Origin of the sequence: Arachnia propionica (assembly GCF_037055325.1) — a bacterium.
Classification (GTDB): Bacteria; Actinomycetota; Actinomycetes; order Propionibacteriales; family Propionibacteriaceae; genus Arachnia.
The window spans coordinates 1,260,426-1,375,768 of sequence record NZ_CP146373.1; the positions used below are offsets into that span (position 1 = coordinate 1,260,426).

Genomic DNA, 115,343 nt, shown 5'->3' on the forward strand with positions numbered 1-115,343 from the left:
CGGAGTCGACGATGGGCGACAGCGGCGGGATGTACCACACCATCGGCATGGTGCGGTACTCCGGGTGCAGGGGAAGCGCCACCCGGTGGTCCATGATGAGTTTCTTCACTGGGGAACGCCGGGCCGCCTCGATCCAGTCGTGCGGAATGCCTTGACGTTCCGCTTCGGCGCGAATGTCGGGATCCTCCGGGTCGAGGAAGACCGTGAGCTGTTTCTCGTACAGCTTGTGTTCGTCGCGTTCGGCAGCGGCCACGAGCACCGCGTCGGCGTCGTAGAGCATCAACCCGATGTAGCGCAGCCGTCCGACGCAGGTCTCCGCGCAGACCGTGGGGATCCCCAGCTCCACGCGCGGGTAGCAGAAGGTGCACTTCTCGGCCTTGCCGGTGTTGTGGTTGAAGTAGACCTTCTTGTAGGGGCAGCCGGAGATACACATGCGCCAGCCGCGGCAGCGGTCCTGGTCCACCAGGACGATGCCGTCCTCGGCACGTTTGTAGATCGCGCCCGAAGGACAGGAGGCAGCGCACGCCGGGTTGAGGCAGTGTTCACAGATGCGCGGCAGATAGAACATGAAGGTCTGTTCGAACTCGAACTTCACCTTGTCCTCGATGCCCTTGAGCATCGGGTCCTTGTGCCCGTACTCGACCATGCCACCCAGGTCATCGTCCCAGTTTGGACCCCACTTCGGGGTCATCTTCTCGCCGGTGATCAGTGAGTGGGCCGTGGCCACCGGGAAGTGTTTCTGTCCCGCCGGGGCGTTCAGCAGGTTCTGGTAGTCGTAGGTCCACGGCTCGTAGTAGTCGTCGATCTCGGGCATCTTCGGGTTGCCGAAGATGTTGAGCAGTTTGTGGAACCGACCACCACCCTTGAGGCGCAGCCTGCCGCGCTTGGTGACCTCCCAGCCGCCCTGCCATTTCTCCTGGTTCTCGTATTCCCGGGGGTAGCCGAGACCCGGGCGGGTCTCCACGTTGTTGAACCACACGTACTCAGTGCCGGAGCGGTTCGTCCAGGCCTGCTTGCAGGTGACCGAGCAGGTATGGCAGCCGATGCACTTGTCGAGATTCATCACCATCGCCATCTGGGCCATGATTCGCATGTTGATTAGGTCCTTTCCGGCTCAGAAGTAGGTAACGTCCTGCGAACGCTTGCGGATCATCGTGACCTCGTCACGGTTGTTACCCGTAGGTCCGTAGTAGTTGAACGCGAAGGCGATCTGTCCGTAGCCACCGGCGATGTGGGTCGGCTTGACCATGATGCGGGTCATCGAGTTGTGGATGCCGCCACGGCGACCGTCGCGCTCGGTGAGAGGAACCTCGATGAGGCGGTCTTGAGCGTGGTACATGTACACGGTGCCCTCGGGCATGCGGTGCGACACGATCGCGCGGCAGCTGACGACGCCATTGCGGTTGACCAGCTCGACCCAGTCGTTGTCCTCGATCCCGACCTTGGCCGCGTCCTGCGGGCTGATCCAGATCTGCTGACCTCCACGGGAGAGCGTCTGCATGAACCAGTTGTCCTGGTACTGCGAGTGAATGGCCCACTTGAAGTGGGGAGTCAGGTAGCGCACCGAGACCCCTAGCTCGTTGACCTCGCCGAGGGGTGATTCCCCGAACAGTCGGGTCATGTTGAGGGGGCCGCGATAGGTGGGCAGCTGCTCTCCAAGCGCGATCATCCAGTCGTGGTCGAGGTAGAAGTGCATGCGCCCGGTGAGCGTGTGCCACGGCTTCATGCGTTCGACGTTGATGGTGAACGGGGCGTAGCGACGGCCTCCCGACTCCGAGCCTGACCATTCGGGTGAGGTGATCACCGGCTGCGGCTGGGCGACGATGTCCTGGAAGGTGATGTGCTTGCCCTCGTGCTCGGCCGCCAGGTCGTGCAGCTGCACGCCGGTCCGTTTCTCCAGGGTCTTGAACCCCTGGGTGGCCAGGTGCCCATTGGTGGTGCCGGCCAGCGACATGATCGCCTCGGCGACGTCGATCCCATTGTCCAGCTGCGGACGGCCGTCGGCGGGGCCGCCACGGCGGGTGCCGTTCTTACCCTTGAGGTATTCGATGGCCGACGTGACGTCAGTGACGAGGCCTTTCTGGGCGGTGCCGAGCTTGTCGAGCAGCGGACCAACGGTGCCGTATTTCGCCCCGATCGCGGTGTAGTCGCGTTCGATGACGGTCAGGCGCGGCATGGTGATCGCCGGGATCGGATCCACCTCGCCCTTGCTCCAGTCCCTGACCGCACCGTGCGGCGTGGCCATCGCGTCCGGTGAGTCGTGCATCAGCGGGGTGGCCATCACGTCCTTGCGTACACCCAGGTGGTCCTCTGCCAGTTCGGAGAGCTTGTCGGCGATCAGCTGGAACGTCTCCCAGTCCGTCTTCGCCTGCCAGGGCGGATTGATGGCAGGGGTGAACGGGTGGATGAACGGGTGCATGTCGGTGGTGTTGATGTCGTGCTTCTCGTACCACGTGGCCGCGGGCAGCAGCACATCCGACATCAACGTCGAGCTGGTCATGCGGAAGTCCAGCGTCAACAGCAAATCGAGCTTGCCCTCGGGCGCCTGCTCCCGCCAGACCATGTCCGTGGGACGCATCTCCCCTTCCGCCTCGGCGGCGGTGACGGCGTGGTCGGTGCCGAGCAGGTGCTTCAGGAAGTACTCATCGCCCTTGGCGGTGTTGCCGATCAGGTTGGAGCGCCACAGCGTCAGGGCCCTGGGGAAGTTCTCAGGGTTGTCCGGGTCCTCGACCGCGAACTTCAGCCTGCCCTGTTTGAGCTGGTCGACGATGTAGTCGGGGGCCTCCTGCCCAGCGGCGGCAGCCTCGTCTGCCAGGGCGAGGGGGCTCTTCTCGAACTGCGGGAAGAACGGCATCCAACCCAGTTTCGCGGACTGCACATACAGATCGGAGGTGACCTTCTTGTCGAACAGACCGTTGCCGAACTTCTTAGCAGAAAGAGCATCAGCGTCAAAGGTGTCATAGCGGTACTGGTCGGTGTGGATGTACCAATAGCCGGTGTGGATCATCTGCCGGGCAGGGCGATGCCAGTCCAGCGCGAAGGCCATGGTGGCCCATCCCGTGATGGGGCGGGCCTTCTCCTGACCGACGTAGTGGGCCCAGCCACCCCCGTTGCGCCCTTCGCAACCGCAGAACTGGATCAGCGTCAGCATGGTCCGGTAGATCACGTCGGCGTGGTACCAGTGGTTGGCGCCAGCCCCCATGATGATCATGGAGCGCCCATTGGTGTCGATCGCGTTCTGCGCGAACTCGCGGGCAACTCGGATGACCTGTGCGGCGGGAACGTTGGTGATGGTCTCCTGCCACGCGGGGGTGTAGATGCCTTCGACATCGTCGTAATCCTTCGGCCAGGCGCCGGGCAGGCCCGGGCGGGCCACGCCGTACTGGGCCAGCAGCAAGTCGAGGACGGTGGTGACCAGCCGTTCCCCGACTCTGCGCACCGGCACCCCGCGGCGCAACCCGAAGGGCTCCTCGGCGTCGTTTGCGAAGCAGGGCAGCTCCACCTCGACCATCTCGTGCCCGGGAGTGTCCATCATGGTCAGGGCCGGTTTGATGTCGCCCAGGACCAGGTTCCACCTGCCCGCATCGGCGTCGCCGAAACGATGCCCGAGAGTGCCATTGGGGCTGGCGACCCGGTCGGCGTTCTCGTCCCACACGAGCGGCTTGAACATGGCATTGGCCTGCTCGGCCAGATCCCCGCCGACATCGCCCGCGACGAGGTTCTTGCCCGGCCGGTACACACCGGGGGCGTGTTCGTCGAGGGTGATCAGGAACGGGGAGTCGTTGTAGGTGCGGTTGTATTCGTCGAAGAACGGCACCCGCCGGTCGGCGAAAAACTCCTTGAGCACCACGTGCCCCATCGCCATGCCGAGGGCCGCGTCGGTGCCGGGCGCGACCGGAACCCACTCGTCGGCAAACTTGGTGGCCTCCGAGTAATCGGGCGACATGACCACGACCTTCTGGCCGCGGTAGCGGGCCTCGGTCATCCAGTGGGCGTCGGGCGTACGTGTCAGGGGCACGTTCGAACCCCACAACATCAGGTAGCCGGCATCCCACCAGTCGCCGGATTCACGCACGTCGGTCTGGTCGCCGTAGACCTGTGGCGAGGCGGGCGGCAGGTCGGCATACCAGTCGTAGAAGGACAGCATGCAGCCGCCAATGAGGCTGTGATACCGGGCACCGGATGCGTGGGAGACCATCGACATGGCCGGGATCGGCGAGAAGCCAGCGATCCGGTCAGGACCCCAGCGTTTGATGATGTAGGTGTGGGCGGCGGCCACCATCTCGACGGCCTCGTCCCAGTTCGCCCTGACGAAACCGCCCTTGCCGCGGGCCCGTTTGTAGGTGCGCGATTTCTCCTCGTCCTGAACGATGGAGGCCCATGCCAGCACGGGGTCGCCGTACTGGGCCTTGGCCGCTCGGTACATTTCCAGCAGGACGCCGCGAATGTAGGGGTAGCGCACCCGGGTCGGAGAGTAGGTGTACCAGGAGAACGACGCGCCGCGCGGGCAACCGCGGGGTTCGTACTCGGGCCGGTCGGAACCGACGGAGGGGTAGTCGGTCTGCTGCGCCTCCCAGGTGATGATCCCGTCCTTGACGTAGACCTTCCAGGAACACGAGCCGGTGCAGTTCACCCCGTGGGTGGAGCGGACCACCTTGTCGTAGGCCCAGCGATCCCGGTAGAAGGAGTCGCTGCGACCGCCCTTCTTGTGGACGGTACGTCCGTCACGGGAGACCTCACCTCGCGTGAAGAACCGACCGGTGTCAACCAGCAGATCCGTGAGCGGACCGTCCATGCCCACCTCGTACGTGTTGGTCATTGCTTCTCTCCTTCGTGTCCGGTTTCCCGGCTGAGCCTCAGGCAGCAGGGTCCGCCCGAGAAATCTGGTTCAAGTTCAACGTCCGTGTCAGGTTCCCCAAGCGCCCCCAGAAGGCCGCGGATGAGCCCCCGATGCGCACCACACACGGCCTCGGGGGACGAGAAAGCGGCCCCGCGGAGTGGGCAACCATTCAATTCCGCGGCCAGACGAGACGGCCCGGTCAGCGTCATCCGGGGGTCATATCCCCAGGACCTCAACAGTCCGATCACGACCTCGACCTTGTCCTGCCAGCCGACCTCGGACGGCGCGGGCACTCCCAGGAAACCGGCATCCAGGGTGCGCATCGCCCACTCCCTCAGCACGTCTTCGGCCTTGGCGCTCTCGACGTCCAGCACCTCGGCAAGCACCTCGGCAAGCAGCTGGTAATCGTCCTGGATGGCGACCGAAGGGACGGCGCGAGGCACCGGGAAGTAGCGGCGCCGGGGCCGTCCGACCCCCACTCGTTCGTCGCGCTGCAGGAGCCGTTCCTCGGCGACGAGCCGGTTGAGGTGCACCCGGACGGTCGTGATATGCAGCCGGAGATGCTCGGCGACCTCAGCAACCGTCAGACCCTCGGGATGGCGCGCGAGGAGGTCGAGGGCAGAATCCTGCGCGGATGCGCTTTGCACACCCCCGGTCAGCTGCCTCGCGACGGTCACCCGCGTCCTCCTGGTTCAGAATAAAAAGGGAAGCCCCGGCCAGCCCGAAACAAGAATTTAGCAATGAATTTCTTGCTTTAAATCCCTGCCGCGTGGGCTTTCTCAGGCTCGTTTGTTGACGTGATACTACAGCCACACATAGGCTCCTGCCAGCAATTTAAAGGGACCACCCCCATGGAGGGAGCGCCGTGAGCGCCGACACAACCAGACATCGCGAGGATCCGGGCGCCGTGCGCGTCCTCACGATGTCCAGCATCTCGTTCACCCTGATGTTCGCCGTGTGGCTGATGTTCGGGATCCTCGGCAAACCCATCCAGAAGGAGTTCGGCCTGGACTCCGTGCAGCTGAGCTGGATCAGCGCCGTCGCGGTCCTCAACGGTTCCATGTGGCGCCTGCCCGCGGGCATCCTCGCGGACCGCTTCGGCGGCAAGATCGTCTTCACCGTGATGATGGCCTTCGGGGCGGTTGCCTCACTGGCAGTTTCCTTCGCCGACAACTACGCGATGCTGCTGATCCTGGCCTTCTGCGTCGGCATCGTCGGCAACTCGTTCTCGGCCGGTGTCGCGTGGAACTCGGCCTGGTACTCCCCTCAGCACAAGGGTTTTGCCCTCGGCGTTTTCGGTGCGGGCAACGTCGGCGCCTCCGTCACCAAGATCATCGGCCCCGGCATCATCACGGCAACCGCGGGCAGCGCCGTGCTCGGCTTCCTCCCCGGCGGTTGGCGGCTCATTCCCATCGTGTACGCGATCCTGCTGATCACGGTCGGGATCCTCCAGTGGTTCATCACCCCCTTCCCGGATCGCACACCGGGAGCGAGCGCCAAGATTTCCGAAATGCTGACACCGCTCCAGGACATCCGGGTGTGGCGCTTCAGCCTCTACTATGTGATCGTCTTCGGGGCCTACGTGGCCTACTCGGCAATCCTGCCCACCTACTACCAGGACGTGTTCAGGGTCGATCTCGGCACCGCCGCCCTCCTGACCACCACCTTCATCTTCCCCGCATCGCTGCTGCGACCGCTGGGAGGCTGGGTCTCCGACCGGTGGGGTGCCCGCGCCGCCATGTACGCGACCTTCGTTCCGATCGGCGCTCTTTTCACCGTCTTGTGCATCCCCAGCGGGGTCGACGCACAGGGCAACGCCTACGGCCTACCGCTGTGGCTGGTGGTGACGCTGATATTCCTGATCGGCTGCACCATGGGCATCGGCAAGGCCGGGGTCTACAAGCACATCCCCACCTATTTCCCCCGCCACGTGGGCTCCGTCGGGGGGCTCGTCGGCATGCTGGGCGGCCTGGGTGGCTTCTTCCTGCCGCCGATGTTCGCCTACATCGAGAAGTTCACAGGGCTGACATCTACCCCCTTCATCGTTCTGACTGTCCTGACAGGCCTTACGCTGATCTGGATGCATCTCGTGATCTCCCGCATGAAGCGGGAGAATCCCGAGCAGGATCTCGTCGACGTGCCCGACAGCGCCCAGCCAGCGTAGGAAGGAAGACCAATGAGCACACCAGCCGAGAAGCCACGCTCCACAGAATGGCTCGAAGACTGGGATCCCCAGGACGAGTCGAAGTGGGACTCGAAGATCGCCTGGACCACCCTGACCATCACGACGTTCTCGCTGACCATGGCGTTCGCCTCATGGTTCCTGCCGAGCGCCATCATCCCGAAACTCACCACCATCGGCTTCCAGTTCGACAACGCCCAGCTGTACTGGATGACCTCCATGGTGGGCCTGTCGGCAGGCATCCTGCGCCTGGTCTGGATGATCCTGCCGCCCATCATGGGAACCCGGAAGCTGGTCACCGTGACCTCGCTGCTGATGGTGCTTCCCCTGGTGGGCTGGGGATTCGCGGTGCAGGACCTCAGCACGCCCTACTGGGTGTTCATGCTGCTGGCCTTCATCGCGGGGATCGGCGGCGGAGCCTTCTCGGGCTTCATGCCATCCACCTCATACTTCTTCCCCAAGCGGCTGCAGGGGACGGCACTCGGCCTGCAGGCCGGTATCGGTAACTTCGGGGTGTCGCTGGTCCAGCTCCTGACACCTTGGCTGATCGGCTTCGCGATGGTGGGATGGTTGGGGGCTGCCCAGACCGAGCAGCTCAACGGCGCGACCCGCTCCGTCTGGTACCAGAACTCGGCGTTCATCTGGATCCCGCTGACCCTGATCTGTGCCGTCCTGGCATGGATACTGCTCAAGTCGGTTCCGATCAAGGCCAACATCAAGCAGCAGTTCGACATCTTCAGCAACCCCGACACCTGGTGGATGACGTACCTGTACATCATGACCTTCGGCACCTTCTCGGGCCTGTCTGCGCTGTTCGGACTGCTGATGAAGAACCTGTACGGTCTCGGCAACCCGGCCCTGGTGGCCGCGATCGAAGCCGGCGCGCTGCCCGGCTACTCGATCCCCGACCCGGCCGCGTATGCCTTCCTCGGCCCCCTCGTCGGCGCGGGCGCCCGCGTGCTGTTCGCCCCCCTCACCGACAAGATGGGAGGCGCGATCTGGACGCTGATCTCCGGAATCGGCATGGCCATCTCGATCGCCTTCACCACACTGGGGCTCGTCCCCGACCTGTCCTCGACCGACTCCGTCAACCGAGGCTTCACGATCTACCTGTGGGGCATGCTGGCAATCTTCCTGTTCTCCGGAATCGGGAACGCCTCGACGTTCAAGCAGATGCCGATGATCTTCGAGCCTCGCCAGGCCGGCGGCGTGATCGGCTGGACGGCGGCCACCGCTGCCTTCGGGCCCTTCATGTTCGGCGTCGCCCTGACCCTCGGCGTCGCCCTGCACTCCACCCTCGGTGCCGTCGCGTTCTACTTCCTCGGCGTGGCCTTCGCCATCGGTGGCGTGATCATCACGTGGCAGCGCTACGCCCGCAAGGGTGCTCCAAAGCCCAGCTGAGCAACCTGGGTGGTGAACCCGCGTGAACAGCATCGCGCGGGTTCACCACCAGATGAGGTAGGCTGCGACAGTTGGCCCCGTAGCTCAGGGGATAGAGCACCGCTCTCCTAAAGCGGGTGTCGTTGGTTCGAATCCAACCGGGGTCGCCACGATGAGGTTTACGAATGCTCCCCAAAGCCGTTTGAGCCGACCTGCAAGCGCTACAGAAAAGATCGAGTCAAAACCAACCCACACACCCAGGAACCTGCGGCCGAGTTCACCATCCGACCGCCAGATGGTTTCGACACAGCCGCTCGCTAACGCTCACGTGCTGGTTCAACCGGCTTGGACCTGGTCTACTGTTTTCCGCGATTGAGCAGCTGCTCGAAGGGAGTGACCTGCTCGAATTCGTCGGCGGGTCGCTGACGTTGCGGACCGGTCAGGCAAGACCGCAACTCCCCCACCGCGTCCTCGATGCGCCGCTGGAGCTCAGCTGCTCCGGGGCCGCCGAAGTCCTCGGTGGCGGCAAAGACCCCGGTTCGCACAGTCCGGGCCCCGAGGTAGGAGAACAGCGGACGCAGGGCGTAGTCGATCATCAGGGAATGCCGGACGGTGCCGCCGGTGGCTGCCAGCAGCACCGACATACCCTTCAGGACTCCCGGTTCGAGAATGTCGAAGAAACTCTTGAACAACCCCGAGAAAGATGCGGAGAAGGTGGGCGTAACCGCCACCAGGGCATCGGCCCCGGTTACGGTCCCGATCACGTCGGCGAGCGCGTCAGAGACGAGGCCCGTCAGCATCGCGTCGACGATGGCATGGGCGTGATCCCCGCAGGGCCACGACCCGCACGTCATCCTCCGGCATGGCGGCCGCGAATCCGTCAGTCAGCAGTTTCGTGCTGGACGGGGTCCTCAACCCTGCGTGAACTATCACGATCCTGTTCACAGCCTGCCCACCGCTCCAACATTGTCCTCCTCGGCCCGGGTACCGGTCCACCTGTCGACGGCAGCCCTGCCCTCGGCGGGCTCGCCGGTTCCGAGGGCAGCGCGCCGGGCCGTGTGGGCGGGGGCATCCGGAACGCCCGGGGCCCGCCTGGCCGCGAACTCGCGGCGCAACACCGGAACCACCTCGGTGCCCAACAGCTCCACCTGCTCCAGGACCGTCTTGAGCGGCAGTCCAGCGTGATCCATGAGAAACAGCTGACGCTGGTAGTCGCCGACGTAGTCGCGGAATCCGAGGGTGCGTTCGATGACCTGCTCGGGGCTGCCGACGGTCAGTGGAGTCTGGGCCATGAAGTCCTCCAACGACGGGCCACCCCCGTAGACGGGGGCGTTGTCGAAGTAGGGCCGGAACTCGTTGACGGCGTCCTGCGAGTTGCGGCGCATGAACACCTGCCCGCCGAGCCCAACGATCGCCTGCTCCGGGGCACCATGCCCGTAATGGGCGAAACGCCGCCGGTACAGCTCCACCATGCGCTTGGTGTGGGAGGGCCCCCAGAAGATGTGGTTACTGAAGAACCCGTCACCGTAGTAGGCGGCCTGTTCCGCAATCTCGGGGCTGCGAATAGAACCATGCCACACGAACGGCGGCACCCCGTCGAGGGGCCGCGGGGTGGCAGTGAAGGCGTGCAGCGGGGTGCGGAAGCGACCCTCCCAGGTCACGACCTCCTCATCCCACAGGCGGCGCAGCAGCGCATAGTTCTCGATGCTGAGGTCGATGCCGTCTCGGATATCCTTGCCGAACCACGGGTAGACCGGTCCGGTGTTGCCGCGTCCCAGCATCAAGTCCATGCGACCGTCAGTGAGGTGCTGCAGCGTCCCGTAGTCTTCGGCCAGCCGGACCGGATCGGTGGTGGTGATCAGGGTGGTGGCCGTGGACAGGATGATGTTCTTCGTCTGCGCGCCAACCCACGCCAGGGTGGTGGTGGGCGAGCTGGCGACGAAGGGCGGGTTGTGGTGTTGCCCGACAGCGAACACGTCGAGTCCCACCTCGTCGGCAAGCCTCGCGATCTCGACGGTGCCCTTGATGCGCTCGTGCTCGGTGGGGGTGCGCCCGGTGGTGGGGTCGGTGGTCACGTCACCGACGCTGAAGATTCCGAACTGCATGTCGTCTCCTCGGACAGGTCAAAATGATTGAACAGTAAACCAAACTGGCGGTTGGTTTATTCCTGCCCCACGACGACGTGGTCGCTCAGGCTGGCCCCCACGCAGCCAGGTGGGTTTCTCCCCTGACCTCGCCGACCTTCTCGCTCCTGCCCAGAAGTATTCGATTCCCCGGCATGCGGGGCACCGGATACCAGTCGCCACCGTCTCCCACCGAGATGTCGAACATGTCACCGGAGCCGACATACTGGGCGCGGATCCCATCCGAGGAAGTCTTGCCAACGACGATGGAATTGAAACCGTCGGATACCCCCATCGCCTCTTCATCACCGACGGTGAATCCGAGTTCGCCTTTCGATGTTTCGTGGCTGACATCCACAGGAGCAACTGTGTAGCTGAGATTCGAGGTCTCCTCCTCGTTCTTGGGCAAGGCCATCACATGCGCCTTGCCATCCACGTTGACCAGCCGGGGCCAATGCACCCCGTACGCTTCCCCACGGATCCCTTCAAGACCTGGAACCGAACGACAGCTGCTGGCATTCTGCCCATTACACAGCAAGATGCTTCGTTTTTCCCTCCAATGTCCTTCCGCGCCGGCAGCGCCTTCTTCTCCTGCACGGGTCAAGATTCCGACGCCATTGGGCCACGACACGTACTCGTAATCGGTCTTCGACGTGTCGACGATCTCGAAATTTCCTTCACCCGCCTCGGTCAGGCTCGGGTTGCTCCTGCCGTCCAGAGTCCGGGGACCAATGTGGAGAGGATAAGGAGACATGACGGGATTCTCGCTGGTCGCCAGCACTTCCCCATTCCTCGCTGAGCGCAACTTCTCGATGGGTTCTTTTCTCGTGGTCCCGGCATCGTCCGAATACTCCCAGATCGTGAATACATCACCGGTCACCCCGAGGTATCTGACTTCCCAGCCGAGGCCGTATCCCCCAGGAAGCTCTTCCCGCCAGACCTCACCACCCGTACCGTCGAGTCCGAGCAGGTGGGCGCTGTCCCCTTCCCCACCGGGAATCGCGACGACCACCCCGTCGGCCCAGGAAACCACTCGTCCCCGTCCCGCCGAGTTGCTGTCCTTACCTGCGCTCTCCTGGGGAAGAGCGATCAGGTCACTCCGGGTTCCCGTCTCGTCCAGAGTGAAGACCGTTCCCGCAAGATCGATGCAGATAATCTTGGGAGCGGAGGGAAGCACGTCGCAGCTCCATTGTGCATCAGCGTCGAGGCTCCACACCACTTCTCCGGTCGCTGCTGATACACCTGCAAGTCTGCTGCCATTCGCGTCGAGCTTGGTGTCGTCACAACTCCTGTTGTTGACCACCCAGACCACCCAGACATCACCGATCACCAAAGGACCATCGTCCAAGGGGCCGCCCCGCAAGGTGTTTCCATCGTGTTGCGGCGTTTTCGACCAGTCGTAGCAGATGCGTGGTTCCCTGAAATCGGGGAAAGCTGCAACGAGGTCGAGTTCCCACAGCTTCTTTGCTCCATTCACAAAACTGGTTCCGGGGTCTTGGAGAGGCGTGAAGGTCGGGAGTGCCAGTGGCGCGGAAGAGGACCCCTCGGGTTCCGGTGCCGCACGGTTCAGCAAACTTGGTATCACCGCCCCTCCGGCGACGATGAGAGCAGTTATCACGGCGAGGATGAGCCACCCGGAACGCCGCCTGAAAAACCCTTTGTTCACTTCGGCTTCTTGATTCCGTGGTTTTTCGGATGCTTCCACGTGCTCCATTGCGAGGCCCTCTTCCCGGTGCTCATCGGTTGGGGCAGAGACTACAAGCCATCAGGGTCATTTTTCGTTTTCAAACAGTCATGCGATCTTTCGGAAATACTCGCTATCCGGCGTCGTGTGCCCTGGGCGGAGCCGGGAGCACCAGCGGCGTTCCCGTCACCGGGTCAGAAGTCACCGACACCTTGAGGCCGAACACCTGCTCCACCGTCTCCGCGGTCATCACATCAGAGGGTTTTCCCTGTGTCAGGATCTGACCGTCACGCATGGCGATGATCCGGTCCGCATAGCGGCATGCCTGATTGAGGTCGTGCAGCACAGCCACCACGGTGGTGCCGAGCACTTGGTTGAGCTCCCGACACAGCTCCAGCACCTCCACCTGGTGGGCCAGATCCAGGAATGTGGTGGGCTCGTCGAGAAGCAGCACACGCGTCTGCTGTGCCAAGGCCATCGCGATCCAGACCCGTTGCCGCTGGCCACCGGACAGCTCGGCGACGCGCCGAGTGGCCAGCGCACTGATGTTGGTACGTTCCATGGCGACGCTGACCTGCTCGTCATCCTCATCGGACCACTGGTGCAACACACTCTGATACGGGTACCGGCCACGGCTGACCAGTTCGTGGACGGTGATGCCCTCGGGAGCTATCGAGGACTGCGCCAGAAAACCGACCTCCCGCGCGAAGGCCTTGGGGCGCATCCCGGAGATCTCCCTGCCATCGAGCAGGACTGTTCCCGAGCGCGGCGGCAGCACCTTGCTCAGCGACCTCAGCAGGGTGGATTTGCCGCAGGCATTCGGCCCGACGATCACGGTGAACGATCCTGCTTCGATGGCGACGTCGAGGCCCGCCACGACATCGGTGCCACCGGCATATCCCAGATGGAGGTCCCGGCCCTCCAGCACGAAGAACCGGGCTTCGTTCCCGCTCAACCCTGGATGGCCTTGACGATCTGGTCGCGGACGACGCGTGCCGCAGTGGGCCCGGCGTTCAGGAAGAACGGGTCATCATCGACCTTGACTGCGTGCCCGGCACCCACCGCCTTCAACGATCCCCAGAGCGCCTGTCCGGTAAGTTCCTCGTCCTTATCTCCCTGGACTCCGTAGAAAAGCCAATCCCCATCGGCCTTGTCAAGGGTTTCGGAGGAAAGCTCCTGGGAAACGCCGTCGGTGAACTGCTGGGTATCAGGGCGTTGCAGCCCCATGTCGGCGACAACGGATCCGGCGAATGATGCCGGTCCGAAGACGCGAAGTTTCTCTCCGTTCTTGCGCAGCAGCGAGATCGTTCCGGCGGTGGTCAGTGCGGATCCGGCCTCGGCGGATTCCTTCCTGAACGTCTCCAACAAGGAGCGGGCCGCCTCCCGTTTGCCGAGAGCATCGGCCAGCAACAGGAAGTCGATCTTCCAGAATTGTCCGGTACCGCGCATCACGACGGTGGGGGCGATGGCTGTCAGGTTCTTGTACAGGGTGTCGGCGTCATCCTTGCCTGCTTTGTTGGTGAGGATCAAATCTGGTTTGAGCGCTCCGATGGCCTCGATATCCGGTTCGGTGCGAGACCCGACCTTTGCGATGGCCTCGATGGCGGAGACCTGCTCTGGGTAGGCATCCTTCAAGTACTGGGCGACAGGATCCTCAGCCCCGGACGCAGTGGTGGAACCCATCGGACACATGCCGAGGGCCAGCATGGCATCAGCCTGTCCCGTGGAGATGACGACCACCTTGGCGGGGGCGGCGTTGATCGTCGTCTCACCCTGTTGATGGACGACGGTGCGCGGGAAGACACCGTCGGCCTGCCCCGATCCCATTCCGCTGTCCAGCTCGGTGGGGACGACAGTGCTCTTCGGGAGACTTTTGGAGGACCCGGAGCCCGCTGACGCCGAACCGGAAGCTGCAGGAGAGGCTTCCGGGGATCCGGAGCTGGAAGGGGATGAACAGGCGGCGAGCACAGCCAGGACGGAAACCGCCCCACCTGTCAGGATCGTGCGGCGGGAAACAGTGGGAGGCTGGGGACGCGTGGCTCGGAAAGCGCTCATGAATGCAAGGCTAACCTTAATACCGTGACAAAGACCAGCATATCTCGCAGCTCGTCGCACTCCTCGACCCGAAAAGGCTCCGCACACCGTGCGACCCACCGCTGACCGGACCACGTCCCCCCGCACGGAACTGCCGTCCCCGATCCGCCCGGGGATCCTGCGCTCCCTGGCACCCGTGCTGGCAGTCCTGATCCTCCTCGTGCTGATCACCGAGAGTCTCGCCCTGGGATCGCGGACTCTCAGCCCGCAAGAGGTCTGGCAGGGACTCCTGGCGCACGACAACTCAGTGGCCAGCAAGGTGGTGTGGGAGCTGCGCATCCACCGCACCATCCTCGCGATCGTGGTGGGCGCAGCTCTGGCCGTCGCGGGCGTCGTCATGCAGGCCCTCGCCCGCAACCCCCTGGCGGAGCCCGGAATCCTCGGGGTCAACGCGGGAGCATCCCTAGCGGTTGTCGCAGCCATCGGAGGCCTCGGGTTCACATCCGTGAACCAATACCTGCCCTTCGCGTTCGCCGGCGCGGCGGCGGCCGCGGTGCTCGTCCACATGATGTCGCGGCGCTCCGCCGACGCCGGACCCGCCCGTCTGGTGCTGGCCGGTGTCGCGCTGGGCGCCAGTCTCTCGTCGATCACCGGCACCATCACGATGTACAACAGCAAGATCTTCGACTCCTACCGCTTCTGGGTGGTGGGGTCACTCGAGAACCGGAAACTGGAGGTCCTGCTCTGGGTAACCCCGTTCCTGGTGGTGGGTCTGTTGCTGGCCCTGGCATCCGCACACAGCCTCAACGCGCTGGCTCTCGGGGACGAACAGGCCACGGCACTCGGGGTGAACATCGCGGTGGTGCGGGGCGGGGCGTTCATCGCGATCACCCTGCTGTGCGGGGCGGCCACGGCCGCCGTCGGCCCGATCTCCTTCATCGGTCTGGTCATTCCCCACGTGGCCCGCCTGCTGGTGGGGGCCGATCAAAAACGTCTGCTGGCGTGGTCGATCACGGCGGGTGCGGGGCTCCTGCTGGCGGCCGACGTAGTGGGACGGCTCCTGATCCGCCCCACCGAGCTGGAGGCGGGGATCGTGACCGCTTTCATCGGCGCACCCGTACTGCTGGTGCTGGCCGTGACGAACCGGACGAACAGGAGGAGAGCATGATTCCGGAATCGGTTCGCACCCTGGGCACCCCAGCCGGCCATCGTCGGATCTCCTTCGGACACCGGTCGCGTTTCAGTTTCCTGACGCACTGGCGGTCACTGGTGGTGGTCGGTATCGCGTTGCTGGTCATCCTGTTAGGTTCGGTGGCGTCGCTGACGACGGGGACCTACCCGGTATCCCTCGACATGCTCCTGGAGGTGTTCCAGGGCAGGGGTGAGGATCTGACCCCCTTCATCGTTCTCGAACAGCGGCTACCACGGGTGACGGGGGCCGTAGTCATCAGCGGCATGCTCGGAATGTCGGGCGCGATCTTCCAGAGCGTCTCCCGCAACCCGCTGGGCAGCCCCGACATCGTCGGTTTCACACGGGGCGCGACGACGGGCGGCCTGTTCGCCATCCTGGTGTTCGCCTCCTCCAGTGCTCTGGTCACCGGAGCCGGTGCGATCGTAGGCGGCGCCGCCACAGCAGCGGTGGTCGTGCTGCTGACCATGCGACGTGGGGTCGGTGGGGACACCCTCGTGCTGACCGGTATCGCTCTGGGACAGATGCTCGCCTCCCTCAACGACTACCTGCTGGCAGCAACCGACATCGAGTCGGCCGAGGCAGCCAAGACCTGGCAGCACGGCAGCCTCAACGGCATCACGTGGGCAACCGTCACCCCTCTGCTGGTTACTGCGATCCTGCTGCTCCCGGTCGGGATGTGGCTGGCCGGGCCCGGCAGGATCCTCGAGATGGGCGACGACGCGGCCTCGGGGCTCGGTCTCAGGGTTCGCCGGACCCGCTCCGTGATGATCGGCTACGGCGTGGTCCTGGCAGCGGTGTGCGTGGCCGCGGCCGGCCCGATCGGTTTCCTGGCCCTGGCCGCTCCCCAGCTGGCGGGCCGGTTGTCGCGCTCGGCGGGGATCAATCTCCTGCCGACGTTCATGGTGGGCGCGGCCCTGCTGGTCCTGGCCGATTTCACTGCGGGGAGGCTGCTCAGTCCTTTCCAGATCCCCGTCGGACTAATCAGCTCGGCCCTCGGCGGGCTCTACCTGATGTGGTTGCTGGGAATGGGGGGCCGGCATCGCACGTGAAAGGTTCGAGGACAACGATCGCCCGCTTCTCTTCTCGCGTTCATTGCCTGCCCTCGCCCCGTGCCGAGAAAGGTTTGCAACCGGTCGGAGAGGGTCGATACTGTTTTTCCGCCCCGCCTCCGATCCCGAGAAACACAAGGGCCGTCAGCAGCGCGGAGCGACGCATCGGGACTCCCGGGCCGTTTCCCGCGCACCTGGGTCACAGGCAAGGAAAGAAATTTGGAAAGGCACTCCCCCGCCCGCGTGGGCCGCGGGCGCACCTGGGCGAAGGCCATCCTCCTGGGCGAACACTCTGTCGTGTACGGGCATCCCGCCGTAGCCGTGCCGCTGCACGACCTGCCGATGCACGCAACAGCAACGCCCGTTCCCGGCCCCTCGTGGCTGGACAGTCTCGGCCACCGAGGCCCCATGGACCAGGCCGACCCACGGTTCGCCTGCGTCGTGAGGGCCTTCGAAGCAGCCCGGGAATTCTCGGGATGCCCCACACAGTCCTTCGAGATCACCACACGCAGCGACATCCCCCACGAAGGCGGCCTGGGTTCCTCCGCAGCCGCGGCGGGCGCGATCATTCGTGCCGTCCTGCACGCCTGTCGGCGCGACGCCTCCACCGACGAGCTGTTCACACTGACGCAGCTGGCCGAGCAAGTGGCGCACGGAAAACCGTCCGGGCTGGATGCGGCGACAACCAGTTCTCCCCACCCCATACGTTTCCAGGGTGGTCGAATGCACCCCCTCACCCAGCGCATCGAACAAGCACACCTGGTCATCGCAGATTCGGGCATCCACGGCAGCACCCGTCAGGCCGTCGGTGGCCTGCGAGCACGCTATGAGGAGAACACCAGAACCATCGGGCCGCTCATCGACGAACTCGGCGTGCTCGCGCAGACGGCTGTGACCGCCCTGGGTGACGGTGATGCTCCCGCTCTCGGTGCGGCCATGGACCGGGCACACACGGTGCTGGCGAAACTCGACCTGAGCCTGCCGATCCTGGATGAGCTCACCGCCTCGGCCCGCCGGGCGGGGGCGCTGGGCGCCAAACTCACTGGCGGTGGACTTGGTGGGTGCGTGATCGCCCTGGCTGATGGCGCACAGGCCGCGGATCGCGTCCGTGCCGCCCTGGAGCACTCGGGCGCATCTGCGACATGGATTCACAGGATGCCCGTCAGCGAGGTAAACGAATGACCCTCACCGCGACAGCCAGCGCGAACACCAACATCGCCCTGATCAAGTACTGGGGCAAAGCAGACGAGTCGCTGACGATCCCTGCCACATCAAGCCTGTCACTCACCCTTGGCGGAACGCGGACCACCACCACGGTCTCCTTCGACGGCGGCACAGGAGACGAGGACGCGGTCACCATCAACGGCGCTCCTCCCGGCGGGACGGCCCGGGAGCGGGTTATCCGGTTCCTCGACCTCGTGCGCTCCCGGGTGGGCATGACGATCCGGGCGAGCGTCACATCCTCCTCCACCGTGCCGCTTGCAGCCGGCCTGGCGAGTTCAGCAGCGGGTTTCGCCGCGCTCGCCGCGGCCGCCACGCGCGCGGTGGGCATGTGCCTGGACGAGCGTGCGCTGTCTCGGCTCGCCCGGCGCGGCTCCGGATCGGCCACCCGCTCGATCTTCGGCGGTCTGGTGCTGTGGAACGCCGGCGTCGACGACGAAACCTCCTACGCCGAACCCGTGAGCTGCGATCTGGACCTGGCCATGGTCGTCGTCGTTGTCTCGGCGGGACGTAAAACCATCAGCAGCACACAGGCCATGCGCCACACCATGCGTACCTCACCGCTCTATCCGGCCTGGGTCGAGGCCAGCCGCGAGGACCTGCAAGGTGCGCTGGAAGCGGTGCGCGCCCGCGACCTGCCACGTCTGGGTGAGGTCGTCGAGGCCAACGCCCTAGGAATGCACGCCACGATGATCGCGGCGCGCCCCTCTGTCGTGTACTGGCTGCCGGAAACACTCGATGTGGTGCACACGGTCCGCATCATGCGTGACGAAGGGTTCCCCGTCTGGGCCACCATCGACGCGGGCCCGAACGTGAAGGTCCTCACCGCCGGAAAGGATGCCGATCGGGTCGCGGCGGTTCTCCGGGACCGCATCCCCGGTGCGGCGACCTCGGTCAGGTACCCGGGCGGCGGTGTGCGCATCGAGGAGGCCACCACATGATCTCGGTGAGTGCGCCCGGAAAGCTCTACATAGCCGGCGAGTACGCCGTAGTCGAGCCCGGCCACCACGCGGTGCTGGTCGCGATCGATCGCTTCATCACCGTCCGCGTCACGCTCGCTGAGCACGCGGGCCGCATCATCTCCGATCTGTACGCGGCGCGCTCCTTGACGTGGCATCGACGTCTCGAGGACGACGTGTTGGAGGTCGAGGAACAGTTCGACGACTACGTGGTCTCGGCCATCCGCGTTGTCGAGCAGATGGTGCGCGAAGCGGGCGGCACGATGCAGTTTTTCGACCTGGAGGTCTCCAGCGAGCTGGGCGACGACAACGGACGCAAGCTCGGCCTGGGCTCCTCCTCGGCGGTGACTGTGGCGACGGTACGGGCCGTGGCTGGTTTCTACGGCCTTCCCCTGGACGACTTGGCCGTGTACAAACTGGCCCTGCTGGCCAGCTATGCCGTGCAGCCCATCGGCTCCGGCGGCGACATCGCCGCCAGCACGTTCACCGGATGGGTTGGCTACACCTCCCCTGACCGCGACTGGCTACGCGAGGAAACCGAGAAAAAGAATGCGCCAGACGGCCTGACTCGGCTGGTGACCAGGCAGTGGCCGCTGCTGGAGATCCGTCGCCTACCAGCCCCTGACCTAAGGCTTCGCGTGGGATGGACCGGCGCCCCTGCGTCCACCCCCGGCCTGGTCGCGAACGTCCAGGCGGGTGCACACAGGAGCGACGACGCAGCCTACGCGGCTTTCCTGCGCGGCAGTGAGGACTGTCTGGATCATCTGATGTGTGCCTTTGAGGACAACGACCCGACCGGATTCATGCACCAGATCGAGGAGAACCGGCGGCTTCTCCTCGATCTCAGCCGCACCAGCGGGATCACCATCGAAACCCTTCAGTTGCGGCGCCTCGTGGAGATCGCCCAGGAACACGGGGCTGTGGCCAAGAGTTCCGGCGCCGGGGGCGGGGACTGCGGAATCGCTTTGTGCTCGCCCGAAACGAACACTGCCGCCCTGTGCGCCGCCTGGGAGCAAGCAGGCATCCAGGCCCTCGATCTGTCAGTCCATGTCTACCCCGAGGTCACCCCATGATCACCGATCACGACACCCCGGAACACGCTTCCCGGAAAGACGAGCACCTTCACCTGGCCGTTCGCCTGCACGACAGGGACCGGCCCAACGCCTTCGACGACGTCTCCTTCATCCACCACGCCCTGCCCGGCACCTCCGTCGATTCGACCGATCCGAGCACCACGGTGTTCGGTGTCCGCTGGGATGTCCCTTTCTACATCAATGCGATGACCGGTGGTACCCGGGCTACGACGAAGGTCAACGCCAGCCTGGCCGGGGCCGCCGCCGACGCAGGAGTGGCGATTGCCTGCGGCTCGCAGCACATCGCCTTGCGGGATCCCGGGCGCGCGGAAGGTTTCCGCATCATCCGCCGTGAGGCCCCACGCGCATTCGTGCTGGCCAATGTCGGCCCGACGGTCACCCCGGAGGATGCGGTGCGTGCCGTCGAGATGCTCGAGGCCAATGCCCTGCAGATCCATCTCAATGTGGCTCAGGAACTGGTCATGCCTGAGGGGGATCAGGATTTCCGTGACTGGCCCGAACGGATCGCGGCCATCGTCGCGGCGGTGCCCGTTCCCGTCGTCGCCAAAGAGGTGGGGTTCGGTCTTTCCCGCCACACAATGACGATGCTGGAGCGCACAGGCGTCGCTGCCGTCGACGTGGCGGGTGCAGGCGGCACGGACTTCATCGCCATCGAGAACGAGCGGCGCCCCCGCCGGGACTACTCGTACCTGACCGGCTGGGGACAGTCGGCGGTGTTATGTCTGCTGGATGCGCTGTGGAGGGATGAACCCACCAGTCTGCCGGTGCTCGCCTCCGGGGGGGTGCGCACTCCGCTGGACGTCGTGCGTTGCCTCGCACTGGGGGCGCGCGCCGTCGGCGTCTCGGGTCATTTCCTGCGCACCCTGGTCACAAAAGGGCCGGATGATCTTCGGGTCGAGCTCACCACCTGGATCGACCACGTGCGCACGCTCATGACCCTGCTGGGAGCAGTCGAAGTCGATCAGCTGCGCACAACGGACCTGCTGGTGACAGGAGAAACCGCCGAGCGAGCGCGCCTGCTGGGCGTTGATCTGACGCAGCTCACCCACCGTTCACGACACTGAGCCTCAGCCGGAACCGCCCTGCGCCCGCCCCCACACCACGGTTTCGACACGAGCCGCTCCTTCGTCGCAGCCCGTCCCAACCGGTTTCATGGAGATCTGATCCAGTTCACGCGAGGGCGGCCAGGGCGCTGACGATTCCGGGAGCCGCATAGAGCGTCATGAACTGCACGCCATAGGACACGCCGAGCCGATTGAGCGCCCCACACACCACACCGACGAGCAGAACCCCGAACATGTTCGGGACGCCAGCGTCGATGTAGGCCAGCAGCAGGATGAAGACCATGAACAGCGTCAGGACCGCCTCGTGCGGGATGCGTCGCATGACGAAGTAGGTGATCTGCGATGACCAGCGGACCGCGATCACATAGGTGATCACGACCGATATCAGCGCGCCCACGGCGACTGCGATGACGAATCCGGGCAGCTGCAACCGGTGGTGAAGATTGTTGTCCAGATCGTGGATCGGGGGCGCGTTGAACAACGGGCCCGCAGGTCCCGCAGACACCCCGGAGACAGGGATACCGAGGGCCACGAGCGGAATGATGACGCCGGCAAGATAGGTGGAGTGCGTCAATGAGCTCATCACGGTCACTGCGCGTTGCGCGCGACGCACAGGGTCCTTCTGACGAGCCACCGATGCCTCGCCGAGCAGGAAAGTCAGACCGACGGGGCTGAGCACGAACAGTGGCGTCGAGAGGGCAGCCATGAGGGTGCTCCACCTGCCCTCGGAACGAGAGATCATGCGGCCCGGCATCAGTGCCTGCGACTCGAACCCGGAGCGCAGGAGGGTCGTCCTGGTCCTGCTTCCGTGCGGCAGCGCCGCGCGGCGTTTGGCATTGAGCAGCTCGAGCAGGGTGATGAGCATGGGCCCCACCGTGATCCCGAGAAAGAAGGAAATGTTGACGTTGCTCTTCTCGCCGATGATGTTGGCCGAGCGATACAGCGTGGGGAGTGCCTGGAACATGAGGGCCAGCGGAATGATCGCCACCAGAGCGAGGATCCGGTTGGTACCGAGCAGCGCCAACAGCACCGTTCCTGCAGCGAGTATCACCGGGGTCTGGGCCTTGATGGGGTCGGCTATGGGCGCCAGCAGCCCCGCCAGAATGAAGCTGAGGGGAATGGAGACCACGGTTCCGATGGCGGAGCCCACCGCCATTTTCCGGATCGTGTCGGATGCCAGGCCCTTGTCGCGCAGGAAAACAGAATGTTCCATCAGCGGGGCCGACATCACCCCACCCGGCAGGCCGACCAGCGCGGTGGGAATGCCGTTCATCAGGTTGAGCGTCACCACCGCAGAAACGAAGAAGGCGAGTACCACTTCCGGCGGGGCGCCAGACAACACGACAGCCAGGGTGATGGGCGCAAGGACGCTCGTCTCGTCGGTTCCGGGAATGAAACCGATGAAGGTGTAGATCACGACGGCACCAAGCACCGCCAGCAGCATCATGCCGATGAGATCCGGGGTCACTTAGCACCGTCCTCGCCAGTGTCGACGGAGACCATCTCATCGACGATCGCAACCTCCCGTTTGGGGGTCACGAGGAAACAGTTCACAGCGAAACCGATGACCGATGCCCCCAATCCCCAGTAGAGCGTCTGCCCACCGGCGCTCGAGGCAACCAGAACCGCCGCGACGGCGCAGATCGCGGACACCACCAGACAGACAATCAGATCCTTGGGTGAGACGAGATCGTTCCACACCTCGATGTTGCGACCTTCCAGGTCTTCGGGTCCGGCTTCGGGCATATCGCGCACGGTCGGTCATGGTATTCCAAATCCCTCAAGCCCACCATTCATGGCTCGCCGCGGTTCCATCGGATTGATCGCTTCTCCAAACGACCGGTACACGTTACGTTTTCTCAGGGAGTAGACGGTCAGCGTCATGGACGAGCCTTTCCAGCACTTCGATCACCTGCAACCTGCGGCTACCCGTCACTGGAGCAAGTCCCAGCACGTCGGCCAGCCAAATACCGTCGACGGCGAATCGGACAGCGGCTGCGACCCCTGGAGGGACGCCGTCCCGATCAAGCCGGGCCTGCCAATCGGCATAACGTTCACGCAGGGACTCCAACGCCTCAGGGCTGACCACGGTCGCAGCGAGCAGCGCTGCCACCGACTTCGTCGCCGGCCCGTCAGGGTGTTCAGCCGAGCGCAGGTAGGTCTTTGTCGCAGCGCCAGGTTCCTCCCCCGCTGCGGCGATCAGCTCTTCGAAAGCAGAGACATAGCGGGTCACGAGCCCTTCAATGAGAGCCTTCTTCGATGCGAAGTGGTAGAACAGGCCACCCTTACTGATCCCCGCTTCCCGCGCCACCGATGCAATCGTGAGTGCGTCGCCACCGTCGCGCACAAGAATGCGACCAGCCGCATCGAGAATGGCATCACGTGACGCCTGCGCCTTGTCACCCATGACTTCCCCTTCCGCCGATGTCCGGTCACGCTACAGCACAAGAGAAAAAACCGGACGTCCGGTGCAGTATCATGGAAGTATGATCACCATCCCCGAGAGGACCCCCGCCACCGCAGCCCTTCTCGACGCCTACACAAAACACGCCGCGAAGGGACTCCTCGTCGTCACCGATCTCGGCCTGCTCGCTTACTGGACGTTGACTGCCGCCGGCGTGATCTCGGTGGGTACAGGCAATGTCCTGTTGGCCTGGAATTGGTCTTTTCTACCCTTGGACCTGGTTGCGGTCACGAAGGGGCTGACATGGTCACTGCTACCCATCAGGCATCGCTGGTCGACGCCGCTGTTCCTGTGCGCCCTGGCCCTCACCTTCTCAGCGGGCCTGTTGGCCATCAGTTTTTTTGCACTGTGGGGCACATGGGCTCCCTCGTGGTGGCTGGTGAACCTCTGGCTGACACTTATGCCAGTAGGACTACTCCTCACTTCCACGTTGTGTCGCCACAGGACGGCATCGCCATGACCAAAAGAGGAGCGGCATTGATCAGAAGAACACCTCCGGAATAAAGCCAAACGGCTGACGCATCCCCCGAGGCAACCTCAGTACCGCTCCGGACTGGAAGACCTCTAAGCTGTGGAGCGGATCTGAGGCAACCGCAGGAGCAGCCATGACGAGCATCGCCGGAAAGGAACCGTCCGCATGGGAAGCAAAGTTCCCCCTGATCCGGGAGCTCGTCGCATACCAGGAGACGGCGTGGTTCAACCCCGGAGTCAGATCTGGCAACGCCGCACTGACGGGGCTGGGTCTCACGGTTGCCGACATAGATGACGCGGCGGCCTGCCTGAGGCGCTTCGCCCCCTACATCGCACAGGTTTTCCCCGAAACCCGGCTTTCTGCAGGAATCATCGAGTCCCCCCTGTACGCGGTTCCGTTCATGCAGGCCGCAATCGAACGTCGAGAAGGCATCCAAATACCTGGGAGGCTCTGGGTGAAGATGGATGCCGAGCTGCCGGTCTCCGGTTCGATCAAGGCCCGCGGGGGGATCTACGAGGTACTGCACCACGCGGAGTGGATCGCCCTCGACGCGGGGCTGATCACCCACGACTCCGATTATCGGGAGCTGGACTCAGCGGAAGCCCGTGAGCTGTTCTCCGAGCACTCGATAGCGGTCGGTTCCACCGGAAACCTTGGCCTGTCCATCGGGATCATGGGCGCTCGTCTCGGCTTTAAGGTCACCGTTCACATGTCCTCCGATGCCCGTGCCTGGAAGAAGGAGATGCTTCACAGGCATGGCGTCGAGGTGGTGGAATACGACTCCGACTACTCGGTGGCGGTGTCCACGGGCCGCAAACAGGCCAGAGCCGATCCGTCGATGCACTTCGTCGACGACGAGAACTCCACCACCCTGTTTCTCGGATACGCGGTTGCAGGGCGGCGCCTGGCCGGCCAGCTCCAGGCCCTCGACGTCCCCGTGGACGAAGAGCATCCACTCTTTGTGTACCTGCCGTGCGGGGTGGGCGGTGGCCCCGGGGGAATCACCTTTGGCCTCAAAACTATCTTCGGCGACGCCGTCCATGCGGTTTTCGCGGAACCAACCCACTCCCCCAGCATGCTGCTCGGTGTACGAACCGGCCTCCACGACGCAGTCTGTGTGCAGGACTTCGGGATCGACAACGTCACGAATGCGGACGGTCTGGCCGTCGGTCGCCCGTCGGGTTTCGTCGGCAGGTCCTTGGAGCACGCCATCGACGGCTACTACACAGTCAGCGAGGAAAATCTCTACCGCTATCTCACGCTCCTCCGGGAAACCGAGGGCCTGAAGGTGGAGCCCTCCGCCGTCGCCGGCTTCCTCGGTCCGCAGCGCGTCCTGGCCGATCCTGCTTATCTGAAACGCACCAAGGTGACGCCGAAAACGCTCACGAACGCGACCCATCTGGCCTGGGCAACGGGCGGATCGATGGTGCCGTCGAATGAGATGAACGACTATTTCCGCAAGGGGGTCGAACTGCTACTGGAGTTCTGAGAGGATCACCAGGAATTCAGGACATGATAAGGCCTCCGGGGCCGTTGAGGTTCCCCGGAGGCCTTACACATATCAGGCTTAGTTGTTTCCGGTGATCTTGTCCTTGACCTCTTCAACCTTGTCTGCGACACCGCTCGCGACGTCACCAAGCTTCTCCTTGGCGCTGTCGACGATCTCGCCAAGGCCGCCCTTCACGCGATCCTTCTGCCCATCAGCGCGGAGGTCCTCGTTGCCGACGGCTTCACCCACGCTTTCCTTGGCCTTGCCGACGGTCTCCTGAAATTTGTCACCGATTCCCATTGCATCCTCCTATAGGTGTTGTTTGCATTGGTATCGGCCACCACCGTACAGGACGTTCTGCACCCACCAAAGGTTTACTATGGCGTGTTCAACCGAGGAAATCGCTGCGCACGATCGCCATGACCACGGTCCTACCCCAAGGCCGCCGCTCAAGCAAGGCGGCCCATACCAGGACCTAGGAACCCGAAACGCCCTACTCCCCGCCGCCGTCGCGGTCCAGCATCACTTCACACCCCAACCGATTCACCCGCCGTGCATAGGCCAGTCGGTCCTCCAGGGCCAGGAACTCATCCGCCATGAGACCGTCGAGGAGCAGGACCGCCAGTCCGTGAACACTCGCCCACAGGGCTGTCTCATGCTCACGGATGGCGTGTTCGCCGAATCTGATCCGTGCGAGTCTGCCGAGTTCGTCGTAGGTTCGCCTGCTGGCCACCTGGATCCCCGGAAACCTTGCAGGATCGCACATGTCACGGCGGAACATGATCCTGAACACCCCCGGATTGGTCAGCGCAAACTCGACGTAGGCGTTCCCGGAAGCCTCCGCCACCGTCCTGAGGTCCTCGGTCTCCGCCAGGTCGTGAGCTTCGCACAGCCGGTTGGCCAGCTCGTCAAATCCCGCCTCGATGAGGGCGGCGAGGATTGCCTCGCGGTTGGCGAAGTAATGGTAGGGAGCCTGATGAGTACAGCCGGCGCGACGTGCCACCTCCCGCATGCTGAGCGCATCGGGTCCCCCCTCATCCAACAGTTCTCGACTGATGCGCAGCAGGTCATCGCGCAGGCTACCCGCCCCACTGGCTCTCGACCTACCTGGCTCTCTCCTGGTCATGGGCCAAGCCTACGCCACACTTGACAGCGTCAAGGAATTCGTTAAGCTGCCACCTGACACTGTCAAGTAAATTGGGAGCAAGAATGTACGATGCCATCGTCATCGGATCAGGAATAGGCGGCCTGAGCGCCGCCAAGCTGCTGGCTCGGATCGCGGGCAAACGGGTTCTCGTGCTGGAGAAGCACACTGAACCGGGTGGACAAACACACACGTTCCGCCGCGATGGTGCTTCCTGGGACGTCGGGGTGCACTACATCGGGCAGGTCGGACCAGGCAGTCAGCTGCGCGCGTATTTCGACTACCTCTCGGACGGCGAACTGGCATGGAACCGCCTGCCGGATGCCTACGACCGTTTCGTCTACCCGGGCATCGACTTCTCCGCCTCTTCCAATCCCGTGGAGTACCAGCAGAAACTCATCGATACCTTTCCCACCGAGGTCCGGGCCATCCGCCGTTATTTCCGCGATATTCGCAGTGCCAACAGGTGGGTCACCCTTGGCTTCGCCAAGAACATGGTTCCCCGCCCCATCGCGCCGCTGCTGCACGGCATTCAGCGGATATCCGGCCGGACGGCGCTCGGGACCACGGAACACTATCTGAAAAAGCACTTCCGTTCCCCCGAGCTCCGGGCTCTGCTGGCCAGCCAGTGGGGCGACTACGGGTTGCCGCCCTCGCGCAGCGCCTTCGCCAAGCATGCGTTGATCGTCGACCACTACTTGAACGGCGGGTGGTTCCCCGCAGGCGGCAGCGCACGGATAGCTCGCACTTTCGAAAAGAGCATCGAGCAGGCCGGTGGCGCGGTTCGGGTGGCCCAAGATGTTCAAGAGATCCTCGTAGAAAACGGGAGGGCGGTCGGGGTCCGGGTGCTCGACCGCCGGGGCCCCGTCACCCAGGAACGAATCCATCGCGCACCAGTGGTGATCTCGAACGCGGGCGCTCCCGTGACCTTTTTCAACCTGCTACCAACCGACGGCCCGGTGGGGGCGGCCACCGCCGCCCTGCGCGACGCGATCCGGCAGATCGGGACCGGCACCTCAGCCGTCATCGTTTACCTGGGTTTGCGAGACGACCCTCGCAGCATCGGGGGGACCGGTGGGAACGTGTGGGTCAGCAGGGACCTCGATCACGACGACCTCCCGAGCCAGTCCGATGCGCTGTTGTCCGGGTCGCCCCGGAATGCCTTCGTCTCGTTCTCGTCGGTGAAGTCGGGAGAGACGCACCACACCGCGGAGATCATCTCCTTCGTCGACGCCGATGCGTTTGCGGCGTGGCGCAACACCCCCCGGGGTAATCGCGGCGCCGACTACTCCGCTCTCAAGCGGCGGATCGGGAGCGGCCTGATCGACCTAGCGGAAACCGCCATTCCCGGATTGAAAGACCTGGTCGACTACGTGGAGGTATCCACCCCCCTGACGGTCGAGCACTACACATCACATCCACAGGGAGCCTTCTACGGTCTCCCCAGCACCCCGGAGCGCTACCGCTTCTCGTTCGGGCCGGTCACACCCGTGGAGGGGTTGTATCTATCGGGTCAGGATGCGGGTAGCTGCGGGGTCGCAGGTGCGATGATGGGTGGCGTCGTGGCAGCCTGTCAGATCCTGGGGCCCAAGGGGTTCACGGAAATCCGTGCGGCCATCGCTTCCGGTCCCGAGGCTGGAAGTTCGTCCGAATGGCCGCTACCCGAGGGCAAGCATCGCGCCACGCTGGTGACCAAACAGCGCCTGACCGACAGCATCTGGGAGGTCTGCTTCGAGGTGGATGAGGAGGTCGGGGACTGGGCTCCTGGCCAGTTCGCCCGGATTCACGTCGGCAACAACGCCTGGCGGGACTACTCCATCGCGGGCATCGAGGGAAATCAGGTGCGGTTCCTGATCAGCACCCGGACCCGCGGGCAGGGGTCGCGGTTCGTTGAGACCGCCGAGCCCGGGACCCGCACCACGGTTGAGCTTCCGCTGGGCCAGTTCACCGCGACCCCGTCTGATCGTCGCCGGGTCTTTGTCGCCACCGGGACCGGGTTGGCGCCGTTCCTGCCGATGTTCGCCACCCCGGAACGCAAGGATGACGACATCTTGATCTTCGGTTGCCGCACCGGCGAGGATGACCTAACCTCTCTGCTGCCCGACCCAACACCGACGGTGTTGCGCTGCATCAGCCGGGAGGACGTCGACGGCGCCCTGCACGGTCGGGTGACCGACACCCTGGAAACCCTGGACTTCGACCCCGCTGAAACCGAGTTCTACCTGTGCGGATCGTCGGCGATGGTCGCGGACGGTATGGCGCTGCTGGAACGCCGGGACGCGAAGCACCTGTTCACGGAACCGTACTGACGTAAGGCTGTTCAGGCCACCGGATAAGAGACCATCAGGAGCAGAAAGGCGATGGCCCACACGAGGTTGATGATGTTGAGCAACGCCCCGTCGAGGAGGGGTTTGCCCGGGTAGGGCAGGCGCGTGAGCGCGAACCACGGCAGGGCCTGGACGGGGGGCGTCAGGAGCAGGGACCACCACGGGAACGCGGTGGTTCCTGCACCAATGGCGATGCACACCAGGATCCAGCCCAACGCGGTCACCCCAATGGCAGGGACCCACGCGGCCATGAGGAACCGGTAGAGCCTGCGCGCATGTTCCGAGACCGCCCCATCCGGCTCCGCACCATCCCCGGCTGCGTTGTAGGCGATGTAGGCGCGCTCGGAGGCCAGGGCCACGGGATAAAAAGATGCGTGGGCGAGGGGTGAGAGACAGAATCCGATTCCCAGGAGCGCCACTCCCGTCACGCCGACACCTGAACCACGCAGCAGCACCCAGTGGGCGTACAGGCCTGCGAGCATGAGCGGTGCCGAGTAGTTCGCCACCAGCGCACCCCACCTCAGGCGAGGTTCGTCAATGCGCGTGTAAAAGGCGTAAGCGTCGTTGCCCATGAGGTCGATGAACTCACCGTATGTGTTCCGGTCGGGTGTGCGGAAACCAACGATGAGGGCATCCCCAACGATCCAGCACAGGGCGCTGATCAAAAAAGCGATAATGGACCAGGTCACCAGCATGTGCACTACTTCCTTGTCACGGGTGACGAAGTAGACTACACGATACCTTGGTCCTGCACCGTTGCGATCCCAGCCCAGTCAAGCCGCGGATTCACCGGGAAACGTTCCGAACCATGGTCCAAGATCCCGTCAACGAGAGTGGGATGCTGCGTTTGGGGACGGGGGCCTGCTCGAAACGGCTCGGATTGCTGCTCGGGGTGGTTGATCCAGATGGATCGCCGCCCGGACACATTGCAAGGCAGTCGTGGCCCTACCGACCACCTTCACCTCGTCCAATGCAATCGCGGGTATGACGGGGCGAACCCGCAGCTCGGCGGGGTCGCCCCGGATGGTCCTGTTGCTCAGGCCAGGCCCTTGGACTTCAGCCAGTCGCTTGCAATCACCGAGGCCGACGCCTTCTCGTCGACGGATCGCTTGTTCATGGCAATCAGGTCCTCGGGGGTCAGTTCCTTCGACACGTTGTTCAGGGTTTCCGCGGTCTGGTCGTCCACCTTGCTGGAGACGATTGGCAGCACATTGGAGGACAGGAACAGGTTCTTCGGATCCTCCAGCGCCACCAGGTCGCCCTCGGCTAGCACCGGAGCGGCGGTGTAAATGTCGGCGATCTGCACCTCCCCGTCGCGCAGGGCCTTGACGGTGAGCGGACCACCCGAGTCTTCAGCTGGCTTGATCGTGGCCTCGACACCGTAAGTCTCGCGGAGTCCCTTCGGCCCGTAGGGGCGGGACTCCAGCTCGGAGTTGCCTGCGATCTTCAGGTCCGGCACCGAGGCGAGATCCCCGATCTGTTTCAGCGAATGCTCCTCCGCGAATTCCTTGGTCACCACGTAGGAGTCCTGGTCGGTTGCCGGCGCATGTTCCAGTGCTTTGAGTCCTTCCGGCAAGGCACCGGTCAGCTCCGTATGAACCTGCTCCGGGCTGCGAGCCGTGGTCTCGGGCTTGTAGTACTGCAACAGGTTGCCGCTGTATTCGGGGAAGATGTCGATCTTCCCAGCCTGAAGTTCAGGCATGTAGACCTCTCGCTGCCCGATCTTCAGCTGTCGGTCCACTTTCTTGCCCGACTTCTCCAGGGACTGGGCGTAGATCTCCGCGATGATCTCGTTCGAGTAGTAATCCTGGGAACCGATCACCAGCGTGTCAGAAGAATTCGTGGTGTCGCTTTTTCCTTCGATGTTCGAGGCGCTGCCGCAGCCCACCAGGGCCAGGGCCGCTACCAATCCGAGTGCGGCGAGCTTGGTCGTGGATGTCATCGGGACTCCTTCGCAGAAGCGATACGGGTACTTGGGTCGAGTTTTCGGGTGATCAGACGCTTGACCTGGACCAGCAGCAGGTCCAGGACGAGCGCCAGGACAACGACCAGCAGCGCTCCGCCGATCATCTGTGCGTAGTCGCGGGTCTTGAGACCGGCGAAGAGGAACCGCCCCAGCCCCACGTCGGCGGTGTAGGCGGCGAGCGTCGCCGTGGCGACGACCTGGAGGGTGGTAGATCGCAGCCCCTCGAGAAGCAGCGGAACGGCGGCGGGCAGCTCCACCTGGGTGAGTACCTGCCACGAGGACAGGCCGATGGCGCGGGCCGCGTCCACCGTGACCGGTTCCGCAGAGGTGATCCCCGCGTAGGCACCTGCAAGCATCGGGGGAATAGCCAGCACCAGGAGCGCACAGAAGGGCGCCACCAGCCCCAGACCGGACCACAGACCGACCAGGGTCAGCAGACCGAGAGTCGGCAGAGCGCGTGCCGATGCGGTGATCATGGGGACCACGGCCACCCCGCGCCGCGTGTGGCCAATGGCAACCCCAGCCGGGAGCGCCAGCACACAGGCCAGTGCAACCACGGCGAGGGTGAAGGAGAGGTGTTGCTGCAGTCGTGACAAGATGCCAGCATCACCATCCCAGTTCTCGCCCGTGAACAGCCAGCCGAGGGCTTCGAGGAAGAGATTCATGCCGCCACCTGCTTCTGTTTGCGGAGCCACGGGGTCAGGGCCCTGCCGAGCAGCACGACGAGCAGGTCGAAGATCAGGGCCAGCAGCAGGGTCGCTCCGAGCCCGGTCAGCAAGGATTCGATCAGTTGCCGCTGGAAGCCGTCGGTGAACAGGGTTCCGAGCGATTGCACACCAACCAGCGCGCCAACCGTGACCAGGGACACCGTGGACGCGGCCACCACACGCAACCCAGCGATCAGCACCGGCACCGCAAGCGGCAGCTCCACGTGCCAGAATCGCCGCCATGGATCGACACCGAGGGCGTTCGCAGCCTCCACGACGTCCTCCGGGAGGGATCGGAAGCCCTCCGCGACCTGGGTGACGAGCACCGAGATCCCGTACAGAGTCAGGACGATCACCATGTTGAGCGGGGAACGTACCGGCACTCCCAGGATGACCGGGATCACCACGAGCATCGGCAGGGATGGCACAGCGTACAGAAGCGAGAAGGCGCCGAGTAGAAGTCCTCCGAAGCGCCGGCTTGCAACCGCCAACCGGGCCAACGGCACCGACAGCACAGTGGCCGCGAGGATGGCGCCCAGCGACAGCAGAGCGTGGCCCCCAAAGTAGCCGCCCACCTGTCCCAGGTTGTTGATCAACCAGTTCACGACGACTCCCCATCCGCGGCTCCTCCACCGTCTTCGCGGAGGGTTCCCAGGGGCCGCCCATCGGCGTCCACCACGACCCGGGAGCCGTTGCGTTCAACACTGCGCAACTGACGACGGCTCGCGTCCGCCCCGACGAAGTCGGCGACGAACTCATCGGCCGGCTTGGAAAGCAGTTCCTCCGGGGTGCCGACCTGCGCCAGGACACCGCCGGCACGCAGCACCGCCACCTGATCGCCCAAGAGGAAGGCCTCATCGACGTCGTGGGTGACGAACAGGATGGTGGTTCCCAGGCGCCGCTGAAGGTCACGCAATTCCCGCTGCAGATCGGCACGGACCAGCGGATCAAGGGCACCGAAAGGTTCGTCCATGAGCAGAACCTTAGGATCGTTGGCGAGCGCCCGAGCAACTCCGACGCGCTGCCGCTGCCCACCGGAAAGCTGCGACGGGAACCGCCCGGCCAAGTCATAATCAAGCCCGACCATGTCCATCAGTTCCAGAGCACGTTCGCGCGCTTTAAGTCTGGGAACCCCGTCGAGGATCGGGACCGTGGCTATATTGTCGACAACACGACGGTGCGGGAACAACCCACCGTCCTGTAGGACGTAGCCAATGGAGCGCCGCAACGCCACCGTCGGTTGCACCGCGACATCCTCTCCGGCTAGCAGCACGGCACCCGAGGTGGGGGTCACCATCTTGTTGACCATCCGCATCAGCGTGGTCTTGCCGGATCCGGACGAGCCCAGCAGCACGGTGGTGGAGCGCTCGGCGACATCAAGGGTGATGCCGCCGACCCCGACGGTGCCATCTGGATAGATTTTCTGTACGTTCTCGAACCGGATCATTACCCGACTCCGTTCTCGTTGGTCAGTGCGACGAAGCCGCCGCCGGGCAGCGGCTCATCAAGGCGGGCGCCCTGCATGGCCGGGACGATGTCGGCCCGCTGGCCTGCGCCGGCGGCCACCCGGGTCAGGTTCTGGGTGAGCACTATCAGCTCCTCGGGACGGAAACCGGCGAGCACTGTACGCAGGGTGTCCTCGAAGGTTACGGCTGCGCTCTCCATCCGCACCCGCCCCTTGTCGGTGAGGCTCAGACGACTGGATCGCCGATCCTTGGGGCAGGGGGTCCTGACCACGAGCCCGTCGCCAACCAGCCGGTCAACAAGCCGCGAGGCTGCGCCGACCGTGGTGTGTTGACGCCGGGCGATGTCCTGGACCCGGGACCCACCGTCAGTCGCCGACGCATCAATCTGTTTCAGGACGAGGTAACGCGCCAGGGTGGCGGAGTTCACGGTGCGCCAAAGATCCTTCTCGAGCCGGTTCCACAGCGCCACCTCCGCGTGCAGGAGCGCTTCGAAGAGGGCTCCATGGTCGCCACGGGACACTGCTGCTTCCTTCACCCAAAAAACATTACATGTAACTGAATTACATGGAAAGCATTGAACCTGCCCCAGGACCACTGAAAACTCGAAAACGACGGCGCCGGTTGGGCCGCGGGGACCCAACCGGCGCTTCGGGATACATCCCCCTCAGGACAGCGATCCGTAGGTCGTCTTCGCCTTCTCCAGCGCGGAAACATATCCCGCGCGCTCGTAAGCATCAGCCGGGGCGTTGCTCGGCACGGCCAGCATTCCACGGATCTGGTCCAGGGTGAGCTGTCTGCCGTCGAGCCAGGCTTCGAGGCCGTCGATCAGGCGAGTGGCGTGCTCAATGCCGTGACGCACCAGCGCCGATGTGGTGCAGACCACATCGGCTCCAGCCAGCAGGTACTTCACCACGTCCTCGGGCTGGTCCACCCCGGACGAGGCCGCAAGCGAGGCCTCGACGTGGTCGTGCAGCACAGCAATCCAGGTGCGCGGCAAGCGGGCATCCACAGGCGAACTCAGCGTCACCCCGCTGACTACTTCCATCCGCTCCAGGTCGATGTCGGGTTGCAGGAACCGGTTGAACAACACCAAGCCATCAGCCCCGGCCCGGTCCAGCTGCTGGCACATCGCGCCGACCGACGAGAAATATGGACTGAGCTTCACTGTTACCGGGATACTCACCTCTGACTTCACTGCCTGGAGGATGTCGAGGTGACGTTGCTCCACATCGTTACCTCCCAGGGTGAGGTCACCCGAGACGTAGTAGATGTTGAGTTCCAGGGCCGCCGCTCCCGCGTCCTGCAGGCTACGAGCCGAATGCACCCATCCTCCATGGGAGGCGCCGTTGAGGGATGCAATCAGTGGCACGTCGATGGCGGAGGCTCCCCGCTCAACGAGCCGCAGGTATTTCGTGACGGCATCAGCCTCGGCCCGCGGCACCTCCGGGAAGAAGCTGGTGGCCTCCGGAGTGAGATCGGCGAACTGTTCCTCCAGCTCCACCAACCGCTCCGCCTCACGGAACAGCTGTTCCTCGAACAGGGAGAACATGGTCACGGCCCCGACTCCCGCATCCGCCAATGCCTTGATGTCATCAACGCTCTGGCTCAGCGGTCCGGCCGAGGCGACGACAGGATTGCGCAGCTCCAATCCAAGGTAGCCACTTGTCAGCTCTGCCATGCTTCCTCCTTGCGCGGGTCAGCGGCGAACTTCTCCGCGCCGCGGAGCGCCAGCTCCTCGTACTCGGCCCAGCGCCGGTCCACCTGCGCCTGGGCGATGTCGATGAGACGATCGGCCTCCTCAGGATCGGCGGCGTGCAGCACCTTGTACCGCAACTCGGCATTCTGGTATTCGCGCAGCTTCAGGCGTGGCCGGGGGCTATCGAGCAGGAACGGATTGCCGCCGCTCTCTCGAATCACGGGGTTGTAGCGCATCAGCGGCCAGTGCCCGGAGTTGACGGCCCGATACTGCTGATCCAGTCCCTTGCGAATGTCGATCCCGTGGGCGATGCAGTGGCTGTAGGCGATGATCAGGCTCGGCCCCTCGTAGGCCTCCGCCTCTCGGAATGCCTTCAGGGTCTGTTGTGGGTCTGCTCCCATCGCCACTCGCGCCACGTACACCGACCCGTAGGCCATCGCCTGCATGGCCATGTCCTTCTTGTTGGTGTGCTTGCCCGCGGACGCGAACTTCGCGACGGCCCCCAGCGGAGTGGATTTGGACGCCTGACCGCCTGTATTGGAGTACACCTCGGTGTCCAGCACCAGCACATTGACGTTACGCCCCGAGGCCAACACGTGATCGACACCTGAGGAACCGATGTCGTAGGCCCAGCCATCGCCACCGACGATCCACACGGAGCGCCGCAGCAGGTGGTCACAGACGCTCTTGAGGTCTTCGATCCTCGGACCTTCCAGCTCCGCCAATCGTGCTTTGAGACGGTCGACACGGGCCGCCTGCCGAGCCAGGCCCGATTCCATGCGCTGTTTCGCTGCCAGCAGCGAGTCGATCAGTTCGTCGTCATCGATCTCAGAGCGCAGTTCCTCCAGGAGGCGGCGCGCCATGTCGTGATGCAGGTCGGCGGCCAGGCGGAGTCCGAGCCCGAACTCGGCGTTGTCTTCGAACAACGAGTTCGACCACGCCGGCCCACGTCCCTGAGCGTTTTTTGCCCACGGGGTGGTGGGCAGGTTGCCGCCGTAGATCGACGAGCAGCCGGTGGCATTGGCGACGGTGACGCGGTCCCCGAACAGCTGGGTCAGCAATTTCAGGTATGGGGTTTCACCACATCCGGCGCAGGCCCCGGAGAATTCGAACAATGGCTCCAGGAACTGGGTGCCACGAACGGTACCGAAGTCCACGTTGCGGCGGTCGTTGAGCGGGATGGTCTCGAAGAACTTAACCGCTTCCTTCTCCTTGTCACGTTCCAGCACCGGCTCCAGGTTGATGGCGCGCCGGTTCGGCTGCCCTGCGGGCTTCACAGGACAGGCTTCGACACACAGTCCACAGCCTGTGCAGTCCTCGGCGTAGACCTGCAGCGTGTAGCTGGTGTCAGGCAGTCCCGCGGCGTCGATCGGTTGACTGAGGAAACCTTCCGGGGCGCCCGCCACGACCTCGGAGGGATAGTACTTGGCGCGCAGCACGGCGTGCGGGCACACGAAAGAACAGTTCCCGCACTGGATGCAGGCCTCGTTGTCCCACACCGCGATGATCTCGCTGATGTTGCGTTTCTCATAGCGGGTGGTCCCGGACGGGTAGGAACCGTCAGCGGGCAACGCCGAGACCGGCAGCTCGTCACCACGACCGGCCAGCATCGTCGCGGTAACCTCCCGCACGAATGGCGGAGCGTCCGACGGGACGGGTGGGATCAGCTCCCGCTGCCCCGTCGCACTGGCCGGCACCTGTACCTCGTGCAGGTGGGCCAGGGAAGCGTCAACCGCCTCGTGGTTCTTCTGCACGATGGCCATCGACTTGCGGGCGTAGGTCTTGGTGATGGCGGCCTTGACCTTCTCGATGGCTTCCTCGCGCGGCATGACACCGGAGATCGCGAAGAAACAGGTCTGCAGCACCGTGTTGGTGCGCGACCCAAGGCCCGCGGCCCGCGCAACCGTGGAGGCGTCGATGACATAGAGGGAGATTCCCAACTCGACGATCTTGTCCTGCATCGGGCGCGGCAGCTGCTCCCACACCTGATCCGCCGGGTAGGGCGAGTTGATCAACAGCGTCGCGCCGGGCTGGGCGAACTCCAACACATCCACCCGTTCCAAGATCGACCAGTGATGACAGCCGATGAAGTTCGAGCGGGTCACCAGGTACGGCGCCTGGATTGGGTTGGGGCCGAAACGCAGGTGTGAGACGGTGCGTGAACCCGACTTCTTGGAGTCGTAGACGAAGTAGCCCTGGGCGTAGGTTCCAGGATCGGAGCCGATGATCTTGATGGTGTTCTTGTTGGCACCGACGGTGCCATCCGATCCCAGCCCGTAGAACACCGCGCGGTGGGTCTGTGGGTCGAGAAGCTGGAAGTCGGGGTCGACCTCGAGGGACAGGTGGGTGATGTCATCGTTGATGCCCACCGTGAAACGCGACCGGGGCCGGTCCTTCGCCAGCTCGTCGTAGACAGCCTTGGCCATGGCGGGGGTGAACTCCTTGCTGGAAAGACCATAGCGACCGCCGACCAGCACCGGCATGACATCCCGGTCCCCGCGAGCCACGGATTCCCCGACCGCGGAGGAAACGTCGAGGAACAACGGTTCGCCTCCCGAACCGGGTTCCTTGGTGCGGTCCAGGACCGCGATCTTCCGCACCGTGGTGGGCAGTGCGTCCAGGAGGTGTTCCTTCGGGAAAGGCCGGTAGAGCCGCACGAACAGGACACCCACCTTCTCCCCCGACTCGTTGAGGTGCCTGACCACGGGGATCATCGTCTCGATGCCCGAACCCATGATCACCACCACCCGGTCGGCCTCGGGGTGACCGTGGTACTCCACCAGGGAGTACTGGCGACCCGAGATCTCCGCGAATCGTTCCAGCGCCTCGGTGAGGATCCCGGGCACGGCGTCGTAGTAACAGTTCGCGGTCTCGCGGGACTGGAAGTAGGTGTCCGGGTTCTGCGCGGTACCGCGAATGAAGGGATTCTCCGGGCTCAGCGCTCGAGCACGGTGCTCGCGAATCAGGTCGGCGGGAACCAGGTCGCGCAGCTGGTCGTCGGTGAGCTTGACGAGGGTGTTGAGTTCGTGACTGGTGCGGAAACCGTCGAAGAAATGCACGAACGGCAGCCGGGCACGCAGGGTCGCCAGATGCGCCACGGCCGCCATGTCGTGGGCCTCCTGCACCGATGCGGAACTGAGCATGCAGCAACCCGTCTGACGCACAGCCATCACGTCCTGGTGGTCACCGAAAATCGACAGCCCCTGCGCAGCCAGGGACCGCGCCGCGACGTGGAAGACCGTGGAGGTCAGCTCCCCGGCAATCCGGTACATGTTGGGGATCATCAGCAGCAGGCCCTGCGAGGCGGTGAAGGTGGTGGACAGGGCCCCGCCTTGAAGGGCGCCGTGCATGGCGCCGGCCGCTCCGCCCTCGGACTGCATCTCGACGACGGTGGGGACCGTACCGAAGACATTCTTACGCCCGTGGGAGGACCACTCATCGGCCAGTTCGGCCATGGTGGAGCTGGGGGTGATCGGGTAGATGGAGCAGAGTTCGCTCAGCCGGTAGGCGACGTCTGCCGCGGCCTCGTTGCCGTCGATGATGGTGCGCTGGTTCATCACTGGCCCTCCGGAATCATCTCGATGGCATGCACGGGACACTGCTCGTAACAGGTGGCGCAGCCGGTGCAGCGTTCGTAGTCGAAGCGGTACCGGTTGCCGGGGCCGAGTTTGATGACGGCATCCTCGGGGCAGGCACCGTAGCAGCCGTCGCACTCGAAGCAGTTGCCGCAGGACAGGCAGCGACGGGCCTCGAACTCGGCCTCCTTCGGGCTAAGGCCCGCGACGATCTCGCCGAAGTCGGACACGCGTGTCTCGGGAGCCTGTTCAGGCTGGATCCTCCGGGTGTGACCGCCGAAGTACCACAGGTTCATCTGGTCGAGATGGACGAGCGGGTGCTTCGGATCGCGGGGGGTGGCATCGAGGTTCAGCCACTTGTCGATGCAGCGAGCGGCCTTCTTGCCGTGCCCGACACCGACGGTGACGGTGCGTTCACTCGGAACCATGTCGCCTCCCGCGAAGATTCCGGGAACATTCGTCATGAGGGTCTCGGGATCGACCTGCACCACGTCCTGATCGAAAATCATGCCGGGAATGCTGTGGAGGAAACCGGTGTCGGCCTCCTGTCCGACGGCCAGGATCACCGTGTCGGCGGCGAGTTTCTCGAACCGCCCAGTGCCGTGCGGCTTGCCGTCCTCGTCGAGTTCCATGACCTCGACGGTCAGGTCCTCCTCCCCCATCTCGGTGATGGTCCGCAGCCAGTTCATCCTCACCCCCTCCTGCTCTGCACTCTCGCGCTCCTCAGTGTGGGCGGGCATCTGCTCAACGGTGCGGCGATAGACAATCACTGACTCCTCGGCACCCAGCCGACGAGCCACGCGGGCCGCATCCATGGCAGTGTTGCCGCCGCCGTAGACCGCTACCCGGCGTCCGATGACCGGCCTCTCGCCCTTGGCGACATCACGCAGGAAGCTGACGGCGTCGACCATCTTGGTGGCGTCGGCAGAGGGAATGTCCACGCGCTTGGACAAATGCGCTCCAATGGCCACGAACACCGCGTCGAAACGTCCCGCAACCTGTGTGGCGAGCAGGTCGGTGACCGGGGCGTTGTTACGGATCACCACCCCCATGTCGGTGATGCGTGCCACCTCGGCGTCCAGAACGTCACGGGGCAGCCGGTACTCAGGGATCCCGTAGCGCATCATGCCGCCGGGGGCGTCGGCGGAATCGTGGATCTCCACCTCGTGGCCGAGGCGTCGCAGGTGGTAAGCGGCTGACAACCCGGAGGGCCCAGCACCGATGATCAACACTCGCCGCCCTGAGTCACGGCGCGGCGCCTCGAAACGCCAGCCACGTTCCAGCGCCAAGTCACCCAGATAGCGCTCAACGGAATGAATGGAGACGGCCGAATCAAGATCCTTGCGGTTGCAGGCCGTCTCGCAGGGGTGGTAACAAACGCGACCGTGAATGGCCGGGAAGGGGTTATCTGCGGTGAGCTGCCGCCAGGCCGCCTCATGTTCCCCCGCTTTTATCAGACGTAACCACTCCTGGATGTTCTCCCCCGCCGGGCATCCGGCGTTGCAGGGGGGCAGCATGTCCAGGTAAATGGGTCTCCTCGATCGCACCGGGGCGACCCGTCCTGTGGTTGTCAGCAAATTGGGTAGACCAGTCACATCATCGCGCTCGGTCATGGTGTCCCTCCGTCGCTACGACTATTCCCGTCAATCGTAGGACGTCCGAGGGACACCATGCCTCGTAAATTCGCGAGGAAAACTGCGCCTATTGAGGAAAGGGGGTTCTCAGCCCCGTCAGTTGGTGGAGCTCGTCTGTGCTTCTTCCTTGACTTTCTCCGGGTCAAGTTCCTTGAGCTGCTTGACGAGGTCGTCGAGCTGGGTCCCGTTCAGCAGGCCACTCTGCCGGAACACCAGGACTCCGGAGCGGAAAGCCATGATGGTGGGGATGGACTGGATGTCGAGAGCAAAGGCCAGGTCCTGCTCGGCTTCGGTGTCCACCTTGCCGAAAACGGTCCCGTCGTGGCGCCCGGAGGCCTCCTCGAAGATCGGACCGAAACGGCGACACGGACCGCACCATGAGGCCCAAAAGTCGACGAGAACGACATCATTTCCCTCGATGGTGGAGCGGAAGTTCTCCTTGGTCAGGTTTGTGGTTGCCATGTTTCCTCATTTCGGATTTCGTTGTTCATTTCAATCAACGACTGCTCCGCCCGGCTTATTCCCCAGGCAACATGACTACTCAGCGGGCTGCGACGAAGAGCAGTTCCGCAACCGCCTCGTCCACGGTGACCGCGTCGTCACCGACGCAGAATCTGAGGTCGATGCCCACGCGACGCACCACGAACTCCACTCCCGGTCGGAGCCCCAGCGCCGCGAGGGCCGAGAGTACCTCCGCGTCGGCCTGCAGGTTCTCGCTCATCCGTTCCATGGTGACGGTTATCTCGCCGCGGTTTGGAACCACCTCCGACAACGGCACGACCCCTTCTCTGAAGGGCACGTGTTCGTGATCCAGCCCGAGTTCTTTGAGTCCCGGAATGGGATTGCCGTAGGGGGAACGGGTTGGTGCGTGGAGGATCCTGAGCAGCCGGCGCTCGACGTCATCCGAGATGACGTGCTCCCAGCGGCAGGCCTCGTCGTGCACCTTCTCCCATTCGAGACCGATCACATCGATCAGCAGGCGCTCCGCCAGCCGGTGTTTGCGCATCACGTCGCGCGCCAGCCGGGCGCCCTTCGGAGTGAGTTTGATCGTGCGGTCTGCCTTGACGGAGAGCAGACCATCGCGTTCCATGCGCGCCACGGTCTGGGATACCGTGGGTCCGGCCTGGTGAAGACGCTCAGCGATCCGGGCCCGCAGCGGAGGCACCCCCTCCTCCAAGAGTTCGTATACAGTACGCAGGTACATCTCCGTGGTGTCGATCAGCTCACTCATACCTCACACGCCTCCTTGAAAGCAATGGTAACGATGTGTGACGACACCGGGACCCGCAATCGCTACACACCGCGAATATCCCAACACACGGACTGGAAGGTTGTATTCCATGGCGCGCATTCCCGATGAAAAACCCCTCATGGGTCGCATCGTGAGGCTCGATCCCACTCAGGAGTCGGACCGGGACGATCTGATCGATGCGCTCGACGATCCGCGGGTGTTCGCTCTCGGGTACGCAGGTGGCGCCACGGACCGGGTGGCTGCGATCGAGAACCTGATCGCCGGTGCGGGCGGGAATCGTGTCATGTACACCATCCGGTTGGTCGGCGACACCCGGTTTGGCCCGGTGGGTGAGGTGGTCGGAACCACGTCCCTGGGTGATCTCGAGCCTCGGGCCCAGCGCGCCCACGCGGGCTGGACGGCGTACCGTCCCGCGCTGTGGGGCACGGGAGTGAACGCGGAGGTGAAGCTCCTGTTGCTGGGACACGCCTTCGAGGACTGCGGTTTCGAGCGAGTGAAGCTCCAAACCGACTCCATCAACCAGCGTTCCCGGGACGCGATTGCCCGCTTGGGAGCCGTGCAGGAAGGGGTGCTGCGGCACCACCAGCCCCGCGCGGACGGCTCATGGCGCGACACCGTGGTTTTCTCGATTCTCTCGGCCGAGTGGCCGGCGGTACGGGCCGGTCTGGAGTCGAGGGTACGGGCCACCCTCACCTCCCTGACTGCTCAGGAGTCCTAGCGCTTGCAGGTCGGCTCGCCCAGCTTTGGCGTCTCTCAACGAATGCGTTCTCCCCGCCGCCAGACCTGTTGCAGTTCTCCTGCATCATCAACGACGCAGATGTCGGCACGTTTGCCGACTTCCAGGGTTCCGACTTCCTCCAGCCCGTGCCAGCGGGCCGGGGTGGTGGCTGCAATCCGGGCGGCCTCGGGGATGCTCAATCCCACCTGACCGACGACGAAACCGAATGCCTTTGCCATGGTCAAGGTGGAGCCCGCAATGGAACCGGGGGTGCCGTCAACGGTAACCAGCCGGGCGGTTCCGTCTCGGACCTCCACTTCGAGCTCTCCCAACAGGTAGCGCCCGTCGCCCTGACCGGTGGCGCTTATGGCATCGGTGACCAGGCAGATGCGGTCGGTCCCGGCGGCTTCGATAGCCATCCGTGCAACCACAGGCCGGTGGTGGATACCGTCACAGATCAGTTCACACATCACGCGGTCGTCGGTCAGCAGCACGGGCACGGGACCGGGCTCACGATGGTGGATGGAACGCATCGCGGAGAACAGGTGGGTTACGACGCAGACTCCCCAGCCGATGGACTCGACCGCGACGTGCTCGTCGGCGTCGGAGTGCCCGAAGGCCACCGTGACACCTGCCCGCGTGAATCGCCGGGTAGCGGCTTCTCCTCCGTCGCGTTCAACGGCCAAGGTGATCATGCGTAGCGCTGGCCCGCCCGCCGATATGAGCCGTTCGACGAGCTCCGGTTCGGGGTTGCGCAGCAGACCGGGATCGTGCGCGCCTCTCCGGGCCTCGGACAGGAAAGGCCCCTCGAGGTGGATTCCGTCGAGTTCGCCGGATTCGACGAGCCCGCGCAACACCCGGCACTGGGCCTCCAACTTCTCGATGGGTTCGGTGACGGTGGAGGCGAACAAAGTGGTGGTTCCCTGGGAGCGGTGATACTCGATGGCACGCAGGTTGGCGGCGGGATCCGGATCACCGAAGCTGACACCGATCGCACCGTGGCAATGGGTGTCGACGAAACCCGGTACCGCCCAGAAATCACCGGTTCCCCCACCCGATGTAATGGCCACCACCCGACCATCAGCGATCTCGATGATCGCTTCCTCGATCGTTCCCCCGGGCGTCACCGCCCTGCCGACCCGCAGCTTCGTCATGCCACCATCCAAGCACCGGTTCTCTTCCCGTCCGCCGAACCGCGCACTTCGGTTTCACAGGTGCGTGGGAGAATTCGGGGGTGATCGTCATTCCCGAAGACCTCCTGCCCGCAGACGGCCGTTTCGGCTCAGGCCCGGCCAAGGTGCGCCCTGAAGCCCTGGAGTACCTCGCACTGCGTGGCGATGTGCTGGGCACCTCGCATCGCCAGGCGCCCGTGAAACAGCTCGTCGCAACGATTCAGGAGGGGCTACAGGAGCTGTACCAGCTGCCTGAGGGATATCAGGTGGTGCTCGGCAACGGGGGATCCACCGTGTTCTGGGACGTAGCGGTCTGCTCCTTGATCGAGCAACGTTCTGCGCATGCCGTCTTCGGGGAGTTCACCCGCAAGTTCGCGCGCGCCGCCGCGGCGGCCCCGTTCCTGGCTGACCCGGCACTCACGCAATGCGACCCAGGAGCCGTAGTCCTGCCCGCTCCGACTGACGCGGATGTGGTGGCGTGGGCACAGAACGAGACCTCCACGGGTGCAACTGCCCCGGTGGAGCGGATCGGCGAGGGCCTGGTGCTGATCGACGCCACGTCGGCTGCGGGTGGGATGGCCGCCGACATCTCACAGACGGACGTCTATTACTTCGCCCCGCAGAAGAACTTCTCCTCAGACGGAGGTTTGTGGGTGGCGTTTTGTTCCCCGGCCGCACTGGAACGCGCACAACGGATGACGACCTCGGGCCGTTGGATCCCGGAGTCGCTGAACCTGGATGTTGCGGCTTCGAACTCAGCCAAAAACCAGACCCTCAACACCCCGGCCATCGCGACCCTGCTGCTTCTGGAGGACCAGATCAACTGGCTGCTGAGCCAGGGTGGAATCGACGCCGTCGAGGAACGTTGTCGGCGGATGAGCGATCACCTGTACGGCTGGGCGGAGGCCTCGACGTACGCAACCCCGTTTGTCACCGATCCAACACACCGCTCCCCTGTCGTCGCGACCATCGACCTGGCCCCCGAGGTGGAAGCCGCCCGCGTGATAGCAGAACTACGCGACAACGGAATCGTGGACATCGACCCCTATCGCGCGCTGAAACGTAACCAGCTGCGAATCGGCACCTACGCCTCCGTCAACCAGGCCGATGTGGAAGCATTGACCTCCTGCATCGACCACATCGTGGAAAGGCTGTAAGAAGTAGCGGTTTCCTACTTCTTGCGGAAGAAGACGACCGCTCCCAGGGCCAGGGCCAGCACCGCCGCAGCGGCTATGGCCAGGCGGGTACCGCCCTGCGCCGGTTGGGCGGCCTTCTCCTCTGGGCCCGGCGCGATGGTTTCCTGCGACGTGGGCGAGGCCTCACTGGCGGGGCTCTCGGACGGCCCAGGGGTTGGTGTTGGTGACGCTTCACCCGACGGCGAGATCGTGACGGTGCTGTCGGAGGTGGGCACGGCTTCCTCTCGCAGCTGTGGTCCCGCTCCCACCAACAACTTGTCGCCACTGAACGTGGTGAGCGACTCCCCCTCAGGGGCACCCTGATACGTGAGAGTGGCACGGGTTTCCCAGCTGGATGCATCGACGACCTGCACCCCGGAGCCGGTTCGCAACGCCATGGTGACACCATCGGAGAGGAAAACTCCGTCGGTCACCCCCGCAGGGGCGTCGGAGGCGCGGCTCAATTTGTTCACCCCCGAGCGCGTAGGCTCCAGCTCGGCGTAGTAGATGCCCGGATTCTCACCCGCCGTCACCACATAGATGCGTCCTCTTCCCGAGACCAGCACCGACTTGGCGTCGTGCGCCCCATCCGGGTAGCGGAAATCGTAGGAGCTGTAGGGCTGGTTACCGACCTCGAGCGGGAGTTTGTACACGGTGATCTTGTCGCGTTTACCCCTGGAATCCCCCACATCGCCGACGTAGAGCGAACCCGAGTGCACTGCCAGGCCCTGCAACGATTCGGTGTCGGCGGAGAAACTGATGTCCCCGATCTTCCCGCCCGTGGCATCGGTGACAGCGATGTTCGTCCCGCCGGTCTCGGACACCGCGAACAACCGCGATGACTGCTGGTCGAAGGCCAGTCCCGTCAGGGGGCCACCTGCATCGGAAATGGTCACGTCGGCCAGGGCCGGGGACGCCCCCCAGGCCAGGCACGCCGTCGCCGCAGCGACTGCGGCGATGCGTCGAATGGATCTCATGGTGTCGGCCAGCATACTGGGCTTTGCACTGTAAGCTGTGTTTCATGCGAGCAATGAGGCTCTTCGGCATACGCATTGATGATGTGCGCGATATCTTCGGCGCCCCACCCGAGGTGGCGGAGGCGCTGACAAGGGTGTTCACGGAACACCACCCGGCACCCGTCATGAAACGCCGCTGGGGGCTGTTCCGGCGCAATCCCGATCTGGACGTGGACCCCACGCGTCCCACGATGCGGGATGCCACCACCCTTCTGGAGGGTGGCTTCGTGCCCCAGGAACGCCTCAGACCGTGTTGGGATGTGTTCCTGCTGTGGCTGGAACACTTGGCGGACTCCACCTCCCGAATCGAGTACCGACGCCTCGACTCGGTGGAGTTCGATCTCGCACGCCGGGGTCTGCCCTCGACGCTGTCGGTGACGCACCTGGGTAAACGACCTCTCGGTATCCCGCTGACGCCCCTGCCAGGCATGCAGGTGGGCTACAGCCATCGAACCCATGCCGCAGCCACCCGCGAGGCCCTTGAGGAGATAGATCCCGAAACCCTCGATGAAGCCACCCAAGAAGTTGTGGCTCCTCTCCGAGGGTTCCTCCAGGAATTGTCCAGCGAAAAAGATGTCGTCGTGGTGGATCAGGCGGTCCCGCAGGAGCCGTCCTAACCTGCCAGTGCCCAGCATTAGCTGATCACGACCACCAGATCCCCACCGTCGAGCTGTGTGGTACCCATCAGCACCACTCGCTCGATCACACCTGCCACGGGCGCATTGATGGCGGCCTCCATCTTCATGGCTTCAATGGTGGCAACCTGATCTCCGACCGCGACCTCGTCCCCCTCCGCGACCGTTACAGTCACCGCCCCCGCGAATGGCGCGGCGACGTGCCCGCGATTACTCGGGTCCGCCTTCTCTGCGGAGGCCACCTCCGACTCGAGGGAGTTGTCACGCACCCTGACCGGGCGCAGTTGGCCGTTCAGAAGGGTCATGACGTTGCGTCTGGCCCATTTGTCGGGAGCACCGATGGCCTCCAGACCGAGCAGCAGCGTGACACCCTTTTCCAGAGTGACGGGGTATTCGTGACCGGGTTCCATCCCGTACAGGTAGGGCACTGTCGGCAGCACGGAAACGTCACCGAAGTCGTCACGTTTCTGTTGGAACTCACGTGTCGGGCCTGGGAACAGCAGCCGGTTGAGGGTCTGCTGCCGTTCGATGCCCGGGGTGGCCAACAAGGAGAGGTCCTCGGGTGCCACCTCGGTGACGCGCGGCGGTGTGCGGCGACCCTCCAAGGCCCGGGTGCGGAACGGTTCCGGCCAACCTCCTGCGGGTTCGCCCAATTCCCCGTTGAGGAAACCGATCACCGAGTCCGGGATGTCGAAGCGACGCGGCTCCGCAGCGAACTCCGCCGGATCGGCGCCGACAGCCACCAGGTGCAGCGCCAGATCACCCACCACCTTTGACGAAGGCGTGACCTTCGTGGGGCGTCCCAGGATCTTGTCGGCGGCGGCGTACATCGCCTCGATGGCCTCGAATTTGTCACCCAGGCCGAGCGCGATGGCCTGTTGGCGCAGGTTGGACAGCTGTCCCCCCGGGATTTCATGACTGTAGACGCGCCCGGTTGGCGCTGGCAGCCCCGACTCGAAAGGCGCGTACACCTTGCGGACCGCCTCCCAGTAGGGCTCCAGATCCAACACCGCTTCCGGGTCGATGTCCGGGGCGCGGTCGGTGCCGTCGAGGGCCATCAGCAGCGCCGACATGGGTGGCTGCGAGGTGGTCGACGACATCGCCGAGTTCGCGACATCCACCGCATCCACCCCGGCCTCGATGGCGGCCATCAGGGTGGCGAGCTGCCCTCCTGTGGTGTCGTGGGTGTGGAGGTGAACGGGCAGTTCAAACCGTTCCCGAAGGGCCGCGACGAGCTTCGCAGCCGCGGCGGGCCTGAGCAGCCCCGCCATGTCCTTGATCGCCAGGATGTGCGCTCCCGCATCGACGATCCGCTCGGCAAGCCGCAGATAGTGGTCGAGGGTATAGGTCTTCTCGTTGGGATCGAGGAGGTTCGCGGTGTAGCAGAGCGCCACCTCCGCCACCGATTCGGTGTCTTGGACGACCGCATCGATCGCGGGTCGCATCTGCTCGACATCGTTGAGGGCATCAAAGATTCGGAAGATGTCCACCCCCACTTCGGCGGCCTCCGACACGAAGGCCCGGGTCACCTGGGTCGGGTAAGGGGTATAGCCGACGGTGTTGCGACCGCGCAGCAGCATCTGCAGACTCTGGTTCGGCATCGCGGCCCGCAGTTTCTCGAGACGCTCCCACGGGTCCTCACCGAGGAACCGCAGCGCCACGTCGTAGGTGGCCCCGCCCCAGCACTCGACGGAGAACATCCCGGGAAGCAGCCGGGCCTGCCAGGGGGCCACCGCCACCAGGTCGCGGGTACGCACCCGCGTGGCGAGCAGAGACTGGTGGGCGTCGCGGAAGGTGGTGTCGGTGATGCCCACGGCCCGCTGTTCGCGCAGGGCCTTGGCAAATCCGACCGGGCCGAGGGCGAGGAGTCGTTGCCGGGAACCGTCGGGAATCTCGCCCGCCGGCAGTGTCCCGGGCAGCTTCACCGAGGGATCCAGCGCGGTGGGAGCGGGTCCATTGGGCTGGTTCACGGTGACGTCGGCGAGGAATCGGGCCAGTTTGGTGCCACGATCCGCCGGGATGCGTCCCGCCAGCAGGTGGGGTCGCTCGTCGATGAACGAGGTAGTCACCACGCCGCTGCCGAAGTCCGGGTCATCCAAAACCGCACGCAGGAAGGTGATGTTAGTTGCAATGCCGCGAATCCTGAACTCCGCCAGCGCACGCCTAGCCCTCACAACTGCGTCATGAAGACTACGACCGCGCGCGGTGAGTTTGACCAGCAGCGAGTCGAAGTGAGGACTGACCTCCACCCCAGTACCGGTTGTGCCGCCGTCAAGGCGGATGCCCGCCCCGGATGCGGAACGGTAGGCCTGGATCACCCCGGTGTCGGGCCGGAAGGAGTTTGCCGGGTCCTCAGTGGTGATGCGGCACTGCAGGGCGGCACCACGGATGCACAGCTCGTCTTGACGGATTCCGATCTCGTCGAGGGTCTCCCCCGATGCGATCCGCAGCTGCGCCTGCACCAAGTCAACGTCGGTGATTTCCTCCGTGACGGTGTGCTCCACTTGGATACGGGGGTTCATCTCGATGAACACGTGGCTACCGGCCCGCGGCCCCGAGGTCTCGACGAGGAACTCGACGGTCCCGGCGCAGGTGTAGTTGATGGCCTTGGCGAATTTCACGGCATCGGCGGTCAGTGCCGCACGCAGTTCGTCGCTGATATGAGGGGCGGGGGCGATCTCCACCACCTTCTGATGGCGGCGCTGAATGGAACAGTCGCGTTCGAAGAGATGAACAACGTTGCCCTGGCGGTCGGCCAGCACCTGCACCTCGATGTGACGGGGAGCCGCAACTGCCTGCTCCACGAACACCGTCGGGTCGCCGAACGCCCCTTCGGCCTCGCGCATCGCGGCCCCCAGCTCCTCGGTGAAACGAGCGGGGTCGTCGACACGCCTCATACCGCGGCCACCACCGCCGGCGACTGCCTTGATGAACACCGGGAAGCCGATCTCCTCGGCACCGACGATCAGCTCCTCGGGGTCGGTGGACGGAGACGTCGACCTGAGGGTCGGCACCCCCGCCCTGCGGGCCTGTTCGAGGGCCCGCACCTTGTTGCCGGCCAACTCGAGCACCTCGGCGGAGGGACCGACGAAGGTGATCTGGTTAGCGGCACAGGCCGCGGCCAAGTCTGGGTTCTCGGAAAGGAAACCGTAGCCGGGATAGACCGCATCAGCCCCGGACTCCTTCGCTACGCGGATGATTTCCTCGATATCAAGGTAAGCCTTGACAGGATGATCCCGTTCTCCGATCAGATAGGACTCGGAGGCCTTGATCCGGTGGTCGGCGTTGCGATCCTCGTAGGGGAAGACGGCAACGGTCCTGCACCCCAGTTCGAAGGCAGCGCGGACGGCTCGAACAGCGATCTCGCCTCGGTTGGCGACAAGGACCTTCTGGAACATGCGCCAAGACTAGTGGCAAAGCGGGACAGCGGCTCAGGCCTCCTGGGGCTCAGCTTCCTGTGCGCGGGTTGCGGAGAGCCGGTAAAGACCCCAGCCGAGGAAGCTGAAAAGCAGACCGGCCCCCATCACGAGGGCCGAGACCCCGAAGGCCATGACAGAGGTAAACAAGGACGCGCGCACAAAGTTTCCGGTCTCCACCATGGTGCGGGTCTGCTGGAGTTTCTCCGCGGTGGCGGTGTCACCCGCGTCCTTGGCCTCCTGGACCTTAGCACCAAGTTCGGCATACGTCAGGCCGTTGCTCGCCGCACGGGTGTGTTGTTTGACTGCCTCGGCCTGATAAAAGGCGGTGAGAGGGCCCGTCACCTTGGATCCCGCAAAGGCTGGGGCGTCGTTGGCAACGGTAATGTTTTCGGATGCGAGCTGGGTGGAGGTAATCCCCCAGGCGAATGCCCCGGAGACGAGCATGATAACCCCCGCTATGAAGGATACGAGGCCGGCAAGCCTGGCTGATTTCATGGTTGTTCCTTTCTCACGACAGGTCCTCGACCAATAGTTTAATGAATTTTCAACTAGATGCTCTAGTAGGTTACGCGAGCTTTCCTGAAAACCCAACAGATCTCACGACCACCCCACCCCACAGGACCAAAAGGACGACACACGCCCCCACCTCCAGGTCCGTCTCCGCGTTGTACTCAGCCGATGAGGGCCAGCAACGACCCCTGCAGGAAGTACACGACGAATAGCGCAGCGACCACGTACATGAGCGGGTGCACCCGTTTCGCGTGTCCGCGGATCACCTTGATGAAGACGTGGGCAAGGAAACCCACACCGATGCCGACGGTGATGGAGTAAGAGAAGGGCATGAGGATGATGGTGAGGAACGCGGGGATGCCCACCTCGGGATCACTCCAGTCGACGTCGACCACCTGTTCGATCATCAGGAAACCTACGAACACCAACACCGGCGAGGCAGCCTCGGAGGGCACCATGTTGATGATCGGCGACAGGAAGACGGCCACCAGGAAGGCCAGGCCGGTGACGACGGAGGCCAGGCCCGTGCGGGCGCCCTCACCGACACCTGCCGTCGACTCGACGTAGCAGGTGTTCGACGACACCGACCCGAGACCACCGGCCACCGCACCCAGGGAGTCGACCAGGAGGATCTCAGTGACGTGGTCCGGCATGCCGTGTTCGTCCAGCAGCTTGCCCTCGGAACCGACGGCGACGACGGTTCCCATGGTATCGAAGAAATCAGCGAGCAGCAGCGAGAACACCAACACCATCAGACCCAGGAAGGTCGGGAAGCTGAAGTGACCGCCAACGTAGAAGGCTCCGACCATGTCCACCCGGAACAGCAGCCCCAAGTCGGGCAGGGAGAAGTTCGCCAGGGAGGGCACGTTCAGCGCCCATCCGCTGAGGTTTTTCTCCCCGACATGAGCGCCGACGTGACCGACGGCCTCGATGATGATCGCCATCACCGTCGCGGAGACAATGGAGATCAGCATCGCCCCCTTGACCTTCAGCACGTACAGGGCGATCAGCAGTCCCAGCCCGACCACGAACACGAGGATGGGCCAGCCGGTCAGCGAGCCGGAGATGCCGAGCTCCACGGGCGGAGAACCCTCAGGCTTGCGCACCACTCCCGCGTTGACGAGCCCGACGAAGGCGATGAACAGGCCGATGCCGACAGAGATCGCGGTTCGCAGGGTTTTCGGTACGGCCTTGAACACAGCCGTGCGGAACCCGGTGAGCACGAGGACCGCGATGAGGATCCCCTCCCAGACCACCAGCCCCATGGCCTGCGGCCAGGTCATCTGCGGCACGAGGGTGTAGGCGACGAGGGCGTTCAGCCCGAGCCCCGTCGCAAGCCCCATCGGGAAACGACCGACCAGCCCCATGAGGACAGTCATGATGCCAGCGACGAAGGCGGTGGCGGCAGCAACCATTCCGATCGATGCGCCGGTAGCGACGCTATCGACCTGTGTCCTCGCAGCGTCCAGGAATTTCGGCGCTCCAGAAATGAGGTTTCCGTTGACATCGGCGGCGGTGCCGATGATGAGCGGGTTCAGCGCGATGATGTAGGCCATCGCGAAGAAGGTCACCAGACCGCCGCGAACCTCTTGACCGATACTGGAACCGTGCTTCGAGAGGCGGAAGTGGCGTTCAACCCAAGAGGCATCCGGGGAAAAGCCCGTGTTCTTGGGGAGCTTGGCAGCTTTCGGGGATTTCATGACCACGTATCGGGATCATAGACCCGGGAATGCGGATGGGAACACCACCCGCGCGGAGGCGATCAGTCAAATAGCTGTTCGTCAATCCCGATGGTGTCGAACACCGGGGCGGGCAGCTCCCGGGCTCGCTCAGCGGCCACCACGTCGGAGTGTCCGCCGCAGCCGTGTTCGAGGCTGACGACGCACGCATCCGAGGGCGAGTACTCGTTTGCGCAGGCGCCGAACAAGGTGCCCAGCGAGCCACGCAGCGGTACGAAATAACCGCAGGACGAACAGGTGGCGGGGGATTGTCTGCTGGAGTCGTCGCCGCTGCCCGGGGCGCCGGAAAGCCAGCGCTCCACGGCGGCATCGCGTCCGGCTGCCGAGAGCACCCGCTCCCTTCCGATGCCCAGCTCGGCAACGGTGGAACGCAACTGCGACCATTCGGCCGGGTCGGCGTCCGCGGGCAGGTCTGTCGCGGCGAAGCCGGGTTCAAGGCGCGGATCGTTGTCCGGGGTGGCCATGAGCATTCCCGGTCCGATGTCTCCGGGTTGGATTCGCTGTTCCCAGGGCACCCAGGGCGGGGCCAGCAGCGCATCGGCACTGGGCAGCAGCACTACCTCGTTGATGGTGGCGGCGCGGGCCCGGGATGCGCGCACCAGCGTCACCGCCCAGTACCAGTCCGGGTAGCCAGCCAGCAGGCAGGCGAAGGAATGGGTCACCACCCGTTCTCCCTCGGCAACTACTCCGAGGTGCTCGCCAACAGCGTCTTCCCCTCCGGACTCGACAGCCGCAGCGCGCGCCAGATCAATCGCGGAGGCGGCAACCGAATCAACTTTCAGCCTCGCCACTCTCACAGCTCCAGTTCGTCGGCAACGCGGCGCAGCACCGCTGCGATCTTCGCGCCGTGTTTGTCATCGGGGTAGCGACCGTGTCGGTATCCGTTACCCAGGGCGTCGAGCATCTTGATGAGGTCCTCGATGATCACGGCCATGTCCTGGGCCTTCTTCCGCGACGCCTTGGACAGCGACGGCGGAACCTCTATGAGACGCACGGACAGGGCCTGCTCACCGCGGCGCCCCTCGATCACCCCGAATTCCACCTTCTGTCCAGGTTTCAGCGCTGCCACCCCCTTGGGCAGCACCCCTGACCGGACGAACACGTCACCGCCTCCGTCCTTCGTGATGAACCCAAATCCCTTGTCGGCATCGAAGAAGCGAACTCGTCCGGTGGGCATGGCAGGCTCTCCCTCGTGGTCGTGGCTGGCAGGCAATTCTATCTCGCCCTGCCCCCGGGGAAAACTCAGGAGAACCTGCGCCCATCACCCCTGGTCAGATCAGAATGTCGACGACGAGGCGGAAGTAGTCAGCATGGTTCAGCCCAGCGGCAGCAGCCTCGTCGACCACCACCAGAACACTCGGATGAAACTGAAGAATTGAGGCCGGGCACACCGCCGCCACGGGCCCCTCCACCATGGCGGCCACCGCATCTGCTTTGTGCTGCCCCGTGGCCACCATGACGATGTGTCTGGCTTCCATGATGGTTCCCAAGCCTTGAGTAACACAGTGCGTGGGGACCCGCTCGCCCTCATCGAAGAACCGGGCGTTGTCGGCGCGGGTCTGTTCGGTCAAGGTCTTGACGCGGGTGCGGGAAGCGAACGAGGACGTGGGTTCGTTGAAGCCGATGTGACCGTTGCTTCCGATGCCCAGCACCTGCACGTCCACACCTCCCGCGGCCGCGATGGCCCGGTCGTACTCACGGGCTGCGGCAGCCAGATCAGGGGCGAAACCGTTCGGCACATGCACCCGGGCGGGGTCCATGCGCAGCGGCTCAACCACCGTGCGCAGGATGGTCTGCCGGTAACTGAGCGGGTTCTGCGGGTCGATGCCCACGTACTCGTCGAGGGCGAACCCGATACCGCATGAGAAGTCGGCCTCCCCCGCGGCCACCCTGCGAGCCAGCTCGTTGTAGAGGCTCAGCGGAGAGCTGCCCGTGGCAAGCCCCAGCACGGGGGCTGCGAGCCCCTCAACCCATTGGAGAACTCGATTCGCAGCGATCTGACCGACCTGCTGCTCGTCGGAGCAGATGACCACTTCCATTGCCGGGCTCCTTCACCACACAACCACAACCACAACCGCGCACAATCCGCTTCAAAGCGGACAATACGCCGAGGAAAACTGCTCGGCATCCTCAACGATCCCGAGGACATCAAACAATCAAGCGTCATGTTCAGCTCCCGACACCAGCTCACGAAAGTCCGCTCACCCTCCCCCGCTACTCTGGTGGCCATGGCTTCCTGGACTGACGGGGCTGCTTACGCTCCACTCGAACGGCCAGACGGTTTCGCGACTCCTGAGACGGCTCCGCTACCCGTCGCCGAGCCCGCACCGCAAACGACCCCTGGAGCCGTCCCGCCTCCATCCGGTTTCGCACCGATGCCCCCGTCCGTGGCATTGGAGAACCTTGGCAAGAAGGAAATCAGCCGCCGCAACCCCACGGTGCCTTTCGACGTGTCCTCCGCATTGATGATGGCGTACACGGGGTACGGGGAACGCGACCCGCAGCAGCCCTTCGCGGTCGCCACGATCGGCTCCCCCCATGCGTCGATGGCCCCGCCCGACCCGGCTGCCCGCCTGACACCACCACCGAACCCGTATCAACCGATGCCCACGGGCCCCTACCCATCAGCCCCCCAGTACGGCCAGACCGTTTCCGCTCCCATAACCCAAGCCCAACAAAGCCTCTTGATCATCGCCGGGGCCGTGTCCTTCCTGGGGACGTTCCTGCCCACGGCCCTACCTCTGCTCCTCATCGCGGCAGGTGGGTTGTTGCTGCGTTCCGGTACAACAGGTCGCCAGATAGGAATTGCTTCCCTCGTCGTCGGGGCCCTGTTGACTATCACACTGTTCGCAAAGATGCAGCATGTGCTGACCGGGCTCGGCAGGTGGATCGGTCTCGCCTTCGGGATTGCCTGTGTGGCAATCGCTTTCAGCCAAGCACGGCGTTGACCCGTTCCCAATCGGTCGGGCTCAGCTGCACGGTCGACTCCTCGCGGTCGGCCAGCAGCAGCGGGTGATCGGGATCTGATCTGACGATTTCGGCCACGCATGCCGGCCAGACTTTCCCCGGCAGGGAGTCGAGCCGCCACCAGCGAAAACCCTTCATGCGTTTCTTCTCAGCTTCGGTCCATCCCAGGTTGCTCGGCTCGAAACGTCGCGTCCGGGCGAGAAAGAAAAGTTCGTCCTGCACCCGGATGCGATCGGAGTAGCCGTGGCAGACCCGGCCCTGCGCCACTGGCCCGATGAGGTCGGTGGGATTCAGGTGCAATCCGGTCTCCTCCTCCACTTCCCGGCAGGCCGCCTCCTTGGGGTTCTCCCCGGCGTCGATTCCGCCACCCGGAGCCACCCACCAGGAGGAGCCGGGGATACCGGGGTCGGAGTCGTTCAGCAGCAGCACTTCCTCGCCCGCCAACAGAAGCACCCTGGCGCCGCACCGCACCTTGAGGGGACGGAGGTTCACCGCGAACCCCTGACGGTTGCAGACTGCTCGTCGATCAGCTCCCGCCAGGTGCGCACCAGGCCTGGATCGACATAGGCCTTGTAGCTGCCCCCGGGACGGGCGGGACTGCCAATGTGGAAGGCCCGCACCCCGGCACGGATCAGCCACGGGACGTGTTCGGGTCGCAGCCCTCCCCCGGCCATGATCACCCGAGCAATCCCCGGGTTGGAGCGGGCTCGCTCCAGGAGTTCGTCGAGTCCGTGCTCGACCCCTCGCGCCGAACCTGCGGTGAGCACCTGATCGAGGCGTGGCAGGGTGGCCAGGTCCTCCCAAGCGTCGTCGAAGTCCAGGCAGTTGTCGACGGCTCGGTGGAAGGTCCAGGCAAAATCACCGTCGGCGACGAGCGCGTTGCACACCTCGAGGTCCACCCCAGCGTGACCGTTCAAGAACCCCAGCACCACCCCGTCGGCCCCCTCCCCCAGGTAGGCGGAGATGAGTCCCTTCAAACGGGTGAGTTCTCCCCCGTCGGTGCGAAACCCACCACGCAACCGCACCATGGGACGGATCTGGATGGAGGTCGCGCGGCGCACCTTCGCGACCGTCGCGGGTTCTGGGGAGAGCCCGTCCTCGTTCATGGTGCCGAGCAGCTCGACGCGATCGGCCCCGCCTTCCTCGGCGCGCTGCGCATCGGCAGCGTGCAGCGCAATCACTTCCAACAGGCTCATGGGACCAGTCTGCCGACTCCTCCCCCATCCGGTCCACGCGGGATAAACCACGTACTCCCCATCCAGCCAATGCACGGAACCGTACGGCCTCAGCCCACCGCAATAGCTGCGGCTGCACGCACACCCAGCCCACACGGCAACCGCCCCAGCAACACCGGAACACGACAAGGGTGGGGTCTCCTGGAGGAGACCCCACCCTCATGGGTTTCGAGCAAGCGATCAGAAACCGCCCATACCACCCATTTCGTCCATTCCCGGGGCGCCGGCAGCGGCGGGAGCCTTCTCGGGCTTGTCTGCGATGACGGCCTCGGTGGTCAGGAACAGGGCCGCGATGGATGCGGCGTTCTGCAAGGCCGAACGGGTGACCTTGGCCGGATCGATGATCCCGGCGGCCACCATGTCGACGTACTCGCCGGTAGCGGCATTGAGACCGTGACCCTTCGCCAGACCAGCGACCTTCTCCGCGATGACGCCGCCTTCGAGACCGGCGTTCGTGGCGATCTGGCGCAGCGGAGCCTGCGCAGCGGCGAACACGATGTTCGCGCCGACCAGCTCGTCGTCGTCCAGGCCCTCCACCTTGGCGGCCTTGGAGGCCTGCAGCAGAGCGACACCACCGCCGGGCACGATGCCCTCTTCGACGGCTGCCTTCGCGTTGCGGACGGCGTCCTCGATGCGGTGCTTGCGCTCCTTCAGTTCCACTTCGGTGGCGGCGCCGACCTTGATGACGGCCACGCCGCCGGCCAGCTTCGCGAGGCGCTCCTGCAGCTTCTCGCGGTCGTAGTCGGAATCGGAGTTCTCGATCTCGCGGCGGATCTGAGCGACGCGGCCTTCGATCTGGGCCTGCGCGCCACCACCGTCGACGATGGTGCACTCGTCTTTGGTGACGATGACCTGACGGGCCCGGCCCAGCAGGTCGAGGGTGACGGTCTCGAGCGACAGCCCGACCTCTTCGGCGATCACCTGGCCGCCGGTCAGGATGGCGATGTCGCCCAGCATGGCCTTGCGGCGGTCGCCGAAGCCCGGGGCCTTGACGGCGATGGACTTGAAGGTGCCACGCAGCTTGTTGACGATCAGGCCGGCCAGGGCTTCGCCCTCAACGTCCTCGGCCACCACCAGCAGCGACTTCCCGGACTGCATGACCTTCTCCAGCACGGGAAGGAGGTCCTTCAGGGAAGAGATCTTGGAGTTGACGATCAGGACGTAGGGATCGTCGAGGGTGGCCTCCATCCGCTCCGCGTCGGTGACGAAGTACGGGGAGATGTAGCCCTTGTCGAAGCGCATGCCCTCGGTCAGTTCGAGTTCCAACCCGAAGGTGTTGGATTCCTCGACGGTGATCACGCCTTCTTTGCCGACCTTGTCCATGGCCTCGGCGATGATCTCACCGACGGTCGGATCGGCGGCGGAGATCGACGCGGTGGCGGCGATCTGTTCCTTGGTCTCGACGTCGATGGCCAGCCCGGACAGCTCCTCGGCGATGGCGGCGACGGCGGCTTCGATGCCCTTCTTCAGGGCCATCGGGTTGGCGCCGGCGGTGACGTTGCGCAGCCCCTCGCGGACCATTGCCTGGGCCACGACGGTGGCGGTGGTGGTGCCGTCGCCGGCGACGTCGTCAGTCTTCTTGGCGACCTCCTTGACCAGCTCGGCGCCGATCTTCTCATAGGGATCGTCCAGCTCAATCTCCTTGGCGATGGAGACGCCGTCGTTGGTGATGGTGGGGGCTCCCCACTTTTTCTCGAGCACGACGTTGCGGCCCTTGGGGCCGAGGGTGACTTTGACCGCGTCTGCGAGGGTGTTCATGCCCCGCTCGAGGCCGCGGCGAGCCTCTTCGTTGAATTCGATGAGCTTTGCCATGGTGTTTCGGGAGTCCTCCCGTCCAGCCGGGGCGGGGCCCCGGAATCCTGTTGTCTTGTTCGGCAGGAACAGTGCCCGCGACGGACGGCCCTTGGCCTCACCAACCCTACCGGTAGCACTCGGGGGCTCCGAGTGCCAACTACATTTTTAGCACTCCACCAAGGAGAGTGCAAAGAACAGGCATGATGTTTCCGGTCCCCGTACCCTCACCAGCCCTGATCGACTGGCCAACAACACGAGGAGCATTGGCAATGAGCAGAACCCATCAGTACGAAATCGCCTTGACGTGGACCGGCAACCATGGCCATGGCACCAGGTCCTACAGCAGCTATGGCAGGGATCATGAGCTGTCCTCAGACGGTAGACCTGTCATCCTCGGGAGCGCTGACCCGGCTTTTCGTGGGGATCCAACGCGTTGGAACCCCGAACAACTCCTCGTAGCTGCCGTGGCACAGTGCCACATGCTCTGGTACCTGCATCTCGCAGCAGATGCGGGCATCAGCGTCATCGCCTATGAGGACCACCCCTGCGGTCTCATGACGGAGGACGGCATACGCGGAGGGGCCTTCGACCAGGTGACTCTTCGACCGCGGGTGACGATCACACCGGATGACGATCCAGAAGTCGCGCTGCGTCTGCACGATGATGCCTCCGCCACGTGTTTCATCGCTCAATCCATGCGCTTTCCCATCAAACACGAACCGGTAGTCAACCAAGCCCCGGGCACGATCCGCCCCGCCATGGCATCGGACTGTCCTGCGATGCTGGACTCATGTCTCCACCCCGATGAGCCGTGAGTCGAGCTGGTGGCTCACCACCGTGGAATCCCCTACGACCAAGCCGGCCTCCGGCGGGGGTTTCGTCGCCAAGGAGCTGTGACCCGCCCTGCCAGCTGGTCAGGGAAGCACCACCAGCGTGTGGTCGCAGCCCTCGAGTTCCTCGTCGATGATGGCGGCGATCCTGTCCCAATCGCCCCCGGCGAGACCTGCCCCGATCTTTGGGTAGCCGATCCGGGCGTCGGGGAAGTTCTTCGCGACGGCCCGGAAGTTCGAGCGGATAGCGTCGTAGTCGACGAGCGCCCCGCTGCCCCGGTAGTTGCCCTGGGTGTAGGCGTTGATGACGGTGAAGCGCACGTCGTCACGGACGATCTCCGCGCTGGTGTAGGTGCCGAGCTTCTCGAAGTCCCCCTTGATGGTGGCCCTGTCAGCGGCGAACGCCTCGGGCAGCCGGTCCCTGACGGCCCGGGCGATTCCTGCACCCATCGTGTTGTAGCAGTTGCAGCCGTGAATGATGACGTCGAATTCCCCCTCGAGGGCCAATGTGATCAGGTCACCGGTGACGGTCTTCATCTCAGCCGTGGAGCCTTCGGGCGGAGCGGGCGGCCTGGCGCTGGGCGCGCTGGCGGCGCAGCCGCTTGACCAGCAGCGGTTTGTAGTCGAGGGCCGCCGGGTCGTCTATGAGCGTGTTGAGCCGCTGGTAGTAGCGGGTAGTGGAGCAACCGAAACGTTCCATGATCGCCTGCTCCTTCGGAACTTCCAGGGTGAACCAGCGTTCCTCGAAGTCGAGCATTGCGGCATCGCGCTCGGCGAGTGGGGTTTCCAGGATGGCCTCGGTCATGGTGCCATGCTACGTGATGGTCCCCGTCTTAAATCACACGTGCGTGATTCGAGATGACCGGGCAGGCGTCGTCGAGTTTTCACAAAATGTCTGCGCCCCGACAGATTGTGCATGAGACTTGGACCAACCGGTTGTTCCGGGTTCACTGGTATGACACGTCCATCTGGAGGAAACGATGCTGGAACTGATCGGGGTACGCCAGCGCTACCCCTGGGGCACCAAGGACGCCATCCCCGCCCTTCTCGGTCGAGCCACCGACGGGCAGCCGTGGGCAGAACAGTGGTTCGGAGCCCATCCGCTCGGCGACTCCCCCACTCCGGACGGTTCAACCCTCTCGGAGCACTTGGCGCAGGAACCGGATCAGCTCGGCAAGGCTTCACTGATGACCTTCGGACGTCGGCTGCCGTTCCTGGTGAAGGTACTTTCCGCCGCCTCTCCGCTCAGCCTTCAAGCCCACCCCACCCGCCAGCAGGCCCGCGAGGGCCACGCCCGCGAGTCGCTGCTGGGGATCCCTCTGAATGCCTCCGAACGTTCTTTCAAGGACGACTGGCCCAAACCTGAGACGATTGTCGCCCTAACCTCGTTCGAGGCACTGGTCGGATTCCGCGATCCTTTGGTGACCGCCCAGTTATTCGAGGCGCTCGGGGTCGGTGACGCACTGGCCTCCGTGATCGGACCCCTCCGTGACAGGAGCGGCTCACCCGCCATCCAGGAGGTTTTCCTCGATGTCCTCAGCCTCGACGACCGCCGCCACCTCGTCGACGAGGTGCTGGGAGCTGCCGTGAACCATCTCGATGCGCCCGGCGAACTTGGCGTCTTCGCCCGCACAGCCGTGGAGATCGACGAATTTTTCCCATCCGACCCGGGTATCCTCGCGGCGCTGCTGCTGAATCGTTTCTCCCTCGAACCCGGCCAGGCGCTGGCGCTGCCCCCCGGCGTGATGCACAGCTATCTGCGCGGCACATGCATCGAGGTGATGGCGAACTCCGACAACGTGCTGCGCGGCGGCCTGACCGCCAAGCACATTGACGTAGACGCTCTCCTGCACGTCGTCGATTTCGCCCCGGGCTCAAATGATGTGTTGTTGCCGAGCGGGTCGGACGGGACCTACATCTATCCGACGAGTTTCGAAGAGTTCGAGCTGTGGCTGCTGCAACCCACCGACGGCGACACTCTGCAGCTCCCACGCGGGGATTCGGGCAGGATTTGCCTGGTTGCCTCGGGGTCATTCGAACTGACCGGTGATGCCGATCCGATCGTCCTGACAGCCGGACATGCCGTGTTCGTGGCTGCCGAAGAGGCCGTCGTGGCGCGGGGTGAAGGGCAGTTGTTCGTGGCTGCGACGGGAGTGTGATCCCTCACACCACCACCCCGACTTGGCCACATCGTTTCATCCGGGCACAATTGTGCCCACCTGCCTCCGTAGCTCAGCGGCCAGAGCGCTCGCCTTGTAAGCGAGTGGTCGAGGGTTCGACTCCCTCCGGGGGCTCCATTCATCCTTAACGCTGGACGTCCCGGGGTTCCGCTGGGTGATACTGAAGCATGACTTCTGAGGATGCGGTTCCTGAACGACCCGGCTGGCTGATCCTGTCCGCATGGTGTGCTTTCCTGTGCACGGTGCCCTCCGCTGTGTGGCGGGTGGCCATGATCATGGGATGGCTGCCAGGCACCTCAGAGCTTCGTGATCGCGAGTTGGAACAGGGCACCATCAGCGGCTACCTCTACGTCTACGCGCTGAGCATTGTCCAACTCAGTTTCGGTTTCCTCACCGTTGGTCTGGTACGCCCCTGGGGCGAACGCATCCGCGGCTGGAGGATTCCCCGCATCATTCCCACCCTGCTCGGGCTCCTCGGAGGGCTGGCAGCCACCTGGATCTTCAACATCGCCATGGTCTCGGCCATCGCCTTCGGACTCCGACCAGACGGAGGCACCTTGAGCGGTTGGCCCCTGGTCATCATGGTCTGGTGCTATCTTCCCCTGCTGCTCTGGGGCCCACTCGCGGTGCTGTCAGCGTGCGGCTACTGGCGGGCCCGTAGACCACCGAGATCCGTCCCGCCCCGAGCCGCACGGGCAAAACCGGAGAGCTCAAGCATTGAGGATTAGGACCTGCGACCGACCGCCAACCGAGAGATCCGCACACGGAACAGTTGAATCGGCGAGGCGGTTTCTAACGCTGCCATCGGCGCACGGAAGACAGAACCGGTCACTCACCCGGGCACCTGCCAGCGCATCTGGCTTCGACAATCAGAAGAACCCCGAGCACAATGGGCGTCCATGACTCCCGAGCCGAGCAAATGGGCGCGCATGATCGCCGCGGACCCCGACCATTCCCACCGCTACATCGAACGTTTCAAAATCATGGAAGCAGCCGGGCACGACCTCTACGGTGAGGCCCGCACCGTAGACGCCATGGCGCCGCGAGGTGCACGCATCCTGGATGCGGGATGTGGGCCGGGTAGGCACGCGGGCTGGCTCCACGAACGCGGCCATCACGTGGTGGGGGTGGACGTCGATCCTGTCCTGATCGCCGCAGCTCAGGAGGACCATCCCGGCCCGGTCTTCCTGGTGGGTGACCTGGCTGAGTTGGACCTTCCCGCTCGCGGTGTCGAAGCGAATTTCGACGTTATCTTGTCGGCAGGGAACGTGATGGGGTTCCTGGCTCCCTCGACCCGAGTGGAGACCCTACGTCGTCTCAGGGAACACCTGGCCCCCGAAGGGCGCGTGGTGGCCGGTTTCGGCGCGGGCCGCGGCTACGAGTTCACCGATTTCCTCGAGGACGCGCAAACCGCGGGCCTTTCCCCGGACCTGGCCTTCTCCACATGGGATCTGCGTCCCTGGCATCCGGGCAGCGACTTCCTGGTGGCCGTCCTCACCGCTTCGTGACGGATTTCCTGGGTTTCAGGATCGCGGAGCCGAGCACCACCACCAGCAGACCGATCGCGACGTACGTCGAGATGCGGGCATAGGCGTCGAGCAGACCAACCACCGGCTCCCCGATCTGCCAGCCGAACCAGAAATACGAGGCCAGCCAGAATCCTCCCGCCAGGAAGTCGTAGATAAGGAAACGTTTAAGGCTGAGCCCGGTCGCCCCGGAAAGCACGAAGACAACCGGCATGATGGGAAGTGGGATCGGCAGATAGGCGATGAAGAAGCCCCAGGGGCCGAGTTTCTCGGCCCAGCGCACAGCCCGGGAATAGTTGCGCGCTGCACGTTTGCTGCTGCCCGCCCAGATCTCGATCATCCCGTGACCCCACAGCTTCCCCGCCCACCAGTAGATCCAGTCGAGCTTGATGCTGGACAAGGCTGCAACCACCAACACCACTGGCCAGTGCGGCAGCCGCCCGACCCCTGCGAGCGCCCCGCTGGCGGCGACGGAAACCCGCCCGCCCGTAATCATGGCCAGCACCTCTGTGGCAGAGCCGAACAGCCAACCGCGCACTGGAAGCAGCGCCAGGCCGTAGACGCTGTAGATCCCGATCCACACCATGCACGCGATGTCCGCACGCCCTGGTTTGTGTTTCCAGGGCATACCATCGGCCTGCCACCACTCCTCGGTGGCCTGCTCCTCACCCTCGGTGTCGGAGGGCTCTTCGGTGGTTTCGGGTTCCTCACTCACCCGCCCGATGGTACGCGAGCATCTTCGGCAACCCCAGCTCCGGCAACGGGATTCCCGTCAAGAAGCGCACACCCTGACCGAGGGACTCGTCCGGGAAACAATGGGTCAGCCATCATGTGCGGGGCCGCGTCCCCAGGGTCCTACGGCCATCGCAGTGGCTCCCATGACCGACAGGGTACTCCGCCCCTGAAGCAGCCGCCGGTGAGATTCAGCCGAGGAAGGTGCGAGGATTCCGGATGTCGGCGGGCATACGCGAAAGATGGTCCTCGAGCGACAGCTGCGCTTCCTGCGCCGTCGCCCCTCGAACAGGCGGGCGACCTCCCCAGACACGATTGCACAAAGTGACCAGGGCCGGCCCGTCAACCAGTTCAATACCGACGTCCCGGGCATAGCCAATCGCTTTCTTTGAGAAAGTGGCTGTGGTCACCAGGATGAGGTGATTGGCTCTTTCGACCGCGTTGGCTCCGAAAAGTTTCTGAAGAATGGGACGCCCGACGGAACTAGCGGGCCTGAAGCATTTGCACTCGACCAAGATCTTTTCACCGCCACGAAACATCCTCAGGTCGAATCCACCATCCGCAACTGGAGGAGTGACCTCCACCCGGTATCCGAGGCAGCCATACAGCTTCGCGCAGAATTGTTCGAACTGCGTCGGATCTCCGGAAAAGCGACGATAGAGGCCATCGCTGGCTTCCCCCGTCCATCTCAACTGGGCCTGGCCGTTTATCCGGTTGAATTTTTCCGCCTCCTCGTTTGAAAAAGCGATCTTGTGGCCCATTCCACGCAACGCGATGACAAAGTCATAGAGACGCACCACGGACCGGGAAACCAACCGCCAGCGTCTGATTTCGAGTACCGAGAGCCCCCTGACCACGGCGTTATCCCGACATCTGAGGTCTCTCGTGCCGTCCTTCTTGGCCACCCGCCAGTGCGGATAGTCCAGGAGGAATGCTCCGACTTCGCGAAACACCCTGGCGGGTTTGACCCGGAATCCCCTCGGGATCGAGAGCCCGATTTCTGTTTCAGCGCGCAGTCTGCGTATTCCGGCCCGGATCGCGCCAAGAACCAGTAGCAGAACCCACCCGAGCAGGATGACAGCGCTTACCGCCCCAACCGGAATCAGAACCGGCGCCCCCGATTCGACGAAGGTCCTCAGAATCTGCAGAACTTGGTCGAGCATGTTTCCGCATTCCCCCAAAGATGTTCATAGGACGGAGGGAGCATATCCAGACGGATTCTTGGGGTCGGCGTACCCCTGGTGTTCTTCTCTGCAAGCGCTCCGGAACCGGTGGTCCAAGGCCCACCGAGGAACGCAGCCAACGGTCCGGAGAACCCTCAGGGAGCTCGCCGGACCCGCAATCTCCGCGCCGGGACGGTCACCCCCACACGACGGGGCCGTAGTCAGGGCAGGACCCGGAACAACCCAACAAAATGAGCGTGCCGCAGCGGGGCTTCCCCACGCCCTGTCAACGGAGGTTTCGCAGTCGCTGGTCCCCATCGATGCAAGTTTTCCGGACATTCTTTTTGCCTGAGGGTCCCCGATTCGGGGCGTAGGGCAACTGTTACTCTGTCCATCGAGGAAGAGTCACTTCCACCACTACGGATCGTCGGGCACGTACCTGCCCGTGGAAAGGAAATGTGGCATGGCCACTGTCAGCTACCGTGAAGCCTCGCGTATCTACCCCGGCTCGGATCGCGCCGCAGTCGACAAGCTCGACCTGGAAATCGCGGACGGCGAGTTCATGGTCCTCGTTGGTCCCTCCGGCTGCGGCAAGTCCACTTCGCTTCGCATGCTCGCCGGCCTCGAGGAAGTCAACTCGGGCTCGATCTTCATCGGTGACCGCGACGTCACCGACCTGCCGCCGAAGGACCGCGACATCGCCATGGTCTTCCAGAACTACGCCCTCTACCCGCACATGACCGTCGCCGACAACATGGGGTTTGCACTGAAGATGCAGAACGTCCCCAAGGCGGAGCGGGAGAAGCGGGTCAAGGAAGCCGCCCACCTGCTGGGTCTCGAGGACTTCCTGTCTCGCAAGCCGAAGGCTCTCTCCGGTGGTCAGCGGCAGCGCGTCGCCATGGGGCGTGCCATCGTGCGCCAGCCGCAGGTGTTCCTGATGGATGAGCCGTTGTCGAACCTCGACGCGAAGCTGCGGGTGTCCACCCGCACCCAGATCGCTGCGTTGCAGCGACGTCTCGGTGTCACCACCGTCTACGTCACCCATGACCAGGTCGAGGCCATGACGATGGGAGACCGGGTCGCAGTGATGAAGGACGGCATCCTGCAACAGGTCGATTCCCCACTGGCCTTGTATGACACTCCGAAAAACCTCTTCGTTGCTGGATTCATCGGCTCCCCCGCCATGAACCTCATGGAGGGCGAAGTTGTCGATGGTGGCGTCCGGGTCGGCGATTACGTGGTCCCCGTGGCCCGCGAGATCCTCGCGAAGGCCGGGGGCGAGACCAACCTGACCCTGGGTATCCGTCCCGAATCCTTCAAGATCGCCACCGATGGACAGGGCATCGGCCTGGACATCGCCGTCGTGGAGGAACTCGGCGCAGACTCCTACCTGTACGGCACGCTTGCCGGACTGAGCGAGGACGAGCTCGTCGGCGCCCAGCAGATCGTCGCTCGGGTCGGTGCCCGCCAGGCACCTGCCAAGGGGGATGTGGTGCGCCTCGCCGCCGATCCGGAAAGCGTGCACGTGTTCAGCAACGCCACCCAGGAACGCATTTCCTGAGGCACTTGGAAGGTAACGAGGTCCTGCACTCCATCCTGGGGCGCAGGACCTCGTGTTTTCAGCCCGGACGAGAAATCGTCCGAGAACCATCAGGCGGAACCTGGACGAACCCAATGAGATGGGTGCCCAGAACAACGCCCGGGTGCGGTAGCTTGGGGCCGGATCTGACGCCCCTGTACAGGAGACGGCTATGGCAGAACTCGGCACCTGGACCCGCGCGATGCGTTCCGGACTCGGAACGGACACCTCCCATAGGGCGGTCGTGCCTCCCATCCATCTCTCGACAAACTACGTCTTCGCGGCCCCCGGAGAACCGGGCGATTACGACTACTCCCGCGCAGGCAACCCCACCCGCGACCTCCTCTCGGGCGCCTTGGCAACCCTGGAGGGAGGCGCAGCAGCCACAGTGGTGGCGACGGGTCTGGCAGCCGTGACGCTGTTGGTCGAAGAGCTGGTCCCGGTCGGTGGCGTGGCGGTCTGCCAGCACGACTGCTACGGCGGGACCTGGCGGCTGCTGAACCACCACGCCACCCGGGGCCGCCTGGAGGTGCGATTCGTCGACTTCAACGACTCCACGGCCTTCGCCGCTGCTCTCGACGGCGCCTCGATGGTGCTCGCGGAGACCCCGTCGAACCCGCTGCTGCGGATCACCGACCTGGAAGCCGTCGCCGAGGCCACTCACGCCGCTGGCGCACAACTAGCAGCAGACAACACCTTCTGTTCACCTCTGCTGCAGCGCCCCATCGATTTCGGAGCCGACTACGTGCTGCACTCCACCACCAAGTTCATCAATGGACACTCTGATGTGGTCGGTGGGGCTCTGATCACCCGCGACCCCGAGGCCGCAGAACACGTGGGCTGGTTGGCCAACGCTCTCGGACTGACCGCCGGAGCCTTCGACTCCTACCTGACGCTGCGGGGGTTGCGGACCCTGGATGCGCGCATCCGGATGCACGCGCTCAACACCCAGGCGGTCGTCGACGCCGCACAGGGACATCCTGCTGTTGCCGCCCTGCACTGGCCAGGGCTGGAAACCCATCCGGGACACGATCTGGCAGCCAGGCAGCAATCCGGTTTCGGGTCACTGCTGAGTATCGACCTGGCGGGTGGTCGTCCCGCAGTCGAGCGTTTCCTGCAGGGGCTGCAGGTCTTCCACCTGGCGGAGTCCTTGGGCGGGGTGGAATCGCTGATATGTCACCCAGCGACCATGACTCACGCCGGCATGAGCCCAGAAGCCCGCGCGGTCGCCGGGATCGGCGACGGCCTGCTGCGTCTGAGCATTGGCCTGGAGTCCGCAGAGGACTTGGCTGCGGCTGTGTGCGAGGCATTGGAGAGGGCCCAGGGGTAACGCCGAGTCACCCCCGTGAGGTCGTGGGAACCTGTGTGGTTACCGCGATGCCATACCGACGCAGTCGGTGCTGACGATCACGTCCAACGTGGTCTACGGCAAGGCGACCGGTTCGTTCCCGTCGGGTCACAGGGCCGGAACTCCGTTCGCCTCGGGCGCCAACCCTGAAAACGGCGTGGACAACCACGGCATGCTCGCATCGATGCTGTCGGTGAGCAAGCTCGACTACTCCGATGCACTGGACGGCATCTCACTGACCAACACCATCACCCCGTCCGCCCTTGGGCGCACCAAGGACGAACAGGTCGACAACCTCGTCGGTATCCTCGACGCCGGTTTCGTCCCCGACGGCTGCTGCTGAAATCACCAACCCACTCCAGGAGAAGACAATGGCAATCAAAATTTTCGAGGACTCCATGGAGAATCCGGAGAAGTACCCGAGCCTGACGGTACGTGTTTCCGGCTACGCCGTGAACTTCGTCAAACTCACCAAGGAGCAGCAGCGCGATGTGCTGTCTCGCACCTTCCACCAGGGTTCCTGAGTGGTCCAGGTGACGGCATCGACCGCAGCCGACGGAGTCACGGGCGAATACCGCCCCCAGCCAGTGGCGTTGGAGGTCCCCCGGTTGCGGTCCGGTGGTTTCGGTGTGGCGGGCATCGACGTCACCGGCGTCGACGGTCCCGGCACCCGGATGACGGGTTCCTCTCGGGTTGCCCGCTGCGTTGTCTGTACTGCCACAACCCCGACACCATGTTCGCCGCCACGAGCCAGCCCGTGCGACTGGAGGACTTGGTGAACCGGTTGAAGCGGTACCGGATGATCTTCTGCACTACGGAGACGGCCTCACGGTCTCGGGGGGGTGAACCCCTGATGCAGCCCGCCTTCGTGGGCCGGCTGCTGCACGAGGCAAAACAGCTTGGCATCCACACCGCCATCGACACCTCCGGTTTCCTCGGCGTCAACGCCTCCGATGCGCTCCTCGACGACCTCGATCTGGTGCTGCTGGACATCAAAGTCCAGAATCCCCGAGGTCTACAGGAAAGCCACCGGACGGGAACTTCAGCCGACGCTGGATTTCGCACGACGTCTGTCGGAGCGTGGCACCGAGGAGGTGTGGATCAGGTTCGTGCTGGTTCCGGGCCTCACCGACGCCGTCGAAAATGTGGAGGCGGTGGCCGGGATCGTGGAGCAGATCTCCGTCGTGACGAGGGTGGAGGTGCTGCCCTTCCACCAGATGGGTCGCGACAAGTGGGCGACCCTGGAGCTGCCCTACGAACTGGCCGACACCTCACCGCCGTCGAAGGAACTGACCGAGCGGGTCAGGAACCAGTTCCGGGCGCGGGGAATCACCACCTACTGACGAACCACAACGCAGCCGCCCCTACCATGTCGGCATGATCTGCACCCTCACCGATGACTTCGACGCGGCAACCGTAGAAAGGATCCAGGCTCGCCTGGACGGGGTGGAACGCGACCACCGCGTCCGAGTGCTGTGGGCGGTCGAGTCCGGCAGCCGAGCCTGGGGGTTCCCGTCCCCGGATTCCGACTACGACTGCCGGTTCTTCTATGTGCGACGCCACGACGACTATCTGTCGCCGTGGCGTCCGCGGGACGTCATCGAGACCCCCTTGGACGGCGTGCTCGACGTCAACGGCTGGGACCTGATCAAGGCAGTCCGGCTCGCCGCGCGCAGCAACGCAACCGTCCTGGAGTGGTTGCGTTCACCGCTGGTCTACCGCGGACAGCCCGCGTTCGCCGAGGAGCTGCTGGACGTGTGCCGCGATGTAGTGGACCACAATGCCATCCGACGGCACTACTTCCACGCCGGCCGCGCCCACTGGAACCGTTCGGGCGCTGCGGAGGGCGAAAAGGTCTCCCTGAAGAAATTGTTCTACGCCATCCGCCCCGCGGCGGCCCTGCACTGGACGCGCACGCTGGGTTCCCCGGTTCCCCCGATGAACCTGTCGGCGCTGCTCGAGGAAGCGCCCCCGGCCGAGGACGTCATCGACGCGATCACCGCCTTGGTCCGGGCCAAGGCGGTCACCCGCGAACTCGGGGAGGGCGTCGTCCCGGAACCCATCCGCAGGTTCGTCCTGCACGAGTTCGGGCTGGTCGCAGAAACCGACGTTCCGCACCCGGGACCCGAGATCCGGGAGAGGGCGTCTGCGGCCTTCACCGATCTGCTCAGGCGATTCGCGCCGATCACAGGTACCGGGGTTTCTGCGAACGATCCTGATAATTTCTCTGCGACAAGTAAAATATCCTGTATTTGATCCACGAAGCCGAATTGGTAGCAGTACCACAAAAAACAGGTAATGTTGGTTTGTGCCCAGATTCCTAGCTGCCAAGCCAGATGCAGCGCTGATCCGGCTGCCGTGGAACACGCCACTGGAGGCGTGGCCGACGCAGCACTTGGTGGCGCTGCCCCGAGGCATCTCCAGGCACGTGGTTCGTTTCATCCAGGTGGGTGACGAGATCCTCGCGGCCAAGGAGATCCTGGAGGAGGTGGCGGTACATGAGTACCGTCAGTTGACCGAACTAAGACGCTTGGGCGTGCCGTCCGTTGAACCCGTAGGGGTGGTTCTCGGACGACAGACCAACGACCACGACCCTTTGGACCCGATTCTGCTGACCCGGCACCTGCCGTTCTCCCTTCCCTACCGGGCGCTGTTCTACTCGGGTGTGAAACTCGACACCGTGAACCGGCTGCTGGACGCCATGGTGGCGTTGTTCGCCCGGCTACACCTGACCGGTTTCTACTGGGGCGACGTGTCCCTGTCGAACATTCTGTTCCGGCGCGACGCCGGCGAGTTCGCCGCCTACCTCGTGGACGCCGAGACCGGTGAAGTGCATCCCACCCTGACCGCCGGGCAGCGTGCCCACGACCTGGACATCGCTCGCACGAATCTGTTTGGCGAGTTCTGCGACCTGGAGGCCGGCGGAATGCTGGATCCCTCGCTGGATCCGCAGTGGCTGGTAGACACCATCGAGGAGCGTTACCAGAGCCTGTGGGCAGAGCTGACGGGGGTTGAGGAGTTCAGCGACTCCGAGATATACCGGCTCGAAGGCCGGGTGCGTCGCCTCAACGCGCTGGGCTTCGACGTCGCGGAAATCGACGTGCAGACCTCCCCGGACGGTCGCACCATCCGCATGCAACCGAAAGTGGTTGAAGCCGGGCACCACGCGCGGCGCCTGATGCGCCTGACCGGGCTGGACGCGGAGGAGCATCAGGCACGCAGGTTACTCAACGACATGGACACCTTCCGGGCGAAGCTCCCCGGAAACATGAGCGAATCGGTGATGGCCCACAAGTGGCTGACAGAGGTTTTCGAACCCGCTGTCAGCCGCATCCCGTCCCATCTGGAGGGCAAACGTGAGCCGGCACAGTTCTTCCACGAGCTGTTGGACTACCGCTGGTACCAGTCGCAACGAGAGAACCGGGAGGTCTCCATCGAGGAAGCCGCTGCCGGATACATCTCGGATGTGCTGGCCACGCTGCCAGACGAGCACATGAGCAATGTTGAGCCCGTCGGACAGGAACTGGTCAACAAGTACGACCCGTCCCAGGGATTCGTGGACGACCAGTACGAGAAGCCCTACGACCCGTGGGAGGACGGCGCCAACGACCCGGCCATCCCCGTCACCTTCGGTTTCGACATTGACGCCCTGCGCGCCAAGGCGGCTCGGGATTCCTGACCGTCCCCGTTACTGGCGGGCTGCATCAGCAATTCACCGTGCTTCCCGCGAGGCATGAAGCCTCTCGATGATGCCGTGGTGCAGCCTGCCGGTCTCGATGACGGGAAGGGCGAGGGCTTCGACGTACCGCTTGGGACGCCGGGTCCAGTGCTCACCTTCGATCGGGATGGTGATCGCCTGCAAAGCCCACTGGCCGAGTCTGATCAACGGATTGGTGGATCCAACATGGTCCGCGAGCAGCAGCGATCCCCCCGGTCTCAACACCCTGACCATGTCTTTCACTCCGGCACGCGGATCGGGGAAACCACACAGTGAGAAGGTACACACCACGGCATCGAAGGATTCGTCCCCGAAAGGCAGCTGCGCCCCGTCGGCTTGCAGCAGCTCGACTTCACATCGGGCGGTGGCTGCGCGTCTTCTCGCCAGCTGCAGCATGCCCTCACTCAGGTCCACTCCAATCAGCTTCACCTCCGGTGAGTGGTGCGGCAGATTGAGTCCGCTCCCTACCGCAACCTCGAGGACCTCCCCCATCGCCCGTTCGCACACCCACCGGCGGCTCGGCACCAGATAACGCTCCTCCACCCGTGCCACCCGCTCGTCGTAACGAGTCGCGGTTCGGTCCCAGTAACGCCGCGCTCTTTCCGTTCGCATGGTTTCAGGGTCCCAGACGTCCCAGCGGAACGGCGGCCACCCCGTCCCGGCACCGACGACAGGTGTACTCACCGGCTATCAGAAACACAGGCATCTAGATCCGCGATCCGTTCAGGGACGATGTCACGGGACGGGCCCGCATCAGGTGCGACTCGACCTGCACTCGTCTGGTCTGGTAGCCGAGTGAGCGGAACTCCGGAAACCCGGAGGATTCGATCTTCCAGCACAGTCGGCAAGGCCCACATCGCAGGCGCCCGGTGTATTTTTCCGTCGTTCCAAGCTGTACCTATCAGGCGCCAGTCACTGTGTTTTTCTGCCCTCGAAGGATGGCGCGATTTCGGATCGTCCGCTGCCAAGCACCGGGCGGCACTAGACTTCACAAGGTGAATCTGCGCCTGTACAACACAGCCACCCGAGCCGTCGAGGATTTCGTTCCCCTGGTTCCCGGGAAGGTATCGATCTACCACTGCGGATTGACGGTGCAGGCCTCCCCTCATCTCGGGCACATTCGCAAAGAAGTGGTCTTCGACGTGCTGCGCCGCTGGTTGACCCATCAGGGGTTCGACGTCACCGTCGTCGCGAACGTCACCGACATCGACGACAAGATCCTCGCCAAGTCCGCGGAGGCCGGTATCGAGTGGTGGGCGCACGCCTACCGTTTCGAACGGGAACTGCACGACGCCTACTCCGCACTCGGATGCCTGCCACCCACCTATGAGCCGCGTGCCACCGGCCATATCCCCGAGATGATCGAGCTGGTGGCGGAACTGCTGGAACGCGGCCACGCCTACGTGGCCGACGACGGGTCCGGGGACGTCTACTTCGACGTGCGATCCTGGCAACGTTACGGAGAACTGTCGGGTCAGAAGATCGACGAAATGGCCGCCGCAGAGGACGCCGATCCGCGCGGCAAACGCGACCCCCGCGATTTCGCCCTCTGGAAGGGACACAAACCCGGGGAACCCGAGACCGCATCCTGGCCCACGCCTTGGGGCAGGGGACGCCCCGGCTGGCACTTGGAGTGCTCAGCCATGTCCGGGAAATACCTCGGCGACACCTTCGATATTCATGGTGGCGGCATCGACCTGCGTTTCCCGCACCACGAGAACGAACTGGCGCAGTCCGCCGGGGCCGGGCGAGGTTTCGCCCGCATATGGATGCACAACGCCTGGGTGACGATGGCGGGCGAGAAGATGAGCAAGTCGCTGGGCAACACCGCTCTGATCTCGGAGGTCACCAAAAACTTCGATCCGCGTGCCGTGCGGTTCTTCCTGCTAGCCCCTCACTACCGCAGCCAGATCGAATTCTCGCCCGCCGACGAGCAGGCACGGGGTTCCTTGGCTGAGGCGGAAAAGGGCATTGAGCGCATCGACTCCTTCCTGGCCTCCGCCGGCGAACGCGGTGTGACGCACGGCACAGTCGGTGGATCGTTCTGGGATGCGTTCGAGGCCGCAATGAACGACGATCTGGCCACCCCGACCGCGGTGGCCACGCTCTTCGAGGCCGTGCGAGCGGGGAACAAGGCCCTGGGTGACGGCGACCCGGCAGCCGCCGACCTGTACGCCACGGTCGCCGCAATGACCAGCATCCTGGGAATCAACCCCGGCGATACCCCGTGGATCACCACTGCCGGGGGCGACGATCTGACCCCCGTCGTGGACCGGCTGGTCTCCACACTGCTGGAGCAGCGTGCCGAGGCCAGGGCCGCCAAGGAGTGGGGACGTGCCGACGCCATCCGCGACACCCTTACCGAAGCAGGGTTGAGCATCACCGACACCCCGGATGGGGCCCGCTGGAGTTTGGAGAAGAAGTAGATGGCAGGCAACTCGAAACGCCCCGGGGCCAGGAGCCGCGGCAAGGGCAATACGGCTGGTTCGGGTGGGCGGATCCGACGCTCCCTGAGGGGGAAAGGCCCCACTCCGAAGGCAGAGGACCGCGTCTACCACAAGGCATACAAGGCCAAACAGGAGGCGCTGAAACGCCAGGGCAACCGTCCGAAGGCAAAAACCGGCCATGCCCCGGTGGGGGCGGACTGGGTGGTGGGCCGAAACCCAGTGCTGGAGGCCCTCACAGCCGGGCTGCCTGTAAAGCAGGCCTACGTCGCCGAAGGAGCCGAGCGCGACGACCGGCTCCGCGACATCCTCAAGTTCGCAGCCGAACACTCGATTCCGCTGCTGCAGGCGACCCGATCCGAACTGGACCGGGTGACTGGTGGTCTCGCCCACCAAGGGGTCGCCCTGCAACTTCCCGCCTTCGACTACACGGATGTCGAGGACATCTTCGATGCGGCCTTCGAGGTTCCCTCGCGAGGTCTCGTCGTGGCCCTCGACCAGGTGACGGATCCCCGTAATCTGGGCGCGATCATTCGGTCGGCAGCCGCCTTCGGCGCTCAGGGCGTGGTGATCCCGGCCCGCCGCTCGGCCTCCATGACGGCTGCTGCGTGGAAGACCTCCGCGGGAGCTGCGGCGCGCATTCCCGTCGCGAAGGTCACGAACCTGAATCAGATGCTGCGGCGCGCCTCCAGCGCGGGTTTCACCGTCGTTGGTCTGGCCGGCGAGGGTGACACCCCGCTGTCGGGTATCCCGGGGCTCGACGGCCCCGTCGTGGTGGTGGTCGGCTCCGAGGGGGAGGGCCTGGCGCGTCTGGTGCGGGAGAACTGCGACGCCCTGGTCTCGATTCCTATCACCTCCGCGGTGGAATCGCTCAACGCATCGGTGGCGGCCTCCATCGCGCTCTACGAGATCGGTCAGCAGCGGGTCTCGTAGGCCGAGACCTCACCGACTTTGGGACCGTAGCTGCTCGCCGGGTCGTGCCGCAGGTCGACCCAGATGTCCACCAGAGCACTCACCCGTTCGTCACCCGCCGACTTCTCCTTCAGCACGGCTCCTCGATGTGCAACAGGAGCGCGTCACGGACAAACTCGGCACCGGCCCGTCCCCCGAAGGCGTGTCGCATCGCGGGGTCCTGCACGTACATGCGGGCGAGCCCGCGGATCATGGCCGATGAGCGTTTCCGGTCGCCGGTGTGCGTCGGGGTTCCCGGGATCTCACCGAGCCAGGCCACGTGCTGGTCGACGAGCCGACGCGCCTCTGGGGAGTCCAGCGCGGCCCCGGCGCGTTGGGCGCGAACCCAGTCGGCGACGAGCCGTTCCGAACGCTTCTTCCAAGCCTGCTGCTGGGCGAGGGTCTTGCCGTGCCACCAGTCGTGGCCCGCCTGGTATACCTCGCGGCCCCAGCGCGCGACCACCTCTTCCTCATGGAGGTCGTTGAACCCGTCGAGCAACACGTCCGGTCTCGGCGCCCTCCCCTCACGGCGCGCCTCGAGAAGGTGTTCCACGGCCCGGATCTTTCGATCCAGGGCGTCCCGTTCCCGGTGCAGCCGCCGGATCTGTTCCTCGAGTGCCTCGTCCTCCTGGCCCTCCGTTTCGTCGTTCAGGAGCTTGGCGATGCCTGCCAACGACATTCCGGTCTCGCGGAGCAGCAGGATGCGTTGAAGTCGTGCGACGGCCCAAGCGTCGTAGAAACGCAGCCCGGAACCGGAGGTCCGGGTCGGGGTTAGGAGACCGATCTGATCGTAGTGACGCAGCGTCCGGGTCGAGATGCCGGCGCGTCTTGCCAGTTCCCCGGTTGGCCACTCCACCGCATGTCCCTCATTCCTCGAAGCGGTTCGTCACGTCCAAGGCTGCCACACCAGTCTCAGCGACGATTCTCCAGTCTGTTCGCACCGAGGCCGCGGCGGTGGTTCCGCACCGCTCCAGGTATGCGTCGACGATCCGGTTTCCTGCGGCGTATCCCGCTCCGGTCGGCAATCCCACCGGTGTGGCACCGAATCTCCTGGCGGAGGCATCGCCGAGCACCCAGGGAGTGAAATTCCACATTCCCGTGATCTCCATGCCGGAAATCACCTTCGCCACGGCGGCGTCATCTCCCAGGCACGGCACCGCGAAATGCGTGTAACCGCGCTGGCCGTGAAGTTCCCTGGCGAAGGCGTCGGCCAGCCCCTCGGCGACGATCTGCTCGCCGAGGGCAACCGCCATCGGATCCCACGCGATCCCGCCTTGTCCGTAGCGTACGTTGTGGTGGAACTCATGGGCGGCGATGGCTTCGAGCCGGTCGCACACCACGCGGTTCGGCCACAGCGTCAACTCGATGAATCCGGGAATCCCCCCGAACGCCGACAGCCCGTGGATCTCCCCCATGAAGTGGGTATCCGTCGGGTCCCCCAAGGTCACCAGCACGGTCAACTCCCCGGGGAGAACCAAGTCGGGATCGGTCGCGGTGAGCGCCCGGGCCGCCTGGTGGATCCCCGCCTCCACACGCTCCCGGACCCGCGCATCCTCCAGCTCTTCCAGCCCGGCGCGCAGCTGCTCATCGGCCCCTTCGACCGGAAAGCCGAAGGTTCCTTCGTGCATGGCAAAACGGTCCGGGCCTCCGGGAATGAACGGGTACATGCCGTCCATGGGGGATCGCATACGACGGATGAGGTCAGGGCGATCGGCGATGGGCGCATCCAGGATCTCCTGGGTCGCCGCCAACGATTCGAGCACGGTGATCTTCATGCACCCGAGATTTGCAGGTGACGCACCGTCAACCGCAAGTCGGCCCCACCAGGACTGTCCTCACATGGTGTTGCTCGGGTGTTCGACTAGATTCTCAGAACCTCGCGGCTCTAGCTGTACGAGGCCACAAATTCCGCACTTGGCTCAATGGGGCAGATGACGTCAACCGCAACGCCGTCAGGCCCCTCAATGATGAAATGCCGCTGTCCCCATGGCTCATCCCTCAGGGGCAGGACCGGTTCCAGACCCATTCCAATGACCTGCGCATGGAGAGTGTCCACATCATCCAGTTCGATGTTCAGCAACACACCCCAAGGCAGCCGGCCCCGATCCCGAGATGCAATTGAAGGCCGGGTCACACGCCTTCCTGGAGGCCATCACCGAGGCCGCCCCCGCTCGCATCCTGCTGATCGACGCCCCGGCAATCATGGGCTGGCAGGAATGGCGCAGCCTGGACGCCACGAACTCTCAGGAGCTTCTCGGCGAAGCCCTCACGGCGGCGGGAATCGAACAGCAGCAAGGCCACGCGATGACTGCTTTGCTCTCGGGAGCCATGAACGAAGCGGCTTTGTGGGTCATCCACCAAGGTTCCCCTGCCGCCGCTCTGGAAACCGCCCTGGAGGGTTTGGATCGCCTGCTCACGTCGCTCCTACGCTGACGGGCGGCAAAGCGCCCGATCGCGCGATGCCCCATGACCCCACGACCTACTCAGGGCGCCAATCACACCACACGAGCTTTTCCAGAACCCCTTGCAGGGGCATACCCCCAGAATGCTAGCTTAGGTATGCCTACCTTCTATCTGGAAGAGACATCATGTCAACGCAATCTTCTGTATCTGACGCCATTCCCGTGAATGCTCCGAGGTCCGTGTGGGATCTGGTCCGCAGTGCACGCGGCTCGATGTACCTGGGCTTCACCCTTGCTGCCCTGGGCGCGGTGTTCAAGGTGGTGCCCTACATGGCGATCGTCGAGATCACCCGTTCCCTACTGGCGGGGAACTCAGATCCCGCGCACCTGTGGGGGTGGGTGATCGCCGCGGTGGTGTGCATGGTGATCCATTCGCTCTCCTACACCTACGCGCTGGGCAACAACCACGCCGCGGAGGCGAGACTCCGCCACGAGCTCCGTCAGCGGCTCATCGGCAAACTGGGGGTTGTAAACCTCGGCTGGTTCTCGGCTCGGAGTTCAGGCCGCATCCGGCAGGCAGTCTCGAACGACACCGCCGACATCCACTCCCTGGTGGCACACCTGGCTGGCGACTTCGCCAATTCCCTCATCAGCCTGCTGGTCAGTCTCGGCTACCTGTTCTGGCTGGACTGGCGCTTCGCCGGTCTACTGATCGGCTGCTACCTGCTGATCGCGGTCGTGGTGTACGCGACCGGCATGAAGGGGCTCAGGAAGGTGTTCGATGACTATTCCGAGGCCGAACGGCAACTCTCGGACCGGACCGTGGAATTGGTGGACGGCATCAAGGAGGTCAAGAACTTCGGCATGACCGCGGATGTCTTCGGACGTTTCGACGAAGCTCAGAAGAAGTTCTCCAAGGTTTCCCTGACTTGGATGCGCAAGCAGAGCATCGGGTTGAGCCTGATCGCCTCGCTGCTGCGGCCCGGACCGGTGTTCGCCGCAACGATGGGACTGGGCCTAATGTTCACGTTCCACGGGTGGTTGTCCCCGGTGACGGTGGTGGCCTTTGCCCTGGTGTGGGTCGGGCTGCCCGAGGGGCTGCTGACCCTGATGGAGATGTCACAGAACCTGTACGCGGCAAAGCAGGCCGCGAACAGCACCCTGCACATCCTGCAGGCCCCGGAACTATCAGAACCGGACACCGAGGTTGCCCCGGAGGAGAACGCCCCCGCGGTGGAGTTCCGCGACGTCAGTTTCTCCTACAACCCCGGGGAGCCTGTCATCCAGGAGCTCTCTCTGACATGCCCGCCGGGCACGGTCACGGCGCTGGTCGGCCCCTCCGGTGGCGGAAAATCCACGTTAGCCAGGCTCATCGCACGTTTCTGGGACGTCGATTCCGGAACGGTGCTCGTCAACGGACGCAACGTGCGGGACCAGCCTTCGCAGGAACTGCTGTCATCAATGTCGCTGGTTTTCCAGGACGTCATGCTCAGCACCGACACCATCCGCGCGAACATCGCCCTCGGGAATGCGGATGCAACCGACCACGAGATCGAGGAAGCCGCCAAGGCCGCCTGTATGCACGATCGAATCATGCAGCTTCCTGACGGCTACGACACGATCATTGGTGAGGACGCCCATCTTTCTGGGGGTGAGGCGCAACGCCTGACGATCGCACGGGCCTTCCTGGCCGCGTCCCCCATCCTGATCCTCGACGAGGCGACAGCACAGGCCGACAGCCATTCCGAACGCCTGATCCAGCAGGCCATCAGCAACCTAGCTCAGAAACGCACGGTGATCGTGATCGCCCACCGGCTCTCCACGATCCAGGGTGTGGATCAGATAGCAGTGATCGACGCGGGCCGGCTCGTCGAGCTGGGAACCCATGATGAGCTGCTGACCCGGGACGGTCCCTACGCCCGGTTGTGGCGGAACCAGACCGATATCACCCATGCCCGTGAAGGATTCGAGGGAAAGGAACCGGCATGCTGAAGCAGTTCCGCCGCTATCTCGACAAACCAGGGGCCGTGAATGCACTGATCGCCGGTTACGCCGTCTCCGCGCTGCTGCAGGGCCTGGCCTTCGTGGTCCTGATCCCCTTCCTGCGGGCCTTCCTGGGCCCGGATCCGGCATCCGCCCTGTCGTGGTTGTGGGTTCTGATCGGTCTCGGTGCAGCCGCCTTCCTGGTGAACTGGATCAGCATGGTCGTGGCCATGCGCGTCAGCGTCATCGATGTCTGCGGCACCCTGATCTCGAAGATCGGGCGCCGGGTTTCGGCTCTCCCACTGGGTTGGTTCCGGGCCCGGAGCGCCGGGGACGTGGCAGCCGCGGTGTCGAGCGAGGTGGACATCCTCTCGCATCTGGCCTCCGTGGTGCTGCCCAACCTGGTCTCGGCGATCGTCATTCCCGGCACCGTCATGGTGGCCACCTTCTTCTTCGACTGGCGGCTGGCCCTGGTGATGGCGGTCAGCTTGCCCTTCACCTATGTGGTGTGGCGTTGGGGGCTACGCAGCATGAAACAGGAACACGCCCAAGAACCCATGCTCAGTTCGGCCAGCGCGGGAAGGCTGATCGAGTACGCCCAGCTCCAGCCCGTCCTCAGGGCCCGCGCTCTGGCTGGCATGCAGTGGTCTCCCATCCGGAGCACCCTGGAGGCGGAGAACCAGGGTGTTCACCGGCTGCTCAAGCTCCAGGGCCCACCCATGGGAGCCTTGCTGGTGATCACCCACGCCGTCTTCACCGGGGTTCTAGCCTTCGGGCTGGCCTTTTCCCTGAATGGATCGCTGGACCTAGCGACATTCGTGGCCGTCGTGGTCATGACCACCCGGCTCGTGACCCCCATGTCCCACGCGTTGTTGTACCAGGGGGAAATCCAGAAGTGCGAGATCTCACTGGAGGCCATCGGAAAGATCCTCGACACCCCCGTGATGCCCGAACCCGAGAAACCACAAGTTCCCGAGAACCACGACATCAGGTTCCAGAACATCGCCTTCGCCTACGACCCGAACACCCCCCTGTTCCAGAACCTCTCCCTCGAAGCACCACAGGATCGGATCACCGCGATCGTCGGGCCTTCTGGCTGTGGCAAATCGACGCTGACGAAACTAGTGGCGAGATTCTGGGACGTGTCCGCCGGGCGGGTCACCATCGGCGGGGTTGATGTCAAGGACATCGCCACGGAGCAGCTGATGTCGATGATCTCGATGGTCTTCCAGGACGTGTACCTGTTCAACACCACCATCCGCGAGAACATTCGCATCGCCAAACCCGGGGCCACCGATGAGGAGGTGGACGAGGCGATCCGCCGGTCCCGCCTGGAGGGCGCCTTGAAACGGCTGCCGCAGGGACTCGACACCCCTGTCGGCGAGGGCGGAATGCGCCTGTCGGGTGGTGAACGACAGCGCGTCTCGATCGCCCGCGCCTTCCTGAAGGACGCCCCGATCCTGCTGCTCGACGAGGTCACCTCGGCCTTGGATGCCGAGAACGAGGCGGTACTGACCGCGACCCTCGAGGAACTCTCTCGAGGCCGCACAGTGGTGGTGATCGCCCACCGGTTGAGCACCGTCATGAACGCCCATTCGGTGGCGGTGCTGAGCGGCCGCGAAACCGGTGAGGTCACCCGGGTCATACAGCAGGGATCCCCCAGCGAGCTGGCGAAAACCGAGGGACTGTTCGCGGAATTGCTCGAGGATTCCCGGGCCATCAGCAGTTGGCGGCTGGCCTGATGCGCGTCAAACAGCTGTCCGTCAGGTCTTCCCCTGGGGTTCGGCTCTCACGACCGCTCCCCGGGGACTAGATTGGGTTCCACCACCAATTCTCCAGAGGAGTAGATGTGACTGATGCAACGGCGCTTTCAGGCGCTTACAAGACCCTGCTGGATGTGATCGGGAAAGTCGAGCCCCGGATCAGCCAAGCGATTCGCGGCGAGCTGACCGACCAGCGCGCTTCCCTGAAACTGATCGCCTCCGAAAACTACGCCAGCCTGCCGGTGCTCGCGACGATGGGCACCTGGCTGAGCGACAAGTATGCGGAGGGCACCATCGGCCACCGGTTCTACGCGGGCTGCCAGAACGTTGACATGGTGGAGTCCGTGGCCGCCGAGCACGCGCGTGAGCTGTTCGGCGCCGAATACGCCTACGCACAACCCCATTCCGGGATCGACGCAAACCTGACCGCCTACTGGGCAATCCTGGCGCACCACATCGAGACCCCGGCGCTGGCGGAGTTCGGTTCGAAGAACGTCTCCGAGCTGTCCGAGGCCGACTGGGAGACGCTGCGGGCACGGTTCGGCAGCCAGCGGCTGCTGGGCATGAGCCTGGATGCGGGCGGGCACCTGACCCACGGGTTCCGACCGAACGTGTCGGGAAAAATGTTCCACCAACGCTCCTACGGCACGAACCCCGAAACCGGGCTGCTGGACTACGATGCGCTCGCTGCACAGGCCGCCGAGTTCAAACCGCTGGTGATCGTCGCCGGCTACTCCGCCTACCCGCGTCGCATCGATTTCGCGAAGATGCGGGAGATCGCCGATTCCGTCGGCGCGGTGCTGATGGTCGACATGGCCCACTTCGCCGGCCTTGTGGCGGGCAAGGTGTTCACGGGCAACGAGAATCCGGTGCCGTTCGCCCAGGTGGTGACCACCACCACCCACAAGTCGCTGCGCGGCCCGCGCGGCGGCCTGGTGTTGGCGACCAAGGATTACGCGGGTGACGTCGACCGCGGCTGCCCGATGGTGCTGGGCGGTCCCCTGTCAAACATCATGGCTGCCAAGGCCGTCGCCCTGGCGGAGGCCCGCACCGAGGCATTCCGGGACTACGCGCACCGGGTGGTCGACAACGCCCGCGCCCTCGCCGAAGGGCTGCTGAAACGCGGCGGCACCCTGGTGACCGGAGGCACCGACAACCACATCGTGCTGCTGGACGTCTCCTCCTTCGGCCTGACCGGGCGGCAGGCGGAGTCGGCGCTGCTGGATTCCGGCATCGTCACCAACCGCAACTCGGTGCCCAACGACCCCAACGGCGCCTGGTACACCTCGGGCATCAGGCTCGGCACCCCGGCCCTGACATCGCGAGGCTTCACCACGTCCGACATGGACGAGGTCGCGGCCATGATCACCGACGTGCTGAAGAAGACCACACCGATCACCACGAAGGACGGCAAACCGGGCAAAGCGAAGTACGAGCTGACCCCGGAGGTCGCGGAGGGATCGAAGGATCGCGCGGCGAAGCTCCTGGATCTGCATCCGCTCTACCCGGATTTCGAGATCTGAGAGAGGTACCCTCTCGAATCCGGTTGAGCCGATCCACAAGCACCAGCGAACAGTTCAGCTCAACCGGATTCGAGTTCCACAGAAACTCCGTAGAGGTCAGGGCCGGACCCGGAGTCCCCGGTGGCGTTTGATGGCGGCCAGGATCTCGTGGCGGCGAGGGCGGGCGAGGTGCCCGGGATGACCGCGGTGGGGTGAGAGCCAGTCGAGGCCCTTCTCATCGAGACGGTGCAGCAGTTCGTCGATCCGCTCGGACATGCCAGCCCGGTCGTCGACAAGGTCACCGATGCGGTCCAGCGCGTAGGCGATGGCCTGCGTCTGCGCGACATCGACCAGCTGCGGTACCGCAGCGAGGTCGATGTCGTCGCGACCGTACTGGATCCTGGTGCGGCTCCGCGCCTTGGCGGGTTTACCAGTGCCAGATGGCGGCAAGGACACGCCCCCGAGCCGTCCCGCCCGCATGCCGGTGAAGACCTCCGTCATCTCGGCGGACGACGTGGCGGTCGCGATGTCGTGTGCCCTTTCGGTGACGTCCACGGGCGCGTAGCGGTTGATGGCGATAACGTGGTCGGCGACCTCGAAGAACGCCCCGGAACCCCCGGCGACGAGGATCGTCGATATCCCGAGCTCTCCGTACAGGGGCCGGATGCGGTCCACGAACGGGGTGATGGGTTCCTGGGCAGCGGGGATGAGGGCGCGCATGCGTTCGTCGCGGATCATGAAGTTCGTGGCCGAGGTGTCCTCGTCGATCAGCAGCGTCGACGCTCCGGCCTCGATGGCCTCGACGAGGTTGGCTGCCTGGGATGTGGAGCCACTGGCGTTGGTCGTGCTGAAACAGCGCGTGTCAGCGCCGGAGGGCAAGTTGGTGATGAACGAGGAGATGTCCACGCCGGTGACCGCCCGGCCGTCCTCCGCGCGGATGGTGACCGCGTCCGGGCGGGTGATGACCCATTCGCGGCCGTCACCACCGATGTGGGGATAAACGCCTCGTTCGATCGCGCGCAGCAGTGTCGATTTCCCGTGATATCCGCCACCGACGATCACAGTCACACCCTCAGGGATGCCTATGCCGGTGACCCGGCGACCGCTGGGCAGGTCGAAGGCGACCCGCAGATTTTCCGGACTCTCGAAGGGAACGACCGCATCGCCGGTGAGGGGCAGGTCGGAATCGCCGGAGCGGCGGGGCAGGATTGCGCCGTCACCCACGAATGCGACCAGCCCGCGCCCCGGCAGGAGTCCGCGGAGGTGTTCCTGGTCGCGCAGCAGGGCGACGTGTTCGCGCAGGGCACGCCGGTCGAGGTTCCGGTGCAGCAGGGAAGCCTCGGCGACCCGCGGCAGGAGATCAGTCAGGAGCCTGGCCGCCTGGTGTCCGCGGACCCTGCGCCCGGATGCGGGCAGGCCGACGTCGATGCGGGCCTCGACCCGGTCCGCCAGGATGGCGACGCTGGTGCGTTCCAGCACCTCCTGGCCGGGCCGGCCGATACCCACGAACCCGCCGTTTCCCGTCCCCTCCGGCCTCGGAACCATCCGATGTGCGGCGTCCTCGAACCGGCGCGTGAGGAAGTCGGAGACCGCGATTCTGCCCGCGGCGTCGTCGGTCAGGTCGAATGGCAGATCCGCGACCTCCCGGTCGACGATGATGCGCATCCGCGACGGCGGGGCGTAGGGGTCGACCTGCACGTGGTCGACGACGAGCCGGACGGTACCGATCCGGTAGCTGCCGGCCAGTTGCTTGTACGAGGCGTACCCTCGCCCGTCGAGTTGGGTGAGGACGTGCCTCAGGGTTTCTGCATCACGCATGAACGTCCTTCATTCAGTGGTCCTCGCCAGCCCAGTGGGCAGGCGAACAAGAGCGACGCCACCGAGAACCGCGAACACCAGGGCGGTGATCGCCATCGCGGTGGTGAACCCGGTCTGTTGCACACCGAACCCCGTCAGCAGCGAACCGATGGTCAGGCCAACAGCATAAGCGAGGTTGTACAGCGCGAGCGAACCCCGAGGGTCGGCAGCTCCGATCGAAATCCCTGCTCGCTGATCAGAGTAGTGGCCGGGGCGAGCAGCATCGCCGAGGACAGGCCGAGAAGCCCCATACCGATTCCGATCTGCCACAGCTCGACCGACCAGCCGATGACCAGCAGGGCCGCGGCGACCGCAACGATACCGGCACCGACCAGCAACCGGGGTATCGTCGAGGTCATGAGGTGCCCGACAATCGGGTTGGCGATGATGCCGGCCAGCGCGGCGATCCCGAACAGCACACCTATGATGGTGCTTGCGGAGGACTGTTCACCGATGCGACCGGGCAGGACCGGTTGCACCGACGCTGAACCGTCAAAGCTCCGCGATTCGTGCGCGGGCGGAGAGATTTCGCCCGAGACGTGAGCGAAAATCTGTGACGCGGCCCCGGTCACGCCGCGAGAGGGCTATCTGCTGGTGAAAACCGGGATGATGCCGTCAAAGCTCAGTTGAACCCCCAGCCCGTGGGCGACGATCGTCGCGATTCCCGCTAGGACGGCCAGCAGCACCACGGCGAAGCACACCGCTGCGGTCGCTTTTCCCACCAGGGTTGGTTTCCTGCTGGGATCACCTCCAGTGCCCATCGATAGGGAACGCACTCCCAGAGCGAACAGCGTCGGCAGCCCCGCCCCCAGGAGCAACCCGGCAAGCAGGACGTGCCAGGTGCCCTCGAAAGCAAGCCAGAGGATTTTCATGCGCAGCTACCCTCAGGCTGTTCGATCTCAATCAGATCCGCCACCTCGGTGGCGGCTGCCAACGGGCGCGGAGCGGTGACATTCTCCACCCAGTCGTCGTTGACGTTGCTATGGTCGATGGCGGACTTCCTGGAGTGCAGGTACATCCACGATGCCGCTGCCAGCAGGATCGCGGTTATCACCAGAGCCCCGAATAGCCCACCGAGCAGGTGCCCGATCAGCCACATGAGCGCCCCCGCGAGCGCGGCGGCAGGCAGGGTGATTGCCCACGACATCAGCATCCTCCCGGCCACGCGCCAGTTCACCTTGGCACCGGAGCGCCCGAGGCCACTTCCCAGGATTGAACCGGTGGCCACGTGCGTGGTGGACAGGGCGAAACCCATGTGGCTGGAAGCCAGGATCACTGCCGCCGACGACGCATCAGCGGCCATGCCCTGGGGAGAGCTGATCTCGACAAGCCCTTTGCCCAGGGTGCGGATGATTCGCCATCCCCCGAGGTAGGTTCCCAGCGCGATGGCGAGGGCACAGGCCACCTTCACCCAGAACGGCACCGCGTGCAGCTGCGTCCAGCTTCCGGTGGCGATCAGGGCCAAGGTGATGACCCCCATGGTTTTCTGGGCGTCGTTGGTGCCGTGGGCCAGTGAGATCAACGAGGCCGATCCGACCTGTCCCCATCTGAAACCCCGTTCCCGGCGTTTCTCGTCCATCCCACGGGTGATCGCGAACACCAGCCAGGTGCCCACCCCCGAGACGATGATCGCCACGACCGGCGAGACGAGGGCAGGCAGGATCACTTTCCCGACCACTCCGTCGAGTCTGGTCCCGTCACCGACCCAGTTGACCCCACCAAACCCCAGGCCCGCGATGGTCGCGCCGACGAGGCCGCCGAACAGGGCGTGGGACGAACTCGACGGCAGGCTCCACAACCAGGTCAAGAGGTTCCACAAGATGGCACCCACCAGACCCGACAACACAATCAGCAGCAGCCCCTCACCACCGTCTCCGAGCAGTTCGGGGCGTGGCGCCCCCACATCGTCCTGGAGGTTCACCACCGCGTTGGTGACTGTGAGCGCCACTTCCACAGAGAGGAAGGCGCCCACGAGGTTCAGCAGCGCTGAGAGCATCACGGCGGTTTTGGGTTTCAGCGCGCCTGTGGCGATGGAGGTTGCCATGGCGTTGCCGGTGTCGTGAAAGCCATTGGTGAAATCGAAGACCAAGGCTGTGGCGATCACCAGCAGCAGCACGACTAACAGTTCTAGCGGCACGGCACTAGTTTGCAGCGTTCGGGCTCAAAACACGCAATTGATCTCACGGCTGGCCAGTCGTGTCCGATAATCAGCGTCCCGACGCCTTGGATGCGGGGAAGGTTTCCCGCATCACTGCCTGTCAGAACCACATCTTCCATATCCATCCTGCTGCACGACAGTGAAGTGTCGATCCCGCGATGGTCGTTCGAGTTCGTCCACTACGGCAACTGCCAGGTCCTCAGCACTGATTCGGGAGATCCCCGTGGAGTCAACGAGCAGCTCGGTCGTCCCACGCCTGTATGCGCCGGTGCGAGTCCCGGGTTCGAGAACGGACGGCGGGCTGAGGTATATCCAATGTTGTCGCGTGTATCCCCTGCACACCTCGAGTTGATTCACGCTCGCCCCGGCAACAGTTCGCCACGCCTCAGGGACATACCGTGGGTCGTCCCGCACCAGAAGACCGGGCTCATCAGGCGAGAACAACGCCCCGGCACCACCCACGATGAGCAGGCGGGTGCCGCTGCGACCCATCGCGTCCAGGACCTTCTCGGTGATAGACACAATGGCTTCCTCCTCCCCTGCCGGAGGTCGAACCGCTAGCACGGCGGCCTCGGCATCGCAGATTGCAGCATCAAGCTGATCCGACGAGGTCATGTCGGCGCTCAGCGAGCTGACTCCCTGCGACGGGGATGCCACTCTCCGCGACACAGCCAAGACCTCGTGTCCGCGTGATACAGCTTCCCTTGTGACTCGTGAACCCACCATTCCGGTGGCCCCCAGAACAACCAGTTTCATCGCATTTCTCCTTTCAACGAAATATGACATAGTTCTCTCTCCGGCTCGGTGTGTCAGCTCTCTCACTCTCTGCATGACCACCGAGCTGACCCGCGAACATTGCAGCCAACGCCAGAGCAAAACCCACGAATTGGAGAAGGGTCGGCCGTTCACCGCCTATCGTCATACCCAAGACCGCAGCAACCATGGGGGAAAGCAACCCGAGCAGCGCAGTGGCAGTCACTGGCAGGGTCCCGATGCCGAAAAACCACAAGGAATAAGCCACCAGGCCACCAGCCAATCCGAGCCAGATATACCCCATCACGGCCCCAGAATCGATATGCGCCGGCACCCCCTCGATCAGTAGAGCAGGTATCAGGAGCAAGATCCCCCCTGAGCACAGCTGCCAACCAGCGAAACTGATCGGCCCAAAACCCGGAGGACGACCCCACCGCTTGGTGAGCACCACTCCGGTTCCCATGGCGAGAGCCCCACCAACACCTGCCAGGAAACCGACCAGATCAAATCCAGCCCCAGGGCCGAGCACCACGCATCCGACCCCAATCATCCCAATAGCTCCCCACACCAATCGCCACCCGGACAGTTGTTCCTGCAACAGAGCAACGGCCAGAAAAGCCACGAAGACGGGCTGGCTCGCTCCCAGCGTGGCCGCGACTCCCCCGGGCAACCTCTCCGCCGAGAGAAACAGCAACGGAAAGAAGACTCCTATGTTCAACGTTCCCAGAACCGCGAACCGCCACCACCACTTTCCTCTCGGCAAAGAGCGTGCAACGAGGACCACGACCACACCGACAGGCAGGGAACGCATCAGTGCTGCAAACATCGGATGTCCTCCAGGCAACAATCCGGTTGTCACGATATAGGTGGTTCCCCACGCCACCGGAGCGAAGGCCGTCGCAAGAACACGACCGGCTCGCCCCACCCGCCACGTACTCATACCTTCACGATCCCTCAACACAATCAATAAATCCAAAACATATTTTTCATTGATTCCATCGTGATGCACGATAGATGAGTGGAACTCCAACAGATGCGCTACGTACTTGCCGTAGCTGAAACCCTCAACTTCACCCGGGCAGCGCAGCGGTGTCATGTAGCCCAGTCGGCACTGAGCCATCAGATTAGGAACGTCGAACGCGAGCTGGGGGTGAGCCTGTTCGCCAGAACCAGTAGGCGAGTCGAACTCACGCCTGCCGGGCTGGCCTTCCTACCTGCCGCACGCGCATGCCTGGAAGCCGCGGACCGTGCCATGGCTGACGCCATCGCGACGACCGGCGAAATCAGTGGAACAGTCACCCTGGGTCTGATCCCCACTGTCACTGCACTGGACATTCCCAGTTGCTTGCAGCGGTTCCACCTGACCCATCCGGCAGTCAGAATCATCCTCCGGAGCGGCGGCAGCGACGAGCTGGCATCTGCCCTGCACCGAGGCATCGTCGACATGGCAATTCTCGGTCTTGCCGAATCGGTCGTCCCCCATAAACTCAAGACACTTGAACTCAGCAGGGAAAAACTCGTCGCCGTCATACCCGTTAAACATCACCTGGCAGCCCACAAGGAACTGACGCTCAAGGAACTCGCCGCCGAGACCTTCGTCGACTTTCCCGAGGAAACCCCGGGACGCGTACAAAGTGATCTGGCATTCAGCGCAGCAGGACTCGTCCGTGAGGTCATGTTCGAGGTGATGTCCACCGAGTTCGCCCTGTCCCTTGTCAGTCACGGACTCGCGGTGGCTCTACTTCCTTCGGGTTGTCTGACTGCTGATCCCCATTGGACAACCATCCCCGTGTCGGATGGCCCCACCAGAGTGCAGTATCTTGCATGGAATGACTTCAACCCGACCGCTGCGGCACACTCCCTGCTGAACGAGCTGCGGGCCTCAGCAGCCACGAAGTGACTCAACGGCCCGCACAGTTGCACAGCCTTTAATCCGAAAATGGTATATTTCAGTCCATTCTTCCTGTCGCGTGCTGCGCAACTATCCAAGTGTAATTTCGGACCACGCTCCAGCCTCCATTCGGCTCATCCCTGCAGGTCATCCTTCAACGTCCGCAACACTTCCAGCTCCCGGTCGATGTCACGACGTTTTGCCTCCAGTCTTACGATCTCCTGAACAATGAGCTCGTCCATCACGCCGGTTCGTTGTTCCGGTTTGGCCTCCAGACAGGGAAGGAGTTCAACCATCGTCGCACTACTCAGGCCCGCGGCCAGCAGGTGCTGGATCGTGATCACCCGCTCGACCATCAGTTCCTCGAAGTCACGCCAGCCACCAGCGGTGCGCCGCGCACGGATCAGGCCCTGCTGCTCGTAGTACCGCAGAGAACGGACGCTGACTCCCGTTGCCTCCGCGAGTTCTCCGATCCGCATCTCCACCTCCCGCCCGGGTCCATGACATCAGCCTTGCACCTGACACTGACGTCAGGTTCCACCCTTTCAGAACCCACCCCTCTCGCGGCCCACATCCAAGGAGGTCTCCGTGCAGCAGATTCATGTCCTGTTCAATTACGCGTACCGGTTCTGCCTGATCACCGACGACGGAATCGCTCCATTCACCATGTACCAGCCCCAGCAAGAGCTACCGGCTCCCGGCGTCTGAGAGGAAGGCCAATGTCCTGGATTCATCTGTTCATCGCTGTCATCTTCGAAATCGCGGTCGCTATAGCCGCCAGCCGCGCCAATGGGTTCACGCACCGTGGTTGGACGGCCGCCACGCTGCTGGCTGGCGGTCTAGCCACCTTCTTCCTGAGTCAAGCCCTGCTCAACTTCGACGTCGGAGTCGGGTATGCCTTGTGGACTTCCTTGGCGGGGGTGGGCATCACCCTATTCGGCGCTCTGCTGTTCAAACAGCACATCACGTGGGCCAAGGGCATCGGCATCACCTTGGTGATCACAGGAGTGATCGGGCTCCAGCTCAGTGGATCGCTGTAACCACCACACCTGAAAGGAATCCACCAATGAACGACGCCAATTCTTCCAAGCGTTTTTCCTGGTTCGTCCTGCTGCTCGCCGGTCTCTTCGAGGTCGGCTACGCCCTGTCCGTCGCGGGAAGCCGCGGATTCACACAGCCGACCTGGTCTGTCGTAGCCGTGGCGTTTTTCCTGCTGACTCTCTGGGCCCTCAGCGTTGCCCTACGGCACATCGAGGTCGGAATCGGATATGCGGTATGGGCCGGGATTGGAGCAGCCGGAGCTGCCCTGCTGGGACCCTTTTTCTTCGATGAACACCTCACCATGACACGATTCTTGTGGCTCGCAGTGATCATCAGTGGCGTGGTGTGGCTGAAACTCGCCGACCGGCCAGCAGCGGGAGGTCCGTGACTGCTGCGCTAGGTGTACTGAATTGGGGAGGTTGGTTAAAAGTTTGCATTCCGGGAGTGCGAACGTAAAAGAGGGCCTTGTTGGTTGAGCGTGGCTTGCGAAGGTATCCACTGCCAGCAAGGCCCTCGTTCATCTCACACCCGCGTGCCCGTTTGAAGGTCACACAGCTGGTTGTCAACCAAGCAGTTCCAGTCTCCGAGGTCACCGCAAGGTTCCAGTGCCCCTAACCCACGGTGAAGCGGTGGACCGACTAGTATCGAGTCGGCGAGCTGATGCCGGGCCACATCCTTGCAACTCACCGACCAGGACCCCGAAGAAGACCTCTGCCAGAGTCCCCGGGTTGCGAATATGGCTGCAGGAAACCCCGGTCCAGCTTGCCACCTGCAGAGGCTTGGCACCGTCAACGCTCCATCGGATCTTGTCCGCGGCCCGGTTGAACCGGCTGTCGCAGGTCGAACGACCCGGGAAAAACCGGTGCGTCGTTACGAGCACGGCCACCCCGGTCGGCCTGATCCACATTGACGCCAAGAAGCTTGGCAACATCCCCGATGGCGGGAACTGGCGCCTTGTCGGTCGTCAGCACGGTAACTGGAACCGTCAAGCCACCCCTGCGGGGAAGAACAAGCATCACCAGCCGCTGCTGGGACATGCCTTCATCCACACCGTCATCGATGATCACTCCCACCTGGCCTACACCGAGGTCCACGACGACAAGGAGGCGCTCACCACGAGCTCCGTGTTAGCCAAGGCTGTCACCTAGTTCAAAACGCGGGGGATCACCATCGAACAGGTCCTGTCCGACAATGGCTCGGCCTACAAGTCCCACTTCTGGCACCAAACCTGCCAAAAGCCCGTGATGACGCCGAAGAAGGCCCACCCCTACCGACCCCAGATCAACAGCAAGATCGAACGACTCTACAAGACCAGCAGCAGAACCTACACCTCAGAACAACAACGACGCGACACCCACACCAGCTGGACCCACTTCCACAACCGACCTGCACACAAGTTCGGTCAGCGGCTGAACAACTGACCCTGGATCGTGTTGATGAACTGTGTCAGGGACGCGGGCAGGTCTCGCAGGTGCCAGGTCTCGGGGGCGTGATACCAGTCGACCTCCGTCGGGTCGGGGGTGTCGTCGACATCGGCCGCTGCCATTGCCTCCACCCAGCGCTGACGCCCACCGAGAACGACCGTGTAGGGCAGCAGCCGGGAGATCTCTGCCAGCTCCCTGCCCTTCGGCATCTGATTGGTCGGTTGGGTGTTGAGAAGGGCTGAAAGAGCCCCGAGAGCTGCGACGAGCCGGGTGCCCTCCGCTGTGCGGCGCGGCATACGTGGCGCCATCCACAACAGCGAAATAGAGAGGGCCAGCAGCACCAGAGCCACCAGTCCGAAACTAGTGAAGGCGATCAGGGCGCCCCCAGCCGCCAGCGCGACACCAAGTCCGACCCAGCCACGAACAGCCCACGAGCTGCGGGTGGAATCAGGACGGTGCTCGAACCAGCCGCGTTCCACCACTTCGTCGTACAGGGCATCCTGCACCGCCCCCAAAGCGGGAGCCAGGACCTCGGGCAACTGCGACGCGAAGGAATGCTGACCGTCAGGCACCACCGCTTCCAGAAGCCGGGATTCGTAGGGAAGCAGTTCATCATGCTGGTTCTCCAGGCGACTGAACTGCCAGTCCACCAAGCCGTACTGGGTGTGCTGGAGTTCGGTGATGCGCAGGTGACCACGCACGGCGAGGTCGATCAACGTGGCCGTGATGTCGACGGGATCAACGCGCTCGTCGGCGACAGTTCCCACCAAACCAGGACGCATGCCCTCCCCCGGTTCGAACACCGATTCCCCGTCGCCGACGGGCCGGAAGGACCCGACGGCCGAGACCTCACCGGCATACGAGAGGTCCGCACCACTTCGACGATGCAGCCACCACAACAGCAGGGATCCTGCCACCAGAACAGCCAGCGCGGTTCCTGCCGTTGCGAGGTCAATCGCGAAGGCCCGCTTGAGGTTCCACTGCTCATAGACCCGGGCCGTCGGCGCCACGTCCTCGACGCTGAACCCCACGGTGAAGGTCACCTGTTCTCCGACACCTCGTGTCGCGGACTCGAATATCGGGGTTGGTGAGTTGTGCGCGCCAGCCGCATAGAGTTGACACTTGTCGAGGGTTCCGGGCGGACCCGCTGTGCAGTCCACCAACTGCGCCTGGGCAGCCACCTGCAAGGTACCGGCAACCTTCTCAACAGCCACCGACAGCCCTTGGAGCGCCCGCCATGTGAACACGCTGGCGTCCCCGTTGTTTCCGGGTTCGGAGCGGGTGGTCCCGGTGACCTTATAGGTGATCTTCACCTCGGCAGACGGCTTCATGGAGAGCACCGTGTAGTCGCCCTCAACCTTGGAAGCAAAGTTCTCAGCGCCTGTCGCGGACACATCGGAGATGCCGTATATGTAGAAGCGGTCAGAGTCGATGGGGGCGCGATTCGCAATTCGCTGGGTCAGCTCCGCTGGTGGAGCATCAAATTTGATGGTCTCGGTGACCGTCAGGATCCCGTCCTCGTCAAGTCTGCCCTCGAAAAGGTATGACTTGGCGATCGGCTCATCGGCATGAGCCCGCGGCACCACGCCCAGAGCGAAAAACAGCACCAGCGGGACCAACAACAAGCGGAAGGTACGCACCTCGAGGCTCCTCAGATCAAAGTTCTCGGTGCTGACCGTACCGCATTTTGAATGCAGAAAGACACAGCCAAGGTCACACCAGCAAGCGACAAAACACCTCCCGGGAGCCCCGGTGAGGCCTGCTCAGCAGAACGAAAAACCCACCACACGTGGAGAGCAACATTTCCCAGCAGGTCGCGGGCAACCGACACCACCAGGCCTCCTAGCGCCCCGGGAGCTTGCTCCCGACGCCACGCGCCGACCCCTGATAGGGATACCCTGAACCCCGTGGCAAACTCGATGCAACCGCAATACCCGGGGCAGCCCAGCTCACAGGGCTCCGGAGGAAATCCGTACCCCACTCGGCAGCCTGCGCCTTGGCATCAGTCAATGCCTTCACAAGGTCAGCAACCCCCCTCCGCCCCACCGCAACCAGTTTCATCCCCGTGGCAAGCTCCTCAGCCACCGATGCAGCAGTCCCCTTACCAAAGCCCGGCGCACCCCCAGACTTCCCCACACAGAGCCGCACCTCCACAGCCTTTCCCCCAGGCACAGCCTCCTCAGTTCCCCACCACACAGCCCGCCGCGTTCCCAGCCCGCGCAGCCACCCTGCAGCCCGGTCCTCATCTATACCCCGGCCAACCCACGGGCTTTCGTCCCGCACCTCAGGGCTTTCCAGCAGTGCAACAGCCCGTGCCTGCATTCATTCCCGGTGGTTACGGCTCATACGCGGCACCGACCAAACGTCGTCCAACAGGCTTGTTGGTGGCTCTGTTCTGCGCCCTTGCTCTTCTGGGCGGCATGGTGGTCATCGCTCTCGTCAACCAGGCAAATCCTGCAAGTGTCTCCACTGATTACAAGAACGAGGACTGGGAGGTACCGCCTGTCACCTCCCAGCCGCCCCCTCTGGTGAAGCCGGAGAGTAAAGCGGAAATCACGACCCTGACGAAGGACAATTCGCTGTACAACATGTCCTTGGAATCCCCCGTGAGATGCGATCTCGAACTGCTTCCGGGACGCGAGCAGGACGACCAGGAGCTGCAGGCCAGTCTGCAGACCTACGTCGGCTGCCTGACCCGGGTCTGGGGCCCCACTCTCAAACAGGCCGGCTACACGGCATTCCAGCCGAAGCTCACGGTTTTCCCGGAAGGCGAGACCATCACCACGGGATGCGGGATCCAGCAATCCCACAACGCCTTCTACTGCGGCCTTGACCAGCAGATATACATCTCCCAGGACGTGCTCGACGTCCTGTCGACCGATGTCTCCAAAGCACGTATCGTTTTCAACCTGATCATCGCGCATGAATACGGGCACGTCATCCAAGGACAGAGCGGGATATTGCTCAGTGGTCACATGTCAATCGACGACGCCGACGATTCCGGGCAGCACGAAACGAAACGCCGCCTCGAAACCCAGGCGGACTGTTTCGCAGGTGCGGCTCTCGGCTCCTTGTGGCAGGGACTCAAACTCACCGACACCGACCGCCAGGACATCCTGGCCGTCACCGCGGACATCGGCGACGACAGGCTCAACGAACGCACCAACAATCCGGACAAGACCGACGATCACGGGAAGAGTCAGAACCGTCGGCTGTGGGTGGAACGTGGTCTAGACTCCGGAGGTTCGCTCGGCCAGTGCAACACTTTCAACGCCCCGGCCAGCGAGGTCGAATAGCCCTGAATCCGCAAGGATCACGGTTATGGTGAGAGCCGTCATCTCATCGTCGTCATTGCAACTGCAATTGCCGCGACTCCTTCACCCCGCCCCGTGAGACCCAGCCCGTCCGAGGTGGTGGCGGAAACCGACACGGGTGCCCCAATGGCCTCGGAAAGCACCTGTTCCGCCTCGCCGCGGCGCGCGGCCATGCGCGGTCGGTTGCCGATCACCTGAACGCTGACGTTGCCGATCCCAACTCCAGCGCCCCGGAGCAGCCTGGCGGTCTCGGCCAGGAAAGCGACCCCGGACGCCCCCATCCACTCGGGGCGATCGGTGCCGAAGTTCGATCCGATGTCCCCCATCCCGGCCGACGCCAGCAGCGCATCGACGATGGCATGCGCAGCTACGTCTCCATCGGAGTGCCCGGACAGCCCGAACGATTCTTCCGGGAAGTGCAGTCCGGCCACCCACATGGGTATTCCCGCCTCCAGCCTGTGGACATCGGTTCCGATGCCGACCCTCACGCCCGGCTCCTGCCGTCCAGGATCACCTGCGCCAGTGTCAGGTCGAGTTGCTCGGTGATCTTCAGCGCGTCGTGATGTCCGGGCACGAGCACCACCTGGCGCCCGAGGGTCTCGATCGCGGACGCATCATCGGTGATGACCAGTCCGCGCCTGACCACATGGTCGTGGGCGTCTCGGAGCAGACCGAGTCGAGCCCCCTGCGGGGTCTGGACGGCTCGGAGGGCGTCTCTGTCGACGATCCGGGATCCGTCGTCACCGACCTGCCTGATCGAGTCGTGGACCGGGATCACAGGTATGGCCGCATCCGCGCCGTCCGCCACCGCGTACGCTACAGCGGTGACGACCTGCGGGGGCACCAGGGGACGGGCCGCGTCATGGATCAACACGATGGTCTCGGGGCCGAAACGTTCCCACAGCACGTCGAGCCCGAGCCTGACCGAGTCCTGGCGTTCGGCCCCACCGACGGTGCAGACGACATCGTCCAGACCTGCCAGGGCTGTTTCAAAGGTCGGCAGGCAGCCCTCGGGGGTGGTGATCACCACGTGCCCCACGCCTCCTGCACGCATTGCCAGGATGCTGCGGCGCACCAGCGACATCCCACCGAGTTCCACCAGCGCCTTCGGCACGGATGCACCGAGCCGAGACCCGGAACCGGCCGCCACCACGAGGGCGACGACCGGTTCTTCCGTACTGTTGTTCAATGGTTCAGGAGGCCAGGACCTCGTCGAGCATCACCTCGGCACGCTCCTCGGCGACGTCCTCGGCGAGGGCCAGCTCGGCCACGAGGATGGCACGGGCCTTGGCGAGCATGCGTTTCTCGCCGGCCGAGAGTCCCTTGTCGCGGTCACGCCTCCACAGGTCGCGAACAACCTCGGAAACCTTGATGACGTTCCCGGAGTGCAGCTTCTCCAGGTTCGCCTTGTAACGGCGGGACCAGTTGGTGGGTTCCTCCGTGTGTTCAGCACGCAGCACCTGGAACACGCGTTCCAGGCCATCGGCGTCGACCACGTCGCGCACACCGACGAGGTCCAGGTTGCAGGCGGGAACACGCACCACCAGATCGTTCTGACCTATGATGCGCAGTACGAGGTAGAGCTTGTCCTCTCCCTTGATCTGTCGGGTCTCTATGTCTTCGATGACAGCCGCCCCGTGATTCGGGTAGACCACCGTCTCTCCGACCGTAAAAGTCATATCTTGCAGGCCCCTTTCCGCCGGCAATCCTACCATGCTGCGACGGATCGTCCTCGTGAGCGATCCCACCCCTATCTGCGGGGCTGCGCCGAGCCCTCGGCACCCGCGATCGAACCTTTGTTCAGCCCTGGAACTTGTAGCCCAGCCCCCTGACCGTGATCACCCGGGAGGGGCTGGAGGGATCGCGTTCGATCTTGTTGCGGAGACGTTTGACGTGCACATCGAGGGTTTTGGTGTCGCCGACGTAGTCGCTGCCCCAGATACGGTCGATGATCTGGCCGCGGGTCATGACACGTCCAGCATTGCGCAGCAACAGCTCCAGCAACTCGAACTCCCGGAGCGCCAACCTCACCTCCTGTCCGTCGACCACGACCTGGTGGCGTTCAACATCGATGCGTACTCCGTCCATCTCGACGATCTCCGAGATCAGCGTGGAGTCGTGGCCACGCCTCAGGATGGCGCGGATCCGGGCAACTAGTTCGCGATGGGAGAAGGGTTTCGTGACGTAGTCGTCGGCGCCGATCTCCAGCCCCACCACCTTGTCCGTTTCGGAGTCCCGTGCCGAGACCATGATGATCGCGACATTGCCGCGGGCCCGGAGCCGGCGGCACACCTCCGTCCCGGGCATTCCGGGCAGCATCAGATCCAACAAAACCAGGTCCGCGCCATTGCGGTCGTACTCGGCCAGGCCGCTTTCGCCATCAGCCTCGGCGGCAACGTCGAAACCTTCCTTGTTGAGCATGTAGGTGAGAGCCTCACGATAGGACTCTTCGTCTTCGATGATCAGAATCCTGGTCATCCCCTCATCCCTCCCGGGTCTCCCCGTCGACGGCCCTCTCCTGGTGGGCCGGAAGCCGCAGCGTGAAGGTGGACCCCTGGCGAGGTCGCGACCACACTTTAACGCTCCCTTGGTGGGCCAAAGCGATGTGACGGACAATCGACAGCCCCAACCCCGTTCCTCCACTCTCCCGGGATCTTCCATAGTCGACGCGGTAGAAACGTTCGAAAATGCGTTCCTGATCCTCCTGGGAGATACCGATGCCGTTGTCGCTCACCGTGATCTCGACGTTCTCGCCCTCATCGTCACTCATCCGCGTCGCCGCCACCACGACTCTCGCGTTGTCGTCGGAATAGTTGATGGCATTTTGCACGAGGTTGACCAGGGCGTCGATCAGCTGCCGGCGGTCCCCCAATATCCGCGCGCAGGGCACGGCGGTTCGCACGAGGTTGATTTTGCGAGCCTCGGCGGTCTCCCGGGTACGACCGATCGCCTCATCGATGATCTCCTCCACCTCCACCACCTGGCGACTCAGCATCGGATCCGAGGATTGAAGCCTGGAGAGCTCGATGATCTGGTTGACGAGTTCGGCCAGACGAGCCGATTCGCGGTGGAGACGCCTGGCGAAGTGGATCACCTGCTCGGGATCCCCGGAGGCAGCCTCGATGGTCTCTGCGAGAATTCCGATGGCCCCGATCGGGGTTTTCAGCTCGTGGGAGACATTTGCCACGAAGTCTCTCCTGACAGCGTCCACGCGGCGAGTGGCGGCCTCATCCTCAGCCATGACCAGGACGCGCCCTCCGCGAAGCGGAATCACCCGTGCGCACAGCCCGATGTTCTCCATTCCTGGCGGACGATCCTGGATGACGGTTCCCAGGTACTCGGTTTCCGTTCTGCGCACATGCCGCACCCGGTCCAGCAGGCCGGGAAATCCAACCCGTGTTCCTCGTGCCAGCCCCATGGCTATTCCGAGATCGTTCACCTTCATCACTTCGTCATGAGGACCGATCAGAACGCTTCCCAGGGGAAGCACCTCGACGAGATCAATCAGGTCGTCCCGCGACCGTTCTGGAGCCTGCGGGGCGGGTCGCGATTCCTCCGAGGAGAAACGACGACCGATGGTTCCTGCACTCCATACCATCGCGAGCGCGAGCACCGCACCTGCCAGGGCGGCAAGAACGAGGTCCATAGTCAGAATCCTATTGTCAGAACTTCTGCCCATGGGGTAGGTGACGGCCACTACACTGCCGTTTCTACAGTTGTCATCCCGAAGGGCGGAGACGAAATGCGCGCCAACTATCACGAAGAGCTCAACGGCCTGCTCGACAGCCTGCAGCACATGGCTGTTCTGGTCGAGGTGGCCGTGCGCGAGGCTTCTTCCTCCCTGCTGGAGCCCGATCTAGCCCGCGCGGAGGCGGTCATCTCCAACGATTCCCAGCTCGACGCCATGCACGAGGAGCTCGAGTATCGCTGCTTGTCCCTCCTGGCCCTCCAGGCGCCGGTGGCAGGTGAGTTGCGCACCATCGTCTCCGCGATCCGGGTGGTCTTCGAGTTGGCTCGCATGGGTGACCTGGCAGCACATGTCGCCAAGATCACCCGGTTGCGCTTCCCGGACTCGGCGGTGCCCGATTCACTACGGGAGAACTTCTCACGCATGTCAGAGGTGTGCCTGGCGATGATCCGCCTGGCCAACCAGTCGCTGAAGGACCGTGACGCTGTCGCCGCCATGCGCATGGCGGAGATCGATCACGAGATGGATCATCTGCGCCGCGATCACTTCGGAGTGCTCTTGGGCGAGAGCTGGTCGGGGTCGGTGGAGCAGGCCATTGACGTCGCCCTGCTGGGTCGCTATTTCGAACGCTTCGCGGACCACGCCGTCGCAGTGGCGCGCCGTGTCATCTACATCATCACGGGGCAGTTCCCAGAGGGCGAGGAGTGGCCAAACGCCTGAGGGTGATCAAAGGTTGAATGCCGGAAGGTTTACACTGCTTCAATAGTTGGATTTTGTCTCGATGAGGGGATTTCAATGATGCCGTTCAATCGCCGCAGCCTGTTGACGGGCACCATGGCAGCCATGGCCGTCGGGCTGGGAGCCTGTGGTTCCTCCCCGCAAGCCACGCAGTCAACATCTGCACCGGCATCGTCAGAAAACTCCCAGGAACCCGCCCCCGCGACAAGTCCCACGACTGAGTCCTCCCCGGCTCCCTCTCCTGAACCTTCCGCGTCGCCTTCCCCGAGCGGGTCGTCCGATTCCTTGATGCCGAAGACCAGCCACAACCACGCTGCAGCCGAGTACGCCTACCCCTCGGAGAAGGTCCAGGCGTGGATGAAGGATCCCAGTTCGGCCCCCGAGAAAATCGTCTTCCTCACCTTCGACGACGGCCCGAATCACAGCAATTCAGTGCAGATCCTGGACGCCTTGAAGGCGGGCGGGGTGCACGGCACGTTCTTCGTGGTCGGACAACTCGTGAGCAGCGCACCCGAAACCCTCAAGCGTGAGATCGCGGAGGGACACTCGGTGGCCATGCACAGCTACACCCACAACTACAACAAGCTCTACCCCGGTCGCGCCGGAAGCCTGGAAGCCATCAAGGGCGAGTACGAGAAAACCAAGGAAGCCCTCGAGGAGGTCCTGGGCTCCGAATTCAAGACCAACACCTGGCGTTACCCCGGCGGCCACATGAGCTGGAAGAAGTTGGAGGCCGCCGACGAGGCCCTGGCTGCCGAGGGTGTGCACTGGATCGACTGGAACTGCCTCACCGGTGATGCCGAGCCGAAGAACCGTCAACCCAAGGACGTCGCAGGCATGGTGAAGATGGCGACCTCTGCGATCAGCGAGGGCCTGAAGGTCTCGGTGATGCTCGCCCACGACTCGGAAGGCAAGGACATGACGGTCAAGGCGATGCCCCAGATCATCAGCGCCTACAAGGAGGCGGGCTACAAGTTCGGAGTGATCGCCTGAGCCCTGATGGGTTTCGGTGCGGCGAGCCGTATGCAGGGGGTCGCCTGCCTTGTAGGCTGACGCCATGACCGGAAAGCTGATCCTGCTCCGCCACGGCGAGAGCGAATGGAACGCGAAGAATCTGTTCACCGGGTGGGTGGACGTCGACATCAACGAGAAGGGCGAGGCCGAGGCCCGAAAAGCGGCAGAGCTGCTGGCCTCGGAGGGGCTGCTGCCGACAGTGCTCCACACCTCTTTGCTGCGCCGCGCCATCCACACCGCGTACCTTGCCCTCGACGGTTGCGATCGCCACTGGATTCCGGTGCGCCGCAGCTGGCGTTTGAACGAGCGCCACTACGGTGCGCTGCAGGGATTGGACAAGACCGCCACCCGCGACAAGTACGGTGACGAACAATTCATGCTGTGGCGTCGCAGCTACGACACCCCGCCGCCGGTGCAGGACACCGACGCGGAGTACTCGCAGTTCAACGATCCCCGCTACGCCGACATTCCCGCAAACGAGCGTCCTCGCACCGAGTGCCTCAAGGACGTCGTGGCGCGTATGCTGCCGTACTGGGAGGAATCCATCGTCCCGGACCTGGCCGTCGGTCACACCGTCCTGGTCACCGCACACGGCAACTCTCTGCGCGCGCTGGTCAAGCACCTGGACAACATCTCCGACGAGGACATCGCGGGCCTGAACATCCCCACCGGGATCCCCTTGCTCTATGAACTCGACGAGAATCACAGGCCCCTCGTCAAGGGCGGTCGTTACCTCGACCCGGAGGCGGCTGCCGCGTCCATCGAGGCCGTCAAGAATCAGGGAAAGAAGTAGGCGGACCCTCTCACATCGCTTTCTCAACGGGTCCTGTCGTGAGAGCGACGGGACCCGTTTCCTCATCGTCATCGTCGGTGTTCTCGCAGTGTTCCTTTCCACGGTTGCGCCACCAGGACGCGGTCGCCGTGGCCCCCGCGATCGCCAGGGCCGTCGGCACGAGGACTGTCGCGCCGGAATGTGTCAGCTCCAGCACCAGTGCGAATCCGGTCAGGGGGGCCTTGATAGAGGCACCGAGGAATGCTGCGGACCCGATGAAAACGCAGGCGACGAGGTTGGATCCCGGCCAGATCAGCGACCACACGAGCCCCGTCAGTCCCCCGAGGGCCGCGCCCAACGCGATACCGGGATTCAGGGTGCCTCCCCAGGCGCCCACCCTGACCGTGATCAGCGTGGTGATCGCCTTAGCGAGCAGCAGCACAGTGATCAGCCCCAGGGCCTGCGGTCCGACCTCCGCCACCTGGTCCGTGACGGTCTGTGTGACCGGATGACCGTTGCCCAATACCCACGGCACCCAGATGGAGACCGCCCCGACCACGGCGAACCCGAGGGGCATGACCCACAGCAACCGAGTGGTGGTCGGGCGTTTCCGTTCGGCGCGTGTCACCGCCTCACCGAAGAGCGCCCCGGCCAGACCGATCACCGGACCGCACAGCACGGCCCACGCCACCAGTGCGGGCGAGGAGACCAGTTCCGGCATCCTGTAGTAGACCTCTGGTCTGGCCCAGCCGGTTGAGACGAGCACTGCGATGCCGGAAACGGCGAGTGCCGAGGCCAGGGAGCGTTTCGAGAAGGTGACGAGGAGAGCCTCCAAAGCGAAGAAGATGCCGGACAGGGGAATGCCGTAAACAGCGGCCAGGCCCGCCCCGGCCCCGCAGGCCACCAGGATTCTCCGATCCTCCTCGTCCAACCCGAAGCAGTCGCTGATCCATCCGGACAGAGCAGCACCGGCCTCCCGCGGCGCGACCTCACGACCAAGCGAGGCACCCATGGCGATGATGACGATCTGCGTGGCGGAATGCCAGATGGTGCGCAGCACCGGCATGCGCATGCCCGCCACGGCCTGTTCCGTCGCCACCGGCCCGGGTCCGGTGCGGTGCAACAGCACCCACGACACCGCGCCGATCACACCGGCAGCCACGAGTGTGAGGAGTCGACGCCACCACGGAACGGTTTCCAGGGCAGTGACCAGGTGCCCCTCAGAAATGCTCCAGACGAAGTGCTCCACGGTGTGCAGCAGGTGAGCGCAGGCCCATCCGGTGGCACCCGCAGTGATACCCGCCAGAACAACGGCGGCAGCGAAACGCCGAAGCCCCGGGGCTCCGGCGTTGGTGTGTGATGTGGTGTGCAATGGGGACGGATCGGAACTCACGTCCTCCTACTCTAGAACTCCTTCTCTGGCGGGTCTCACTCACCCGACGTCCGGGGTCCCGGAGGGGTGGAGCACGCCGTGCCGATCGCCCGACGATACCGAGGAGCCCCATGCCGATTCCCCATCCCGCTGACTCCCATGACCTGATCCGGGTCCGCGGCGCCCGGGAGAACAACCTGCAGGGCGTAAACATCGATCTTCCGAAACGCCGTCTCACGGTGTTCACCGGGGTTTCCGGTTCCGGGAAGTCGTCGCTGGTTCTCGACACCATCGCGGCCGAATCGCAGCGGATGATCAACGAAACCCACTCGGCTTTCGCAGGGTTTCCTGCCCACCCTCGACAGACCGGACGTTGATGTTCTCGACGGCCTGACCACCGCGATCATCGTCGACCAGGAAAGGCTGGGCACAAACCCCCGTTCCACGCTCGGAACCGCCACCGATGTGAACACCCAGCTCCGCATTCTTTTCAGCCGTCTCGGGAAACCCCACATCGGTGGCCCGAAAGCGTTCTCGTTCAATGTTGCATCCGTCTCCGGGGCCGGGGCGATCACCGTCGCCAAGGGCGGGAGGAAGGTCAAGGAGCGACGCGAATTCGAGGTGGTCGGCGGCATGTGTCCGCGTCGTGAAGGACTCGGAAGGGTTTCCGATTTCGACCCGACCGCCCTCTTCGACGCAGAGAAATCGCTGAACGAGGGCGCGTTGCTGGTTCCCGGTTATTCCGTGGATGGCTGGTACGGACGTATCTACCGCAATTCAGGTTTCCTCGATCCGGACAAGCTCCTAGGACACTACTCGGAGCGTGAACTTGATGTTCTGCTGCACAAGGAAGCCACCCGGACACAGGTGGATGGTGTCAACGTCATCTTCGAGGGATTGATTCCGAGGATCCGGAAATCTTTCCTGAGCAAGGACGTCGAGGCCATGCAGCCCCACATCCGATCCTTCGTGGAGCACGCCGTCACCTTCGGGGTCTGTCCCGGATGCGAGGGCACCAGGCTGACCACCGAGGCCCGCGAATCCAGAATCGATGGCATCTCCATCGCGGATGCCTGCGCGATGCAGGTCAGCGACCTGGCAGTGTGGCTTCAAAGAATCGAGGAGCCGTCCATGGCCCCGTTGCTGACCTCCCTGCGGAAAACCCTCGATGCCTTCGTGCGCATCGGACTCGGTTATCTGTCGTTGGACCGCCCCAGCGGAACCTTGTCGGGTGGTGAGGCGCAACGCACCCGGATGGTCCGGTACCTGGGTTCCTCGCTGACGGACATCACCTACGTCTTCGACGAGCCCTCCAGCGGGTTGCATCCCCACGACGTGCAGCGCATGGGTGAGCTGCTGCTGGAACTACGTGACAAGGGAAACACGGTGCTGGTGGTGGAGCACGAACCAGAACTGATCGCCATTGCCGACCATGTCGTCGATCTCGGTCCCGGCGCCGGGCGCAATGGTGGGCGGGTCTGTTACGAGGGCACCGTCGATGGGCTGCGCGCCAGCGGCACCCTCACGGGCCGCCACCTCGACGACCGGGCACATCTGAAAGACCGGGTACGCGAGCCCAAGGGTTTCCTGGAGGTCCGGGCAGCGAACACCAACAACCTGCGCGGGGTGAACGTCGACATCCCGCTGGGGTGTCTGGTGGTCGTCACGGGGGTGGCAGGGTCCGGCAAGTCGTCGCTGATCCACGGCTCGGTGGCCGGGCGCGACGGGGTCGCGGTGATCGACCAGTCGGTGATCAAGGGGTCACGCCGCAGTAGCCCGGCGACCTACACGGGTCTGCTGGACCCGATTCGCAAGGCCTTTGCGAGGGCGAACGGGGTGAAACCGTCCCTGTTCTCCCCCAATTCGGAGGGAGCCTGTCAGGTCTGTAGCGGAGCCGGGGTGATCTACACGGATCTGGCAATGATGGCGGGAGTGGCGACCACCTGCGACGAGTGCGGGGGACGTCGTTTCCGGGGTGAGGTACTGGAGTACCGCCTCGGCGGCCACGACATCTCCGAGGTGCTGGCCATGCCGATTGCCGACGCGGTCGATTTCTTCGGGGACGGGGAGACACGGGTTCCCGCGGCGCACCGGATGCTGAATCGTCTGGTGGACGTCGGGCTGGGTTATCTCGCTCTCGGGCAGCCCTTGACTGCCCTGTCCGGCGGCGAACGCCAACGCCTGAAACTGGCGTCGGAACTCGATGCCAGCAGCACCATCCAGGTGCTGGATGAACCCACGACGGGCCTGCACCCCGCGGATGTGCAGCAGCTTCTGGCGCTGCTGGACCGGATCGTCGACTCCGGGAAATCGGTGATCGTGATCGAACACCACCAGGCGGTCATGGCCCACGCCGACTGGATCATCGACTTGGGTCCGGGCGCCGGGAACGCCGGTGGGCTGCTGACCTTCGAAGGAACCCCCACCAAGATGGTCGAGCAACGAACCACAATCACCGGTCGGCACCTCGCCGCTTACACGACCGGGACAGGAAGCACCGAGTAACGACACCGATCGTTTCAGTCCCGGTTGCAGGAGGTAACGTCCCTGCCAGCGCTCGAGAGAACGCAGGCAAGGCCATAAATCTTTATCGAAAAACCTATCCCTTGAAGCATGGACAGGTTTAGGCTGGGTGCCAGGTCATGTGGGCAGTTCCACATCAACAGGAGTGAGCAATGGTCGCCAATGTCATGTTGATCGTCGAGCGAAAGTTCGACTACCCCCAGAAACGTGTTTTCAAGGCGTGGACGGCACCCGAGGAGATGATGCTCTGGCGAGGCAGCCCTGGCTGGCACGTCGAGCAGGAGACGGTTTCCTCGGAGTTGAAACTCGGCGGAAAGCACCACCACGTGAAGATCCGCGACAACGACCCAACGGTCAGGGTCACCACGGATGCGGTCTTCACCGAATACTTCGATCCGGACGTCTTCGTCGCCCGCCAGCGCATCACCGGTGACCCCGGCATCGATCCCGACATCCCGATGGAGCTACGCGTCGAGTTCACCAAGTACGGCCGCAACGGTGCTGGAACCCTCGTGCGCATCGTTCAGGGGCCCTACGAACCCTCCCGCGCCGAATACCACGCCACCGGTTGGGAGCGGGAGCTGAACCGTCTCGAGGAATTCCTGGCCGCCAATCCTGAGGGAGTTTCCCGATGAGCGCGACGGTTGTGCGGCAGAAGCCGCTCATGACGATGCCGCAGATCCTGCTGATGAACCTGGGATTCTTCGGTGTCCAGTACTCCTTCGGCATGCAGCAGACGGCCATCAACCCCATCTACCAGTTCCTCGGCGCAGACCCCGAGGAAATGCCGCTGCTGAACCTGGCCGGGCCGATCACCGGCCTGCTGATCCAGCCCATGATCGGCGCCATTTCGGACAAGACATGGGTTCCCAAGTGGGGCCGCAGGCGTCCCTTCCTGCTGGCCGGCGCCATCGGCTGCTCCGTGTGCCTGTTCCTGTTCCCCTTCGCCTCCGCGGTGTGGATGGCCGTGCTGCTGCTGTGGCTGCTCGACGTGTCCAACAACACCGCCATGGAGCCCTACCGGGCGTTCATCTCCGACAGACTGCCGCCGTCGCAGCTGGCCAAGGGCTTCCTGGCCCAGTCCTTCTTCGCCGGCCTCGGAATCACCCTGGCCAATGTGTCGCTGTTCGTGTTCCAGCAGGTTATCCCCGGCATCTTCGGCAGCCTTCCCTCCTGGGTGATGGCCTCCTTCATGCTGGGTACCGTCGCCTCCATCGCCACCGTGCTGGTCTCGATCCTCAGCACCAAGGAACTCGACCCCACGCCCGAGGAACTCGCCGAGCTGCGCGCCCACAAGACCGGTTTCGTCGGCGCCCTCAAGGAGATCTGGGACGCCATCGTCGAGATGCCAGTTCAGCTGCGCAAGCTGGCGCTGGTCTACCTGTTCCAGTGGTACGCCATGAACTGCTACTGGCAGTACGTGTCGCTGTCCGTGGGGGAGTCCATCTTCGGGGCGACCCATGCCCTGGAGGAAGCCGATCCGGATCGGTACAAGACCTTGTTCGAGCAGGCCACGGCATGGACCGGCCTGGTCAACGGTGCCTACAACGTCGTGACCTTCTGCGTGGCCTTCGCTCTGGTGGTCCTGGCCAAACGGCACGGCGCGAAGTTCGTCCACACCACCTGCCTGCTGCTGGCGGCGGTCGGCCTGGCCTTCTTCCCGCACATCACCGACAAGTACCTGCTGTTCGTGCCGATCATCGGCCTGGGGATCGCATGGGCCTCCATCTTGGGTGTGCCCTACATCATGGCCGTCCGCATGATCCCGTCCACCCGCTACGGCGTCTACATGGGCATCATCAACATGATGATCGTCATCCCGATGCTCATCCAGACCGTCACCTTCGGCACCGTCTACAAGCTGATCGGTGACCACCCCGGTAACGCGATCACCTTCGCCGCCGTCTTCCTGGCCCTGGCGGCCATCGCGATGCTCTGGATCAAGGAGCCGCCGATCGTCAAGGACGTCGACGATCTGTCCGAACCCGTGCCCGCCGAAAACTGATCTCCCACGATTGGAGGGGAAATGCTCAAGGACTACACCACGGTCGTCGTCGGAACCGACGGTTCCGAACTCGCCGGGCCGACCGTCACCCGGGCCGCGTGGATCGCGGTCAAGGAGGACGCCGACCTTGTCATCGTGTGCGCCTATGGTGGCGGTTCCCGAAGGGCCGACGCGAAGGTGTCGCTGACCGATACCGCACCGAGTCGCATCGGGCAGGTCCCGGGCAAGGAGGCCGCAACACTGGCCGTCACACACGCCAAGGACATCGCCATCGCCGCCGGGGCGCGTGTGAAGGCCACCCTGCTGGTGGAGGCGGACCCCGCCGAAGCGCTGCTCAGCAGTTCGAAACAGCACCTCGGGGATCTCATCGTGATCGGCGCCATCCGCGACCGCTCGATCGCTGGCCGCCTGCTCGGTGACGTCGCCAGCGTCGTCGTCAAGCGCGCCCACTGCGACGTGCTGGTGATCCGCCCGGTCAACCCAAACGAGGGCGACCAGGTCCGTCCAGAAAGCAACACCTGACAGGTCGCACAGCAGGTCGTGCACGAGATGGAGGAGCCACTTCAGTGGCCCCTCCATCTCGTTGCTCCGGTGACGGGTCAGTTCCGGCGGCTCATGCCAAGCCAGAAGATCATGACGATGAAACCGATGAAGAGGCCGATCCACAGCCCCGACCAGCTGAGCAGCAGGATCAGGGTGTACAGAACGCTCGGCCAGTCGTTCAGCAGAGTCATGAGCAGGTAGCCAAGAACACCCGACCACACGCTCCGCTTCCTGAGCGCCACCAGCACCGGTGGGATCGCCAGCAACACCCCGCGGACGGCCTCGGCGGTCACCCGAGTTGGTGAAAGAGGCGCAAATCCAACCTGCAGCAGCGTGAACCCCAGAATGACGATCGCTGCGGCCCACACCGCCCCGATCCGTTCACGCAGCCGCGGCAGCGCGTAACCGAAGAACAGCACACCGTCCACGAAAACCGTCCAGGCCGGTACCAGCAGGACCTGCGCAACCAGCAACCACAGCGGGGTGTCCAGTGTCGGAGTGGGCTTCCCTTCCACGCGGAGCCAGCTCTCCGCGAAGGCGTAGGCCAGCAGCGAGACGCAGACCATGCAGGCCCCGACCGCCAGCGACCACCCGAAGTCGCGGGCAGTGAATGGCCCCAGGAATCTGCGGAAACTCGTCCGTTCTCGCCTGAGCAGCCACCACAGCAACGCCAGGTTGAGCACACCGAGGATCGCCTGTCCCTCGTCGTACCAGTAGGGATTGTGTCCGGCCAACAGCAGCCAGACGCCGAACGCCAGCAGCGGGACCACCCGTGCCGCCAGGGCGAGCAGCGGATGCCACAGCGCCACCGGGGGCCGGGGTTTCGCGGTCTTCTTCCTCGTCACCCCACCAAGTCTGCCCGGTTCTGGTGGAAACCAGGGATCAGTCCTCCGGGAGGGTGACGGCCGGGTCGTCGTCTCGGATGGGGGCCTGCGGGTCGTGGGTGGCGACCACGACGACACACCGTTCGGCACGCGACTCGATGATGCGCCACACCCGGTCCCTGAGGTTCGCGTCCATCCCGGCGGTCGGTTCGTCCAGGACCACGATCCGGTTGGACTCGTCGGCGAGCGCCCGGGCCAGCGCGACCCGCCGTCCCTCTCCCACCGAGACCCCGCCCCGGTCGGGGGCGATCACCTCGTGTTCGCGGGCCCCTCCCCGGGAGAACTCCCCCAGGCCGAGCTCCCGGAGGATCCCGTCGACGGCACCGGGTGGCAGGTCGCGTCCGAAACGCACGTTGTCGATGACCGTGCCGGCCAGCAGTCCCGGTTCCTGGGGCAGGTAGGAGAAGGCTTCCCCGCGGCCGGGTCCGGTGCGGAGGCTTCCGTCGGCCAGGCCTCGGAGCCCAAGGAACCGTTCCGCCCAAGTGGTCTTGCCGGCTCCGCTGTCACCCAGGCACCAGACGGGCCTACCGGGCGTCCACACCGGTGGTTCCGGCGCGGCTCCCCGTGCCCCGGTGGCGTCGTCGACCGGCGGGTCGATCCTAGTCTGCGCCTCCCGGTACTGGCTCTCCGAGACCGCCAGGGTGGACAGGCCGAAGCCAGCGTCCTGCAGGGGCGCGACGGCGGACAGGAAACCCCGGAGACCGCGATCATGACGCCCAGCGACGGGGGTTCGCCGGCCCGGGCGAACAAGCAGAGCGCGACGGCAATCCCGGCCGCGAGCACCAGGGCCTGACTCACCTGGAGGCCGCGGGTGGCGCGGTAGGAGCGCATGGCGCGGCGCTCGACCCTCGACCTGTCGCGCCGGTACCACTGCCGGGCGTGGGCATGGCCGTCGAAGATCCTGGTTTCCCGCCACAGAGACAGCAGGTTCACCAGCACCCCGAAGCTTCGCATCGCCTCCTTGAAGAAGAGCGTCTGGAGGCGTTGATGGCGGCGGATCAGTGGGGTGCTGGTGGCGGCGTAGACCAGCACGGTGGCCAGGAAGACGGCGAGCACCCCGATTCCTCCCACGAGACCGACCGTCGCCGTACCCGCGAGAATGCTGACCCCGGCGGGCAGCAGGGACAGGTGCAGGCAACTCAGTCCCTCGCGCAGGGCGGACGCCGCGGAGTCGATGGCGAAACCCACGGTAGACTCGTCCACCCGTCCCCTGGTGCGCGGGTCGGACCGGTTACTGCGGTCCAGGGCACGAACCATGAAACGGGACTGCATGGCCTGTTCCAGGCGGCCGTAGGTCGGCAGGAAACAGGTCCGGCCCGCAGTTCCCAGCCACCAGACCGCCGCGTAGAGCACCGCGACGACGGGCAGACCGCAGCGCCACCATGCGCTCTGGAGGACGAACTCCAGCCCGAGCCCCAGCACCACGGGGGCGAGGATCCGCGCGAACGCCCCCGCAACGACGGCGCCAATCACCGTCAGATTCCGTGCCCGGGAGGTGGCGTCCGCCTCCCGGCAGATCAGGAGCGCGAATCGCCACATCGCGCGGTCAGGCTCCGAGGGTTTCCCTCGCTCCCTGTTGAACGGCGACATGTACTTGAAACCCCGCCCTCTACCCAAAGACACTGGAACCCGATGCTATTCGCATGCCCCAGAAGGTCTGGACACCGACAGGAACAGAACGACGGGTCGCACCCAGCTGGGTGCGACCCGTCGTTCTGTCTCGGAAAGGGTGAGGGTCAGAGCTCGATCAGAGCCTGGCCGCCCTGGACGGGCTCACCCTGCTTGACGAGGATGGCCGAGACCGCACCAGCCGCAGGGGCCGTGATCTCGGTTTCCATCTTCATGGCCTCCAGGACCAGGAGCACCTGGCCTGCCTCAACCTCGTCGCCCTCGGCGACGAGGATGCGGGCCACCGAGCCAGCCAGCGGCGCGACGACGGCATTGGCAGCAGCCGCACCAGCAGCCGACGGGGCCGGGGCCGCCACCGGTGCGCCACCCGAGCCACCGATCACGATCGGCGGAAGGCTTGGGACTTCCTTCTCGACCTCAACATCAATCTCGTACTCCGTCTGATTGACGGTCACCTTCAGTTTCATGGGTTGTCTCCTTCAATCAGCGAGCGTGCGGGACAGCACGGTTGTGGGACTGTTCACGGGTGGCCTGGACCCAGCCGGGCTGGGTGCTGAAACGGACCGCCCGCACTTTGGCCTTGTGCCCGAGGGAGGCCGCGACGGCGGCTCCGATCGCAACGAGATCCTCCTCGGGGATCCCCTGCCGGGCTTCGAGCTTGGCGAGACGCTCATCGAGGGTCTTGAGCTGAGCCGTCAGCTTCTCGACCGCCGCAAGGAGCGCAGCGTTGTTGTCAGACATCTACGACTCCGATCAGGCTGGGAAGAGACCGTGCTTCTTCGCGGGACGCAGCTGGCGCTTACCGGCCAGCAGTTCCAGCGACAGTGCGATCTCACGGCGGGTGTCCGCCGGGTCGATGATGTCGTCAACCAGACCACGGGAGGCAGCCATGTAGGGCGTCGAGAAGGTCTCGCGGTATTCCTCCACAAGCTCTGCGCGACGAGCCTCGGTGTCCTCGGCGGCCTCGATCTCGCGGCGGAACACCACGTTCGCGGCGCCCTCAGCACCCATGACGGCGATTTCGGCGGTCGGCCAGGCGAACACCTTGTCGGCACCCAGGTCCTTCGAGCACATCGCCAGGTAGGCGCCGCCGTAGGCCTTGCGCAGCACGACCGTGATCTTCGGGACAGTCGCGGCGGAGTAGGCAAACAGCATCTTCGCGCCGTGGCGGATGATGCCGCCGTGCTCCTGCGCCACGCCAGGCAGGAAGCCAGGGACGTCGACGAGGTTGACCACGGGGATGTTGAACGCGTTGCAGAAGCGGATGAACTTGCTGCCCTTGTCCGAGGAGTCGATATCCAGCACACCGGACATGACACTCGGCTGGTTCGCGATGATACCGATCGAGCGACCGTTGATGCGGGCGAAGCCGACCACGATGCTCTTGGCCCAGCCGGCCTGCACCTCGAGGAAGTCGCGGTGATCGACGATTTCGGCGATGACATCGCGGATGTCGTAGCCCTTGTTGCTCTCGAGCGGAATGATCTCGCGCAGCTTCTCGTTGGGCTCGATCGAATCGTCGGGATCGACGATCGGGGGCTCCTCGGAGTTGTTCTGCGGCAGGAAGCTAAGCAGCTTCTTCGCGATCAGGATGGCCTGCTCGTCATCGTCGGCCACGAAGTCGATGACACCAGAGCGACCCATGTGGGCGTCAGCGCCACCGAGGGCGTCCTGGGTGACCTCCTCGCCTGTGACCTGCTTGATTACGCCCGGGCCCGTGATGAACATGTGGGCCTTGCGGGTCTGGATGATGAAGTCGGTCAGGGCCGGGGAGTAAGCAGCGCCACCGGCGCAGGGGCCGGCGATGATCGAGATCTGCGGCACCGCGCCCGAGAGCAGCACGTTGGCGTAGAAGACCTTGCCGTAGCCGGACAGGGAGTCGATGCCCTCCTGCACGCGGGCGCCGCCCGAATCGTTGATGAAGATGAACGGGGTGCCGGTCTCCAGCGACGCCTCCAGCATCTCGGTGACCTTGATGGAGTGGGTTTCACCAGCCGACCCACCCATCACGGTGAAGTCCTGGCTGGCCAGGTGGACGGGACGACCCAGCACGGTCGCGGATCCCGTCACCACACCGTCGGCGGCCATGTAGGCCTTGTCCATGCCGAAGGTGGTGGTGCGGTTGCGGCGGAAAGCGCCGGTTTCCTGGAAGGAGCCTTCATCGATCAGCTCTTCGATGCGGTCGCGGGCAGTCATCTTGCCGCGGTCACGCTGCTTGTCCAGCTTGTCGGTGCCGCCTCCGGCCTCGACCTTTGTCCGGGCCTCCTCGAGCTGCTGAAGGCGCTCGGCCATGGTGTGTTGCTTGCTCATTTCACTCCTCAGGCGGGCTCGACGGAAACGCTGTGCGAACGGCCAGCGATGGTGACGTTGTACTTGACGGGACCGGAAATCCCCTGGGCCTTACGCTTGGCGGCCTCTTCCTCGGCGGCCAGCTGCTCAGCGGTCTTGCCGACGTTCTTGGGACCCTCAGCGCGGGTCTTGAAGAACCCGGGAGCCACTCCCGGGAACATGGCGTTGGTCAGGACGTCCTCCTCGGTGCCGTCGGCACCTTCGAGTTCCTTGGCCTGGGTGACGAGCTCGTCCCATTCGGGCTTGAGCAGGTCCGCGGGACGCACCGTGATGGGCTCCTTCTTGGCCTGGGCCTGCGCCAGCTTGATGACCTCGGGGTTGCGCTCGCCGAGGCATTCGCCGTAGTAGCCGAGCATGAGGTCCGCGAACTCGCCCGTCAGCACCTTGTAGCGGCCCATCAGGACGTTGAAAACGGCCTGGGTGCCGACGATCTGGGAGGACGGGGTGACCAGCGGCGGATGGCCTGCGTCGGCCTTGACCCGCGGCACCTCGGCCATGACCTCGTCGATGCGGTCGCCCGCGCCCTGGGCCTTGAGCTGCGATTCCATGTTGGAGAGCATGCCGCCGGGGATCTGGGAGGAGAAGATGCCGGTGTCCACCAGCGTGGCCGACTCGAACTCGGCGTACTTCGGGCGGATCTTCGCGAAGTGGTCGCGGATCTTGACGAGGCGATCCATGTCGAGGTCGGTGGTATAGCCGGTGCCCTCGAGCATTTCCACGAAGGATTCGGTCGGGTTGTGGCCGGGGCCAAGGCTCATCGACGAGATGGCCGTGTCGACCACATCGGCGCCTGCCTCGATGGCCTTCATGAGGCTGACGAGGGTGACGCCCGTGGTGGAGTGGCAGTGAACGTTGATCTGAATGTCGCCGTAGGTTTCCTTGATGCCGCGGATGATGTCGTAGGCGGGCTGCGGCTGGAGGAGGGCGGCCATGTCCTTAAGGGCGATCGACTCGGCGCCCATGTCAATGAGCTGCCCGGCGAGCTTCACGTAGCCCTCGACGGTGTGAACCGGCGAGATGGTGTAACAGATGGTGCCCTGGGCGTGCTTGCCGACCTTCTTGACGGCCTGCATCGCCTTGGCCATGTTACGGGGATCGTTGAGGGCGTCGAAGACACGGAAGACGTCCATGCCGTTTTCTGCCGACTTCTCGACGAACTCCTCCACCACCGTGTCCTCGTAGTGGCGGTAGCCGAGCAGGTTCTGGCCACGCAGCAGCATCTGAAGACGGGAATTGGGCATCAGTTCACGGAACGTGCGGAGCCTGACCCAGGGATCCTCGTTGAGGAAGCGGATACAGGAGTCGAAGGTGGCACCGCCCCAACACTCCACGGACCAGTAACCTGCGGCATCGATGTCTGCGCAGGCATCGACCATGTCTTCCATGGCCATTCGGGTTGCCATCAAACTCTGGTGTGCGTCCCGGAGGGCTACTTCGGTGACGCCGATCTTTCGAGGACTCATGGTCCCTATCCAACCATGCCGGGACAACTCTGGGGAAAGCACCCCCGCCATCGACGCGCCACTTTCGATCTGAGTCTCATCCCCTGCTGACAGGGGTCAACGCTTGAACAGCGTTCAAGAATCCGCGTCTCCAGCAGGCCCTTCCTGCCCCGGTCTCGACTGCCGCACCCATAGACATCCGCGGAAAACCCACACCCGGTCCCGAAGTGGCCTAGGTTTGCTAAGTGCCAGTCACCCAGCAAATGCCGCTCACCCTCCGACCTGCCCGTCCCTGGTGGCCACAGCCACGCCGTGACCGATTCCCGGGACCCCGCATCCCCGGGCTCGACGCAGCCCGCGGCCTGGCCGTCCTGGGCATGGTGATCGCGCACTCGGTGCTCACCCCCGCCTGGGGTTCAGGACCGACCGCGCTGCTCGGTTTCGCCCACGGTCGCTCAGGCATCCTGTTCGCCACCGTTGCGGGGGTGTCCTTGGCGATGATCAGCGGGGGATCCCGGAGGGTCGAGGGCGAGGACCTGCTGCGGGCCCGCACCACCATCCTGGGCCGGGCCGTCGTGTTGCTTCTGATCGCCGGAGTGTTGTCGATGATCCCGACCACCATCCAGGTGATCCTGGCTTCCTACGCGTTCTGGTTCGTCCTCTCCCTGCCCGCGCTGCGCTGGCGTCCCCGCACCCTCCTGGTCGTGGCCTGCGGTCTGGCGTTGGTGGGCAAGCTGCTGGTGACCGGATTGCCGTTGTGGATCCCCACCTGGGGATACGGCTCCCCCGACCTCGGGGGCAATGTCGTCCCCACTCTGCTTGTGACCACCGTCTCTCCCGCGCTGGTGTGGATGGCCTTCGTCTTGGCGGGCATGGCCTTGGGGCGTTTCGGTCTGGACAACACCAGGGCGCTGCAGGGTTTCCTGGTGGCCGGTCTGGTGCTGTTCGCCGGTTTCGCGGTGCCGTTCGTCGTTTCCGCCGGTTCCCCGGCGCCGCTGTTCACCGACGTCCAGCGCACGGCCACCTCGACCACTGGGATCGACCAGACCACGGATCCGGCAACCGGCATCGACTGGCAGCAGGCGCTGTGGTCCTTCGAGCCCACCTCAGGCACCGCCTTCGAGGTGTTCTCCTCGGGGGGTCTGGCGCTCGCGGTGATCGCTGGTCTGGTGTTGCTGGGCCGGTTGCCGTGGTCGCGGTGGGCGCTGCTGCCCCTGACGGGCGTCGGGTCGATGGCGTTGACGGCATATGTAGTCCACGTCGTGGTCCTGACCGATGCCCAACCGGATGGACTCCTCGCCGACGGTTGGGTCGGGGGATGGCTGTGTCTCGGGCTGGTGGTGGCGTGCGGGGCGTGGTCGCAGGTGTTCGTCTCGGGTCCGCTGGAGCAACTGACCGGCGCCATCGCGGACCGATTGGCCGGGTATCCAAAGCTCCTCTCCCAGGCGGTCGACCAGCACGGCACCGCCCCGCAGGCCGACCTGGCCGGACCGGATGCTTCCCGGCCCGGCCAGTGAACCGGATCAGAGCAGCTCGGGCCGGGTGAACCCGGCCTTGCCGATGCCCGCCTCAATGAAGGAGAACACGGTCTCGTACCAGAGCTCGGCGTGCTGTGGGGACAAGATCCAGTGGTTCTCGTCGGGGAAATACAGGAATCTGTGCGGGAAGTCCTCCGGTTTCCCCACCCACCCTGCGGCTAGTTCCCGCCACAGGGCCAGGCCCTCGCCGATCGGCACCCGGTAGTCCTTGTCGCCGTGGATAACCAGCATCGGGGTAACGATGTCGGCCACGGCCCGGTGTGGCGAGTACCGCTCCCGCATCTCGGGCGACATCTCACGTTCCCAATACCAGGCGGCATCGGTGGTGTTGCCGAAGGCATACAGGTTCCACAGGCTGGCGTGGGTGACGATGGCACGGAACCGGTCCGTGTGGCCGGCCACCCAGTTGGCCATGTAGCCGCCGAACGACCCACCCATGGCGACGGTGCGGTCCTGGTCGATGTCGTCGCGGGCGACGACGTGGTCGGTCAGGGCCATCAGGTCGGTAAACGGTTCCGCCCCCCAGCGTCCCCAGCCGCGCTGGATGTGGTCCTGGCCGTATCCCGTGGACAGCGCCGGATCGGGCAGCAGCACCGCCCAGCCCCGACTGACCAACAGCCATGGGCACCAGCGCCAGCTCCACGAGTTCCAGGAACCCAACGGACCGCCGTGGATCCACAACGCCAGCGGCGCGGGATCGTCGCCGGAAGGCAACAGCAGGTAGCCGGGCACGCGCGCCCCATCAGCGGCAGTGGTCTCAACGCGTTCCACCCTGCCGGGCAGCTCCGGGTAGTCGACGGGCACCGGAAGACCGGTGGTTTCCCCGGTAGCGGTATCGATGGCGACGACGCTGCCCGGATCCTGGTAGGACGACCGCACGGCGTACAGTCTCC

General features: G+C 64.3%; 107 protein-coding genes, 2 tRNA genes and 3 pseudogenes (2 of these 112 cut by a window edge). 47 read left to right on the forward strand and 65 right to left on the reverse strand.

The genetic code is table 11. The features are described 5' to 3' along the window. The 3 genes in view from narH to V7R84_RS05855 are tightly spaced (at most 21 nt apart) and all read right to left on the reverse strand, a layout consistent with a single transcriptional unit that may run on beyond the window. Positions 1-1,093 carry the 5' portion of a nitrate reductase subunit beta gene (narH, locus tag V7R84_RS05845; protein ID WP_338573029.1) on the reverse strand. 497 nt of this gene lie to the left of the window's left edge, so 1,093 of the gene's 1,590 nt are visible here — the first part of the coding sequence; it begins with the start codon at positions 1,091-1,093; its stop codon lies off the left edge, out of view. Positions 1,094-1,114: 21 nt separating this feature from the next. Beyond that, positions 1,115-4,819, reverse strand: coding sequence for a nitrate reductase subunit alpha (locus tag V7R84_RS05850; protein ID WP_338573032.1), 3,705 nt, complete (start codon positions 4,817-4,819; stop codon positions 1,115-1,117). Beyond that, positions 4,816-5,517, reverse strand: coding sequence for a helix-turn-helix transcriptional regulator (locus V7R84_RS05855; RefSeq protein WP_338573034.1), 702 nt, complete (start codon positions 5,515-5,517; stop codon positions 4,816-4,818). Before V7R84_RS05855 ends, V7R84_RS05850 begins: the two co-directional genes overlap by 4 nt. Positions 5,518-5,705: 188 nt before the next feature. Between V7R84_RS05855 and V7R84_RS05860 the strand changes: the two genes are divergently transcribed. From V7R84_RS05860 to V7R84_RS05870, 3 genes are all read left to right on the forward strand, one after another. Continuing rightward, a complete protein-coding gene (locus tag V7R84_RS05860) occupies positions 5,706-7,004 on the forward strand; it encodes an MFS transporter (RefSeq protein ID WP_338573037.1) in 1,299 nt (432 codons plus the stop codon). 12 nt (positions 7,005-7,016) lie between these two features. Next, positions 7,017-8,423: an MFS transporter gene (locus tag V7R84_RS05865; protein WP_338573040.1), complete on the forward strand. Its 1,407-nt coding sequence runs from the start codon at positions 7,017-7,019 to the stop codon at positions 8,421-8,423. Between the two features lie 73 nt (positions 8,424-8,496). Further along, positions 8,497-8,572, forward strand: a tRNA-Arg gene (locus V7R84_RS05870). 186 nt (positions 8,573-8,758) lie between these two features. Here V7R84_RS05870 and V7R84_RS05875 read toward each other — a convergent pair. The 5 genes from V7R84_RS05875 to V7R84_RS05895 all read right to left on the reverse strand — a co-directional run bounded on the left by V7R84_RS05875 (position 8,759) and on the right by V7R84_RS05895 (position 14,264). After that, entirely contained in the window at positions 8,759-9,256 is a 498-nt protein-coding gene (locus tag V7R84_RS05875; RefSeq protein WP_338573043.1) for a CE1759 family FMN reductase, read from the reverse strand. Positions 9,257-9,343: 87 nt separating this feature from the next. Continuing rightward, the gene (locus tag V7R84_RS05880; RefSeq protein WP_338573045.1) at positions 9,344-10,507 is read right to left on the reverse strand and encodes an LLM class flavin-dependent oxidoreductase; all 1,164 of its coding nucleotides are present in this window, start codon (positions 10,505-10,507) and stop codon (positions 9,344-9,346) included. A gap of 85 nt (positions 10,508-10,592) precedes the next feature. Next, positions 10,593-12,191, reverse strand: a complete 1,599-nt coding sequence (locus V7R84_RS05885; RefSeq protein ID WP_338573047.1) for a hypothetical protein — start codon at positions 12,189-12,191, stop codon at positions 10,593-10,595. Positions 12,192-12,342: 151 nt separating this feature from the next. Further along, complete coding sequence (locus tag V7R84_RS05890) at positions 12,343-13,164, reverse strand: ABC transporter ATP-binding protein (RefSeq protein ID WP_412728090.1); 822 nt, start codon at positions 13,162-13,164, stop codon at positions 12,343-12,345. Beyond that, positions 13,161-14,264, reverse strand: a complete 1,104-nt coding sequence (locus V7R84_RS05895; RefSeq protein ID WP_338573049.1) for an iron-siderophore ABC transporter substrate-binding protein — start codon at positions 14,262-14,264, stop codon at positions 13,161-13,163. The genes V7R84_RS05890 and V7R84_RS05895 overlap by 4 nt, the downstream gene beginning before the upstream one ends. Positions 14,265-14,352: 88 nt before the next feature. On the opposite strand from V7R84_RS05895, the gene V7R84_RS05900 reads away from it, so the two are divergent. The 6 genes from V7R84_RS05900 (at position 14,353) to fni (ending at position 20,822) form a co-directional block, all read left to right on the forward strand. Further along, a complete protein-coding gene (locus tag V7R84_RS05900; protein WP_338573051.1) occupies positions 14,353-15,411 on the forward strand; it encodes an iron ABC transporter permease in 1,059 nt (352 codons plus the stop codon). Continuing rightward, on the forward strand, positions 15,408-16,484 hold the full coding sequence (locus V7R84_RS05905; protein ID WP_338573053.1) for a FecCD family ABC transporter permease: 1,077 nt from the start codon (positions 15,408-15,410) through the stop codon (positions 16,482-16,484). Before V7R84_RS05900 ends, V7R84_RS05905 begins: the two co-directional genes overlap by 4 nt. A gap of 219 nt (positions 16,485-16,703) precedes the next feature. Next, positions 16,704-17,666: a mevalonate kinase gene (gene mvk, locus V7R84_RS05910; RefSeq protein ID WP_338573055.1), complete on the forward strand. Its 963-nt coding sequence runs from the start codon at positions 16,704-16,706 to the stop codon at positions 17,664-17,666. Further along, a complete protein-coding gene (gene mvaD, locus V7R84_RS05915) occupies positions 17,663-18,646 on the forward strand; it encodes a diphosphomevalonate decarboxylase (protein ID WP_338573057.1) in 984 nt (327 codons plus the stop codon). The genes mvk and mvaD overlap by 4 nt, the downstream gene beginning before the upstream one ends. Continuing rightward, positions 18,643-19,737 carry a phosphomevalonate kinase gene (locus V7R84_RS05920; RefSeq protein WP_338573059.1) on the forward strand — a complete coding sequence of 365 codons (1,095 nt, stop codon included), beginning with the start codon at positions 18,643-18,645 and terminating at the stop codon, positions 19,735-19,737. Before mvaD ends, V7R84_RS05920 begins: the two co-directional genes overlap by 4 nt. Further along, a complete protein-coding gene (gene fni / locus V7R84_RS05925) occupies positions 19,734-20,822 on the forward strand; it encodes a type 2 isopentenyl-diphosphate Delta-isomerase (protein WP_338573061.1) in 1,089 nt (362 codons plus the stop codon). Before V7R84_RS05920 ends, fni begins: the two co-directional genes overlap by 4 nt. 106 nt (positions 20,823-20,928) lie before the next feature. Here fni and V7R84_RS05930 read toward each other — a convergent pair whose 3' ends face one another. The 3 genes from V7R84_RS05930 to V7R84_RS05940 form a co-directional block, all read right to left on the reverse strand. After that, complete coding sequence (locus V7R84_RS05930; RefSeq protein WP_338573064.1) at positions 20,929-22,290, reverse strand: tripartite tricarboxylate transporter permease; 1,362 nt, start codon at positions 22,288-22,290, stop codon at positions 20,929-20,931. Next, the gene (locus V7R84_RS05935; RefSeq protein WP_338573846.1) at positions 22,287-22,568 is read right to left on the reverse strand and encodes a hypothetical protein; all 282 of its coding nucleotides are present in this window, start codon (positions 22,566-22,568) and stop codon (positions 22,287-22,289) included. Before V7R84_RS05935 ends, V7R84_RS05930 begins: the two co-directional genes overlap by 4 nt. Positions 22,569-22,671: 103 nt before the next feature. After that, a complete protein-coding gene (locus V7R84_RS05940) occupies positions 22,672-23,229 on the reverse strand; it encodes a TetR/AcrR family transcriptional regulator (RefSeq protein ID WP_338573067.1) in 558 nt (185 codons plus the stop codon). Positions 23,230-23,308: 79 nt separating this feature from the next. Between V7R84_RS05940 and V7R84_RS05945 the strand changes: the two genes are divergently transcribed. Both V7R84_RS05945 and V7R84_RS05950 read left to right on the forward strand, forming a co-directional pair. Continuing rightward, on the forward strand, positions 23,309-23,746 hold the full coding sequence (locus tag V7R84_RS05945) for a DUF5360 family protein (RefSeq protein ID WP_338573070.1): 438 nt from the start codon (positions 23,309-23,311) through the stop codon (positions 23,744-23,746). A 145-nt stretch (positions 23,747-23,891) separates the two neighbouring features. Next, on the forward strand, positions 23,892-25,247 hold the full coding sequence (locus V7R84_RS05950) for a D-serine ammonia-lyase (RefSeq protein ID WP_338573072.1): 1,356 nt from the start codon (positions 23,892-23,894) through the stop codon (positions 25,245-25,247). Between the two features lie 78 nt (positions 25,248-25,325). Here V7R84_RS05950 and V7R84_RS05955 read toward each other — a convergent pair whose 3' ends face one another. Both V7R84_RS05955 and V7R84_RS05960 read right to left on the reverse strand, forming a co-directional pair. Continuing rightward, a complete protein-coding gene (locus V7R84_RS05955) occupies positions 25,326-25,547 on the reverse strand; it encodes a hypothetical protein (protein WP_338573076.1) in 222 nt (73 codons plus the stop codon). Between the two features lie 193 nt (positions 25,548-25,740). Continuing rightward, the gene (locus V7R84_RS05960) at positions 25,741-26,373 is read right to left on the reverse strand and encodes a TetR/AcrR family transcriptional regulator (protein WP_338573079.1); all 633 of its coding nucleotides are present in this window, start codon (positions 26,371-26,373) and stop codon (positions 25,741-25,743) included. 83 nt (positions 26,374-26,456) lie between these two features. Between V7R84_RS05960 and V7R84_RS05965 the strand changes: the two genes are divergently transcribed. Beyond that, a complete protein-coding gene (locus tag V7R84_RS05965) occupies positions 26,457-28,700 on the forward strand; it encodes an FAD-dependent oxidoreductase (protein WP_338573081.1) in 2,244 nt (747 codons plus the stop codon). A gap of 11 nt (positions 28,701-28,711) precedes the next feature. Here V7R84_RS05965 and V7R84_RS05970 read toward each other — a convergent pair whose 3' ends face one another. The 11 genes from V7R84_RS05970 to V7R84_RS06020 all read right to left on the reverse strand — a co-directional run bounded on the left by V7R84_RS05970 (position 28,712) and on the right by V7R84_RS06020 (position 40,993). Then, positions 28,712-29,413, reverse strand: coding sequence for a DUF6796 family protein (locus V7R84_RS05970; protein ID WP_338573084.1), 702 nt, complete (start codon positions 29,411-29,413; stop codon positions 28,712-28,714). A 341-nt stretch (positions 29,414-29,754) separates the two neighbouring features. Further along, on the reverse strand, positions 29,755-30,660 hold the full coding sequence (locus V7R84_RS05975) for an ABC transporter substrate-binding protein (protein ID WP_338573087.1): 906 nt from the start codon (positions 30,658-30,660) through the stop codon (positions 29,755-29,757). Beyond that, complete coding sequence (locus tag V7R84_RS05980; RefSeq protein ID WP_338573089.1) at positions 30,657-31,349, reverse strand: ABC transporter permease; 693 nt, start codon at positions 31,347-31,349, stop codon at positions 30,657-30,659. The genes V7R84_RS05975 and V7R84_RS05980 overlap by 4 nt, the downstream gene beginning before the upstream one ends. Beyond that, positions 31,346-31,996, reverse strand: a complete 651-nt coding sequence (locus V7R84_RS05985; RefSeq protein WP_338573091.1) for an ABC transporter permease — start codon at positions 31,994-31,996, stop codon at positions 31,346-31,348. Before V7R84_RS05985 ends, V7R84_RS05980 begins: the two co-directional genes overlap by 4 nt. After that, a complete protein-coding gene (locus tag V7R84_RS05990; protein ID WP_338573094.1) occupies positions 31,993-32,838 on the reverse strand; it encodes an ABC transporter ATP-binding protein in 846 nt (281 codons plus the stop codon). The genes V7R84_RS05985 and V7R84_RS05990 overlap by 4 nt, the downstream gene beginning before the upstream one ends. After that, positions 32,838-33,392, reverse strand: a complete 555-nt coding sequence (locus V7R84_RS05995; protein WP_338573096.1) for a MarR family transcriptional regulator — start codon at positions 33,390-33,392, stop codon at positions 32,838-32,840. The genes V7R84_RS05990 and V7R84_RS05995 overlap by 1 nt, the downstream gene beginning before the upstream one ends. A 129-nt stretch (positions 33,393-33,521) precedes the next feature. Further along, positions 33,522-34,535: a dihydroorotate dehydrogenase-like protein gene (locus tag V7R84_RS06000; RefSeq protein ID WP_338573098.1), complete on the reverse strand. Its 1,014-nt coding sequence runs from the start codon at positions 34,533-34,535 to the stop codon at positions 33,522-33,524. After that, positions 34,523-38,110 (reverse strand): pyruvate:ferredoxin (flavodoxin) oxidoreductase, encoded by a 3,588-nt coding sequence (gene nifJ / locus V7R84_RS06005; protein ID WP_338573101.1) that lies wholly within the window; start codon positions 38,108-38,110, stop codon positions 34,523-34,525. Before nifJ ends, V7R84_RS06000 begins: the two co-directional genes overlap by 13 nt. Further along, entirely contained in the window at positions 38,110-39,741 is a 1,632-nt protein-coding gene (locus V7R84_RS06010; protein WP_338573104.1) for an NAD(P)-binding protein, read from the reverse strand. Before V7R84_RS06010 ends, nifJ begins: the two co-directional genes overlap by 1 nt. A 117-nt stretch (positions 39,742-39,858) precedes the next feature. Further along, entirely contained in the window at positions 39,859-40,224 is a 366-nt protein-coding gene (gene trxA, locus V7R84_RS06015; protein WP_338573106.1) for a thioredoxin, read from the reverse strand. 79 nt (positions 40,225-40,303) lie between these two features. Then, positions 40,304-40,993, reverse strand: coding sequence for a metal-dependent transcriptional regulator (locus V7R84_RS06020; protein WP_338573107.1), 690 nt, complete (start codon positions 40,991-40,993; stop codon positions 40,304-40,306). Positions 40,994-41,102: 109 nt separating this feature from the next. Between V7R84_RS06020 and V7R84_RS06025 the strand changes: the two genes are divergently transcribed. Next, entirely contained in the window at positions 41,103-41,732 is a 630-nt protein-coding gene (locus V7R84_RS06025; RefSeq protein ID WP_338573109.1) for a GNAT family protein, read from the forward strand. Positions 41,733-41,767: 35 nt separating this feature from the next. Here V7R84_RS06025 and nagA read toward each other — a convergent pair whose 3' ends face one another. Continuing rightward, entirely contained in the window at positions 41,768-42,886 is a 1,119-nt protein-coding gene (gene nagA / locus V7R84_RS06030; protein ID WP_338573111.1) for an N-acetylglucosamine-6-phosphate deacetylase, read from the reverse strand. Positions 42,887-42,966: 80 nt separating this feature from the next. Here nagA and serC point away from each other — a divergent pair, with 80 nt between their 5' ends. After that, a complete protein-coding gene (gene serC, locus V7R84_RS06035) occupies positions 42,967-44,061 on the forward strand; it encodes a phosphoserine transaminase (RefSeq protein ID WP_338573114.1) in 1,095 nt (364 codons plus the stop codon). A 14-nt stretch (positions 44,062-44,075) separates the two neighbouring features. On the opposite strand, the gene V7R84_RS06040 is transcribed toward serC, so the two are convergent. Next, complete coding sequence (locus tag V7R84_RS06040; protein WP_338573116.1) at positions 44,076-45,056, reverse strand: hypothetical protein; 981 nt, start codon at positions 45,054-45,056, stop codon at positions 44,076-44,078. Positions 45,057-45,100: 44 nt separating this feature from the next. On the opposite strand from V7R84_RS06040, the gene V7R84_RS06045 reads away from it, so the two are divergent. After that, positions 45,101-45,712, forward strand: coding sequence for a hypothetical protein (locus tag V7R84_RS06045; RefSeq protein WP_338573119.1), 612 nt, complete (start codon positions 45,101-45,103; stop codon positions 45,710-45,712). Positions 45,713-45,729: 17 nt separating this feature from the next. On the opposite strand, the gene V7R84_RS06050 is transcribed toward V7R84_RS06045, so the two are convergent. The 6 genes from V7R84_RS06050 to nagB form a co-directional block, all read right to left on the reverse strand. Then, positions 45,730-49,128, reverse strand: a complete 3,399-nt coding sequence (locus V7R84_RS06050; RefSeq protein ID WP_338573122.1) for a pyruvate carboxylase — start codon at positions 49,126-49,128, stop codon at positions 45,730-45,732. Positions 49,129-49,161: 33 nt separating this feature from the next. Next, on the reverse strand, positions 49,162-49,644 hold the full coding sequence (locus tag V7R84_RS06055; protein ID WP_338573124.1) for a hypothetical protein: 483 nt from the start codon (positions 49,642-49,644) through the stop codon (positions 49,162-49,164). 176 nt (positions 49,645-49,820) lie between these two features. Next, complete coding sequence (locus V7R84_RS06060) at positions 49,821-51,359, reverse strand: NCS2 family permease (RefSeq protein ID WP_338573125.1); 1,539 nt, start codon at positions 51,357-51,359, stop codon at positions 49,821-49,823. A gap of 62 nt (positions 51,360-51,421) precedes the next feature. Then, positions 51,422-52,189 (reverse strand): DUF3027 domain-containing protein, encoded by a 768-nt coding sequence (locus V7R84_RS06065; RefSeq protein WP_338573126.1) that lies wholly within the window; start codon positions 52,187-52,189, stop codon positions 51,422-51,424. Positions 52,190-52,191: 2 nt separating this feature from the next. Next, positions 52,192-52,575: a cold-shock protein gene (locus tag V7R84_RS06070; protein ID WP_338573127.1), complete on the reverse strand. Its 384-nt coding sequence runs from the start codon at positions 52,573-52,575 to the stop codon at positions 52,192-52,194. Between the two features lie 94 nt (positions 52,576-52,669). Beyond that, positions 52,670-53,437, reverse strand: coding sequence for a glucosamine-6-phosphate deaminase (gene nagB / locus V7R84_RS06075; protein WP_338573128.1), 768 nt, complete (start codon positions 53,435-53,437; stop codon positions 52,670-52,672). A gap of 189 nt (positions 53,438-53,626) precedes the next feature. Between nagB and V7R84_RS06080 the strand changes: the two genes are divergently transcribed. Continuing rightward, on the forward strand, positions 53,627-54,346 hold the full coding sequence (locus V7R84_RS06080) for a hypothetical protein (RefSeq protein ID WP_338573130.1): 720 nt from the start codon (positions 53,627-53,629) through the stop codon (positions 54,344-54,346). Here the strand turns inward: V7R84_RS06080 and V7R84_RS06085 are convergent. The 3 genes from V7R84_RS06085 to groL all read right to left on the reverse strand — a co-directional run bounded on the left by V7R84_RS06085 (position 54,327) and on the right by groL (position 57,412). Then, positions 54,327-54,857 (reverse strand): NUDIX hydrolase, encoded by a 531-nt coding sequence (locus V7R84_RS06085; RefSeq protein WP_338573133.1) that lies wholly within the window; start codon positions 54,855-54,857, stop codon positions 54,327-54,329. The two genes, V7R84_RS06080 and V7R84_RS06085, sit on opposite strands and share 20 nt — an antisense overlap. After that, positions 54,854-55,561, reverse strand: a complete 708-nt coding sequence (locus V7R84_RS06090) for a copper homeostasis protein CutC (RefSeq protein ID WP_338573135.1) — start codon at positions 55,559-55,561, stop codon at positions 54,854-54,856. The genes V7R84_RS06085 and V7R84_RS06090 overlap by 4 nt, the downstream gene beginning before the upstream one ends. A 219-nt stretch (positions 55,562-55,780) precedes the next feature. Then, a complete protein-coding gene (groL, locus tag V7R84_RS06095) occupies positions 55,781-57,412 on the reverse strand; it encodes a chaperonin GroEL (protein ID WP_338573137.1) in 1,632 nt (543 codons plus the stop codon). A 251-nt stretch (positions 57,413-57,663) separates the two neighbouring features. Between groL and V7R84_RS06100 the strand changes: the two genes are divergently transcribed. Continuing rightward, positions 57,664-58,209 (forward strand): OsmC family protein, encoded by a 546-nt coding sequence (locus V7R84_RS06100; protein WP_338573138.1) that lies wholly within the window; start codon positions 57,664-57,666, stop codon positions 58,207-58,209. A 99-nt stretch (positions 58,210-58,308) separates the two neighbouring features. Here V7R84_RS06100 and V7R84_RS06105 read toward each other — a convergent pair whose 3' ends face one another. Further along, positions 58,309-58,761 (reverse strand): hypothetical protein, encoded by a 453-nt coding sequence (locus V7R84_RS06105; protein ID WP_338573140.1) that lies wholly within the window; start codon positions 58,759-58,761, stop codon positions 58,309-58,311. 1 nt (position 58,762) lies between these two features. Continuing rightward, positions 58,763-59,029 (reverse strand): DUF3263 domain-containing protein, encoded by a 267-nt coding sequence (locus V7R84_RS06110; RefSeq protein ID WP_338573141.1) that lies wholly within the window; start codon positions 59,027-59,029, stop codon positions 58,763-58,765. Positions 59,030-59,204: 175 nt separating this feature from the next. Here V7R84_RS06110 and manA point away from each other — a divergent pair, with 175 nt between their 5' ends. The 4 genes from manA to V7R84_RS06130 all read left to right on the forward strand — a co-directional run bounded on the left by manA (position 59,205) and on the right by V7R84_RS06130 (position 61,912). After that, the gene (manA, locus tag V7R84_RS06115) at positions 59,205-60,383 is read left to right on the forward strand and encodes a mannose-6-phosphate isomerase, class I (protein WP_338573143.1); all 1,179 of its coding nucleotides are present in this window, start codon (positions 59,205-59,207) and stop codon (positions 60,381-60,383) included. Positions 60,384-60,445: 62 nt separating this feature from the next. Then, positions 60,446-60,521: transfer RNA gene (locus V7R84_RS06120), tRNA-Thr, on the forward strand. 50 nt (positions 60,522-60,571) lie between these two features. Beyond that, positions 60,572-61,132 carry a hypothetical protein gene (locus tag V7R84_RS06125; protein WP_338573145.1) on the forward strand — a complete coding sequence of 187 codons (561 nt, stop codon included), beginning with the start codon at positions 60,572-60,574 and terminating at the stop codon, positions 61,130-61,132. Between the two features lie 171 nt (positions 61,133-61,303). Continuing rightward, positions 61,304-61,912, forward strand: a complete 609-nt coding sequence (locus V7R84_RS06130; RefSeq protein WP_338573147.1) for a class I SAM-dependent methyltransferase — start codon at positions 61,304-61,306, stop codon at positions 61,910-61,912. Here the strand turns inward: V7R84_RS06130 and V7R84_RS06135 are convergent. Further along, positions 61,899-62,645, reverse strand: a complete 747-nt coding sequence (locus V7R84_RS06135; RefSeq protein ID WP_338573149.1) for a DedA family protein — start codon at positions 62,643-62,645, stop codon at positions 61,899-61,901. The two genes, V7R84_RS06130 and V7R84_RS06135, sit on opposite strands and share 14 nt — an antisense overlap. 208 nt (positions 62,646-62,853) lie before the next feature. Beyond that, positions 62,854-63,567, reverse strand: coding sequence for a restriction endonuclease (locus tag V7R84_RS06140; RefSeq protein ID WP_338573151.1), 714 nt, complete (start codon positions 63,565-63,567; stop codon positions 62,854-62,856). 721 nt (positions 63,568-64,288) lie between these two features. Here V7R84_RS06140 and V7R84_RS06145 point away from each other — a divergent pair. The 7 genes and pseudogenes from V7R84_RS06145 to V7R84_RS06175 all read left to right on the forward strand — a co-directional run bounded on the left by V7R84_RS06145 (position 64,289) and on the right by V7R84_RS06175 (position 70,431). Beyond that, entirely contained in the window at positions 64,289-65,386 is a 1,098-nt protein-coding gene (locus V7R84_RS06145; RefSeq protein WP_338573153.1) for a sn-glycerol-3-phosphate ABC transporter ATP-binding protein UgpC, read from the forward strand. A gap of 190 nt (positions 65,387-65,576) precedes the next feature. Next, positions 65,577-66,734: a trans-sulfuration enzyme family protein gene (locus tag V7R84_RS06150; RefSeq protein ID WP_338573155.1), complete on the forward strand. Its 1,158-nt coding sequence runs from the start codon at positions 65,577-65,579 to the stop codon at positions 66,732-66,734. Positions 66,735-66,774: 40 nt separating this feature from the next. Beyond that, positions 66,775-67,095, forward strand: a pseudogene (locus V7R84_RS06155) (glycine radical domain-containing protein); the annotation flags it as partial. Positions 67,096-67,123: 28 nt separating this feature from the next. Next, entirely contained in the window at positions 67,124-67,276 is a 153-nt protein-coding gene (locus V7R84_RS06160) for a glycine radical domain-containing protein (protein WP_412728091.1), read from the forward strand. Positions 67,277-67,485: 209 nt separating this feature from the next. Beyond that, positions 67,486-68,133, forward strand: a complete 648-nt coding sequence (locus V7R84_RS15440; RefSeq protein WP_412728092.1) for a hypothetical protein — start codon at positions 67,486-67,488, stop codon at positions 68,131-68,133. Beyond that, positions 68,130-69,008, forward strand: a complete 879-nt coding sequence (locus tag V7R84_RS06170) for a nucleotidyltransferase domain-containing protein (protein WP_338573159.1) — start codon at positions 68,130-68,132, stop codon at positions 69,006-69,008. The genes V7R84_RS15440 and V7R84_RS06170 overlap by 4 nt, the downstream gene beginning before the upstream one ends. A 52-nt stretch (positions 69,009-69,060) precedes the next feature. Then, positions 69,061-70,431: a DUF4032 domain-containing protein gene (locus tag V7R84_RS06175; RefSeq protein WP_338573161.1), complete on the forward strand. Its 1,371-nt coding sequence runs from the start codon at positions 69,061-69,063 to the stop codon at positions 70,429-70,431. Between the two features lie 33 nt (positions 70,432-70,464). On the opposite strand, the gene V7R84_RS06180 is transcribed toward V7R84_RS06175, so the two are convergent. Continuing rightward, positions 70,465-71,082, reverse strand: coding sequence for a class I SAM-dependent methyltransferase (locus V7R84_RS06180; RefSeq protein WP_338573164.1), 618 nt, complete (start codon positions 71,080-71,082; stop codon positions 70,465-70,467). Between the two features lie 326 nt (positions 71,083-71,408). On the opposite strand from V7R84_RS06180, the gene cysS reads away from it, so the two are divergent. After that, positions 71,409-72,896, forward strand: a complete 1,488-nt coding sequence (cysS, locus tag V7R84_RS06185; protein WP_412728093.1) for a cysteine--tRNA ligase — start codon at positions 71,409-71,411, stop codon at positions 72,894-72,896. Continuing rightward, positions 72,897-73,847: a 23S rRNA (guanosine(2251)-2'-O)-methyltransferase RlmB gene (gene rlmB / locus V7R84_RS06190; protein WP_338573168.1), complete on the forward strand. Its 951-nt coding sequence runs from the start codon at positions 72,897-72,899 to the stop codon at positions 73,845-73,847. On the opposite strand, the gene V7R84_RS06195 is transcribed toward rlmB, so the two are convergent. The 4 genes from V7R84_RS06195 to V7R84_RS15445 all read right to left on the reverse strand — a co-directional run bounded on the left by V7R84_RS06195 (position 73,829) and on the right by V7R84_RS15445 (position 75,999). Beyond that, entirely contained in the window at positions 73,829-73,963 is a 135-nt protein-coding gene (locus V7R84_RS06195; protein WP_338573171.1) for a hypothetical protein, read from the reverse strand. The two genes, rlmB and V7R84_RS06195, sit on opposite strands and share 19 nt — an antisense overlap. Further along, on the reverse strand, positions 73,957-74,721 hold the full coding sequence (locus tag V7R84_RS06200; protein ID WP_338573174.1) for a MerR family transcriptional regulator: 765 nt from the start codon (positions 74,719-74,721) through the stop codon (positions 73,957-73,959). Before V7R84_RS06200 ends, V7R84_RS06195 begins: the two co-directional genes overlap by 7 nt. A 10-nt stretch (positions 74,722-74,731) precedes the next feature. Beyond that, positions 74,732-75,640, reverse strand: coding sequence for a DUF2268 domain-containing protein (locus V7R84_RS06205; protein WP_338573175.1), 909 nt, complete (start codon positions 75,638-75,640; stop codon positions 74,732-74,734). Positions 75,641-75,750: 110 nt separating this feature from the next. Continuing rightward, on the reverse strand, positions 75,751-75,999 hold the full coding sequence (locus V7R84_RS15445) for a VOC family protein (RefSeq protein ID WP_412728094.1): 249 nt from the start codon (positions 75,997-75,999) through the stop codon (positions 75,751-75,753). Between V7R84_RS15445 and V7R84_RS06210 the strand changes: the two genes are divergently transcribed. From V7R84_RS06210 to V7R84_RS06225, 4 genes are all read left to right on the forward strand, one after another. Further along, positions 75,978-76,298 (forward strand): hypothetical protein, encoded by a 321-nt coding sequence (locus V7R84_RS06210; RefSeq protein WP_338573178.1) that lies wholly within the window; start codon positions 75,978-75,980, stop codon positions 76,296-76,298. The two genes, V7R84_RS15445 and V7R84_RS06210, sit on opposite strands and share 22 nt — an antisense overlap. Positions 76,299-76,453: 155 nt before the next feature. After that, positions 76,454-78,259, forward strand: coding sequence for an ABC transporter ATP-binding protein (locus V7R84_RS06215; protein WP_338573181.1), 1,806 nt, complete (start codon positions 76,454-76,456; stop codon positions 78,257-78,259). Further along, complete coding sequence (locus V7R84_RS06220) at positions 78,253-79,992, forward strand: ABC transporter ATP-binding protein (protein WP_338573184.1); 1,740 nt, start codon at positions 78,253-78,255, stop codon at positions 79,990-79,992. Before V7R84_RS06215 ends, V7R84_RS06220 begins: the two co-directional genes overlap by 7 nt. A gap of 107 nt (positions 79,993-80,099) precedes the next feature. Beyond that, on the forward strand, positions 80,100-81,536 hold the full coding sequence (locus tag V7R84_RS06225; RefSeq protein ID WP_338573186.1) for a glycine hydroxymethyltransferase: 1,437 nt from the start codon (positions 80,100-80,102) through the stop codon (positions 81,534-81,536). A gap of 96 nt (positions 81,537-81,632) precedes the next feature. Here the strand turns inward: V7R84_RS06225 and V7R84_RS06230 are convergent, their stop codons facing one another. From V7R84_RS06230 to V7R84_RS06255, 6 genes are all read right to left on the reverse strand, one after another. Beyond that, positions 81,633-83,333, reverse strand: coding sequence for an ABC-ATPase domain-containing protein (locus V7R84_RS06230; RefSeq protein ID WP_338573187.1), 1,701 nt, complete (start codon positions 83,331-83,333; stop codon positions 81,633-81,635). A 152-nt stretch (positions 83,334-83,485) separates the two neighbouring features. Next, positions 83,486-83,851, reverse strand: a complete 366-nt coding sequence (locus tag V7R84_RS06235; RefSeq protein ID WP_338573188.1) for a hypothetical protein — start codon at positions 83,849-83,851, stop codon at positions 83,486-83,488. Between the two features lie 105 nt (positions 83,852-83,956). Then, positions 83,957-84,244, reverse strand: a complete 288-nt coding sequence (locus V7R84_RS06240) for a hypothetical protein (RefSeq protein ID WP_338573189.1) — start codon at positions 84,242-84,244, stop codon at positions 83,957-83,959. Then, a complete protein-coding gene (locus V7R84_RS06245) occupies positions 84,241-85,509 on the reverse strand; it encodes an inorganic phosphate transporter (protein ID WP_338573191.1) in 1,269 nt (422 codons plus the stop codon). The genes V7R84_RS06240 and V7R84_RS06245 overlap by 4 nt, the downstream gene beginning before the upstream one ends. 111 nt (positions 85,510-85,620) lie before the next feature. Continuing rightward, positions 85,621-86,286, reverse strand: a complete 666-nt coding sequence (locus V7R84_RS06250; protein WP_338573193.1) for an NAD(P)-dependent oxidoreductase — start codon at positions 86,284-86,286, stop codon at positions 85,621-85,623. 13 nt (positions 86,287-86,299) lie between these two features. Next, positions 86,300-87,223: an EamA family transporter gene (locus V7R84_RS06255; RefSeq protein WP_338573196.1), complete on the reverse strand. Its 924-nt coding sequence runs from the start codon at positions 87,221-87,223 to the stop codon at positions 86,300-86,302. 78 nt (positions 87,224-87,301) lie between these two features. Here V7R84_RS06255 and V7R84_RS06260 point away from each other — a divergent pair, with 78 nt between their 5' ends. After that, entirely contained in the window at positions 87,302-88,183 is an 882-nt protein-coding gene (locus V7R84_RS06260) for a LysR family transcriptional regulator (RefSeq protein ID WP_338573198.1), read from the forward strand. Positions 88,184-88,308: 125 nt separating this feature from the next. Here the strand turns inward: V7R84_RS06260 and V7R84_RS06265 are convergent, their stop codons facing one another. Next, on the reverse strand, positions 88,309-88,653 hold the full coding sequence (locus tag V7R84_RS06265; RefSeq protein WP_338573199.1) for a MerR family transcriptional regulator: 345 nt from the start codon (positions 88,651-88,653) through the stop codon (positions 88,309-88,311). 240 nt (positions 88,654-88,893) lie between these two features. Between V7R84_RS06265 and V7R84_RS06270 the strand changes: the two genes are divergently transcribed. The 3 genes and pseudogenes from V7R84_RS06270 (at position 88,894) to V7R84_RS15450 (ending at position 90,636) form a co-directional block, all read left to right on the forward strand. Beyond that, positions 88,894-89,214 (forward strand): multidrug efflux SMR transporter, encoded by a 321-nt coding sequence (locus V7R84_RS06270; protein ID WP_338573201.1) that lies wholly within the window; start codon positions 88,894-88,896, stop codon positions 89,212-89,214. A gap of 26 nt (positions 89,215-89,240) precedes the next feature. Further along, the gene (locus V7R84_RS06275) at positions 89,241-89,603 is read left to right on the forward strand and encodes a multidrug efflux SMR transporter (RefSeq protein WP_338573204.1); all 363 of its coding nucleotides are present in this window, start codon (positions 89,241-89,243) and stop codon (positions 89,601-89,603) included. A gap of 131 nt (positions 89,604-89,734) precedes the next feature. Continuing rightward, positions 89,735-90,636, forward strand: a pseudogene (locus V7R84_RS15450) (DDE-type integrase/transposase/recombinase). Here V7R84_RS15450 and V7R84_RS06290 read toward each other — a convergent pair. Continuing rightward, on the reverse strand, positions 90,618-92,279 hold the full coding sequence (locus tag V7R84_RS06290; RefSeq protein ID WP_338573209.1) for a DUF2207 family protein: 1,662 nt from the start codon (positions 92,277-92,279) through the stop codon (positions 90,618-90,620). The pseudogene V7R84_RS15450 and the gene V7R84_RS06290 overlap by 19 nt on opposite strands. Positions 92,280-92,951: 672 nt before the next feature. Between V7R84_RS06290 and V7R84_RS06295 the strand changes: the two genes are divergently transcribed. Continuing rightward, complete coding sequence (locus V7R84_RS06295; RefSeq protein ID WP_338573211.1) at positions 92,952-93,935, forward strand: neutral zinc metallopeptidase; 984 nt, start codon at positions 92,952-92,954, stop codon at positions 93,933-93,935. A 38-nt stretch (positions 93,936-93,973) separates the two neighbouring features. On the opposite strand, the gene ispF is transcribed toward V7R84_RS06295, so the two are convergent. The 5 genes from ispF to V7R84_RS06320 form a co-directional block, all read right to left on the reverse strand. After that, positions 93,974-94,441 carry a 2-C-methyl-D-erythritol 2,4-cyclodiphosphate synthase gene (ispF, locus tag V7R84_RS06300; RefSeq protein WP_338573212.1) on the reverse strand — a complete coding sequence of 156 codons (468 nt, stop codon included), beginning with the start codon at positions 94,439-94,441 and terminating at the stop codon, positions 93,974-93,976. Beyond that, entirely contained in the window at positions 94,438-95,142 is a 705-nt protein-coding gene (gene ispD, locus V7R84_RS06305) for a 2-C-methyl-D-erythritol 4-phosphate cytidylyltransferase (protein ID WP_338573214.1), read from the reverse strand. The genes ispF and ispD overlap by 4 nt, the downstream gene beginning before the upstream one ends. 4 nt (positions 95,143-95,146) lie before the next feature. After that, positions 95,147-95,632, reverse strand: a complete 486-nt coding sequence (locus V7R84_RS06310; protein ID WP_130874814.1) for a CarD family transcriptional regulator — start codon at positions 95,630-95,632, stop codon at positions 95,147-95,149. Positions 95,633-95,753: 121 nt separating this feature from the next. Beyond that, complete coding sequence (locus tag V7R84_RS06315) at positions 95,754-96,431, reverse strand: response regulator transcription factor (RefSeq protein WP_338573218.1); 678 nt, start codon at positions 96,429-96,431, stop codon at positions 95,754-95,756. A 4-nt stretch (positions 96,432-96,435) separates the two neighbouring features. Beyond that, positions 96,436-97,599, reverse strand: coding sequence for a sensor histidine kinase (locus V7R84_RS06320; RefSeq protein ID WP_338573220.1), 1,164 nt, complete (start codon positions 97,597-97,599; stop codon positions 96,436-96,438). A gap of 96 nt (positions 97,600-97,695) precedes the next feature. On the opposite strand from V7R84_RS06320, the gene phoU reads away from it, so the two are divergent. The 3 genes from phoU (at position 97,696) to V7R84_RS06335 (ending at position 100,186) form a co-directional block, all read left to right on the forward strand. Continuing rightward, positions 97,696-98,361, forward strand: a complete 666-nt coding sequence (phoU, locus tag V7R84_RS06325; protein WP_338573223.1) for a phosphate signaling complex protein PhoU — start codon at positions 97,696-97,698, stop codon at positions 98,359-98,361. A 306-nt stretch (positions 98,362-98,667) separates the two neighbouring features. Next, positions 98,668-99,372, forward strand: coding sequence for a polysaccharide deacetylase family protein (locus V7R84_RS06330; RefSeq protein ID WP_338573224.1), 705 nt, complete (start codon positions 98,668-98,670; stop codon positions 99,370-99,372). Positions 99,373-99,436: 64 nt separating this feature from the next. Beyond that, positions 99,437-100,186: a phosphoglyceromutase gene (locus V7R84_RS06335; RefSeq protein ID WP_338573225.1), complete on the forward strand. Its 750-nt coding sequence runs from the start codon at positions 99,437-99,439 to the stop codon at positions 100,184-100,186. Between the two features lie 10 nt (positions 100,187-100,196). Here V7R84_RS06335 and V7R84_RS06340 read toward each other — a convergent pair whose 3' ends face one another. Next, positions 100,197-101,558 (reverse strand): chloride channel protein, encoded by a 1,362-nt coding sequence (locus V7R84_RS06340; RefSeq protein ID WP_338573227.1) that lies wholly within the window; start codon positions 101,556-101,558, stop codon positions 100,197-100,199. A gap of 110 nt (positions 101,559-101,668) precedes the next feature. Between V7R84_RS06340 and V7R84_RS06345 the strand changes: the two are divergent. The 4 genes and pseudogenes from V7R84_RS06345 to V7R84_RS06360 all read left to right on the forward strand — a co-directional run bounded on the left by V7R84_RS06345 (position 101,669) and on the right by V7R84_RS06360 (position 106,587). After that, positions 101,669-104,042 (forward strand): annotated as a pseudogene (locus V7R84_RS06345) (excinuclease ABC subunit UvrA). Between the two features lie 170 nt (positions 104,043-104,212). After that, positions 104,213-104,695, forward strand: coding sequence for an SRPBCC domain-containing protein (locus V7R84_RS06350; RefSeq protein WP_338573229.1), 483 nt, complete (start codon positions 104,213-104,215; stop codon positions 104,693-104,695). After that, complete coding sequence (locus tag V7R84_RS06355; protein ID WP_338573231.1) at positions 104,692-106,065, forward strand: MFS transporter; 1,374 nt, start codon at positions 104,692-104,694, stop codon at positions 106,063-106,065. The genes V7R84_RS06350 and V7R84_RS06355 overlap by 4 nt, the downstream gene beginning before the upstream one ends. A gap of 21 nt (positions 106,066-106,086) precedes the next feature. After that, the gene (locus V7R84_RS06360) at positions 106,087-106,587 is read left to right on the forward strand and encodes a universal stress protein (protein WP_338573232.1); all 501 of its coding nucleotides are present in this window, start codon (positions 106,087-106,089) and stop codon (positions 106,585-106,587) included. 77 nt (positions 106,588-106,664) lie between these two features. On the opposite strand, the gene V7R84_RS06365 is transcribed toward V7R84_RS06360, so the two are convergent. The 6 genes from V7R84_RS06365 to V7R84_RS06390 all read right to left on the reverse strand — a co-directional run bounded on the left by V7R84_RS06365 (position 106,665) and on the right by V7R84_RS06390 (position 112,933). Next, positions 106,665-107,453, reverse strand: coding sequence for a hypothetical protein (locus tag V7R84_RS06365; protein WP_338573233.1), 789 nt, complete (start codon positions 107,451-107,453; stop codon positions 106,665-106,667). A gap of 37 nt (positions 107,454-107,490) precedes the next feature. Continuing rightward, on the reverse strand, positions 107,491-108,408 hold the full coding sequence (locus V7R84_RS06370) for an ATP-binding cassette domain-containing protein (RefSeq protein ID WP_338573235.1): 918 nt from the start codon (positions 108,406-108,408) through the stop codon (positions 107,491-107,493). Between the two features lie 820 nt (positions 108,409-109,228). Then, the gene (locus V7R84_RS06375) at positions 109,229-109,588 is read right to left on the reverse strand and encodes a biotin/lipoyl-containing protein (protein ID WP_338573236.1); all 360 of its coding nucleotides are present in this window, start codon (positions 109,586-109,588) and stop codon (positions 109,229-109,231) included. Between the two features lie 16 nt (positions 109,589-109,604). After that, entirely contained in the window at positions 109,605-109,862 is a 258-nt protein-coding gene (locus tag V7R84_RS06380; protein ID WP_338573237.1) for a hypothetical protein, read from the reverse strand. 12 nt (positions 109,863-109,874) lie between these two features. Further along, positions 109,875-111,431 carry an acyl-CoA carboxylase subunit beta gene (locus V7R84_RS06385; RefSeq protein ID WP_338573239.1) on the reverse strand — a complete coding sequence of 519 codons (1,557 nt, stop codon included), beginning with the start codon at positions 111,429-111,431 and terminating at the stop codon, positions 109,875-109,877. 8 nt (positions 111,432-111,439) lie between these two features. Next, positions 111,440-112,933 (reverse strand): methylmalonyl-CoA carboxytransferase subunit 5S, encoded by a 1,494-nt coding sequence (locus V7R84_RS06390; protein ID WP_338573241.1) that lies wholly within the window; start codon positions 112,931-112,933, stop codon positions 111,440-111,442. Between the two features lie 224 nt (positions 112,934-113,157). Here V7R84_RS06390 and V7R84_RS06395 point away from each other — a divergent pair, with 224 nt between their 5' ends. After that, complete coding sequence (locus tag V7R84_RS06395; RefSeq protein ID WP_338573242.1) at positions 113,158-114,429, forward strand: heparan-alpha-glucosaminide N-acetyltransferase domain-containing protein; 1,272 nt, start codon at positions 113,158-113,160, stop codon at positions 114,427-114,429. Between the two features lie 6 nt (positions 114,430-114,435). Here the strand turns inward: V7R84_RS06395 and V7R84_RS06400 are convergent, their stop codons facing one another. Beyond that, positions 114,436-115,343, reverse strand: the 3' end of a protein-coding gene (locus tag V7R84_RS06400; RefSeq protein WP_338573245.1) for an alpha/beta fold hydrolase. Its footprint extends 1,078 nt past the window's final position; only the last 908 of its 1,986 coding nucleotides appear in the window; its start codon lies beyond the right edge, outside the window; its stop codon occupies positions 114,436-114,438.

Bases quoted from the DNA above. Each gene is read 5' to 3' on its own strand.
- V7R84_RS05850 (WP_338573032.1), bottom strand. From the start codon at position 4,819: ATGACCAACACGTACGAGGTGGGCATGGACGGTCCGCTCACGGATCTG.
- V7R84_RS05865 (WP_338573040.1), top strand. From the start codon at position 7,017: ATGAGCACACCAGCCGAGAAGCCACGCTCCACAGAATGGCTCGAAGAC.
- V7R84_RS05875 (WP_338573043.1), bottom strand. From the start codon at position 9,256: ATGACGTGCGGGTCGTGGCCCTGCGGGGATCACGCCCATGCCATCGTC.
- V7R84_RS05880 (WP_338573045.1), bottom strand. From the start codon at position 10,507: ATGCAGTTCGGAATCTTCAGCGTCGGTGACGTGACCACCGACCCCACC.
- V7R84_RS05895 (WP_338573049.1), bottom strand. From the start codon at position 14,264: ATGAGCGCTTTCCGAGCCACGCGTCCCCAGCCTCCCACTGTTTCCCGC.
- V7R84_RS05905 (WP_338573053.1), top strand. From the start codon at position 15,408: ATGATTCCGGAATCGGTTCGCACCCTGGGCACCCCAGCCGGCCATCGT.
- mvaD (WP_338573057.1), top strand. From the start codon at position 17,663: ATGACCCTCACCGCGACAGCCAGCGCGAACACCAACATCGCCCTGATC.
- V7R84_RS05920 (WP_338573059.1), top strand. From the start codon at position 18,643: ATGATCTCGGTGAGTGCGCCCGGAAAGCTCTACATAGCCGGCGAGTAC.
- fni (WP_338573061.1), top strand. From the start codon at position 19,734: ATGATCACCGATCACGACACCCCGGAACACGCTTCCCGGAAAGACGAG.
- V7R84_RS05935 (WP_338573846.1), bottom strand. From the start codon at position 22,568: ATGCCCGAAGCCGGACCCGAAGACCTGGAAGGTCGCAACATCGAGGTG.
- V7R84_RS05940 (WP_338573067.1), bottom strand. From the start codon at position 23,229: ATGGGTGACAAGGCGCAGGCGTCACGTGATGCCATTCTCGATGCGGCT.
- V7R84_RS05945 (WP_338573070.1), top strand. From the start codon at position 23,309: ATGATCACCATCCCCGAGAGGACCCCCGCCACCGCAGCCCTTCTCGAC.
- V7R84_RS05950 (WP_338573072.1), top strand. From the start codon at position 23,892: ATGACGAGCATCGCCGGAAAGGAACCGTCCGCATGGGAAGCAAAGTTC.
- V7R84_RS05955 (WP_338573076.1), bottom strand. From the start codon at position 25,547: ATGGGAATCGGTGACAAATTTCAGGAGACCGTCGGCAAGGCCAAGGAA.
- V7R84_RS05960 (WP_338573079.1), bottom strand. From the start codon at position 26,373: ATGACCAGGAGAGAGCCAGGTAGGTCGAGAGCCAGTGGGGCGGGTAGC.
- V7R84_RS05965 (WP_338573081.1), top strand. From the start codon at position 26,457: ATGTACGATGCCATCGTCATCGGATCAGGAATAGGCGGCCTGAGCGCC.
- V7R84_RS05970 (WP_338573084.1), bottom strand. From the start codon at position 29,413: ATGCTGGTGACCTGGTCCATTATCGCTTTTTTGATCAGCGCCCTGTGC.
- V7R84_RS05975 (WP_338573087.1), bottom strand. From the start codon at position 30,660: ATGACATCCACGACCAAGCTCGCCGCACTCGGATTGGTAGCGGCCCTG.
- V7R84_RS05980 (WP_338573089.1), bottom strand. From the start codon at position 31,349: ATGAATCTCTTCCTCGAAGCCCTCGGCTGGCTGTTCACGGGCGAGAAC.
- V7R84_RS05990 (WP_338573094.1), bottom strand. From the start codon at position 32,838: ATGATCCGGTTCGAGAACGTACAGAAAATCTATCCAGATGGCACCGTC.
- V7R84_RS06000 (WP_338573098.1), bottom strand. From the start codon at position 34,535: ATGGCAGAGCTGACAAGTGGCTACCTTGGATTGGAGCTGCGCAATCCT.
- nifJ (WP_338573101.1), bottom strand. From the start codon at position 38,110: ATGAACCAGCGCACCATCATCGACGGCAACGAGGCCGCGGCAGACGTC.
- V7R84_RS06010 (WP_338573104.1), bottom strand. From the start codon at position 39,741: ATGACCGAGCGCGATGATGTGACTGGTCTACCCAATTTGCTGACAACC.
- trxA (WP_338573106.1), bottom strand. From the start codon at position 40,224: ATGGCAACCACAAACCTGACCAAGGAGAACTTCCGCTCCACCATCGAG.
- V7R84_RS06020 (WP_338573107.1), bottom strand. From the start codon at position 40,993: ATGAGTGAGCTGATCGACACCACGGAGATGTACCTGCGTACTGTATAC.
- V7R84_RS06025 (WP_338573109.1), top strand. From the start codon at position 41,103: ATGGCGCGCATTCCCGATGAAAAACCCCTCATGGGTCGCATCGTGAGG.
- nagA (WP_338573111.1), bottom strand. From the start codon at position 42,886: ATGACGAAGCTGCGGGTCGGCAGGGCGGTGACGCCCGGGGGAACGATC.
- V7R84_RS06040 (WP_338573116.1), bottom strand. From the start codon at position 45,056: ATGAGATCCATTCGACGCATCGCCGCAGTCGCTGCGGCGACGGCGTGC.
- V7R84_RS06045 (WP_338573119.1), top strand. From the start codon at position 45,101: ATGCGAGCAATGAGGCTCTTCGGCATACGCATTGATGATGTGCGCGAT.
- V7R84_RS06050 (WP_338573122.1), bottom strand. From the start codon at position 49,128: ATGTTCCAGAAGGTCCTTGTCGCCAACCGAGGCGAGATCGCTGTTCGA.
- V7R84_RS06055 (WP_338573124.1), bottom strand. From the start codon at position 49,644: ATGAAATCAGCCAGGCTTGCCGGCCTCGTATCCTTCATAGCGGGGGTT.
- V7R84_RS06060 (WP_338573125.1), bottom strand. From the start codon at position 51,359: ATGAAATCCCCGAAAGCTGCCAAGCTCCCCAAGAACACGGGCTTTTCC.
- V7R84_RS06070 (WP_338573127.1), bottom strand. From the start codon at position 52,575: ATGCCCACCGGACGAGTTCGCTTCTTCGATGCCGACAAGGGATTTGGG.
- nagB (WP_338573128.1), bottom strand. From the start codon at position 53,437: ATGGAAGTGGTCATCTGCTCCGACGAGCAGCAGGTCGGTCAGATCGCT.
- V7R84_RS06080 (WP_338573130.1), top strand. From the start codon at position 53,627: ATGGCTTCCTGGACTGACGGGGCTGCTTACGCTCCACTCGAACGGCCA.
- V7R84_RS06090 (WP_338573135.1), bottom strand. From the start codon at position 55,561: ATGAGCCTGTTGGAAGTGATTGCGCTGCACGCTGCCGATGCGCAGCGC.
- groL (WP_338573137.1), bottom strand. From the start codon at position 57,412: ATGGCAAAGCTCATCGAATTCAACGAAGAGGCTCGCCGCGGCCTCGAG.
- V7R84_RS06100 (WP_338573138.1), top strand. From the start codon at position 57,664: ATGAGCAGAACCCATCAGTACGAAATCGCCTTGACGTGGACCGGCAAC.
- V7R84_RS06105 (WP_338573140.1), bottom strand. From the start codon at position 58,761: ATGAAGACCGTCACCGGTGACCTGATCACATTGGCCCTCGAGGGGGAA.
- V7R84_RS06110 (WP_338573141.1), bottom strand. From the start codon at position 59,029: ATGACCGAGGCCATCCTGGAAACCCCACTCGCCGAGCGCGATGCCGCA.
- manA (WP_338573143.1), top strand. From the start codon at position 59,205: ATGCTGGAACTGATCGGGGTACGCCAGCGCTACCCCTGGGGCACCAAG.
- V7R84_RS06125 (WP_338573145.1), top strand. From the start codon at position 60,572: ATGACTTCTGAGGATGCGGTTCCTGAACGACCCGGCTGGCTGATCCTG.
- V7R84_RS06130 (WP_338573147.1), top strand. From the start codon at position 61,304: ATGACTCCCGAGCCGAGCAAATGGGCGCGCATGATCGCCGCGGACCCC.
- V7R84_RS06145 (WP_338573153.1), top strand. From the start codon at position 64,289: ATGGCCACTGTCAGCTACCGTGAAGCCTCGCGTATCTACCCCGGCTCG.
- V7R84_RS06150 (WP_338573155.1), top strand. From the start codon at position 65,577: ATGGCAGAACTCGGCACCTGGACCCGCGCGATGCGTTCCGGACTCGGA.
- V7R84_RS06160 (WP_412728091.1), top strand. From the start codon at position 67,124: ATGGCAATCAAAATTTTCGAGGACTCCATGGAGAATCCGGAGAAGTAC.
- V7R84_RS15440 (WP_412728092.1), top strand. From the start codon at position 67,486: ATGTTCGCCGCCACGAGCCAGCCCGTGCGACTGGAGGACTTGGTGAAC.
- V7R84_RS06170 (WP_338573159.1), top strand. From the start codon at position 68,130: ATGATCTGCACCCTCACCGATGACTTCGACGCGGCAACCGTAGAAAGG.
- V7R84_RS06180 (WP_338573164.1), bottom strand. From the start codon at position 71,082: ATGCGAACGGAAAGAGCGCGGCGTTACTGGGACCGAACCGCGACTCGT.
- cysS (WP_412728093.1), top strand. From the start codon at position 71,409: ATGGCGCGATTTCGGATCGTCCGCTGCCAAGCACCGGGCGGCACTAGA.
- rlmB (WP_338573168.1), top strand. From the start codon at position 72,897: ATGGCAGGCAACTCGAAACGCCCCGGGGCCAGGAGCCGCGGCAAGGGC.
- V7R84_RS06205 (WP_338573175.1), bottom strand. From the start codon at position 75,640: ATGAAGATCACCGTGCTCGAATCGTTGGCGGCGACCCAGGAGATCCTG.
- V7R84_RS06210 (WP_338573178.1), top strand. From the start codon at position 75,978: ATGCAATTGAAGGCCGGGTCACACGCCTTCCTGGAGGCCATCACCGAG.
- V7R84_RS06215 (WP_338573181.1), top strand. From the start codon at position 76,454: ATGTCAACGCAATCTTCTGTATCTGACGCCATTCCCGTGAATGCTCCG.
- V7R84_RS06220 (WP_338573184.1), top strand. From the start codon at position 78,253: ATGCTGAAGCAGTTCCGCCGCTATCTCGACAAACCAGGGGCCGTGAAT.
- V7R84_RS06230 (WP_338573187.1), bottom strand. From the start codon at position 83,333: ATGCGTGATGCAGAAACCCTGAGGCACGTCCTCACCCAACTCGACGGG.
- V7R84_RS06240 (WP_338573189.1), bottom strand. From the start codon at position 84,244: ATGAAAATCCTCTGGCTTGCTTTCGAGGGCACCTGGCACGTCCTGCTT.
- V7R84_RS06250 (WP_338573193.1), bottom strand. From the start codon at position 86,286: ATGAAACTGGTTGTTCTGGGGGCCACCGGAATGGTGGGTTCACGAGTC.
- V7R84_RS06255 (WP_338573196.1), bottom strand. From the start codon at position 87,223: ATGAGTACGTGGCGGGTGGGGCGAGCCGGTCGTGTTCTTGCGACGGCC.
- V7R84_RS06265 (WP_338573199.1), bottom strand. From the start codon at position 88,653: ATGCGGATCGGAGAACTCGCGGAGGCAACGGGAGTCAGCGTCCGTTCT.
- V7R84_RS06270 (WP_338573201.1), top strand. From the start codon at position 88,894: ATGTCCTGGATTCATCTGTTCATCGCTGTCATCTTCGAAATCGCGGTC.
- V7R84_RS06275 (WP_338573204.1), top strand. From the start codon at position 89,241: ATGAACGACGCCAATTCTTCCAAGCGTTTTTCCTGGTTCGTCCTGCTG.
- V7R84_RS06310 (WP_130874814.1), bottom strand. From the start codon at position 95,632: ATGACTTTTACGGTCGGAGAGACGGTGGTCTACCCGAATCACGGGGCG.
- V7R84_RS06315 (WP_338573218.1), bottom strand. From the start codon at position 96,431: ATGACCAGGATTCTGATCATCGAAGACGAAGAGTCCTATCGTGAGGCT.
- V7R84_RS06320 (WP_338573220.1), bottom strand. From the start codon at position 97,599: ATGGACCTCGTTCTTGCCGCCCTGGCAGGTGCGGTGCTCGCGCTCGCG.
- phoU (WP_338573223.1), top strand. From the start codon at position 97,696: ATGCGCGCCAACTATCACGAAGAGCTCAACGGCCTGCTCGACAGCCTG.
- V7R84_RS06330 (WP_338573224.1), top strand. From the start codon at position 98,668: ATGCCGAAGACCAGCCACAACCACGCTGCAGCCGAGTACGCCTACCCC.
- V7R84_RS06335 (WP_338573225.1), top strand. From the start codon at position 99,437: ATGACCGGAAAGCTGATCCTGCTCCGCCACGGCGAGAGCGAATGGAAC.
- V7R84_RS06350 (WP_338573229.1), top strand. From the start codon at position 104,213: ATGGTCGCCAATGTCATGTTGATCGTCGAGCGAAAGTTCGACTACCCC.
- V7R84_RS06355 (WP_338573231.1), top strand. From the start codon at position 104,692: ATGAGCGCGACGGTTGTGCGGCAGAAGCCGCTCATGACGATGCCGCAG.
- V7R84_RS06360 (WP_338573232.1), top strand. From the start codon at position 106,087: ATGCTCAAGGACTACACCACGGTCGTCGTCGGAACCGACGGTTCCGAA.
- V7R84_RS06375 (WP_338573236.1), bottom strand. From the start codon at position 109,588: ATGAAACTGAAGGTGACCGTCAATCAGACGGAGTACGAGATTGATGTT.
- V7R84_RS06380 (WP_338573237.1), bottom strand. From the start codon at position 109,862: ATGTCTGACAACAACGCTGCGCTCCTTGCGGCGGTCGAGAAGCTGACG.
- V7R84_RS06385 (WP_338573239.1), bottom strand. From the start codon at position 111,431: ATGAGCAAGCAACACACCATGGCCGAGCGCCTTCAGCAGCTCGAGGAG.
- V7R84_RS06390 (WP_338573241.1), bottom strand. From the start codon at position 112,933: ATGAGTCCTCGAAAGATCGGCGTCACCGAAGTAGCCCTCCGGGACGCA.